The 115343-nt window shown below is 52.8% G+C and carries 101 protein-coding genes, 3 pseudogenes and 1 riboswitch (2 of these 105 cut by a window edge); of the genes and pseudogenes, 66 read left to right on the top strand and 38 right to left on the bottom strand.

The features are described from left to right. Together nfo and CHU32_RS01415 are read right to left on the bottom strand one after the other, a co-directional pair. A protein-coding gene (gene nfo, locus CHU32_RS01420) for a deoxyribonuclease IV (protein ID WP_103674297.1) crosses the window boundary here: on the bottom strand, positions 1-64 show its 5' portion. 785 nt of this gene lie to the left of the window's left edge; 64 of the gene's 849 nt are visible here — the first part of the coding sequence; it begins with the start codon at positions 62-64; the stop codon falls past the left edge of the window. 72 nt (positions 65-136) lie between these two features. Beyond that, the gene (locus tag CHU32_RS01415; protein WP_103674296.1) at positions 137-1186 is read right to left on the bottom strand and encodes a YeiH family putative sulfate export transporter; all 1050 of its coding nucleotides are present in this window, start codon (positions 1184-1186) and stop codon (positions 137-139) included. A 119-nt stretch (positions 1187-1305) separates the two neighbouring features. Here CHU32_RS01415 and yieE point away from each other — a divergent pair, with 119 nt between their 5' ends. Both yieE and CHU32_RS01405 read left to right on the top strand, forming a co-directional pair. Continuing rightward, a complete protein-coding gene (gene yieE, locus CHU32_RS01410) occupies positions 1306-2172 on the top strand; it encodes a DNA-binding transcriptional regulator YeiE (RefSeq protein ID WP_103674295.1) in 867 nt (288 codons plus the stop codon). 189 nt (positions 2173-2361) lie between these two features. Further along, positions 2362-3831, top strand: a complete 1470-nt coding sequence (locus CHU32_RS01405) for an amino acid permease (protein WP_103674294.1) — start codon at positions 2362-2364, stop codon at positions 3829-3831. 186 nt (positions 3832-4017) lie between these two features. Here CHU32_RS01405 and fghA read toward each other — a convergent pair whose 3' ends face one another. Next, positions 4018-4854: an S-formylglutathione hydrolase gene (gene fghA, locus CHU32_RS01400; protein WP_103674293.1), complete on the bottom strand. Its 837-nt coding sequence runs from the start codon at positions 4852-4854 to the stop codon at positions 4018-4020. 137 nt (positions 4855-4991) lie between these two features. Here fghA and CHU32_RS01395 point away from each other — a divergent pair, with 137 nt between their 5' ends. The 7 genes from CHU32_RS01395 (at position 4992) to mglC (ending at position 13247) form a co-directional block, all read left to right on the top strand. Beyond that, positions 4992-6140 (top strand): YbfB/YjiJ family MFS transporter, encoded by a 1149-nt coding sequence (locus tag CHU32_RS01395; protein WP_103674292.1) that lies wholly within the window; start codon positions 4992-4994, stop codon positions 6138-6140. 104 nt (positions 6141-6244) lie between these two features. Beyond that, entirely contained in the window at positions 6245-6913 is a 669-nt protein-coding gene (folE, locus tag CHU32_RS01390) for a GTP cyclohydrolase I FolE (protein ID WP_103674291.1), read from the top strand. A 27-nt stretch (positions 6914-6940) separates the two neighbouring features. After that, positions 6941-8098: a DUF418 domain-containing protein YeiB gene (gene yeiB, locus CHU32_RS01385; protein WP_103674290.1), complete on the top strand. Its 1158-nt coding sequence runs from the start codon at positions 6941-6943 to the stop codon at positions 8096-8098. A gap of 155 nt (positions 8099-8253) precedes the next feature. After that, positions 8254-9279, top strand: coding sequence for an HTH-type transcriptional regulator GalS (galS, locus tag CHU32_RS01375; RefSeq protein WP_103674289.1), 1026 nt, complete (start codon positions 8254-8256; stop codon positions 9277-9279). 289 nt (positions 9280-9568) lie between these two features. Next, positions 9569-10567 carry a galactose/glucose ABC transporter substrate-binding protein MglB gene (gene mglB / locus CHU32_RS01370; protein WP_103674288.1) on the top strand — a complete coding sequence of 333 codons (999 nt, stop codon included), beginning with the start codon at positions 9569-9571 and terminating at the stop codon, positions 10565-10567. A gap of 133 nt (positions 10568-10700) precedes the next feature. Beyond that, entirely contained in the window at positions 10701-12221 is a 1521-nt protein-coding gene (gene mglA, locus CHU32_RS01365) for a galactose/methyl galactoside ABC transporter ATP-binding protein MglA (protein WP_103750764.1), read from the top strand. Between the two features lie 15 nt (positions 12222-12236). Then, positions 12237-13247 carry a galactose/methyl galactoside ABC transporter permease MglC gene (gene mglC / locus CHU32_RS01360; protein ID WP_103674286.1) on the top strand — a complete coding sequence of 337 codons (1011 nt, stop codon included), beginning with the start codon at positions 12237-12239 and terminating at the stop codon, positions 13245-13247. A 75-nt stretch (positions 13248-13322) separates the two neighbouring features. Here the strand turns inward: mglC and sanA are convergent, their stop codons facing one another. The 4 genes from sanA to CHU32_RS01340 form a co-directional block, all read right to left on the bottom strand. Then, complete coding sequence (gene sanA / locus CHU32_RS01355; protein ID WP_103674285.1) at positions 13323-14042, bottom strand: outer membrane permeability protein SanA; 720 nt, start codon at positions 14040-14042, stop codon at positions 13323-13325. A gap of 123 nt (positions 14043-14165) precedes the next feature. Then, positions 14166-15050, bottom strand: a complete 885-nt coding sequence (gene cdd, locus CHU32_RS01350) for a cytidine deaminase (protein WP_103674284.1) — start codon at positions 15048-15050, stop codon at positions 14166-14168. Positions 15051-15180: 130 nt separating this feature from the next. After that, positions 15181-15876 carry a CidB/LrgB family autolysis modulator gene (locus CHU32_RS01345; protein ID WP_103674283.1) on the bottom strand — a complete coding sequence of 232 codons (696 nt, stop codon included), beginning with the start codon at positions 15874-15876 and terminating at the stop codon, positions 15181-15183. Then, positions 15873-16271, bottom strand: coding sequence for a CidA/LrgA family protein (locus CHU32_RS01340; RefSeq protein ID WP_103674282.1), 399 nt, complete (start codon positions 16269-16271; stop codon positions 15873-15875). The genes CHU32_RS01345 and CHU32_RS01340 overlap by 4 nt, the downstream gene beginning before the upstream one ends. A 203-nt stretch (positions 16272-16474) precedes the next feature. Between CHU32_RS01340 and dusC the strand changes: the two genes are divergently transcribed. Further along, the gene (gene dusC, locus CHU32_RS01335; protein ID WP_103674281.1) at positions 16475-17410 is read left to right on the top strand and encodes a tRNA dihydrouridine(16) synthase DusC; all 936 of its coding nucleotides are present in this window, start codon (positions 16475-16477) and stop codon (positions 17408-17410) included. A gap of 35 nt (positions 17411-17445) precedes the next feature. Here the strand turns inward: dusC and yohP are convergent, their stop codons facing one another. Further along, positions 17446-17529, bottom strand: coding sequence for a small membrane protein YohP (yohP, locus tag CHU32_RS01330; protein ID WP_000698460.1), 84 nt, complete (start codon positions 17527-17529; stop codon positions 17446-17448). A 231-nt stretch (positions 17530-17760) separates the two neighbouring features. Between yohP and mdtQ the strand changes: the two genes are divergently transcribed. Both mdtQ and CHU32_RS01320 read left to right on the top strand, forming a co-directional pair. After that, on the top strand, positions 17761-19212 hold the full coding sequence (mdtQ, locus tag CHU32_RS01325) for a multidrug resistance outer membrane protein MdtQ (RefSeq protein WP_103674280.1): 1452 nt from the start codon (positions 17761-17763) through the stop codon (positions 19210-19212). 49 nt (positions 19213-19261) lie between these two features. Beyond that, positions 19262-20032, top strand: coding sequence for an SDR family oxidoreductase (locus CHU32_RS01320; protein WP_103674279.1), 771 nt, complete (start codon positions 19262-19264; stop codon positions 20030-20032). Between the two features lie 11 nt (positions 20033-20043). On the opposite strand, the gene CHU32_RS01315 is transcribed toward CHU32_RS01320, so the two are convergent. Next, positions 20044-20607, bottom strand: coding sequence for a DedA family protein (locus tag CHU32_RS01315; RefSeq protein ID WP_103674278.1), 564 nt, complete (start codon positions 20605-20607; stop codon positions 20044-20046). A gap of 164 nt (positions 20608-20771) precedes the next feature. Here CHU32_RS01315 and CHU32_RS01310 point away from each other — a divergent pair, with 164 nt between their 5' ends. Further along, positions 20772-21359 carry a Yip1 family protein gene (locus CHU32_RS01310; RefSeq protein WP_103674277.1) on the top strand — a complete coding sequence of 196 codons (588 nt, stop codon included), beginning with the start codon at positions 20772-20774 and terminating at the stop codon, positions 21357-21359. A gap of 171 nt (positions 21360-21530) precedes the next feature. After that, complete coding sequence (gene pbpG, locus CHU32_RS01305; RefSeq protein ID WP_103750769.1) at positions 21531-22463, top strand: D-alanyl-D-alanine endopeptidase; 933 nt, start codon at positions 21531-21533, stop codon at positions 22461-22463. A gap of 222 nt (positions 22464-22685) precedes the next feature. Here pbpG and CHU32_RS01300 read toward each other — a convergent pair whose 3' ends face one another. Together CHU32_RS01300 and dld are read right to left on the bottom strand one after the other, a co-directional pair. Then, on the bottom strand, positions 22686-23240 hold the full coding sequence (locus CHU32_RS01300) for a GNAT family N-acetyltransferase (protein ID WP_103674276.1): 555 nt from the start codon (positions 23238-23240) through the stop codon (positions 22686-22688). 82 nt (positions 23241-23322) lie between these two features. Further along, positions 23323-25086, bottom strand: coding sequence for a D-lactate dehydrogenase (gene dld / locus CHU32_RS01295; RefSeq protein WP_103674275.1), 1764 nt, complete (start codon positions 25084-25086; stop codon positions 23323-23325). A 196-nt stretch (positions 25087-25282) separates the two neighbouring features. Between dld and bglX the strand changes: the two genes are divergently transcribed. From bglX to CHU32_RS01255, 6 genes and pseudogenes are all read left to right on the top strand, one after another. Next, the gene (gene bglX / locus CHU32_RS01290; RefSeq protein WP_103674274.1) at positions 25283-27580 is read left to right on the top strand and encodes a beta-glucosidase BglX; all 2298 of its coding nucleotides are present in this window, start codon (positions 25283-25285) and stop codon (positions 27578-27580) included. Positions 27581-28085: 505 nt separating this feature from the next. Beyond that, positions 28086-28329 (top strand): annotated as a pseudogene (locus CHU32_RS28500) (glycoside hydrolase family 28 protein); the annotation flags it as partial. A 654-nt stretch (positions 28330-28983) separates the two neighbouring features. Next, entirely contained in the window at positions 28984-29901 is a 918-nt protein-coding gene (gene osmF / locus CHU32_RS01270) for a glycine betaine ABC transporter substrate-binding protein OsmF (RefSeq protein ID WP_103674273.1), read from the top strand. 13 nt (positions 29902-29914) lie between these two features. After that, complete coding sequence (locus tag CHU32_RS01265; protein ID WP_103674272.1) at positions 29915-31072, top strand: ABC transporter permease; 1158 nt, start codon at positions 29915-29917, stop codon at positions 31070-31072. Beyond that, positions 31065-32012 (top strand): ABC transporter ATP-binding protein, encoded by a 948-nt coding sequence (locus tag CHU32_RS01260; RefSeq protein WP_103674271.1) that lies wholly within the window; start codon positions 31065-31067, stop codon positions 32010-32012. The genes CHU32_RS01265 and CHU32_RS01260 overlap by 8 nt, the downstream gene beginning before the upstream one ends. Next, entirely contained in the window at positions 31996-32727 is a 732-nt protein-coding gene (locus CHU32_RS01255; RefSeq protein ID WP_103674270.1) for an ABC transporter permease, read from the top strand. The genes CHU32_RS01260 and CHU32_RS01255 overlap by 17 nt, the downstream gene beginning before the upstream one ends. Here CHU32_RS01255 and CHU32_RS01250 read toward each other — a convergent pair. Beyond that, entirely contained in the window at positions 32708-32815 is a 108-nt protein-coding gene (locus CHU32_RS01250) for a protein YohO (RefSeq protein ID WP_103674269.1), read from the bottom strand. The two genes, CHU32_RS01255 and CHU32_RS01250, sit on opposite strands and share 20 nt — an antisense overlap. Positions 32816-33043: 228 nt before the next feature. Here CHU32_RS01250 and CHU32_RS01245 point away from each other — a divergent pair, with 228 nt between their 5' ends. Genes CHU32_RS01245 through CHU32_RS01235 form a run of 3 tightly spaced genes read left to right on the top strand, consistent with a single transcriptional unit; the run spans position 33044 to position 35958 of the window. Further along, positions 33044-34732: a sensor histidine kinase gene (locus CHU32_RS01245; protein WP_103674268.1), complete on the top strand. Its 1689-nt coding sequence runs from the start codon at positions 33044-33046 to the stop codon at positions 34730-34732. Beyond that, entirely contained in the window at positions 34726-35445 is a 720-nt protein-coding gene (gene btsR, locus CHU32_RS01240; RefSeq protein WP_103674267.1) for a two-component system response regulator BtsR, read from the top strand. Before CHU32_RS01245 ends, btsR begins: the two co-directional genes overlap by 7 nt. Before the next feature lie 45 nt (positions 35446-35490). Then, entirely contained in the window at positions 35491-35958 is a 468-nt protein-coding gene (locus CHU32_RS01235) for a YehS family protein (RefSeq protein WP_103674266.1), read from the top strand. 170 nt (positions 35959-36128) lie between these two features. On the opposite strand, the gene CHU32_RS01230 is transcribed toward CHU32_RS01235, so the two are convergent. The 3 genes from CHU32_RS01230 to metG form a co-directional block, all read right to left on the bottom strand. Continuing rightward, the gene (locus CHU32_RS01230) at positions 36129-36602 is read right to left on the bottom strand and encodes an NTF2 fold immunity protein (protein ID WP_103674265.1); all 474 of its coding nucleotides are present in this window, start codon (positions 36600-36602) and stop codon (positions 36129-36131) included. A 174-nt stretch (positions 36603-36776) separates the two neighbouring features. Next, on the bottom strand, positions 36777-37235 hold the full coding sequence (locus CHU32_RS01225; protein ID WP_103674264.1) for a YehR family lipoprotein: 459 nt from the start codon (positions 37233-37235) through the stop codon (positions 36777-36779). Between the two features lie 191 nt (positions 37236-37426). Then, positions 37427-39460: a methionine--tRNA ligase gene (gene metG, locus CHU32_RS01220; protein ID WP_103674263.1), complete on the bottom strand. Its 2034-nt coding sequence runs from the start codon at positions 39458-39460 to the stop codon at positions 37427-37429. 165 nt (positions 39461-39625) lie between these two features. On the opposite strand from metG, the gene apbC reads away from it, so the two are divergent. After that, a complete protein-coding gene (gene apbC / locus CHU32_RS01215) occupies positions 39626-40735 on the top strand; it encodes an iron-sulfur cluster carrier protein ApbC (protein WP_103674262.1) in 1110 nt (369 codons plus the stop codon). 34 nt (positions 40736-40769) lie between these two features. Here the strand turns inward: apbC and CHU32_RS01210 are convergent, their stop codons facing one another. Then, on the bottom strand, positions 40770-41102 hold the full coding sequence (locus CHU32_RS01210; RefSeq protein ID WP_103674261.1) for an RcnB family protein: 333 nt from the start codon (positions 41100-41102) through the stop codon (positions 40770-40772). A gap of 834 nt (positions 41103-41936) precedes the next feature. On the opposite strand from CHU32_RS01210, the gene CHU32_RS01205 reads away from it, so the two are divergent. The 8 genes from CHU32_RS01205 to wecA all read left to right on the top strand — a co-directional run bounded on the left by CHU32_RS01205 (position 41937) and on the right by wecA (position 51008). Further along, entirely contained in the window at positions 41937-42185 is a 249-nt protein-coding gene (locus tag CHU32_RS01205; protein WP_049841205.1) for a hypothetical protein, read from the top strand. 247 nt (positions 42186-42432) lie between these two features. Further along, on the top strand, positions 42433-43080 hold the full coding sequence (locus tag CHU32_RS01200; protein ID WP_425444872.1) for a YjbF family lipoprotein: 648 nt from the start codon (positions 42433-42435) through the stop codon (positions 43078-43080). Beyond that, positions 43077-43820, top strand: a complete 744-nt coding sequence (locus tag CHU32_RS01195) for a capsule biosynthesis GfcC D2 domain-containing protein (protein ID WP_103674260.1) — start codon at positions 43077-43079, stop codon at positions 43818-43820. Before CHU32_RS01200 ends, CHU32_RS01195 begins: the two co-directional genes overlap by 4 nt. Continuing rightward, positions 43820-45913: a YjbH domain-containing protein gene (locus CHU32_RS01190; protein ID WP_103674259.1), complete on the top strand. Its 2094-nt coding sequence runs from the start codon at positions 43820-43822 to the stop codon at positions 45911-45913. The genes CHU32_RS01195 and CHU32_RS01190 overlap by 1 nt, the downstream gene beginning before the upstream one ends. A gap of 196 nt (positions 45914-46109) precedes the next feature. Then, on the top strand, positions 46110-47249 hold the full coding sequence (locus tag CHU32_RS01185) for a polysaccharide export protein (protein WP_103674258.1): 1140 nt from the start codon (positions 46110-46112) through the stop codon (positions 47247-47249). Continuing rightward, positions 47237-47683 carry an arsenate reductase/protein-tyrosine-phosphatase family protein gene (locus CHU32_RS01180; protein WP_103674257.1) on the top strand — a complete coding sequence of 149 codons (447 nt, stop codon included), beginning with the start codon at positions 47237-47239 and terminating at the stop codon, positions 47681-47683. Before CHU32_RS01185 ends, CHU32_RS01180 begins: the two co-directional genes overlap by 13 nt. Positions 47684-47702: 19 nt before the next feature. Next, positions 47703-49877 (top strand): tyrosine-protein kinase, encoded by a 2175-nt coding sequence (etk, locus tag CHU32_RS01175; protein WP_103674256.1) that lies wholly within the window; start codon positions 47703-47705, stop codon positions 49875-49877. Positions 49878-50009: 132 nt separating this feature from the next. Next, positions 50010-51008: a UDP-N-acetylglucosamine--undecaprenyl-phosphate N-acetylglucosaminephosphotransferase gene (gene wecA / locus CHU32_RS01170; RefSeq protein WP_176691605.1), complete on the top strand. Its 999-nt coding sequence runs from the start codon at positions 50010-50012 to the stop codon at positions 51006-51008. Between the two features lie 43 nt (positions 51009-51051). On the opposite strand, the gene CHU32_RS01165 is transcribed toward wecA, so the two are convergent. Next, positions 51052-52059 (bottom strand): zinc-binding alcohol dehydrogenase family protein, encoded by a 1008-nt coding sequence (locus CHU32_RS01165; protein ID WP_103674254.1) that lies wholly within the window; start codon positions 52057-52059, stop codon positions 51052-51054. 111 nt (positions 52060-52170) lie between these two features. Between CHU32_RS01165 and CHU32_RS01160 the strand changes: the two genes are divergently transcribed. Further along, on the top strand, positions 52171-53097 hold the full coding sequence (locus CHU32_RS01160; protein WP_103674253.1) for a LysR family transcriptional regulator: 927 nt from the start codon (positions 52171-52173) through the stop codon (positions 53095-53097). Here the strand turns inward: CHU32_RS01160 and CHU32_RS01155 are convergent. After that, positions 53066-53776: a GntR family transcriptional regulator gene (locus tag CHU32_RS01155; protein WP_103674252.1), complete on the bottom strand. Its 711-nt coding sequence runs from the start codon at positions 53774-53776 to the stop codon at positions 53066-53068. The genes CHU32_RS01160 and CHU32_RS01155 overlap by 32 nt on opposite strands. Positions 53777-54011: 235 nt before the next feature. On the opposite strand from CHU32_RS01155, the gene CHU32_RS01150 reads away from it, so the two are divergent. The 10 genes from CHU32_RS01150 (at position 54012) to CHU32_RS01105 (ending at position 64755) form a co-directional block, all read left to right on the top strand. Further along, positions 54012-55331, top strand: a complete 1320-nt coding sequence (locus CHU32_RS01150; RefSeq protein ID WP_103674251.1) for a PTS sugar transporter subunit IIC — start codon at positions 54012-54014, stop codon at positions 55329-55331. A gap of 18 nt (positions 55332-55349) precedes the next feature. Continuing rightward, positions 55350-55658 carry a PTS sugar transporter subunit IIB gene (locus CHU32_RS01145; protein WP_103674250.1) on the top strand — a complete coding sequence of 103 codons (309 nt, stop codon included), beginning with the start codon at positions 55350-55352 and terminating at the stop codon, positions 55656-55658. A 6-nt stretch (positions 55659-55664) separates the two neighbouring features. Beyond that, entirely contained in the window at positions 55665-57350 is a 1686-nt protein-coding gene (locus CHU32_RS01140) for a PTS transporter subunit EIIC (protein WP_103674249.1), read from the top strand. Between the two features lie 11 nt (positions 57351-57361). Continuing rightward, a complete protein-coding gene (locus tag CHU32_RS01135) occupies positions 57362-58396 on the top strand; it encodes an oxidoreductase (protein ID WP_103674248.1) in 1035 nt (344 codons plus the stop codon). 10 nt (positions 58397-58406) lie between these two features. Continuing rightward, complete coding sequence (locus tag CHU32_RS01130) at positions 58407-59249, top strand: DUF7916 family protein (protein WP_103674247.1); 843 nt, start codon at positions 58407-58409, stop codon at positions 59247-59249. A 126-nt stretch (positions 59250-59375) separates the two neighbouring features. Beyond that, positions 59376-59666: a DUF2574 family protein gene (locus CHU32_RS01125; RefSeq protein ID WP_245880162.1), complete on the top strand. Its 291-nt coding sequence runs from the start codon at positions 59376-59378 to the stop codon at positions 59664-59666. Positions 59667-59947: 281 nt separating this feature from the next. Next, positions 59948-60478, top strand: coding sequence for a fimbrial protein YehD (yehD, locus tag CHU32_RS01120; RefSeq protein WP_103674246.1), 531 nt, complete (start codon positions 59948-59950; stop codon positions 60476-60478). Between the two features lie 58 nt (positions 60479-60536). Beyond that, a complete protein-coding gene (locus CHU32_RS01115; protein ID WP_103674245.1) occupies positions 60537-61220 on the top strand; it encodes a fimbria/pilus periplasmic chaperone in 684 nt (227 codons plus the stop codon). Between the two features lie 12 nt (positions 61221-61232). Continuing rightward, positions 61233-63719: a fimbrial biogenesis outer membrane usher protein gene (locus tag CHU32_RS01110; protein ID WP_103674244.1), complete on the top strand. Its 2487-nt coding sequence runs from the start codon at positions 61233-61235 to the stop codon at positions 63717-63719. Between the two features lie 16 nt (positions 63720-63735). Then, positions 63736-64755 carry a fimbrial protein gene (locus CHU32_RS01105; RefSeq protein ID WP_103674243.1) on the top strand — a complete coding sequence of 340 codons (1020 nt, stop codon included), beginning with the start codon at positions 63736-63738 and terminating at the stop codon, positions 64753-64755. Positions 64756-64796: 41 nt separating this feature from the next. Here CHU32_RS01105 and CHU32_RS01100 read toward each other — a convergent pair whose 3' ends face one another. Together CHU32_RS01100 and CHU32_RS01095 are read right to left on the bottom strand one after the other, a co-directional pair. Next, entirely contained in the window at positions 64797-66140 is a 1344-nt protein-coding gene (locus tag CHU32_RS01100) for an NCS2 family permease (RefSeq protein ID WP_103674242.1), read from the bottom strand. A gap of 3 nt (positions 66141-66143) precedes the next feature. Continuing rightward, entirely contained in the window at positions 66144-67952 is a 1809-nt protein-coding gene (locus CHU32_RS01095) for an adenine deaminase (protein ID WP_103674241.1), read from the bottom strand. 125 nt (positions 67953-68077) lie between these two features. Between CHU32_RS01095 and CHU32_RS01090 the strand changes: the two genes are divergently transcribed. Next, positions 68078-68995: a LysR family transcriptional regulator gene (locus CHU32_RS01090; protein WP_103674240.1), complete on the top strand. Its 918-nt coding sequence runs from the start codon at positions 68078-68080 to the stop codon at positions 68993-68995. On the opposite strand, the gene CHU32_RS01085 is transcribed toward CHU32_RS01090, so the two are convergent. Further along, on the bottom strand, positions 68996-71419 hold the full coding sequence (locus CHU32_RS01085) for a DUF3772 domain-containing protein (protein ID WP_103674239.1): 2424 nt from the start codon (positions 71417-71419) through the stop codon (positions 68996-68998). 381 nt (positions 71420-71800) lie between these two features. Between CHU32_RS01085 and CHU32_RS01080 the strand changes: the two genes are divergently transcribed. The 5 genes from CHU32_RS01080 to CHU32_RS01060 all read left to right on the top strand — a co-directional run bounded on the left by CHU32_RS01080 (position 71801) and on the right by CHU32_RS01060 (position 75650). Then, on the top strand, positions 71801-72130 hold the full coding sequence (locus tag CHU32_RS01080; protein ID WP_103674238.1) for a hypothetical protein: 330 nt from the start codon (positions 71801-71803) through the stop codon (positions 72128-72130). 185 nt (positions 72131-72315) lie between these two features. Then, a riboswitch (TPP riboswitch) is annotated at positions 72316-72412 on the top strand. 39 nt (positions 72413-72451) lie between these two features. Then, positions 72452-73240 carry a hydroxyethylthiazole kinase gene (gene thiM / locus CHU32_RS01075; protein ID WP_103674237.1) on the top strand — a complete coding sequence of 263 codons (789 nt, stop codon included), beginning with the start codon at positions 72452-72454 and terminating at the stop codon, positions 73238-73240. After that, positions 73237-74037: a bifunctional hydroxymethylpyrimidine kinase/phosphomethylpyrimidine kinase gene (gene thiD / locus CHU32_RS01070; RefSeq protein ID WP_103674236.1), complete on the top strand. Its 801-nt coding sequence runs from the start codon at positions 73237-73239 to the stop codon at positions 74035-74037. The genes thiM and thiD overlap by 4 nt, the downstream gene beginning before the upstream one ends. A gap of 50 nt (positions 74038-74087) precedes the next feature. Next, on the top strand, positions 74088-74798 hold the full coding sequence (locus CHU32_RS01065) for a sugar O-acetyltransferase (RefSeq protein WP_218113681.1): 711 nt from the start codon (positions 74088-74090) through the stop codon (positions 74796-74798). 105 nt (positions 74799-74903) lie between these two features. Continuing rightward, positions 74904-75650, top strand: coding sequence for a GntR family transcriptional regulator (locus tag CHU32_RS01060; protein ID WP_103674234.1), 747 nt, complete (start codon positions 74904-74906; stop codon positions 75648-75650). Here the strand turns inward: CHU32_RS01060 and CHU32_RS01055 are convergent. The 3 genes from CHU32_RS01055 to CHU32_RS01045 all read right to left on the bottom strand — a co-directional run bounded on the left by CHU32_RS01055 (position 75624) and on the right by CHU32_RS01045 (position 78922). After that, complete coding sequence (locus CHU32_RS01055) at positions 75624-76589, bottom strand: PfkB family carbohydrate kinase (protein ID WP_103674233.1); 966 nt, start codon at positions 76587-76589, stop codon at positions 75624-75626. The genes CHU32_RS01060 and CHU32_RS01055 overlap by 27 nt on opposite strands. After that, positions 76586-77590 carry an ADP-ribosylglycohydrolase family protein gene (locus tag CHU32_RS01050; protein WP_103674232.1) on the bottom strand — a complete coding sequence of 335 codons (1005 nt, stop codon included), beginning with the start codon at positions 77588-77590 and terminating at the stop codon, positions 76586-76588. Before CHU32_RS01050 ends, CHU32_RS01055 begins: the two co-directional genes overlap by 4 nt. A 63-nt stretch (positions 77591-77653) precedes the next feature. Continuing rightward, positions 77654-78922 carry a nucleoside permease gene (locus tag CHU32_RS01045; protein ID WP_103674231.1) on the bottom strand — a complete coding sequence of 423 codons (1269 nt, stop codon included), beginning with the start codon at positions 78920-78922 and terminating at the stop codon, positions 77654-77656. 251 nt (positions 78923-79173) lie between these two features. Between CHU32_RS01045 and fbaB the strand changes: the two are divergent. Beyond that, positions 79174-80226, top strand: a pseudogene (fbaB, locus tag CHU32_RS01040) (class I fructose-bisphosphate aldolase). Positions 80227-80405: 179 nt separating this feature from the next. Here fbaB and CHU32_RS01035 read toward each other — a convergent pair. Then, entirely contained in the window at positions 80406-82016 is a 1611-nt protein-coding gene (locus CHU32_RS01035) for an FGGY-family carbohydrate kinase (RefSeq protein WP_103674230.1), read from the bottom strand. Between the two features lie 19 nt (positions 82017-82035). Continuing rightward, positions 82036-82785 (bottom strand): SDR family oxidoreductase, encoded by a 750-nt coding sequence (locus CHU32_RS01030; RefSeq protein WP_176691604.1) that lies wholly within the window; start codon positions 82783-82785, stop codon positions 82036-82038. A gap of 74 nt (positions 82786-82859) precedes the next feature. Between CHU32_RS01030 and CHU32_RS28190 the strand changes: the two genes are divergently transcribed. Together CHU32_RS28190 and CHU32_RS01025 are read left to right on the top strand one after the other, a co-directional pair. Next, entirely contained in the window at positions 82860-83006 is a 147-nt protein-coding gene (locus CHU32_RS28190) for a hypothetical protein (protein WP_176691603.1), read from the top strand. Between the two features lie 16 nt (positions 83007-83022). Next, positions 83023-84036 carry a LacI family DNA-binding transcriptional regulator gene (locus CHU32_RS01025; protein WP_103750763.1) on the top strand — a complete coding sequence of 338 codons (1014 nt, stop codon included), beginning with the start codon at positions 83023-83025 and terminating at the stop codon, positions 84034-84036. A 9-nt stretch (positions 84037-84045) separates the two neighbouring features. On the opposite strand, the gene CHU32_RS01020 is transcribed toward CHU32_RS01025, so the two are convergent. Next, a complete protein-coding gene (locus CHU32_RS01020; protein WP_103674227.1) occupies positions 84046-84987 on the bottom strand; it encodes a sugar-binding transcriptional regulator in 942 nt (313 codons plus the stop codon). 212 nt (positions 84988-85199) lie between these two features. On the opposite strand from CHU32_RS01020, the gene dalD reads away from it, so the two are divergent. The 4 genes from dalD to CHU32_RS01000 all read left to right on the top strand — a co-directional run bounded on the left by dalD (position 85200) and on the right by CHU32_RS01000 (position 90116). Beyond that, entirely contained in the window at positions 85200-86567 is a 1368-nt protein-coding gene (dalD, locus tag CHU32_RS01015; RefSeq protein ID WP_103674226.1) for a D-arabinitol 4-dehydrogenase, read from the top strand. Between the two features lie 9 nt (positions 86568-86576). Next, the gene (gene xylB, locus CHU32_RS01010) at positions 86577-88040 is read left to right on the top strand and encodes a xylulokinase (RefSeq protein ID WP_103674225.1); all 1464 of its coding nucleotides are present in this window, start codon (positions 86577-86579) and stop codon (positions 88038-88040) included. A 67-nt stretch (positions 88041-88107) separates the two neighbouring features. Then, positions 88108-89388 carry an MFS transporter gene (locus CHU32_RS01005; RefSeq protein WP_103674224.1) on the top strand — a complete coding sequence of 427 codons (1281 nt, stop codon included), beginning with the start codon at positions 88108-88110 and terminating at the stop codon, positions 89386-89388. Between the two features lie 56 nt (positions 89389-89444). Beyond that, a complete protein-coding gene (locus CHU32_RS01000) occupies positions 89445-90116 on the top strand; it encodes an HAD family hydrolase (protein WP_103674473.1) in 672 nt (223 codons plus the stop codon). A gap of 262 nt (positions 90117-90378) precedes the next feature. On the opposite strand, the gene yegS is transcribed toward CHU32_RS01000, so the two are convergent. Together yegS and trhP are read right to left on the bottom strand one after the other, a co-directional pair. Beyond that, positions 90379-91278 carry a lipid kinase YegS gene (gene yegS / locus CHU32_RS00990; protein ID WP_103674223.1) on the bottom strand — a complete coding sequence of 300 codons (900 nt, stop codon included), beginning with the start codon at positions 91276-91278 and terminating at the stop codon, positions 90379-90381. A 314-nt stretch (positions 91279-91592) separates the two neighbouring features. After that, positions 91593-92954, bottom strand: coding sequence for a prephenate-dependent tRNA uridine(34) hydroxylase TrhP (gene trhP, locus CHU32_RS00985; protein WP_103674222.1), 1362 nt, complete (start codon positions 92952-92954; stop codon positions 91593-91595). Positions 92955-93178: 224 nt separating this feature from the next. Here trhP and CHU32_RS00980 point away from each other — a divergent pair, with 224 nt between their 5' ends. Together CHU32_RS00980 and CHU32_RS00975 are read left to right on the top strand one after the other, a co-directional pair. Continuing rightward, the gene (locus CHU32_RS00980) at positions 93179-95851 is read left to right on the top strand and encodes a DUF2339 domain-containing protein (protein WP_103674221.1); all 2673 of its coding nucleotides are present in this window, start codon (positions 93179-93181) and stop codon (positions 95849-95851) included. Continuing rightward, on the top strand, positions 95848-97203 hold the full coding sequence (locus tag CHU32_RS00975) for a DUF3999 family protein (protein WP_103674220.1): 1356 nt from the start codon (positions 95848-95850) through the stop codon (positions 97201-97203). Before CHU32_RS00980 ends, CHU32_RS00975 begins: the two co-directional genes overlap by 4 nt. Positions 97204-97233: 30 nt before the next feature. Here the strand turns inward: CHU32_RS00975 and CHU32_RS00970 are convergent, their stop codons facing one another. The 7 genes from CHU32_RS00970 to CHU32_RS00940 form a co-directional block, all read right to left on the bottom strand. Next, positions 97234-97947 (bottom strand): tetratricopeptide repeat protein, encoded by a 714-nt coding sequence (locus tag CHU32_RS00970; RefSeq protein WP_103674219.1) that lies wholly within the window; start codon positions 97945-97947, stop codon positions 97234-97236. 64 nt (positions 97948-98011) lie between these two features. Beyond that, positions 98012-98734: an envelope stress response regulator BaeR gene (gene baeR, locus CHU32_RS00965; RefSeq protein ID WP_103674218.1), complete on the bottom strand. Its 723-nt coding sequence runs from the start codon at positions 98732-98734 to the stop codon at positions 98012-98014. Next, positions 98731-100164, bottom strand: a complete 1434-nt coding sequence (gene baeS / locus CHU32_RS00960) for an envelope stress sensor histidine kinase BaeS (protein WP_103674217.1) — start codon at positions 100162-100164, stop codon at positions 98731-98733. Before baeS ends, baeR begins: the two co-directional genes overlap by 4 nt. After that, positions 100161-101576, bottom strand: a complete 1416-nt coding sequence (gene mdtD, locus CHU32_RS00955; protein WP_103674216.1) for an MFS transporter — start codon at positions 101574-101576, stop codon at positions 100161-100163. Before mdtD ends, baeS begins: the two co-directional genes overlap by 4 nt. Before the next feature lies 1 nt (position 101577). Continuing rightward, positions 101578-104655 carry a multidrug efflux RND transporter permease subunit MdtC gene (mdtC, locus tag CHU32_RS00950; RefSeq protein ID WP_103750761.1) on the bottom strand — a complete coding sequence of 1026 codons (3078 nt, stop codon included), beginning with the start codon at positions 104653-104655 and terminating at the stop codon, positions 101578-101580. Further along, positions 104656-107778 carry an MdtB/MuxB family multidrug efflux RND transporter permease subunit gene (locus CHU32_RS00945; protein ID WP_103674214.1) on the bottom strand — a complete coding sequence of 1041 codons (3123 nt, stop codon included), beginning with the start codon at positions 107776-107778 and terminating at the stop codon, positions 104656-104658. Next, the gene (locus tag CHU32_RS00940) at positions 107778-109016 is read right to left on the bottom strand and encodes an MdtA/MuxA family multidrug efflux RND transporter periplasmic adaptor subunit (protein WP_103674213.1); all 1239 of its coding nucleotides are present in this window, start codon (positions 109014-109016) and stop codon (positions 107778-107780) included. The genes CHU32_RS00945 and CHU32_RS00940 overlap by 1 nt, the downstream gene beginning before the upstream one ends. Positions 109017-109390: 374 nt before the next feature. Between CHU32_RS00940 and CHU32_RS00935 the strand changes: the two genes are divergently transcribed. From CHU32_RS00935 to CHU32_RS00900, 8 genes and pseudogenes are all read left to right on the top strand, one after another. Beyond that, positions 109391-109843 carry a DUF1240 domain-containing protein gene (locus CHU32_RS00935; protein WP_176691602.1) on the top strand — a complete coding sequence of 151 codons (453 nt, stop codon included), beginning with the start codon at positions 109391-109393 and terminating at the stop codon, positions 109841-109843. Positions 109844-110085: 242 nt separating this feature from the next. Further along, positions 110086-110799: an Imm52 family immunity protein gene (locus tag CHU32_RS00930; RefSeq protein ID WP_245880161.1), complete on the top strand. Its 714-nt coding sequence runs from the start codon at positions 110086-110088 to the stop codon at positions 110797-110799. Between the two features lie 50 nt (positions 110800-110849). After that, positions 110850-111065, top strand: a complete 216-nt coding sequence (locus tag CHU32_RS00925; RefSeq protein ID WP_103674211.1) for a hypothetical protein — start codon at positions 110850-110852, stop codon at positions 111063-111065. 6 nt (positions 111066-111071) lie between these two features. Next, the gene (locus tag CHU32_RS00920; protein ID WP_103674210.1) at positions 111072-111467 is read left to right on the top strand and encodes an effector protein Tle3 domain-containing protein; all 396 of its coding nucleotides are present in this window, start codon (positions 111072-111074) and stop codon (positions 111465-111467) included. Positions 111468-111472: 5 nt separating this feature from the next. Then, positions 111473-112297, top strand: coding sequence for a T6SS immunity protein Tli3 family protein (locus CHU32_RS00915; protein ID WP_103674209.1), 825 nt, complete (start codon positions 111473-111475; stop codon positions 112295-112297). 230 nt (positions 112298-112527) lie between these two features. Then, positions 112528-112776: pseudogene (locus CHU32_RS00910) on the top strand (transposase family protein); the annotation flags it as partial. Positions 112777-112889: 113 nt separating this feature from the next. Further along, complete coding sequence (locus CHU32_RS00905; RefSeq protein WP_133159217.1) at positions 112890-113228, top strand: hypothetical protein; 339 nt, start codon at positions 112890-112892, stop codon at positions 113226-113228. 3 nt (positions 113229-113231) lie between these two features. Then, positions 113232-113702, top strand: coding sequence for an SMI1/KNR4 family protein (locus CHU32_RS00900; RefSeq protein ID WP_103674207.1), 471 nt, complete (start codon positions 113232-113234; stop codon positions 113700-113702). Between the two features lie 451 nt (positions 113703-114153). Here the strand turns inward: CHU32_RS00900 and CHU32_RS00895 are convergent, their stop codons facing one another. Together CHU32_RS00895 and yegD are read right to left on the bottom strand one after the other, a co-directional pair. Continuing rightward, positions 114154-114615, bottom strand: coding sequence for a YegJ family protein (locus CHU32_RS00895; RefSeq protein WP_103674206.1), 462 nt, complete (start codon positions 114613-114615; stop codon positions 114154-114156). 195 nt (positions 114616-114810) lie between these two features. After that, positions 114811-115343 carry the end of a molecular chaperone gene (gene yegD / locus CHU32_RS00890; protein WP_103674205.1) on the bottom strand. Its footprint extends 820 nt past the window's final position, so 533 of the gene's 1353 nt are visible here — the last part of the coding sequence; its start codon lies off the right edge, out of view; it ends in the stop codon at positions 114811-114813.

Below are 115343 nucleotides of genomic sequence, written 5' to 3'. Positions count from 1 at the left end.
CGGCACGAACAACCGCATTCGCCAACCCGCCAGCGGCGCTGACATGCGCTCCAACATACTTCATAACACACTCCTGATAAACCCGCCTGGGCAAGACGCTCTATCATAGCGGGTTAACAGGAGGAAGTTGTAGGGTTTATCTTAATAGCGAGTGGACTATCAGGTTGATCGCGCCACCACCAACAATCAGCCAGATGAACAGCGTCAGAGCCATAAGCAGCGGTTTGGCTCCCGCTTTTTTTAGCGCGCTAACGTGCGTGGTCAGACCGAGGGCAGCCATCGCCATCGCAAGGAAAACCGTATCAAGCGTAATCAGCGTATCAACCACGGCTTTTGGCAGCAGGTGGAACGAGTTAAAGATGGCGACAACAATAAACAGTACCGCAAACCACGGGATGGTAATTTTGTTCTTCTGCTCCCCGGAGGCGGGCGCTAATTGACGTACCCGCGCAGCCAGAATTAATAAAAAGGGAGCCAGCATCATGACGCGGATCATTTTGGTAATCACCGCTGCGTTTTCCGCCTGCGGTGCAACCGCATGACCGGCTGCAACAACCTGCGCGACTTCATGCATTGTCGAGCCGATATAGATCCCGTAATTTTCGCGGCTAAATTCTGTTGCCAGAAGATGATACATCGCCGGATAAAGGAAGATAGCGATGGTGCCGAAAATGACTACGGTTGCGACAGCAACGGTGACTTTACTGGCCTCGGCTTTGACTACCGGCTCTGTGGCCAGTACCGCGGCAGCACCGCAAATACTGCTGCCTGCGCCAATCAGCCACGTTGTTTGTTTATCGAGGCCAAAGAGTTTTTGCCCCACAAAGCAGGCGATGATAAACGTGCTGGATAATGTCAGGATATCAATCATCACGCCGCTGACACCAACATCTGCAATCTGAGCAAACGTCAGGCGAAAGCCATATAAAATGATCCCAAGGCGTAACAGGCGCTGTTTGGCAAATTGCACGCCATAATCGCAATGCGAGTTGATGCCAGAATATACGGTATTGCCGATAAGCATCCCGAGCAGGATTGCCAGCGTTAGCGCGCTAAAACCTGCGCCTGCGACGGCAGGGAACGACCCTGCCCATATAGCCACACTTACCAGGACGGCGCACAGCACCAGACCTGGAATGTATCGCCATACCTGGCGCTGCGGTGTGCTTGTTATTACGTCAGTCATAACCCTCTCCTTTATCTGTGAATAAGGTTATGCCGCAGCGGTATAAAAATGAAATTGATTATATGTTTATAATTAATCAGAATAAGTGGTAAGTGCTCTTTTCATCCTCTGGAACCGTCATGCATATTACGCTACGTCAACTTGAAGTCTTCGTGGAGGTGCATCAGTGTGGCTCTACAACGCAGGCGTCGCAAAAACTGGCGCTGTCCCAGTCGGCGGTGAGCGCGGCGCTGACCGACCTTGAAGGCCAATTGGGCGTGCAGCTTTTTGATCGCGTAGGTAAGCGGCTGGTCGTGAATGAACATGGCCGGTTATTGTATTCACGTGCGCTGTTATTGCTTGAAGATGCCGGTGAAATAGAAAAGCTGTTTAATGAGGATAACGGCGCGCTCCGTGTCTCAGCGAGCAGCACGATTGGCAATTATATCCTGCCAGAAGTCATTGCCCGATACCGGCATGACTTTCCCGAACTGCCACTTGAAATGAGCGTGGGCAATAGTCAGGACGTGGTGAATGCTGTGGCTGATTTTCGTGCCGATATTGGTCTTATTGAAGGTCCGTGCCACCATGTTGATATCATTGCCGAGCCATGGCTTGAAGACGAACTGGTGATCTTCGCCGCACCCTCATCATCCCTGTTCGACGCGCCGGTAACGTTGGATACACTGGCGGCTGCCCCGTGGATCTTGCGCGAGCATGGTTCCGGGACGCGCGAAATCGTCGATTTTTTACTGCTTTCCCATCTTCCCCAGTTCCATCTGGGAATGGAACTGGGCAACTCTGAGGCCATTAAGCACGCGGTACGCCACGGTCTGGGGATTAGCTGCCTTTCCCGACGCGTTATTGCCGAACAGCTGGCATCAGGGACGCTGCGGGAAATTGACACTCCTCTGCCACGTCTGACGCGCACGCTATGGCGCATTAGCCATCGCCAGAAGCGGCTGTCGAATGCACTGCTACGTTTTCTGGGCTACTGCGACCAATAATGCAATGCATGCTCTGTTCTGACGCCTGCCACTACCTACAATGACGATTCGCCAGAATCAAACGGGAATGCTTTACTTATAATCCCGGGATGATCATGAAGGTCTCTTATAACTGCGCATTTGTGCCGGATGAGGGCCGTTTGGTCTGCTACAATCGCGCCTCAATTTATGGATGGACAGTATTTTCCTATGGTTTCCCAAACTAAAACCACACAAGCGCCCGCGCTACGCCGCGAACTCAAGGCGCGTCATCTGACGATGATTGCCATTGGCGGCTCCATCGGTACAGGGTTATTTGTTGCTTCCGGGGCGACGATTTCTCAGGCGGGTCCGGGCGGCGCGCTGTTTTCCTATATCCTTATAGGTCTGATGGTCTATTTTCTGATGACCAGCCTGGGCGAGCTGGCTGCCTATATGCCGGTCTCCGGTTCATTTGCCACCTATGGGCAGCAATATGTTGAGGAAGGCTTTGGTTTCGCGCTGGGCTGGAACTACTGGTACAACTGGGCGGTGACAATTGCGGTCGACCTGGTTGCCGCGCAACTGGTGATGAACTGGTGGTTCCCGGACACGCCCGGCTGGATCTGGAGTGCGCTGTTCCTGTGCGTCATTTTCCTGCTCAATTACATCTCGGTTAAAGGCTTCGGTGAAGCAGAATACTGGTTCTCGCTGATCAAAGTGGCGACGGTAGTTATCTTTATTATCGTCGGCCTGATGATGATCCTCGGGATTTTCCAGGGCGCAGAACCGGCGGGCTGGAGCAACTGGAGCATTGGCGAAGCGCCGTTTGCTGGCGGCTTTGCGGCGATGATTGGCGTGGCGATGATCGTCGGCTTCTCTTTCCAGGGAACCGAGCTGATTGGTATCGCTGCCGGAGAATCTGAAGATCCGGAGAAAAATATTCCACGCGCCGTGCGTCAGGTATTCTGGCGTATCCTGCTGTTCTACGTCTTCGCGATTCTTATCATCAGCCTCATCATTCCGTATACCGATCCGAGTCTGCTGCGTAATGATGTTAAAGATATTAGCGTCAGCCCCTTCACGCTGGTCTTCCAGCATGCTGGCCTGCTCTCTGCGGCAGCCATTATGAATGCGGTGATCCTGACGGCGGTACTGTCAGCCGGTAATTCGGGCATGTATGCGTCTACCCGCATGCTGTACACCCTGGCCTGCGATGGCAAAGCGCCGCGCATTTTTGCAAAACTGTCGAAAGGAGGTGTGCCGCGTAATGCGCTGTATGCTACGACGGTTATCGCCGCGCTCTGCTTTCTGACGTCTATGTTTGGTAATCAGACCGTTTACCTGTGGCTGCTGAACACTTCTGGCATGACCGGGTTTATCGCCTGGCTCGGTATTGCTATCAGCCATTATCGTTTCCGTCGTGGCTATGTGCTGCAAGGTAACGATATCAACAACCTGCCTTATCGCTCTGGCTTTTTCCCGATTGGGCCGATTTTTGCTTTCGTGCTGTGCCTGATTATCACCCTGGGTCAGAACTATGAAGCGTTCCTGAGTGATACCATTGACTGGGGCAGCGTGGCGGCAACCTATATCGGTATTCCACTGTTCCTGATTATCTGGTTCGGCTATAAGCTCACCCGAGGCACACGTTTTGTGAGCTATCGTGAAATGACATTTCCCGAGCGGTTTAAAAAATAAATCTGTTTGTGAATAACCACAACCCGGCAAATGTATTGCCGGGTTTCAGCGTGTCGACAATCTTTATTGAGTGGAATAATGCAGGCCGGCGCATCGCTTGCGCAGGACTGCAATTGGCATAACCTTTTGATATTCAATCTGCTGTAGGCCGGGTAAGGCGAAGCCGCCACCCGGCACCGTTTTTGATTATTTCTGCAGATGCTGCGCGTGAAAGCGCAGGTGATCCTCAATAAATGAGGCAATGAAATAATAGCTATGGTCGTAACCCGGTTGGGTGCGTAGCGTCAGCGGCCAGTGGCGTTGGCTCGCCACGTCAGCAAGACGTGCAGGCTGAAGCTGATCGGCAAGAAATTGATCGCTGTCGCCCTGGTCGATAAGCACAGGCAGGTACTGCCCTTTGCCGGCAGCCTCCATTAATGCGCAGCTATCCCATTCCCGCCAGGCTGCGGTATCATCTCCCAGATACGTCCTGAAGGCTTTTTGCCCCCACGGGACATTGAGCGGATTAACAATGGGGGCGAATGCCGAAACGCTGGTGTATTTACCGGGATTTTTCAGCGCCATAATCAGTGCGCCATGACCGCCCATTGAGTGACCGCTGATAGCACAACGGTCACTGACGCTAAAGTTATCCTGAATCAACGTCGGCAGTTCATCGCGCAAATAATCATACATCCGGTAGTGCGTCGCCCACGGTTGTTCAGTGGCGTTCAGATAAAACCCCGCGCCTTTACCCAGGTCGTAGCCTTCATCGTCAGCCACGTCGTCACCGCGCGGGCTGGTATCTGGCATCACCAGCACGATGCCCAGTTCAGCCGCCACCCGCTGCGCGCCCGCTTTGGTGGTAAAATTCTCATCGTTACAGGTTAAACCCGACAGCCAGTACAGTACCGGCGGTGGCGTAGTGTCTTTCGTCGGCGGTAAGAAGATACTGAACGTCATGGCGCAATTCAGCGTCGCGGCATTGTGCCGCCAGCGTTGCTGCCAGCCTTCAAAACAGCGATGTTCCTCAAGCAGTTCCATTCTGGCTCCCTATGTTGTGATGTAAAACAATTTTAACATCATACAGGCGATCAATGTCCGGTGAGTAATTTTCACTTCCCCAATACTCATCCATACTGCATCATAAACATAACTTTACATTAACATTTGAGGTGGGCATGGCGCTGCGGATCGCGTTCAGCGGTTTTATTGTTCTGGTCGTGGCGATGGGAATAGGGCGTTTTGCCTTCACACCTCAGGTGCCGCTAATGATTGCCGGGGGCCAGCTTAATCTTACCAGCGCGGGCCTGGTTGCTGCCGTCAATTACCTGGGCTACCTGGTCGGCGCATGGGACGCCATGCGTGCACATCGGCATGTCGAAATGCGCCTTTATCTGGGCATTTTTGGCGTCGTGGCGCTCACTTTTCTCTCAGCGCTCGCTGATAATGCGCTGACACATGGCGTGCTGCGTTTTGTGATCGGCGCAATGAGCGGCTGGGCAATGGTGATGACGGCAGGCTGGACCAATGAACAGCTTTCCCGTTCGGGGCATGCCAGCCTGAGTGCTGCGGTGTTTGCTGGCCCCGGTGGCGGCATTGCGATAAGCGGCCTGTTGGCGGTGGCGATTCAGGCAAAGGCCCTGAGCGCCAGCGATGCCTGGCTGGTTTACGGCGTACTGGCGTTGGTTTTGGTTACCTTTATTGCCCGTTATTTACCGCGACCGGGCGCGCTTCATCGCAGCACAGAGATCCCCGAGCCGCTGCAATTGACCCCTGATCTTAAACGCCTGGTCTGGAGCTATGCGCTTGCCGGATTTGGTTACATTTTGCCGGCAACCTTTCTTTCGCAGATGGCGGCGCTACGCTTTCCCGGCAGTTTGTTTGCTCAGTTCGTCTGGCCGATGTTTGGCGTGGCGGCTATCGTCGGTATCGCCCTGAGTATCCTGACGCGTAAAACGGGCCACAGTTATCAGCGGCTGGCCATTGTTTTATGGTTACAGGCGATAGGTGTACTGGCCGCCGGGTTAGTGCCTGGCATGAGTGGTCTGGTGCTGGGGGCAATACTGGTCGGCGGCGGTTTTCTGTGCGCACTCCAGCTATCGTTACAGTACGGTCGCGAGCTGGCTCCGGAACATATCCGTTATATGGCGGGACTGCTGACCACGGTTTACGCGGTAGGGCAGTTAGTGGGGCCGGCAACCTCTGCGCTGTCAACCTGGCTTACCCATCGTCTGGAGCCTGCACTGGGCCTGGCGGGGATAACATTATTCATTGCAGGTCTGCTGGTATGGAAACCGCATAGTCAAAGGCAACAACAATTGCAATAATTATCATCGTGGATACTGGATTATGTGCGCCACCTCACGCACAATAAGTATGCACTTTGCTCAACCAAGGCAAAGGCCGCCACACCTGCAGGAGAAATATAACGATGTCATTACTCAGTAAAGAAGCTGCACTTGTTCATGAAGCGCTGGTTGCTCGTGGGCTGGAAACGCCACTGCGCCCACCGGTGCGTGACATGGATAACGAAACCAGAAAACGCCTGATCTCCGGGCACATGACCGAAATTATGCAGCTGCTCAATCTCGACCTGAGCGATGACAGCCTGATGGAAACGCCGCACCGCATCGCCAAAATGTATGTTGATGAGATTTTCTCGGGTCTTGATTACGCTAATTTCCCGAAAATTACCGTCATTGAAAATAAAATGAAGGTGGATGAGATGGTGACCGTGCGTGATATCACCCTGACCAGCACCTGCGAGCATCACTTTGTCACTATTGATGGTCAGGCAACGGTGGCCTATATTCCGAAAGAGTCGGTGATTGGCCTGTCTAAAATTAACCGTATCGTACAGTTTTTTGCCCAGCGTCCTCAGGTGCAGGAGCGTCTGACGCAGCAAATCCTGACCGCCCTGCAGACGTTGCTGGGGACAAATAATGTGGCGGTATCTATTGATGCAGTGCATTATTGTGTCAAAGCGCGTGGCATCCGTGACGCAACCAGCGCCACGACGACGACCTCCCTCGGCGGCCTGTTTAAGTCAAGCCAGAACACACGTCAGGAGTTTCTGCGCGCGGTACGACATCGCAGCTAATCATGCCTGACAGGTAAAAGAGGGTCCATGGAACGAAACATTACGCTGGATTTTGTGCGTGGCATGGCGATCCTCGGTATTTTGCTGCTCAATATTACCGCCTTCGGTTTGCCGAAGGCGGCCTATCTTAACCCCGCCTGGTATGGCGACATCACCCTCCGGGACGCCTGGACATGGGCGGTGCTCGATCTGATCGCACAAGTTAAATTCCTGACGCTTTTTGCTCTGCTTTTCGGAGCCGGTTTGCAGCTTTTGCTGGCGCGAGGTAAGCGCTGGATTCAGTCACGTTTGACGCTGCTGGCGTTACTGGGTTTTCTGCATGTGCTGTTTTTTTGGGAGGGTGATATTTTACTGGCCTATGCGCTGGTGGGACTGATCTGCTGGCGGATGATCCGTGACGCCTCGCAGAGTAAAAACCTCTTTAATACTGGTGTCGTGCTGTATCTGATGGGCATCGGTATCCTGCTGCTGTTGGGGAAAATTTCCGGCACCGGTAATCCACGTGCGTGGGTGCCGGATATCGCTAATCTCCAGTACGAGCATTTCTGGCGTATTCAGGGAGGAACAGAGGCTATCAGCAACCGTCTGGATATGCTGTCAAACAGTCTACTGGCTCTCGGTGCGCAATACGGATGGCAACTGGCCGGGATGATGTTGATTGGCGCAGCATTAATGCGTAGTGGCTGGCTGAAAGGGCAGTTTAGCCTGGCACACTACCGTCGCATCGGTGTGCTACTGGTGACTACCGGTATTCTTATCAACGTGCCCGGTATCATCGCCCAGTGGTACGTGGGATGGGATTATCGCTGGTGTGCGTTCTTTTTACAGGCACCGCGCGAGCTGAGCGCGCCGTTTCAGGCGATCGGTTATGCGGCGCTGGCGTATGGATTCTGGCCCCAGCTTTCCCGCTTCCGGCTGACGGGGGCTATTGCCTGCGTGGGGCGGATGGCGCTCACTAATTACCTGTTGCAAACGCTTATCTGCACGACCCTGTTCTGGCAATTTGATCTGTTCATGAAATTTAACCGGTTGCAGCTGCTGGCATTTGTGCCCTCCGTCTGGCTGGTAAACCTCCTCTTTTCTGTTTTCTGGCTGCGTTATTACCGGCAAGGGCCAATTGAATGGCTCTGGCGGCAATTAACCGCACGTGCTTCAGGGATATCATTATCGGGTACATCCAGATAACGATCTGGATCACAATCATTAACAAAATGGATGTAACCGTTTTCATTCGTGTGACCTCTCTCACGTAGTCAGTACACCATCGCTGCCAGAATGGTCTCCTTGCTAAACACAGGGGGTGGCCGTGAGTCGCTGCAATTTACAACCGGGTGGTGATCATGATTACCATTCGTGATGTTGCCCGTCAGGCGGGTGTATCCGTCGCTACTGTATCAAGAGTGCTGAATAACAGCACGCTGGTAAGTCCCGAGACGCGGGACGCGGTAATGAGCGCGGTTTCCGATCTCGGTTATCGCCCGAATGCGAACGCTCAGGCGCTGGCTACCCAGGCGAGCGATACTATCGGTGTGGTGGTGATGGACGTTTCAGATGCGTTCTTCGGTGCGCTGGTGAAAGCCGTAGATATTGTCGCGCAGCAAAATCAAAAATACCTGCTTATTGGCAATAGCTATCATGAAGCCGAAAAGGAACGCAATGCTATTGAGGTGCTGATCCGTCAGCGCTGTAGCGCACTGATCGTGCATTCTAAAGCGCTCAGCGACAGTGAGCTAAGCGAATTCCTGCAACATATTCCCGGTATGGTGTTAATTAACCGCATCGTGCCCGGCTTCGCGCATCGCTGCGTGTGCCTTGATAATATCAGCGGTGCGCAAATGGCAACTAAAATGCTGTTAAATCATGGGCATCGGCGTATTGGCTATTTGGGTTCCAGTCATAGCATTGAAGATGATGAGATGCGCAAAACCGGCTGGCTGCAGGCGCTTGAAGAATACGATATTGTTCCGCCGGAAAGTTGGGTTGGCGTGGGGTCGCCAGATTTGCAGGGCGGTGAAGCAGCGATGGTTGAACTGCTGGGACGAAACTCCGGCTTAACGGCCGTTTTCGCCTATAACGACAGTATGGCCGCTGGCGCATTGACGGCACTGAAAGATAACGGCATTGCGGTACCGCAACATCTGTCACTCATTGCTTTCGATGATATTCCATTAGCCCGCTATACCGACCCGCAGCTGACAACAGTACGCTATCCCATCGCGTCTATGGCAAAACTCGCTACCGAACTGGCGCTGTTGGGAGCCGCCGGCAAGCTGGATCGCAATGCCACACACTGCTTTATGCCGACGCTGGTAAGACGGCATTCTGTTGCCCAGCGGCAAACTGTGGGGCCGATCACTAACTTATAGATTTCCGTGATGTAACCGTTTTCAATCTGTGAGTAAATTCACAGTATCTTAACAACGCGATAGCTATGATGACATCGTTTGCAAGGCTGAAACACTATGTAACGGTGTCGTACCACACTACCCATAGCAACCGGGCCTGAAACAAATAATAAAGCGCATTACTGGAGCATTACCGAAAACGGAAGGCAGAACTTTAAAAGTGAATTCGGCATGCAGTAATCCTCCATAAGGCGCTGCCTGTCAGAGTTATTCACCCGTACTACCCTGCATAACAAAAACCGGAGATACCATGAATAAGAAGGTGCTTACCCTGTCTGCCGTGATGGCAAGCATGTTATTTGGTGCGGCTGCACACGCTGCGGATACCCGTATTGGCGTGACGATTTATAAATATGACGATAACTTTATGTCCGTTGTACGTAAAGCCATCGAGAAAGATGCAAAAGAAGCCTCTGACGTTCAACTGTTGATGAATGACTCGCAGAACGACCAGTCCAAACAAAACGACCAGATTGACGTATTGCTGGCAAAAGGCGTTAAAGCGCTGGCCATCAACCTGGTGGACCCGGCAGCAGCAGGTACGGTGATTGAAAAAGCGCGCGGACAAAATGTGCCAATCGTGTTCTTCAACAAAGAACCTTCGCGTAAAGCGCTGGATAGCTATGATAAAGCGTTCTATGTCGGCACCGACTCTAAAGAGTCCGGTATTATTCAGGGCGATTTGATCGCTAAACACTGGGCCGCTAATCAGGGCTGGGATCTGAATAAAGACGGTCAAATCCAGTTCGTGCTGCTGAAAGGCGAGCCGGGCCATCCGGATGCTGAAGCGCGTACCTCGTACGTGATTAAAGAGCTGAACGAGAAGGGTATTAAAACGCAGCAGCTGGCGTTAGATACCGCCATGTGGGATACCGCTCAGGCGAAAGACAAAATGGACGCCTGGCTCTCAGGTCCGAACGCTAACAAAATTGAAGTGGTTATCGCTAACAACGATGCGATGGCAATGGGCGCAGTAGAAGCACTGAAAGCGCATAATAAGAGCAGCATTCCGGTATTCGGTGTTGATGCGCTGCCAGAAGCGCTGGCGCTGGTTAAATCGGGTGCCCTGGCCGGTACCGTGCTGAACGATGCCAACAACCAGGCAAAAGCGACTTTTGATCTGGCGAAAAATCTCGCCGATGGTAAAGGTGCGGCAGACGGTACTAACTGGAAACTTGAAAATAAAATCGTCCGTATCCCATACGTGGGTGTGGATAAAGACAACCTGTCTCAGTTTAGCAATAAATAAGTTTTTTTAACTTTGGGCGTGCGTAAGCGCGCCCAATTAATAACGACAAAGAAATATCCTGACGTAGTCGGGGCGCGTTACGTGTGCGCCACGGTAGACAGCGGGAACAACACTATCGCAGCCAGGTATAGCTATGGTCAGCAATAACACAGAGTCGTCAGGCGAATTCTTGTTGGAAATGAGCAATATCAACAAGTCGTTTCCCGGCGTTAAGGCACTCGATAATGTTAATTTAAAAGTGCGTCCTCATTCTATTCATGCATTAATGGGTGAGAACGGTGCGGGTAAATCAACATTATTAAAATGTCTGTTTGGGATCTATCAGAAGGATTCCGGGAGTATTATTTTCCAGGGCAAGGAAATCGACTTCCATTCAGCGAAAGAAGCGCTGGAAAATGGGATATCAATGGTGCACCAGGAGCTGAACCTGGTATTGCAACGCTCCGTAATGGATAATATGTGGCTGGGGCGCTATCCCACCAAAGGTATGTTTGTCGATCAGGACAAAATGTACCGCGATACCAAAGCGATTTTTGACGAGCTGGATATTAATATCGATCCGCGCGCGCGCGTCGGTACCCTGTCTGTTTCGCAAATGCAGATGATTGAGATCGCTAAAGCGTTCTCTTATGACGCTAAAATCGTCATTATGGATGAGCCAACCTCTTCTTTAACCGAAAAAGAAGTGGGGCACCTTTTTACTATTATCCGCAAACTGAAAGAGCGTGGCTGCGGTATTGTCTATATTTCGCATAAAATGGAAGAAATATTCCAGCTGTGCGATGAAATCACCATCCTGCGCGACGGTCAGTGGATCGCCACTCAGCCGCTGGAAGGGCTGGATATGGATAAGATCATTGCCATGATGGTAGGCCGCTCTCTCAACCAGCGTTTCCCGAATCGTGAAAATACGCCGGGCGAAGTTATTCTCGAAGTCCGTAATCTGACCTCGCTGCGCCAGCCATCGATTCGCGATGTGTCTTTTGATCTGCATAAAGGGGAAATCCTCGGTATTGCCGGTCTGGTCGGTGCGAAGCGTACCGATATTGTAGAAACCCTGTTTGGTATCCGTGAAAAATCAGGCGGCACCATTACCCTGCACGGCAAAAAAATAAATAATCATACTGCTAACGAGGCCATTAACCATGGCTTTGCGCTGGTAACCGAAGAGCGACGTTCAACCGGTATTTACGCTTATCTGGATATTGGTTTTAACTCGCTGATTTCGAATATTCAAAATTACAAGAACAAAGTCGGGCTACTGGATAATTCACGCATGAAAAGTGATACCCAGTGGGTAATTGACGCTATGCGCGTTAAAACGCCGGGACACCGCACGCAAATTGGTTCCCTCTCCGGAGGCAATCAGCAGAAGGTGGTTATTGGCCGCTGGTTATTAACTCAGCCAGAAATCCTGATGCTCGATGAACCGACGCGCGGTATTGACGTTGGCGCGAAATTCGAAATCTATCAGCTGATCGCGGAGCTGGCGAAGAAAGGCAAGGGGATTATTATTATCTCTTCTGAAATGCCTGAACTGCTGGGGATCACTGACCGTATCCTGGTAATGAGCAATGGTCTCGTTTCCGGAATTGTTGACACTAAAACCACAACGCAAAACGAAATTCTCCGTCTTGCGTCTTTGCACCTTTAAGATCAGGGGCTCCTCATGAGTGCGTTAAATAAAAAAAGTTTTCTCACTTATCTGAAAGAGGGCGGTATTTACGTCGTTCTTTTAGTCTTACTGGCTATCATTATTTTCCAGGACCCTACGTTCTTAAGTTTGCTGAACCTGAGTAACATTCTCACCCAGTCATCGGTGCGTATTATTATCGCCCTGGGTGTGGCCGGGCTTATCGTTACCCAGGGGACCGACCTTTCCGCCGGACGTCAGGTGGGGCTGGCGGCCGTGGTGGCAGCAACATTGTTGCAGTCTATGGAAAACGCCAATAAGGTGTTCCCGGAAATGGCCACCATGCCAATTTTTGTGGTGATCCTGATTGTCTGTGCGATTGGTGCGGTCATCGGTCTGGTGAATGGTATTATCATCGCTTACCTGAACGTAACGCCGTTTATCACCACCCTCGGCACGATGATTATCGTCTACGGTATCAACTCCCTGTATTACGATTTCGTTGGTGCCTCGCCGATTTCTGGCTTCGACAGCGGCTTCTCGACCTTTACGCAGGGCTTTGTCGCGCTGGGCAGTTTCCGCCTCTCGTACATCACTTTCTACGCGTTAATTGCCGTGGCATTTGTCTGGATCTTGTGGAATAAAACCCGCTTTGGCAAAAACATTTTTGCTATCGGTGGCAACCCGGAAGCGGCCAAAGTCTCCGGCGTTAACGTCGCGCTGAACCTGCTGATGATCTATGCGCTCTCCGGTGTGTTCTATGCTTTCGGTGGGATGCTGGAAGCAGGGCGTATTGGCTCGGCGACCAACAACCTCGGCTTTATGTATGAACTGGATGCGATTGCCGCCTGCGTGGTGGGCGGCGTGTCCTTCAGCGGTGGTGTGGGTACAGTACTGGGCGTCGTGACCGGGGTGATTATCTTTACGGTCATCAACTACGGTCTGACCTATATCGGCGTTAACCCTTACTGGCAGTACATCATTAAGGGCGGCATTATTATCTTCGCCGTGGCGCTGGATTCACTGAAATACGCGCGTAAAAAATAATATCTGGCCTGTAACGCCCGGCAAGTCAGCGCTGCCGGGCGTTTTTTATTGTGCGAACGGCCTGTATCACACCACTTACTTGCGTGTTTTCGGCTGCAATTCCAGCAGTTGTTCAGGCGTCACCGCCGGGTAGCCCTGGGAGTCTTCCGGGATTTCATGACGCGAAGGAATAGGGATTAACGGGCCGAGGAAACGTGGCTCACGCTTGAAAATATACAGGTCGGCCAGCGCGCCAAAACGGGCACCGAATTCGCGTGCGCGTACGTTCCACATATTTTTGGGTGACGGGACCGCGTAGCACTGTGCCTGAATACCCATATGCAGGGCGATAAACAGCGCCCGCTCGCAGTGGAAGCGCTGGGTAATGATAATAAAATCGTTGGTATCGAACACCTTGCGGGTGCGGACGATAGAGTCGAGCGTACGGAAACCGGCATAATCCAGCACAATATCCGCAGGATCGACGCCTGCGGCAATCAGATCCTTACGCATCGTCATCGGTTCATTATAGCTTTGCTGCGCGTTATCCCCGCTTAACAGCAGGTAATTCACTTTCCCGCTGTTGTAAGCATTAAGCGCGCCCTGAATACGGTAGCGATAATACTGATTAATCACACCGGTGCGGTAATATTTGGCCGTCCCGAGAACGACACCTACCTGCCTCCAGGGGAGATCCTGAAGCTCGTCGTAAATATAGGGAGCGGTTTTCCAGCTCATCCACCGGTCGAGACCAAGCACTGTTAACAGCAGCAAGCCAATCAGGACTAACAGACTGTATAACAAACGCTTCAACATGGACCCAAACCCGGCGGTGGCGAAAATTTTAATCAGGCTACTTTACCCGTGAAGCAAGCGCAAGAAACGGACGCTCAACTGAAGGGATTTTCATCAATGCGGGCTAAAAGCCCGCATTGCGCGTCAGGCGAGAAAGACACGCTCAACGTGGTGACAGCCCAGCGCGTTAAGTGTTGCACGGGTAGCTTCCCACTGAATGAGCGGAGCATCAGCACGCTCTGCCAGTATGGCCCGCTGAATATCCGGATAATCATAACCGTTCAAACTCAGCAGATTCAGTGCGCCCTGAAGCGGCGGCAGGGAAGGGTTAAACGCCGCATTCTCGGCATAGCTGCCGGTGAAAATGGTGCCGTCACTGCATACCAGCGCGACGCCGGACGGCGCTTTACTGTAAGGGGCATGGCTACGGTTAGCGCCAAGAATGGCGGCCTGGGTCAATGCATCGCCCTGCACGTGAAATCCCTGGTCCTGCTCGTCCATCAACAGAGTTTTGATCGCTAAATCTTTAGGCCCGAACGCGTCAGGCAGATAGTGGCCCAGGGTGTGCGCCGGGCGGCCAGGCAGATGAATAGTGATATCCAGCCCGCTGTTCAGCTCGTTCATAAACTGGCGGCAGTGGCCGCAGGGCGTATAGTTCACGGTAATGGCTTTCAGCGACTTCTCGCCGCGCAACCAGGCGTGGGTGATGGCACTTTGCTCGGCATGCACCGTTTGCTGCATCGTTGCGCCGTGGAATTCCATATTTGCGCCAAAATACCAGGTACCGCTGACACCGCGGGCAATCGCGCCAACATTAAAGTTTGAAAGATCGGCGCGCGCGCAGGCGGCGGCAAGGGGGAGGAGGGCGAAGGCCAGCGCGTCTTCGTCCATTCCCGTCGCGCGTAGCAGTGACGAGACCTGCCCGGCACTGAGCATTGCAGGAAAATGCTCATCTTCCAGCAGAGGTGCCAGCGCGGATTGCATCTCACCCGAAAGCTGCGGGAAAGCAGATTGAAAACGTTGATGCATGGAGTTGCCTCATAACAATGTAATGGGATCGTAGTTTACGAGGCGTCTGAAGATTTGTAACGTGATCCAGATCCCATTATGTGTGCAACTGCTGCAATGAAAATAAAAATTGCGCGACGTATCGCAAATTTTACCCTACGATCGCCAGAATCAGCGGAAACAGGAACGGCGCAATCAGTGACGTTATGATGCCGCAAATCACCAGCGCCAGAGAGCTAAACGCACCTTCCTGGTAATCCAGCTCAGCGCAACGCGCGGTCCCCAGGGCGTGCGACGCCGTACCCATCGCCAGCCCGCGTGCCGCTTTGGTACGAATGCCCATAATATTCAGTAACGTGTGACCGAACACCGCGCCGAGAATGCCGACGAAAATAACGCATACCGCACTAATGGCCGGAATACCGCCAATGCTGCCGCCAACCGCCATTGCAATCGGTGTGGTCACTGATTTTGGCAACACGGAGGCAGCGATTTCCGGCGTGGCTCCCATCAGCAGGGCAACGCTGGTTCCCGTCACCATCGCCACAACGCTTCCGACAAAACAAATGGTAATAATGGATTTCCAGCGGGCGCGGATTTGGTGTAGCTGCTCATACAGCGGAAAGGCCAGCGCCACTACCGCAGGCTGTAAAAGATCGTTGAGGATTTTACTGCCCTGAAAATAGCGATCGTAAGGAATGCCGGTCAACAGCAAAAAAGGAATAATGACGACCATTGCCACCAGCAGCGGGTTAAGCAGCGGCATTTTAAACCGTGCGGCAAGTTTACGTGCGGCAAAAAACACCGCCAGCGTTAACGGCAATGACCACCAGATAGATGCCATCATTTTTTAATGTCCTTCTGACCCACAATTTTACGTTCGCCATGTACCAGGTGTGAACTCCAGCTCACGACCAGAAAAACCACCAGCGTACTGATCGCGCAGGAAACCACGACCGGTCCGAACTGCGCTCGCAGGACGTCAACATATTGCATAACGCCAACACCGATCGGTACAAACAGCAGCGCCATATAGCGGATCAGGCCATAACAGCCTGGATTGACCCACTTCGCGGGCAGGATTTGTAGCGCCAGCAGAAAGAAAAGGATCAGCATGCCGATAATGCTGCCGGGAATGGTGATAGGGAGCAGGGAAGCGATGTAAATCCCGGCGTATAAACAGGCGTAGATCAGGACGAAGGCGCGCAGGTATTGCCAGATGATTGTGAATGTCTTACTCATGGTTTCAATCCTTACGAAAACGCATTCATCATACAATTAAAGCCGAAAATGTGCTACCGATCACATCATGAATTCGAAGCATAGTTGAGATAGATGCCTGGAACATCAGGCAAATAAACGAATCAGATGCGCTAATTCTGTCAGCGCTTTCAACTCTGGCGCAGAGAGGCTAACATAGCGCCTCTTTTTTAACGGGTAAAGATATGCGTGTACTCCTCGCGCCGATGGAAGGCGTGCTTGATTCGCTGGTGCGTGAGCTGCTGACCGGGGTGAATGATTACGATTTGTGCATCACCGAGTTTCTGCGCGTGGTGGATCAACTCCTGCCCGTTAAGTCGTTCTACAAACTGTGCCCGGAGCTGCATCATCAAAGCCGCACCTCTTTCGGCACCCCGGTGCGTATTCAGTTACTGGGGCAATATCCTCACTGGCTGGCGGAGAACGCAGCCCGCGCCGTGGAGCTTGGCTCTTATGGGGTCGATCTTAACTGTGGCTGTCCGTCGAAAACGGTAAATGGCAGCGGCGGCGGGGCGACGTTACTCAAAGATCCGGAGCTGATTTATCAGGGGGCCAGAGCAATGCGCGAGGCGGTGCCCGCGCATTTACCCGTGACGGTAAAAATCCGCCTTGGCTGGGACAGTGGCGATCGCCAGTTTGAAATCGCTGATGCCGTGCAGCAGGCCGGAGCAACCGAGCTGGCAGTACACGGGCGCACAAAAGAAGATGGCTATAAAGCCGAGCGTATTAACTGGCAGGCGATTAGCGAGATCCGCCAGCGTCTGACGATCCCGGTAATTGCCAACGGCGAAATCTGGGACTGGCAAAGCGCGCAGGCCTGCTTGCAGACCACTGGCTGCAATGCCCTGATGATTGGCCGCGGCGCGCTCAACGTGCCAAACCTCAGCCGGGTTATCAAATACAACGAGCCGCGTATGCCGTGGCCTGAGGTGGTTGAACTGCTGCGTAAATATTCGCGCCTCGAAAAGCAGGATGACACCGGCTTATATCATGTCGCGCGCATTAAACAATGGCTGGGATATTTACGTAAAGAATATGACGAGGCGTTGGATCTGTTTACGGCGATTCGGACATTTCAGGATTCGGCCTCCATTGCCAGCGTCATCGAGCGCTGGTCCTGAAAAACTATCGCCCTCACGAAGGAGGGCGATAACCATCAGAAAATCATCTTAAACACCCCTGTCACCACCAGCAGCCCGATCAGAAAAATAATTAAAATAGCCCATAGTAAAATTTTCATCGCGCATTCCCTCTTTGTTGTATTCACATCAAGTATAGGAAAGCATTGGGAAGTTTGCCTGGATGAGTTATAAAATTGTTAATTAAATAGCGTATTAATTATTTGCATTGTGAATAGTTTTCTGGTTGTTTCATTTTATTTCTGATTGTGCATTGCCACGCGTTACTAAACAAAATTTTCATCCGCCGCGTAATCTTGCCGCCTCGTTTTTTACCTCTTAAATATCACGCTATGAACCGTCCCCTGATTATGGCTGCGATGTCAGCTCTGCCGCTGGTCTTTTCTCTGACAGGCTGTGCACCTTCGCATGATGTTAACGCCACCCTTAAACCGCAAAATCCGGCGGCGTCCGTAAACACAACGCTGCCGACGGCGCTGCAAAATGGCTGGCCGCAAAGCCAGTGGTGGACGCAATATCATGACCCGCAGCTTAACGCGTTGATAAGCCAGGCACTGACCCAGGCACCCGATTTAAAAGTCGCGCAGCAGCGTATTGTACTGGCGGAAGCGCAGGCGAAGATGGCGGAAGCAGCGGATGGTCCGGCGATTAATTTCTCCTCCGACGTTGAGCGGCAAAAAATGTCAGCGGAAGGGTTGATGGGACCCTTTGCCTTCACCGATCCGGCTGCCGGCACCACCGGCCCGTGGTACACCAACGGTACTTTTGGCCTGACGGCCGGTTGGGATCTGGACCTGTGGGGCAAAAATCGCGCTGAAGTCGAAGGGCGCATTGGCCTGGTGCGGGCGCGAAGCGCAGAATTACAGCAGGCGCAGCAACTGCTGGCCAGCAGCGTGGCGCGTCTGTACTGGGAATGGCAAACAGAAGCGGCAATTAAAACGGTACTCGGCAACATCGAACAGCAACAGGAGGCAATTGTCGCTGTCGATCGGGCGCTGTATCAGCAGGGGATCACCTCGTCGGTAGAGGGCGCAGAAACCGATATCAACGCAGGCAAAACGCAGCAAAAGCTGGCGGAAGTGGCCGGAAATATGAAAATTATCGAAGCGCGGCTGCTGGCGCTGACCAATGCGCAATCATCAACGCTCACTCTGCATAGCGTAACGTTACCTGAAGTACAGACGACAATGCCTGCCAGCCTGGGCTATGAGCTGCTGGCTCGTCGGCCAGACTTACAGGCGGCCCACTGGTATATCGAGGCCTCGTTAAAAGAGGTCGATGCCGCCAAAGCGGCATTTTATCCTGACATCAACCTGATGGCTTTTTTACAGCAGGATGCGTTGCACCTGAGTGACTTGTTCCGCCACTCCGCTCAGCAGATGGGTGTGACGGCGGGGCTGACGCTGCCGATATTTGACAGTGGTCGGCTGAATGCGAATCTGGATATCGCCAGCGCGCAGAACGATCTTTCCATTGCCAGTTACAACAAGGCGGTGGTGGATGCGGTGAATCAAGTGGCCCGCAGTGCCACCCAGGTTGAGACGCTGATGGCGAAAAATGCGCAGCAGAAAAAGGTACAGCAGGACGCCTCACGTATTGTCGCGCTGGCGGAAGCCCGCCTGAAGGCGGGGATCATTGCCGGGTCTCGCGTAAACCAGGCGCGCATCCCCGCGCTGGAAGAGCAAATCAATGGCCTGAAATTGCAGGGGCAATGGCTGGATGCCTCCATTCAACTGACCTCCGCGCTGGGCGGCGGTTATCATTTTTCCTCCACCAACCCATAGTCGCCCGGCGTTTCCTATACTTACCTCCTGAACTTAACGGGAGGTAGGTATGACGGCAAATAAAGTTGCAATAGTCACCGCGTCGGATTCCGGCATCGGTAAGATGTGCGCGCTATTCCTTGCTAAAGGCGGCTACGACATTGGCGTAACCTGGCATTCGGATGAAAAAGGCGCTCAGGAGACGGTAAAAGACGTCGAGGCGCTGGGGCGTAAAGCGATTTCGGCGCAGTTAGATCTGAGTAAACTTCCGGAAGGTGCGCAGGCGCTGGAAAAATTGATCGACCAGTTTGGCCGTATTGATGTGCTGGTCAATAATGCGGGCATGATGACCAAAGACGCGTTCCTCGACGTTAAACTGGAAGACTGGCGCGCGATTTTTACGGTGGATGTGGAAGGGGCGTTCCTGTGTTCGCAGATTGCCGCCAGAAAAATGGTGGCGCAGGGCGAGGGGGGACGCATCGTTAATATCACCTCCGTGCATGAACACTCCCCACTGCCTGACGCCAGCGCTTACACCTCGGCGAAACATGCGCTTGGCGGACTGACCAAATCCATGGCGCTGGAGCTGGTAAAACACAATATTCTCGTTAACTCGGTGGCACCCGGCGCTATCGCCACGCCCATGAACGACATGAGCAACGACGATGCGAAACCCGGTTCGATGCCGAATATCCCGCTTACTCGTCCCGGTAAAACGCAAGAGATTGCCAGCCTGGTCGCATGGCTATGCTCGGAATATGCGACCTATACCACCGGACAGTCATTTATTGTTGACGGCGGTTTTATGCTGGTCAATCCGCAGTTCGAAGGTCTGAAATAACGGCTGCTTGACTACTGGCGTTTGTGGCGGTGTTTCAACCACAGGCGTATGCCCAGTACCAGCGCCACGGCAAGCCCAAGCCAGACCAGATGCTTCAAGTGCTGGTTCAGATGGTGCAGCCACGGTCCAATGACTTCACCGCCAGCGTAACCGAGGGTGGTGAAGATCAGCGCCCAGACAATCGCTCCGACGATATTCAACGGCAGAAACAGCTTTGGCGGCAGGCGACTGGCTCCGATCAACAGCGGGCCAATAATACGAAAACCATACATAAAGCGGCTGCCAATGACGAACAGCCACGGACGGCGCTGGATAAGCCGTTGCGCGCGGTTAATTTTATCCTGATGATGATGGAAGCGTGCCAGAATGCGGTGGCCAAAGCGGCGTCCTAAAAAATAGAGCAACTGATCGCCGATGATCCCTCCCAATGCCACGGCAATAACCACCAGTGGAAATTTCAGCAGCCCCTGATGAGCGGCGACGCCGCCAAGCAGGGTAATGGTTTCCCCCTCAGCAAGACTGCCCACCGTCAGGGCAGCATAACCATACTCGGTAATTAACGAATTGATATCCATGCGTTAAACATCTCTCCTCTTGTTACTGCACTCATCAAGCATAACCGCTATGCAAAATGTTGCAGGCGAAGAGTGATGCGCATTTTTCGTCTGTACATAAAATAATCTATCGATGTGCATTATACTCAAGCTACGGTCGTAACACGTCGAGTTGAGGAGATTGTATGAACCATGTCTGGGGACTTCTCTCCCATCCTAATCGCGAAATGCAGGCGATAAAGCGCGAAAACGAAACGGTGTCGCATCATTACACGCATCACGTCTTAATTATGGCGGCGATCCCGGTGATCTGTGCTTTTATCGGTACCACCCAAATTGGCTGGAATTTCGGTGAAAATAGCGTCGTGCGACTGTCGTTGTTTACGGCTTTTGCGCTGGCGATTCTGTTTTATGGACTGATGCTGGCAGGTGTGGCGGTCATGGGCCGGGTGATCTGGTGGATGGCGCGTCATTACCCGCACCGGCCTTCGCTGGCACGCTGTATGGTCTTTGCCGGCTATGTCGCGACGCCTATTTTTTTAAGCGGGATCGTGGCGCTTTATCCGCTGGTCTGGCTGTGCGCACTGGTGGGCACGGTCGCGCTGTTTTACACCGGTTATCTGCTCTATCTGGGCATTCCGACCTTCCTTAATATTAACAAAGAAGAGGGGCTGAGTTTTTCCAGTTCCACTCTGGCCATCGGCGTGCTGGTGCTGGAAGTGCTGCTGGCATTAACCGTACTGTTGTGGGGCTACGGTTATCATTTGATCTGACGGATGCTGCACGGTGAAGACCCGCGTCTGCCGTGCAGTATTTGGACACGATTCTTCTCTGGCGATGGACTGGTGCCGCAGGTATGATGCGCAGGCGTGTTTTACATTGATATCTATAATGAATCACGCCCTAAAAATATAACCTGTGCATATAACTACCAGAATCTCATCATGCCGAAATTACGCGTTTCTTTGCTTAGCCTTGCGCTAATGCTGCCAGTGGCTTTTTCACCTTTGGTCAATGCCAAAACGGCTGCGGCTACGACGGCGTTACAGCCGGAAATCGCCTCCGGTAGTGCGATGATTGTTGATCTTCAGACCAATAAAGTGATCTACGCCAGTCATCCGGATTTGGTGCGTCCCATTGCGTCGATCACTAAACTTATGACGGCGATGGTGGTACTGGACGCCCGTTTGCCGCTGGATGAAAAGCTGAAGGTTGATATCAGCCATACGCCGGAGATGAAAGGGATCTATTCGCGCGTGCGTCTGAATAGCGAAATTAGCCGTAAGGATATGCTGCTGCTGGCGCTGATGTCGTCAGAGAATCGCGCGGCGGCGAGCCTTGCGCATCATTATCCGGGCGGCTATGACGCCTTTATCCGGGCGATGAATGCCAAAGCAAAAGCGCTGGGCATGACCCATACGCGCTACGTGGAGCCAACCGGGCTGTCGATTAAAAACGTCTCTACCGCGCGTGATTTGACCCGGCTGCTGATTGCCAGTAAGCAGTATCCGTTGATTGGTCAACTCAGCACCACGCGGGAAGATATGGCGACGTTTGCAAATCCGGCCTACACGTTGCCGTTCCGCAATACCAATCATCTGGTATACCGCGATAACTGGAATATTCAGTTAACCAAAACCGGCTTTACCAACGCGGCGGGCCATTGTCTGGTAATGCGCACGTTGATTAATCAGCGGCCAGTGGCGCTGGTGGTGATGGATGCGTTTGGCAAATATACGCATTTTGCCGACGCCAGCCGCCTGAAAACCTGGATTGAAACCGGGAAAACCATGCCGGTTCCGGCCTCGGCACTAAGTTATAAAAAGCAAAAAGCGGCACAAATGGCCAGTATGGATTTCACCGCACAAAACGAGTAACCCGCGTTGTTGTGACGCAGGCTATGTGCCACATTGCCCGGTGGCGCTGGCTTACCGGGGGGACGATGTGGTGGTATTCCCCGGTGACGCTGCGCTTACCGGGGGGACGGTGTGGTGGTATTCCCCGGTGGCACTATGGTGTTGCGATGCTGTTTTGGTAGGCCGGGTAAGGCGCAGCCGCCACCCGGCATCATGCGCACCAGGCGGGGCGCTTCCCGAATCCTATTCCGGCAGCGTCCAGTCCCCGTCATTAAGCGCGCGCTGCATAATCAACGTATCGCGCCAGTCGCCTTTTTTATAGCCCACGCTGCGCAGCCGTCCGGCAACCTCAAATCCCTGCTGCTGATGGAGCCTGAGCGAGCCTGGATTGTTATGACCATCACCCACCACCGCCAGCAACTGCCGCCACGGACCCTGTTCACAGCGGGCAATTAACTGCGACAGCAGACGCGAGCCAATACCGCGCCCGGTCATAGTCGTATCAACATAAATCGACTCTTCGATAGTGAAACGGTAGGCGGGACGCGGACGATACTGCGTCGCATAGCAATAGCCCACCACTACACCGCGGTAGAGCGCCACCAGCCACGGCAGATCCTGCGCCGCGACGTTCCCCATGCGCTCGCGCATTTCTTCCACCGAGGGCGGCACTTCTTCAAAAGAGGCGCGACCGTTCAGCACGTGCCAGGCGTACAGCCCGGCAATAGCATAAACATCGTCGGGCAGGGCATCACGGACTTCAATATCCACGCTGTTCAAAACGTCAACCGCAGACATAACGCAAGCTCCTCAAAACAAAAAGCCAGAGCACATCATCTCTGGCACGTTGAACCACTTTATTACGACTTAGGTCAAAAACTCAAACGGCAGGTGGTGGCGTCGGTGCACTCTCTGCAGTTTCGACCGGCTTTTGTGCGACAGATGTCCCTTCGCCCCAGTACTTCTGTTTACTGGTTTTACCAATCCCTGGATTCATGCTGTTTGTCGGGTCGTTCTTGCGATAAAACGTTTGTAAACTCTCCGCCGCTTCATACAAATGGCCGACATTGTGCTCAGCAGGGTACTGTGCGCCCCGCGCGCGCAATAATTCGAGCATTTGCGCTTTCAGATGATGCGCATCAACGCCTTTTTTAACGATATAATCCTGATGGAAGACATGGCACATAAAATGCCCGTAGTAGAGCTTGTGCACTAACTGGCTGTCAATTTCCGCCGGCAGATGTTCAAACCACTCGGTATCATTACGCCGCAGGGCAATATCCAGCGCCAGGATATCTTCCACCTCGTCCGCATGCACCGCCTGATAGCGGATTGCTGCCCCTGCCGCCGCAAAACGGTGTAAAAACGCTTTGCTGCCCTCTTCAGGCGTACAGGCGAAGAAATCACCCTCGGCGGTTTTGAAATACTCGCTCAGCCAGCCCCGCGCTTCACTCACGCCATCGCCCGCCATTTTTAGCAGCAGATGATGTTCATATTTGTCGCGCCAGCTTTTCATGCGCGGCGGCAAATGTGCCGGGAAGACTCGCGTCAGTTTTTGCATCGTGCGATCGGTGAAATGCGGCTTAAACAGGGAGACTTTTTCCAGCAGCGCATCGGTGCGGCCTTTCAGGGTAAAGAACAGCGGCATTTTGTCGGTGCCGAGTTTGTCAATCATCAGAAAAGTGTCTTTTCCGTACTGCTCGGCAATATCATAAATATCGCGATGCATATATTCGCCGGCAATCGGCAGGTGGGTAAAATTCGCCAGGATATGGCGACGGATCTCGGTCAGTACTTCGGGCTGGTTAGTGCCGATATAAAATACTTGCTGATTATTCTCTGCCACAAACGTGTCGAGCCGCACGGCAAATACCGCCAGTTTGCCCGCACAGCCGGAGGATTCGAACAGCCGATCCGGGTCAGCGTTGTAGCGGGCAGGCGTGTCGGCCCCAATGTCGCGCACCCGGGTCACGTAATCATTGTCGTGCCCGTGACGACCATCGTGGCGCACGTCGCCTGCGGTAATGCGTTCATCGTCCAGCTTGCTAAGAATTTGTTCCGGCGTTTGCCCCAGCTCAATGCCCAGATGATTGACCAGCTGTAAGCGTCCGTTTTCATCAATACGCGCAAACAGTGACATTTCGGTATAGGCCGGTCCGCGCTGGACCAGCGCGCCGCCGGAGTTATTACAAATCCCGCCGATAACCGAAGCGCCAATGCAGGAGGAGCCGATCACCGAATGCGGTTCGCGCCCCAGCGGCTTGAGCGCTTTTTCCAGCGAGTACAGGGTCGTGCCGGGAAACGCCAGCACCTGCTCGCCGTTATCCAGCAACTGAAGTTTATCGAGGCGCAGGGTGCTGATAATAACAATATCGCGATCGTAATCGTTGCCGTTCGGCGTTGAGCCTTCCGTCAGGCCGGTATTCGCTGCCTGCATCAGAATAATTTTATCGGCCTGCACGCAGGCGCTTAATACTCGCCAGAGCTCCAGCAGGGTGCCCGGAAATACCACCGCCAGCGCGTCGCCCTGTCCGGAGCGGAAGCCTTTACGATAGCGGGCGGTTTTCGCCGGGTCGGTTAACAGATGTGCGTGGCCCACCAGGCGGGTCAGTTCGTTGAGTAGCGCGTGATTATCATGAAGCATTTTCCACTCCTTGTGGTGGGACAAATAAACGTTTTAAAGAATAGCCTGTGAAAACCGAAGCCGGGCGGAAAAACACCAGAAAAATAAGAGAATAAGCGAGGCAAGATACTGCAAGCCCGGTTACGATTATGGCAAACTGCGATCTTCGCATGGAGTGGGCCGCTTCCCCCGGCTTTGGCATAAGAGAGTAAACCATATGAAATGGCTGTGTTCTGTAGGTATCGCTGTGAGTCTGGCGTGTCATCCCGCGCTGGCAGAGGACGTAAAACAACAACACCCTTTAACCCCGGAAGCCCGTGATGCTTACGTCACTGAACTTCTTAAAAAAATGACGGTGGATGAGAAAATTGGTCAGTTGCGGCTAATCAGCGTCGGGCCAGATAATCCGAAAGAAGCCATTCGCGAGATGATTAAAGAAGGGCAGGTCGGGGCTATTTTCAATACCGTGACGCGCGGAGATATTCGCAAAATGCAGGATCAGGTGATGGAGCTCAGCCGCCTGAAAATTCCACTGTTTTTTGCCTACGACGTTGTACACGGCCAGCGTACCGTATTTCCCATCAGCCTGGGTCTGGCATCAACCTTTAATCTCGATGCAGTCAAAACCGTGGGGCGCGTCTCGGCCTACGAAGCGGCGGATGATGGTCTGAACATGACCTGGGCACCGATGGTGGATGTCTCGCGCGATCCGCGCTGGGGCCGGGCATCAGAGGGGTTTGGTGAAGATACTTATTTGACCTCGATCATGGGGAAAACCATGGTGGAGGCGATGCAGGGGAAAAGCCCGGCGGATCGTTATTCAGTCATGACCAGCGTGAAACACTTTGCAGCCTACGGCGCAGTGGAAGGGGGCAAAGAGTACAACACGGTCGATATGAGTCCACAGCGGCTGTTCAACGATTATATGCCGCCCTACAAAGCGGCGCTGGATGCGGGCAGCGGCGGCGTAATGGTGGCGCTGAACTCAATTAACGGCACGCCCGCGTCTTCTGATTCCTGGCTGCTAAAAGATCTTCTGCGCGACGAATGGGGCTTTAAGGGCATCACTATTTCCGATCACGGTGCCATTAAGGAACTGATTAAACACGGCACGGCGGCCGATCCGCAGGACGCGGTGCGCGTGGCGCTCAACTCCGGCATCAACATGAGCATGAGCGACGAGTATTACAGTAAGTATCTGCCGGGGCTGGTCAAATCTGGCAAAGTGTCGATGGCCGAACTCGATGATGCCGCGCGTCATGTGCTGAACGTTAAATATGATATGGGGCTGTTCAACGACCCGTACAGCCATCTCGGGCCGAAGGATTCTGATCCTAAAGATACGAATGCTGAAAGCCGCTTGCACCGCCAGGATGCGCGCAGTGTAGCGCGCGAAAGTCTGGTGCTGCTGAAGAACCGCCTTGAGACGCTGCCGCTGAAAAAAACAGCGACCGTGGCCGTGGTGGGACCGCTGGCGGACAGCAAGCGTGACGTGATGGGAAGCTGGTCAGCCGCGGGCGTTGCCGATCAGTCGGTTACCGTCCTGAGCGGTATTAAAAACGCGGTAGGCGAGCAGGGAAAAGTGATTTTTGCTAAAGGTGCCAACGTCACTAATGACAAAGACATTGTAACCTTCCTCAATCAATACGAGCCGGCGGTGCAGGTCGATGAGCGCACGCCAAAGGCGATGATTGATGAGGCCGTCGAGGCGGCGAATCAGGCTGACGTCGTGGTCGCCGTAGTGGGCGAAGCGCAGGGCATGGCGCACGAAGCTTCCAGCCGCACCGATATCACCATCCCGCAGAGCCAGCGTGATCTGATTAGCGCCCTGAAAGCGACCGGCAAACCGCTGGTGCTGGTGCTGATGAACGGCCGTCCATTGGCGCTGGTCAAAGAAGATCAGCAGGCAGATGCGATCCTCGAAACCTGGTTTGCGGGCACCGAAGGCGGCAATGCCATCGCCGATGTGCTGTTTGGTGATTACAACCCGTCCGGCAAGCTGCCGATGTCGTTCCCGCGTTCGGTAGGGCAAATTCCGGTGTACTACAGCCATCTGAATACCGGACGTCCGTATAATGCCGATAAACCCAATAAGTACACCTCACGCTATTTTGACGAAGCCAACGGTCCGCTGTATCCGTTTGGCTATGGCCTGAGCTATACCACCTTTAGCGTTTCTGACGTCAAACTCTCCGCGCCGACCCTGACAAAAGACGGTAGCGTTACCGCAAGCGTCGATGTCACCAATACCGGTAAGCGCGAAGGGGCCACCGTTATTCAGATGTATTTGCAGGATGTCACTGCCTCCATGAGCCGCCCGGTTAAACAGCTGCGCGGCTTTGAGAAGGTCAACCTGAAACCGGGTGAAACGCAGACCGTCAGCTTCCCGATTGACGTCGAGGCGCTGAAATTCTGGAATCAGAAAATGCAATATGCCGCTGAGCCGGGCAAATTTAACGTCTTTATTGGCGTGGATTCTGCCCGGGTGAAACAGGGCGAATTTGAACTGAAATAAATATCCGCTACGGCCCGGTATGACACCTTGTATCGGGCCATTTTTCACAAGAGCGTACCAGCGCAATGGCGAAGGGCCCCATGAACGTGTTGCCCTCATCAGCGCTAAAAAGACAGTGGCAGAATAAACTGATAACGCCAAAAGCCGTGCAAGTGTTTTATTCGGCTACAGGCTTATTTTTATGATCGTCCTCGCCTTTATCCTTCCGTGTAGCCGTTTTGCTCTCAGGCTGCCGCCCTTTCACTGTTAATCCAGGCCTGAAGTGTAAATCAGCGCACATTACTCATTTATCTGTGCCTGAATTTTGTGCGCCTGGTCAAAACCACTTTCAGCGCCCGGTATCAGGCGTGATGCTATTCACTAATATCCGCCAGGGTTAACGCAGACGGTAGCAGAACAGTCACGAATGGCCCTGCTTTATGCGCGTGGCAGCCGCCACATTACCCTCAGTGGTGAGGGGCGTATTGCCGGAAACGCCAGTTGCTGGTTTAGCACTGAGGCGAATGATCAGGGCTGCTATGACATTCGTCCGCCGTGTAACCCGGCGAACCCCACCGGCATGGGGCTGGATAACGCCTATCGCGTAAACCTGCAAACCGGTCGCGCATGGGGTGTCGGGTGGCCTGCCGGCGCTGTATGCCAATGGCGTGAAGGATCTGACGTTAAGCGAGTTACGTATTCGCCGCCCCGCGCCGCTGCCGCAGGGCTGGAATGCCTGCGCCATCGTGCAGAAAAACGCCGACGCCTGAATCAATTGCGTTATGGCGCGGCCCCGGCTTCGCCATTCTGTACTGCCCTGGGGAATGGAAAATGATAAAAAAGTACGCGAGATAAAACTCCATAATTACATCTGCTTCGGCCTTGCCGATGTGATCGGTTCAGGCGCATTTACTCTGGTAAGTGCCTGGCTGCTTGTTCTTCCTGACCACCTTCTGCGGCCTGACGCCGATTGAAGCGTGTTCGCTGTTTGCCGTGGCACGTATCGTCGATGTCATCATGTGCCCGTGCATGGGCTACATTTCTGATAACTTTCATAAAACGCGCCCAGTTCGCCGGTTTCACCGCCGCGTTTCTGCCGGGCCGCCTGCTGGCTTATATTGATCTGCCGCGCTGGCTATATACTATGCACCGGTGTTATTTGGTCATAACAGTGCTGCCTTGACGGTAGCGCCATTGGCCTCGGCGCGTTCGGGCTGAGTAATTTTGCCGGGCCAGCGCTCGTGATGCTGTGCGTAAATCCCTGTGGTGTGGAGGGAACGTTGTGGGTGATTGCGCTGCTTTATTTTGCTGCCAGTGTACTAACGGGACCATTAAAAATGCCTGAAAATCCCTGAGATAGAAGATTTCGTCTACGCTTTTCTGATAAGCGCCTGGTAATCGAGCGCAATAATGAGGAAAACCTAATGAAAATTTCAACAGGGTGGATAGCGTCATTCATGCTGGCAGCGGCGGCAAGCCTGCCATTGCACGCAGCGGAGCCTGTCAAAGTTGGTTCCAAAATTGACACCGAGGGTGCACTCCTTGGCAATATTATTTTGCAGGTGCTGGAAAGCCACGGCGTCAAAACCGTTAATAAAGTGCAGTTAGGGACCACGCCGGTGGTTCGTGGGGCCATTACCTCCGGGGAGCTGGATATTTACCCGGAATACACCGGCAACGGCGCTTTCTTCTTCAAGCTGGAAAACGATGCTGCGTGGAAAAACGCGCAGCAGGGCTATGAAAAAGTGAAGCAGCTGGATGCTGAAAAGAACAAACTGGTCTGGCTGACCCCTGCACCCGCTAACAATACCTGGACCATTGCTGTGCGCCAGGATCTTGCCACCAAAAACAAACTTACATCGTTAAGCGATCTTAGCCGCTACCTCAAGGAAGGCGGTACCTTTAAACTGGCCGCTTCGGCGGAGTTTATTGAACGGACGGACGCGCTGCCCGCGTTTGAAAAAGCGTATGACTTCAAACTGAATCAAAGCCAGCTTCTGTCACTGGCTGGCGGTGACACGGCGGTCACTATTAAGGCTGCTGCGCAGCAAACGTCCGGCGTTAATGCGGCGATGGCTTACGGAACCGATGGGCCAGTAGCTGCCCTCGGCCTGCAAACGTTGACCGACCCGAAAGGCGTCCAGCCAATTTACGCACCTGCGCCGGTGGTCCGCGAGGCAGTATTGAAGGCGTATCCGGATCTCGATGCGTGGCTGAAGCCGGTTTTCTCAAGTCTTGATGAGAAAACGCTGCAAACCCTGAATGCTAAAATTGCCGTCGAGGGTCTGGATGCGAAAAAAGTCGCCGCTGACTATCTGAAGGAAAAAGGGCTGCTGAAATAACACGGACGGTCTTGTGCACATAAAATGTCAAAACCGCGTGCTGTTGCTGCTGGCGATTATTTCGCTGGCCGCGGCAGCATTGCCCTTTGTTAATTATGCTCCCAACCGCCTGGTCTCCGGAGAAGGTCGTGCGCTCTGGCAAATTTGGGTATTTCCCCCGCTCTTACTGCTGGCTGTGCCGCTGGGGTTGATTCTTTTAAGCTTCCTGCGTGGGCGTCTGTCGCTGATCCTGACTTTGCTGGCTGCTGAGTTGATTTTTATCGCTTTGATCTGGGGGGCGGGGAAATCTGCCAGCTGGTTGGCGCAGACGGGTAGCCCACTGGCGCGCACCTCGCCGGGAAGCGGTCTGTGGCTATGGCTGGCGCTTTCGCTTCTGATCCTCAGTGATGCCATTCGACGATTGTCCACTACCGCAACGTGGCGCTGGCTGTTAAACGCGCAAGTCTGGCTATTGCCATTAATGTTACTGGGATCGGGTGCGCTTGACGAGCTGTCGCTAATGAAGGAATACGCCAACCGTCAGGACGTGTTTAACGACGCATTATTGCAGCACCTGACGCTTTTATTCGGTACGTTGCTGCCCGGCCTGCTGATTGGCGTGCCGCTCGGGCTGTGGTGCTATCGTCGTCCCACACGGCAGGCTCCGGTCTTTACGGTACTAAATATCATCCAGACCATTCCCTCTATTGCTCTGTTTGGCCTGCTGATTGCACCGCTGGCCGGTCTGGTTCAGCATTTTCCGCTACTGGCGAATCTCGGTGTGGCCGGGACAGGAAGAACGCCTGCGCTTATCGCGCTGGTGCTCTATGCCTTATTGCCGCTGGTCCGCGGGGTGGTAGCCGGCATGGGCCAGGTGCCGCGCGATGTGCTGGAGAGCGCGGCCGCGATGGGGATGAGTAATCAGGAGCGTTTTTTCCGGGTTCAGCTTCCGCTGGCGTTGCCAGTGTTAATCCGCGGATTGCGGGTAGTGACCGTACAAACGATTGGTATGGCCGTGATTGCGGCGCTGATTGGTGCCGGGGGATTCGGCGCGCTGGTATTCCAGGGGCTGCTGAGCAGCGCGCTCGATTTGGTGTTACTGGGCGTGATCCCGGTTATTGCGCTGGCCGTAATGGTAGACGCGCTATTCGGCTTGTGGAGTGCACTGCTTAAGGAACGTGCGCATGATTGAATTTAACCAGGTAAGTAAATCGTTTGCCGGGCAGAATGCGGTAAAAAACCTCAACCTTCATCTGAAAGAAGGGGCCTTTTCGGTCCTGATTGGCACGTCAGGCTCGGGAAAATCGACCACCCTCAAAATGATTAATCGTCTGGTCGAGCATGACAGCGGCACCATCCGTTTTGCCGGGGAAGATATTGGCCAATTGCCGTTGCTGGCGCTGCGTCGACGGATGGGTTACGCCATACAGTCTATTGGTCTCTTCCCTCACTGGACGGTAGCGCAGAACATCGCCACCGTGCCGCAACTGATCAAATGGGATCGAAAACGTATTAATGCGCGTATTGATGAATTAATGGTGCTGCTGGGACTGGATTTATCATTACGTGAGCGTTTTCCGCATCAGCTTTCAGGTGGGCAGCAGCAGCGTGTTGGGGTGGCGCGGGCGCTGGCGGCCGACCCGGACGTGCTGCTAATGGACGAACCGTTTGGTGCACTCGACCCCGTGACGCGCAGCGCGTTGCAGCAGGAAATGACCCGCATTCACCGCCTGCTGGGGCGCACCATCGTGCTGGTCACGCATGATATTGATGAAGCGCTGCGGCTGGCAGACCATCTGATCCTGATGGACGGGGGCGAGGTGGTACAACAGGGCACGCCGTTACACATGCTAACGCATCCAGCCAATGACTTTGTGCGCGAATTTTTTGGCCGCAGCGAGTTGGGAGTACGTTTGTTATCGCTGCGTGCAGTACGGGATTATATCCGTCCTGGTGTGCCGGTAACTGGTGAGCCGGTAGCGGATACACTGACATTACGCGAGGCGCTTTCCGCCTTTGTTGCCCGCCAGTGTCAGGTTTTACCCGTGAAGAATACCGAGGGTAGATTTTGTGGCAATCTTCATTTTGAGGATTTGCTGGGCGAGGAGGGGGCTGGTGAAAATCATCCGTGATCCGCTACTGTGGCTGATGGCGCTTTTTATCGCGCTACTGATCGGATTGCCACACAGTGGCGGGATCTTTAGTCACTTATTTCCCCAATTGCCGCGACCGGTTTATCAGCAGGAGAGTTTCCTGGCCCTGACGCTGGCGCACTTTTGGCTGGTAGGGGTTTCGAGCCTGGTGGCCATTATACTCGGCGTGGGGGCCGGTATCCTGGTTACTCGTCCGGCAGGCAGAGAGTTCCGTCCGCTGGTCGAAACCATTGCCGCTATTGGACAAACCTTCCCGCCGGTGGCGGTGCTGGCAATTGCTGTACCGGTAATGGGGTTTGGCGTACAGCCCGCTATTATTGCGCTTATTCTTTACGGCGTATTGCCAATTCTACAGGGAACCCTCGCCGGGCTGGCGGCGGTTCCTGCCGGGGTCAGTAGCGTAGCTGAAGGCATGGGTATGAACAGCATCCAGCGGCTGGTGAAGGTCGAACTGCCGCTGGCAGCGCCAGTGATCCTCGCGGGGGTACGCACCTCAATTATCATTAACATTGGCACGGCGGCCATCGCCTCGACGGTGGGTGCCAGTACGCTTGGTACGCCGATTATTATCGGCCTGAGCGGATTTAATACCGCCTATATTATCCAGGGCGCAATTCTGGTGGCGCTGGCGGCGGTGATTGTCGATCGTGCTTTTGAGCGGCTGGGGCGCTACCTTAACCGCCATGCACAATAAAAGTATACCCTGCCAGCATAACGCCGCCGATACCGCTGACCGCCATGACCACAAAAAGGGTGATGATGCCCATTTTGGCTATGCTCATTCTCTGCTCCTTATGTTAATCAGAAGATTATACGGCGAAGCTGATGTGTTAATGAACCATTAATTTCTGGTGCGCTAAATTAACCGGTCGTTATTAGCGCTTTTTTTGTACGTTTGTGCGGTTATTCAGTGATCTGGCGCACGATTTTTCGATTTTATGCCGCGCTTCAAAGAAAGTTAAACCTTCAACCTGTATGTTACGCGCTTTCAGAAAGTGTGGTTGGCAGGTATGTACGAATTTAATCTTGTGTTGCTGCTGTTACAGCAAATGTGTGTTTTTCTGGTCATTGCCTGGCTGATGAGTAAGACACGCCTGTTTATACCGTTAATGCAAGTCACGGTACGCCTGCCGCACAAGCTTCTTTGCTACGTGACCTTCTCCATTTTCTGTATTCTCGGCACCTATTTTGGTCTGCATATTGAAGACTCTATCGCTAACACGCGGGCAATTGGTGCAGTGATGGGGGGCTTACTCGGCGGTCCGGTCGTTGGCGGGCTGGTGGGGCTAACCGGTGGGCTTCACCGCTATTCGCTGGGTGGGATGACCGCGCTAAGCTGTATGATTTCCACCATGGTTGAAGGATTACTGGGCGGTCTGGTACACAGCATGCTGATTAAGCGTGGCCGAACGGATCGGGTGTTCAACCCGTTCACTGCCGGGGCCGTTACCTTCGTGGCCGAACTGGTACAGATGCTGATCATTTTGTTAATTGCCCGTCCGTTTCAGGATGCGCTGCATCTGGTAAACAGTATTGCCGCGCCGATGATGGTCACCAATACCGTTGGCGCAGCGCTGTTTATGCGTATCCTGCTCGACAAACGCGCGATGTTTGAAAAATATACCTCTGCATTTTCAGCGACCGCATTGAAAGTTGCCGCCTCTACGGAGGGGATACTCCGCCAGGGATTTAACGAAGAAAACAGTATGAAGGTGGCGCAGGTCCTTTATCAGGAGCTGGATATTGGTGCGGTGGCGATCACCGACCGCGACAAGCTGCTGGCCTTCACCGGCACCGGTGACGATCACCATCTGCCCGGACGGCCAATTTCGTCCGCCTGGACATTGAAAGCCATCAATACGGGTGAGGTGGTATACGCCGACGGGAATGAAGTACCGTATCGCTGTTCGCTACATCCGCAATGCAAACTTGGCTCAACGCTGGTGATCCCCCTGCGCGGTGAAAACCAGCGGGTGATTGGCACCATCAAGCTCTATGAAGCGAAGAACCGGCTATTTAGTTCCATCAACCGCACGTTGGGTGAGGGGATCGCCCAACTTCTGTCGGCGCAAATTCTGGCGGGACAGTACGAGCGACAGAAAGCGCTGCTCACTCAGTCAGAAATCAAATTACTGCATGCTCAGGTCAATCCGCATTTTCTGTTTAATGCGTTGAATACATTAAAAGCGGTCATCCGCCGGGACAGCGACCAGGCCAGTCAGCTGGTGCAATATCTGTCGACGTTTTTCCGCAAAAACCTTAAGCGGCCGTCGGAGATTGTTACGCTGGCGGATGAAATTGAGCACGTGAACGCTTATCTGCAAATCGAGAAAGCCCGCTTCCAGTCACGTCTGCAGGTGCAGCTTTTTGTTCCCGAATCGCTTGCTCATCACCAGCTTCCGGCGTTTACGCTGCAACCTATCGTGGAAAATGCTATCAAGCACGGCACTTCGCAGCATCTGGGCGTTGGAGAAATCAGCATTCATGCCAGTCAGCATGAGCGTTATTTACAGCTGGATATTGAAGATAATGCCGGGCTTTACCAGCCAGGAACCTCTGTCAGTGGACTGGGTATGAATCTGGTGGATAAGCGCCTGCGCGCCCGCTTTGGTGATGACTGCGGAATAACCGTTAATTGTGAACCGGAATGTTTTACCCGTATTACGTTGCGACTGCCGCTGGAGGAAAACGCATGTTAAAAGTGCTGATTGTGGATGACGAGCCATTAGCACGCGAGAATCTGCGCATTTTGCTACAGGACGAAAGCGATATTGAGATTGTTGGCGAATGCGCTAATGCCGTCGAGGCGATTGGCGCGGTGCATAAATTACGCCCGGATGTGCTGTTTCTTGATATTCAGATGCCGCGTATCAGCGGGCTGGAGATGGTCGGTATGCTCGACCCGGAACATCGGCCATGGGTCGTATTTTTGACGGCATTTGATGAGTACGCGGTAAAGGCGTTTGAAGAACATGCTTTTGATTATCTACTTAAGCCGATTGAAGCTGCACGGTTGAATAAGACGCTGACTCGCCTGCGCCAGGAGCGGGGCGAGCAGGACGTCTCGGTGCTGGCGGAAAATCAGCAGGCGCTGAAGTTCATTCCCTGTACCGGACACAGCCGCATCTGGCTTTTGCAAATGGAAGACGTGGCCTTTGTCAGTAGCCGTATGAGCGGCGTCTATGTCACCAGCCATGAAGGGCAGGAGGGGTTCACTGAACTCACGCTTCGCACGCTGGAAAGCCGAACGCCGCTGCTGCGCTGTCATCGTCAGTATCTGGTGAATATGGCGCATCTCAAAGAAATCCGTCTGGAAGAGAATGGTCAGGCCGAACTGCTGCTGCGGGCGGGGCAGACGGTTCCGGTCAGCCGCCGCTACCTGAAAAACCTGAAAGAGGCGCTGGGTCTGTAATTAGTGTAAACTTAGCTCCCGCATTTTTTCATCACCGAAGGCACTATGGTCAGTAACGATATTTTGCGTAGCATTCGCTACATTCTGAAAATCAATAATAACGATCTGGTGCGTATTTTCGCGCTGGGTGAAGCGGACGTAAGCGCAGAACAGTTGGTGCCGTGGTTGCGTAAAGAAGATGAAGAGGGCTTTGTACGCTGCCCGGACATCATGCTGTCATGCTTTTTAAACGGCCTGATTTATGAAAAGCGCGGACGCGATGAATCAGCACCGACGCTATCGGTTGAACGTCGCGTGAATAACAACGTGGTCCTCAAAAAGCTGCGCATCGCGTTTGCGCTGAAAACAGATGATATCCTGGCGATCCTCACCGAGCAGAAATTCCGCGTCTCAATGCCGGAAATAACCGCCATGATGCGCGCGCCGGATCATAAGAATTTCCGTGAATGTGGCGATCAGTTACTGCGCTATTTCCTGCGCGGGCTGACGGCGCGCGAGCACGCGGCTAAATAGCGCGGTTATCGCCGGGCGTTGCCCGGCATGGCAAATTATTTTATCCCTTTCACCTGTGAGGGTATGTCGCGCTGTCTTTGTAGCGACATTGAACTCTGTATTATTCATCTTCTCAAATACTCTACAGGCTTGTTAACCATGAATATCAGGCAAATCTGGTGATAAAATATTTAAAGTATTGCTGAGTCCCACTTTTCATGGCCGTAACGTCGTTGCTTATAGCTGTCTATTCGCCACTCTCCCGCTTTTTTCAACATAACGAACAGATACTCGTCCTTAAACTGAGTGGGCGTCTTAATATACACTTCGGCGCGGCTTTTCGTTTTTATTTCTACATTGACGTCCAGAGGATCATCAATGCCGTTAAATTTCGACGGAAAGCCGAAGCTGCCAGGGTTCTTGCCGCCATATACCCTGCGCTTGTCCGTACAATATTCGTCAAATAGTGGCGCAGTACGCTCGCCAAAAAGCGTAAACCAGTCAGATCGCGACGCAAAGTGGTATTCGATGCCAGGATACTGCGCGCGCAGGCTCTGCTCCTCTTCCCGACTCCGGGTATAAATATCGTTTTCAATCAGGTTCCACTTTTCGCCAAACGCCCTGACTCGCCCGACAAGATGCATTTTTAACGCAGCTTCATCCATAGCATTCCCCCATTTTCGATGACTTTATCAATAAAAATCCTGCCACAATACGCTGGCAGAGAGATAAAAAAAGCCCGTAATGTTAATTACGGGCCTCGATTCAATTACAGCAAGGGGCAGAACTTATACATAAACCCGACGGTTAATGCTATGCCGCTGTAACCGCTTTGCAATTTATTTCACTTCTTTAAAACCAGCGGCTTCCAGCATGCTCTGGGTTTGTTTCATACTCACACCCTTGCTGGTGTCGCCTGAAACCATGGAGCCAGAAACGCTTTGCAGCGCTTTGAAATCCACTTTTTCCATATCTACGGTCACAGATTCTTCAGCATAGGTATCTTTGTAGGTCAATTTTTCATCTACCCCATTGATATTCTTATATTTTGCGCTGAGCGGGTCAAGAATTTTAGCGGCTTCTTCTTTATTAGTCGCACCAATGGTCGAATAGTTGATTTTATTTTCTGAAGTTTGCTTCAGAACTTTATCACCTTCATAGGTATAGGTGATTTTGATATCAGCGCCGTTGATGTTGGCGTTAAACGTTTTGGTTTCTTCTTTGTCGCCACATCCGGCCAGGGAGAATACCAGAACCGAAGCAAAGGCAACTGACAACAACTTATTTAACGCTTTCATGTAAAACTCCATTTTATAAAAATGATTAAAATTTAGGCATGTTAAGTGGCATTACACAGCGTAACGCGCACCTGTGCAGTAAAAGAATAGAGCTTTTTTAAAATATTGCGCAGTCCGGATGCGGAATTTGTCGCAATAAAAGCGCACGCCGTAAGCAAAAAGCGCCGCGAAGGCGGCGCTTGAAGGAGAGATTATTTTACCTGTTGACCGGGTTTTGCTCCGTCGTCCGGGCTTAACAGGAAGATATCTTTCCCGCCAGGACCAGCGGCCATGACCATGCCTTCAGAAATACCAAAGCGCATTTTACGGGGCGCGAGGTTGGCGACCATCACCGTCAGGCGACCGATCAGCACCTGTGGGTCCGGATACGCAGAGCGAATGCCGGAGAACACGTTACGTTTCTCGCCGCCGAGATCCAGCGTCAGGCGCAACAGTTTGTCAGAGCCTTCAACAAACTCCGCATTTTCAATCAGCGCCACGCGCAGATCGATTTTTGCGAAATCGTCAAAGGTAATGGTTTCCTGAATCGGATCGTCCGCCAGCGGGCCAGTCACCGGCGCTGCCATCGCTTTGACTTCTTCTTTTGATGCTTCCACCAGTGCTTCTACCTGTTTCATGTCGATGCGGTTGTAGAGCGCTTTAAAGGTATTCACTTTATGCCCCAGCAGGGGTTGTTGAATACTATCCCATTCCAGCGTGGTGTTCAGGAAGGCTTCAGCACGTTCACCCAGCGTCGGGATAACCGGCTTAAGATACGTCATCAGTACGCGGAACAAGTTAATACCCATCGAGCAGATTGCCTGCAATTCAGCGTCCTGACCTTCCTGCTTCGCCACCACCCATGGCGCTTTCTCATCGACATAGCGGTTGGCAACATCCGCCAGCGCCATAATCTCGCGAATAGCCTTGCCAAATTCGCGGCTTTCCCAGGCGTCACCAATGACCACTGCGGCATCAGTGAAGGTCTTGTAGAGTGCCGGATCGGCAAGCTCGGATGCCAGCACGCCGTCAAAACGTTTCGCGATAAAACCGGCGTTACGCGATGCCAGGTTCACCACTTTATTCACGATGTCCGCGTTCACGCGCTGAACGAAATCTTCCAGGTTCAGGTCGATATCGTCAATGCGGGAAGAGAGCTTCGCGGTGTAGTAATAGCGCAGGCTATCCGCATCAAAATGGTTCAGCCAGGTGCTGGCCTTAATAAAGGTGCCGCGCGATTTGGACATCTTCGCGCCGTTTACCGTCACGTAGCCGTGCACGAACAGGTTGGTCGGCTTGCGGAAGTTGCTGCCTTCCAGCATTGCCGGCCAGAACAGGCTGTGGAAGTAGACGATATCTTTACCGATGAAGTGATAAAGCTCGGCGTCAGAGTCTTTTTTCCAGTAGTCGTCAAAGCTGGTGGTGTCGCCGCGCTTGTCGCACAGATTCTTAAACGAACCCATATAGCCGATTGGCGCGTCGAGCCAGACGTAAAAGTATTTGCCCGGTGCGTTGGGTATTTCAAAACCGAAGTAGGGCGCGTCGCGGGAGATATCCCACTGTTGCAGGCCGGATTCAAACCATTCCTGCATTTTGTTTGCTACCTGTTCCTGCAATGCACCGCTGCGGGTCCATGCCTGCAACATTTCGCTAAAGGACGGCAGGTCAAAGAAGAAGTGTTCGGACTCACGCATCACCGGCGTCGCGCCAGACACCACGGATTTCGGCTCAATAAGCTCGGTGGGACTGTAGGTCGCGCCGCAGACTTCGCAGTTATCGCCATACTGATCGGCAGATTTACATTTCGGGCAGGTGCCTTTGACAAACCGGTCCGGCAGGAACATGCCTTTTTCTGGATCGTAAAGCTGAGAAATAGTGCGGTTTTTAATAAAGCCGTTTTCTTTCAGGCGCGTGTAGATAAGCTCCGACAGCTCACGGTTCTCGTTGCTGTGCGTCGAATGATAGTTATCGTAGCTGATGTCGAAGCCGGCAAAATCAGTCTGATGCTCCTGACTCATTTCGGTAATCATCTGCTCAGGGGTAATACCTAACTGCTGCGCTTTCAGCATGATCGGCGTACCGTGCGCATCGTCCGCACAGATGAAGTTTACCTCGTGGCCGCGCATTCGCTGGTAACGGACCCAGACATCAGCCTGGATATGCTCCAGCATGTGGCCGAGGTGGATGGAGCCGTTGGCGTACGGCAGTGCGCACGTTACCAGAATTTTCTTCGCGACTTGAGTCATAGTGGGTATTACTTCTTTTGTAATGAAAAGGGGTTTGATAGTACCAAAATGGTATTTATCACGCCAAGTGATAAGGGCATTTATCCATAAATGAATAATTGTCGTCTCTGAGGTAAACTTGGTCGTTACAATATCTTTTTTCAGAACAACAACAGAGGAGTCGGGATGAACGCACAATCCCAGGCCAAATCCCCGGAACGTTTACGAGCGATGGTCGCCGGGACGCTGGCAAACTTTCAGCATCCCACACTGAAACACAATCTGACGACGCTGAAAGCGCTGCATCACGTTGCCTGGCTGGATGACACTATTCATATTGAACTGTTAATGCCATTTGTCTGGACCAGCGCGTTCGAGGATCTCAAAGAGCAAACCAGTGCAGAACTGCTGCGCATCACCGGGGCGAAAGCCATTGACTGGAAGCTTTCTCATTCTATCGCCACGCTAAAGCGCGTTAAAAATCAGCCCGGCGTTAACGGCGTGAAAAATATCATCGCGGTGAGTTCTGGTAAGGGCGGGGTCGGGAAATCCTCGACGGCGGTGAACCTGGCACTGGCACTGGCGGCCGAAGGGGCTAAGGTGGGCCTGCTGGACGCCGATATTTATGGTCCTTCTATCCCCACTATGCTGGGCACAGAACATCAGCGTCCTACCTCGCCGGACGGCACCCATATGACGCCTATTGTCGCACACGGGCTGGCTACCAATTCCATTGGTTATCTGGTAACCGATGATAACGCGATGGTCTGGCGCGGCCCGATGGCCAGTAAAGCACTGATGCAAATGCTACAGGAGACCCTGTGGCCGGATCTGGATTATCTGGTGCTGGACATGCCGCCGGGTACCGGCGACATTCAGCTGACGCTGGCGCAAAACATTCCGGTAACGGGCGCGCTGGTGGTGACCACGCCGCAGGACATCGCACTGATTGATGCCAAAAAGGGCATCGTGATGTTTGAGAAAGTTGAGGTGCCGGTGCTGGGTATTGTTGAAAACATGAGTATGCACGTGTGCAGCAACTGTGGTCATCATGAACCGATTTTCGGTACCGGTGGGGCAGAGAAACTGGCGGAGCAGTACCATACCCAGCTACTGGGACAGATGCCGCTGCACATTAGCCTGCGTGAAGATCTCGATCGCGGTACGCCAACGGTGATTCATCGACCTGAAAGTGAATTTACCGCTATCTACCGTAATCTGGCAGGGCGCGTGGCAGCCCAGTTGTACTGGCAGGGGGAAGTGATCCCCAGCGAAATCGCCTTCCGCGCGGTATAAGGCTTGCGGCTGCCCTGGCAGGCAGCCGAACTACTTAACGGTGATAGAAAATTTCCCCGTCATACACTTTCAGAATCTTGCCTTCCGCATCGGTAATCAACACGTAGTTCCCGCCCATGTAGGTCCAGTGGCTACCTGCATCCGGCGCGGGCAGGTTGCGTTGCTTCCACTGCTTAATATTGTATTCTTCGGTGCGATACATTTCAGGCACCGTGTCTCCGATCGTAAAATGGGTGAAATCAGCAAAAAATTCTTTCAGCTCATAGGATTGTGTACCCTGAGCCTTGACTGCCGTTTGCGGGGCAGCGCTGGCACAGGTTGCCACGCCAAGTGCAACACCCAATAACAGTAGCTTAACTCTTTTCATTCGTTCTCCATATCATCATCCCGGGCCTGACCCGGTGCGCACGCGCTTGTTATACCTTATCTAAGATATCAGAGGTGCACTGAACGTGCCCAGTTACTCTGCATCCTGTGAGCTTTTCAGCCTGGTCTGAATGGCCGATTTAACCAATACTACAATTTTATTAAGATCCGTTTCGCTATTTGCCATAATTTGCGCATTAACGAAATAATATCTATAAGCTTGCAAAAAAATATATTTGTTCTACGCGGATTTTAGCCCAGCCATTTTGCTTGTCAGTTGCAGTGAACGCCTTGAAACAGGTTTACATATTTGCTGACCTGCCAGATTTAGTAGGTTTTACAAGGAATTGCTTTAGATTTGAACGGAATATTAACGTCATTGATGTGTATCACAACACCCTAATTTGTTAGATTTGTCGAAACATCGTTTCTGGTTGTTGTTTTTCATGTCACTAAGACTTATCCTACCAATTCATTGAATAAAAACTCAGTTATCTATTAATAAAGACGCTCGCGATCTGTCTTGGTTGTCGCCTGCGTATTAAGGATGAGCCTAATCAATTGAATTAAGCTTTAACTGAGTGTGGTTTTAAGGTAAGTGATTTTAATTCAATGGCTTATGGCATTCACGAATGTCTAGTTAGGTATTAAGTAGTGAATTGCCGGGTTTCTAATTTCCGATCCTGGCAGAAAGGAAGTTAGTGCAGGGTGGTAGCTTAAAGCCACGGCGGTAGCCTGCCTGCTATTCAGCCCAAATGCTGAAGGTTATGGTATGCTAATATTGCCTGGTTTTCAGGCTATCAATTTTACATTCGTTGAATGAAGAGGAACGTGAATGAAAAAGACAATGTGTGCGGTTCTCGCAGCGTTGGCGCTGGCTGGGGTTAGCCCGGCTACGTTTGCCGCTCCGGCCACCGGGACAGAAACCACCTCCGGCGGCGCAGCAGCAGGCGCAATCGGCACCACCACTATCGTGACTGCAACTGCAGTAGCGGGCCTGGTAGCCTTAGTTGCCGTAGCAGCAAGCGACGACGACAGCTCCGGTTCTGGTGTTAACCTGACTACCACCACCACTACGCGTTAAGCTTGAGAATTAACTGAACTTCTGTACAGTTAATTAACAGTGTGGGATGGTATATAAGATACCCGGCAGATTTAATTTGCCGGGTATCTTAAAAAAGTGAATAATACCCAAGTAAAACTATTTTTATTGCTAATCATGTATAACGCCTGAAACCTGCTTTTGCGGTTCTCTGGCGAATAAGTGCGTGCAAATAACCGCCCTCTTGTGGTTATTTTTTGTATTAACACATTGTGAAAGGGAACCTCTGGTGCGCATACTCCTCTTCCTTCTGGCCTGCCTGCTCATGCAGGGCTGTACCCATAGCCAGCAAAGCATTGTTGATACCCTGGATTCGACCTTCTACGGCGCGAAGGATGTGACGGTTTCTAACCAGCAAATTGAAGCGCTACCCTACAACACAATGTACCTGCGCATTAACGACGGCCAGCGCATTTTTGTGGTACTGGGTTATCTTGAAAATGGTCAGCGCAAATGGCTGACGCAGGATAAGGCGATGCTGGTTACCCAAAGTGGCCGGTTAGTGAAAACCGTCAACCTGCCTGACAACCTTCTTGAGGTTAGTAACCTGCCGCAAGACCCTCTCCTGAACGCCCGACAGCTTAGAGACGGCACTACCTGGACCAGAACAATTGGCTGGACAGAAGACGAACGTTTCCGCTCTGCTACGGTGGTCTCTCGCTTTAGCGCAGGTGGTGAAGACGTCCTTACCATTGCCGGTAAACGGGTTCGCTGTCTGGTTTGGCATGAAAATGCTCACACGGATTCACCTTCGCGCGACTGGCAAAACACGTTCTGGGTGGATGCGGTTAGTGGGCAGGTCCGTCAGGGCCGCCAGATGTTAGGGGCGGGGGTTCTCCCCATTGACTTCACCATCCTGAAACCCGCGACGCTATGAAAATAAAAACATTACTCACCAGCGCTGGGCTCCTGGCTCTTAGTTGCCCTGTCTGGGCGGATAGCCAGGTTACGGTACACGCGCTTACCTCTGGCAAGACGCTAAAAATTGAACATGCACAAAATCTGGCACAGGTGGTGACTGTATCTAACCTGCCTGCCGGGATCTGGTGGCAGGGGGCGGTCATTGCAGAACCGCAGGCTACCGCCGTTATTCAACAGCAGTATCAGAAAACATTACAGCAACTCAATGCCTGGGCGGCGAGCGAAAGCGTGGATCAGGCGGCCAGTATTCGCACTGTCATTCAACAGCTTCAGGCAATTAAGGTCACTGGGCGGCAATTTGTTCCTCTCGATCCCGACCTGGTCCGTACCCGCGATGAAAACAATCCTCGTCTCGAAGGCCGCTATTCGCTGTGGCTTCCTGCGCGTCCCACAACGGTGACGCTTTTAGGCGCGATTGAGGGGACGGGAAAAATCAGCTGGCAGGCGGGACGTAGCGTACGTGATTATCTGGCGGGGCGCGAGCGACTGACCGGTGCGGAACGCAACATTGCGATTGTGATCCATCCGGACGGCAGCGTTCAGCAAGCGCCGGTGGCTTACTGGAATCATCGTCACGTTGAACCGGAACCGGGCAGCATTATCTGGGTAGGATTCTCCTCATGGGCCACGCCTGGAGAATACAAAACGCTTAATGAGCAAATTGTCTCTGTTCTGACACACCGGATACCTGACTGATGAATAAAAAATACCTGCTCAGCCTGCTGGCTATGGCCGTCGCCAGCGCCTGTAATGCGGATGTGCTGACATATCCGGACCCGATTGGTCCCTCGCAGTCTGACTTTGGCGGCACGGGGTTGATGCAAACCCCAAATGCCCGTATTGCCAAAGAAGGCGAATTTAGCGTCAACTACCGCGATAACGATCAATATCGCTTCTGGTCCACCTCCATTGCACTTTTCCCCTGGCTTGAAGGTACCGTTCGTTATACCGACGTGCGTACCCGTAAATACAGCCAGAATGAAGATTTTAGCGGCGATCAAACGTACAAAGATAAATCTTTCGACTTCAAAGTGCGCCTATGGGAAGAGGGGTTCTGGCTGCCTGAGTTCGCTTTTGGCAAACGCGACATCGCGGGTACCGGGCTTTTTGACGGCGAATATGTCGTCGCCAGCAAAATGGCCGGGCCGTTTGATTTCTCGCTGGGGATGGGCTGGGGCTATAACGGCAACAGCGGTAATATCACTAACCCCTTTTGTCGCGCGAGCGACAAATATTGTACTCGTGCTGACTCGCACGATGCGGGCGATATCAGCTTTACTGACGTATTCCGTGGACCCGCTGCGCTTTTTGGCGGCGTAGAGTACCAGACGCCGTGGACCCCGCTGCGTCTGAAACTGGAATATGACGGCAACGATTATCAGGATGATTTTGCCGGCAAAATCGATCAGCGCAGCCACTTCAACGTCGGCGCGATATACCGTGCCGCCGAGTGGGCTGACGTTAACCTCAGCTACGAGCGCGGTAATACCCTGATGTTCGGCTTTACTCTGCGTACCAATTTCAACGAGCTAAAACCGTCGCAGCGCGATAATCCAAAACCAGCGTACCAGCCTGCGCCAGCAACAAATGGAGTGCAATACACCACTGCCGCTAATGTGTTGACGCAGTTGAAATACAATGCGGGCTTTGACGAGCCAGAAATCATTCAGCGCGGCGATACGTTGTATATGACTGGCGTACAGTACCGCTATCGCGACACGCGTGAAGGCGTGGATCGCGCTAACCGTATCCTGATGAATAACCTGCCCGCGGGCGTCAATACCCTCAGCGTCACCCAAAAAACGCAGCACATGCCGCAGGTTACTACCGAGACCAACGTCGCCAGTCTGCGTAAGCAACTGGAAGGGTACCCGTTGGGGCATGAAGAAACGCTGCAACAGCGCCGTATCAACCCGGTTGATACCGATGCGCTCGGACGTGGCTATCGCATCCGCCCGGATCGCTTTGGCTATTCCATTTCCCCGGTACTCAGCCAGTCCCTTGGCGGCCCGGAAAACTTCTATATGTTCCAGATTGGCGTGATGGGCAGCGCCAACTACTGGCTGACCGATCACTGGCTGGTAGACGGCGGCGTCTTTGCCAACGTTTATAACAACTACAACAAGTTCAAATCGACAGATTCCCCGGGCGACACCACCTTGCCGCCGGTACGTACTCACATTCGTGATTATGTTGAAAATGACGTCTACGTTAACAACCTGCAAAGCAACTATGTGCGCTATTTAGGCAATGGCTTCTACGGCCAGGTCTACGGCGGGTATCTGGAAACTATGTACGGTGGTGCCGGTGCCGAAGTGCTTTATCGTCCGCTGGACAGCAACTGGGCGGTGGGCATTGATGGCAACTACGTTAAACAGCGTGACTGGAATAACATGATGCGCTTTATCGATTATAAAGCGCCAACCGGCCATCTGACCGGCTACTGGACACCGCCCGTATTTGATGACGTGTTGTTCAAACTTAGCCTTGGGCAGTACCTGGCGAAAGACAAGGGCGGCACCCTTGATATCTCGAAACGCTTCGACAGCGGCGTAACGGTCGGTGCATGGGCGGCGGTCACCAACGTGTCGAAAGATGATTACGGCGAGGGTGGATTCAGTAAAGGCTTCTATGTTTCTGTGCCGCTGGATTTGATGACGGTTACGCCAACCCGCAGCCGTGCGTCGATAAGCTGGACGCCGCTGACGCGTGACGGTGGGCAGATGCTTGGACGGAAATACCAACTTTATAATATGACGACGGATCGCGATGTTCCCATTGGTTATTAAGCCCGAAGGGAAGAAATGCCCGCCAGAGGTGAAAAAGTTTCATCTTTGAGAACAACGTTCATTTTAGGGCCGACATTCTGTTTTTATCTCCTCGCATGACGTGATAAAAACAATAGTGATAGCGCACGTTAATAAGATTGCTGGAAATGCAATCGGATTGACACTAAACCATTTGAACCACAGATGATTTTATATAATGAAAAAGAGTATTCTTAGGGTTTCTCTCGTGGCATTGGCTGTTGGGGCGTTAGCTGGCTGTACGGTCATCCCAGGACAAGGGTTGAGCACCAGTGGAAAGGACGTTATCGATCTTCCTGACAGCGATTACGATTTAAATAGCATGGTCAATGTCTTTCCAATGACGCCGGGTCTTATTGATCAACTTCGTCCGGTATCGGTAATGTCAAAAGCAAATCCTCAACTGGACGATTTGCTCAAGAGCTATCAGTACCGTATCGGGGTTGGCGATGTGCTGATGGTAACCGTATGGGATCACCCGGAACTGACTACCCCGGCGGGGCAGTATCGCAGCGCTAGCGATACCGGTAACTGGGTCAGTGCTGATGGCACTATTTTCTATCCTTACGTCGGTAAAATGCGGGTCGCCGGTAAAACACTTGCCGAAGTGCGCGACGAAATCACCGCCCGACTGGATTCGGTCATCGAAAGCCCGCAAGTTGATGTTAGCATCGCGGCCTTCCGTTCACAGAAAGCCTACGTGACCGGCGAAGTGGCAAAATCAGGCCAACAGCCGATTACCAATATTCCACTCACCGTTATGGATGCCATTAACGCCGCGGGCGGCCTGACGCAAGATGCTGACTGGCGTAACGTGGTGCTGACGCATAATGGTCAGGACACCAAAATTTCGCTCTGGGCGCTGATGCAGCGCGGCGATTTGACGCAGAATAAACTACTCTATCCTGGTGACATCCTGTTTATCCCGCGCAATGACGATCTGAAAGTCTTTGTGATGGGTGAGGTGGGTAAACAAAGCACGCTACGGATGGATCGCAGCGGCATGACGCTGGCCGAAGCGCTGGGTAATGCAGAGGGCATGAAGCAGGATATGTCAGATGCCACCGGCATCTTTGTTATCCGCTCTTTGAAAGGCAAGCAGAACGGCAAAATCGCCAATATTTATCAGCTGAATGCACAGGATGCCTCGGCAATGGTACTGGGAACTGAATTCCAGCTTGAACCGTACGATATTGTTTATGTGACTACCGCACCGCTGGTGCGCTGGAACCGTGTGATTTCACAACTGGTGCCGACCATCACTGGTGTTCATGACCTGACGGAAACCGCTCGTTATATCAAAACATGGCCAAATTAATGTTTAGTTCCATTCTGGTGATTTGTACCGGAAATATCTGCCGTTCCCCCACCGGGGAACGGTTGTTGCGGCATACGCTCCCCGGCATGAAAGTCGATTCAGCAGGCACCTTCGGCCTTAGCGGTCAGCCTGCTGATGCCACCGCAATAGAAGTTGCCGCAGCGCACGGCGTTTCACTGGACGGGCACATCGCACGCAAGCTTACCCCCGCCATGGCGCGCGATTACGATCTTATCCTGGTGATGGAACCTGCTCATATAGAGCAGGTGACTGCTATCGCGCCGGAGGTAAGAGGTAAAACCATGCTCTTTGGTCAATGGGCGGGTAAAAAGGAAATTCCTGACCCCTACCGCAAAAGCCATGAGGCCTTTGAACACGTTTACGGGCTGCTTGAGCAGGCCAGTAAAGAATGGGCTGTCAGGCTCGGAAAATAAAACGGGATAAATATTCGTTATGTCGACAAAAGTCACAACTGCCCCTGCTGAAACCGCGAACAACGAGCTGGATTTAGGACGTCTTCTGGGCGATCTGATCGACCATAAAAAACTGATTTTTTTCGTCACCGTGTTTTTTACGGTTATCGCTGTGATTTATGCGTTATTTTCTACACCGGTCTATCAGGCCGATGCGTTAATTCAGGTTGAGCAGAAGCAGGGCAACGCTATCCTTAGCAGTTTAAGCCAAATGATCCCGGACTCCTCCCCGGAATCTGCGCCCGAAATTCAACTGCTGCAATCACGTATGATCCTCGGTAAAACCATTGATGACCTCAGTCTGCGCAATGTCGTTGAACAAGACTATTTTCCGGTCTTTGGTCGTGGCTGGGCGCGTCTGACGGGGCAAAAACCGGGTGTCATTGCGCTGACCTGGCTTGCCGTACCGAAGGAAATGGCCCAGCAGGAATTTACCCTGACCGTGGGTGAGAAGGGACATTTCACGGTTGAAGGCGACGATTTCACGGCGCAGGGTCAGATTGGACAGCTGGTGGATAAGAATGGCTTCTCGCTTAAAATTGCCGATATTGATGCTGAACCGGGTACCCGTTTTACCCTCCGTCAGATGACCGATCTTGAAGCGATTAACGAACTGCTCAAACAATTCACCGTTAGCGAAAAGACCAAAGACAGCGGCATGCTGGGCCTGACCGTTACTGGCGAAGATCCGCAGCTTATCGCCCGTATTCTGAATAGTATTTCTGACAACTATCTGCAACAGAACATTGCTCGCCAGGCGGCACAAGACTCAAAGAGCCTTGAGTTTTTGCAAAAGCAGCTGCCGCAGGTGCGTAGCGACCTTGATCAGGCAGAAGATAAGCTCAACGCCTATCGTAAACAGAGCGATTCCGTTGACCTCAACCTGGAAGCAAAATCGGTTCTTGAGCAGATCGTTAATGCCGATAATCAGCTCAATGAACTGACCTTCCGCGAAGCGGAAATTTCCCAGCTCTATAAGAAAGATCACCCGACTTACCGGGCGCTGATGGAAAAACGCCAGACGCTGGAACAGGAAAAAACACGGCTGAACAAACGTGTTTCTTCTATGCCATCGACACAACAGGAGATCCTGCGTCTGAGCCGCGATGTGGAATCGGGCCGGGCCGTTTACCTGCAACTGCTGAACCGTCAACAGGAGTTAAGCATCGCGCAGTCGAGCGCCATTGGTAACGTGCGGATCATCGACCCGGCTGTCACCCAGCCGCTGCCGATCAAACCGAAAAAAGCGCTGGTCGTCGCACTTGGACTGTTGATGGGACTGTTTGTTTCTATCGGTCTGGTGCTGGCGCGGATGCTGCTGCGTAAGGGCATTGATTCACCTGAGCAACTGGAAGAGCAGGGGATTAATGTGTATGCCACCATTCCAATGTCTGACTGGCTGGCGCAGAAAACGCGGTTGCGAAATAAAAATATTTTCTCATCCCGCACGCAGCATAAGACCAAAAATATACCGTTCCTGGCGGTTGATAACCCCATTGACTTGTCGGTGGAAGCTATTCGTGGTCTGCGTACCAGTCTGCATTTTGCGATGATGGAATCGACTAACAATGTGCTGATGATTTCAGGGGCGACACCTGATAGCGGTAAAACCTTTGTTAGTAGTACGCTGGCGGCGATTGTTGCGCAGGCCGGTCAGAAAGTCCTGTACATTGATGCGGATATGCGTCGTGGCTACGCGCATGACTTGTTCAACTTTAGCAACAGCGATGGCCTTTCTTCTGTGTTATCCGGGAAATCCAAAGTGGAGGCCTCAATACAGAACTTCACCAAAGGCGGATTCGACGTGTTGACCCGTGGCCAGGTACCCCCTAATCCGGCTGAGTTACTGATGCACGATCGTTTCCGTGAATTACTGGACTGGGCAAGCGAACATTACGATATGGTAATCATCGATACGCCACCGATTCTGGCGGTGACCGATGCGGCGGTAATTGGCCGCTCGGCAGGCACCTGTCTGGTGGTGGCACGTTTTGAAGTCAACAGCGTGAAAGAAATGACGGTCTGCGTACAACGTCTTGAGCAGGCTGGTGTTAACGTGAAAGGCGCGATCCTTAACGGCGTGATCAAGCGCGCCAGTAGCTATTATGGCTACGGATACAACCATTACGGCTACAGTTATACCGATAAGAAGTAATCCTCGCAGTTCTCCCCGGCATCCTCTGCCGGGGTATCTCGTTTAATCGTAAATCAAAAAAGCGCTGCCAGTTTCACCGCTGGCGGTCTGTCTATGTGCACGGAAAATTCGGAGAGTTATATGGATTTCGTGATGATCCTAATCAGTGCTATTGGTGGTCTCGCGGTTGCTGGCTTCACCGCACCGGTATTCGGTCTGGTCGATAAGCCGGACGCGCGTAAAGTTCATGAAGGACACATTCCCCTCGTTGGTGGTATTTCAGTCTGGGTGGCGATGAGCGCCCTGCAATATTTAAACCCGCAGTGGTTACCCCACCAGCAGATGTTCTGGTTCTCGATTTCGATGCTGCTGATTATCGGTGTGCTCGATGACAGATTCAATCTCCCGGTGCTGCCGCGCGTCATTGCCCAGGCGATCGCAGCCGTGCTAATGATGCGTTCAGGATTGTGGTTATCCTCTCTGGGGGAGTTGATCCCCGGTTATGTGGTGACGCTTGGTGCGGTAGGATATCTCATTACCCTGATTGCTATTTGGGCATCGATTAATGCTTTTAACATGATTGACGGCATTGATGGATTACTCGGCGCAGTGTCCTGTGTTACTTTTGGCGCACTGGGCATTTTGTTTTATCTGCATGGCAATATCGGTGCATGGCACTGGTGTCTGGCGCTGGTGCTGGCCATCATGCCCTATCTATTAGCCAATCTCGGATTGTTTGGCGGCAAAAAGCGCAAGGTGTTTATGGGCGATGCGGGCAGCACGGTAATTGGTTTTGCTGCCATCTGGCTGCTGGTCATGGCAACGCAAAATGACGATGCGATCATCGCCCCCGTCACGGCGTTATGGCTAATCGCGCTACCGCTCGCCGATATGTCGGCCGTATCAATACGGCGGATTTTAAGCGGCAATAGCCCGTTCCGTCCTGACCGCGGGCATATTCACCACATCATCATGAAATGCGGCTACAGCAGCCGCCGGACGCTGGTTATTCTTTTTGCCGCGGCCGTGATTCTGGCATCCATCGGCATACTTTTTGACCGCTTGCAAATTGCAGAGTGGCTAAGCCTGGCGTTGTTCCTGCTGTGCTTTGCCGCGTGGGTGCGTTTCTCAATGAAAGTCTTCCATCGTTAATGGCATACGCGCGACGGCATCTGCCGTCGCGCTAGCGCTTGACTTAAAACCCCTCCAGTACGATCTTACCGATCGACCGTCCCGTCTCCACAAGCCGATGCGCTTTACGCAAATTCTCCGCATTAATTTTTCCGTAGTGCTCCCCAAGCGTGCTGACCAGCGTACCGTCGTCAATCAATGAAGCGACACGGGTTAGCAGGCGATGCTGTTCAATCATGTCATGCGTTTCAAACATTGAGCGGGTGAACATAAACTCCCAGTGCAGCGAAATGCTTTTCTTCTTCAGGGGAAGGGCATCCAGGCTTTGCGGATCGTCAATCAGCGCCAGTTTGCCTTGTGGTGCCAGCGCCTCAATAATGGCCGAATAGTGCTCGTCCGTGTGAGTCAGGCTGGCGACGTAATTCACTTCTTTAATGCCAATGCGCTTTAATTCTTCACTAAAAGGCTGTTGGTGATTAATAACATGATGCGCGCCGGCATCAATGACCCACTGCTGGCTGGCAGAACGTGATGCCGTACCAATCACCGTCAGCCGGGTTAATTTTCTTGCCAGCTGCGTCAGAATCGAGCCTACACCACCCGCCGCACCAACAATCAATAAACTTTCTCCCTCTCCACGACCTTCTTTTACGCCCAGACGGTTAAATAAAAGCTCCCATGCGGTAATTGCTGTTAATGGCAGGGCCGCCGCCGCCGCGTGATCAAGCCGTTCTGGTTTATGCGCCACGATACGCTCATCCACCAGCTGAAATTCACTGTTGCTACCTGACCGCGTTAATGCCCCGGCATACCACACCTCATCGCCTTCCTTAAACAGCGTAACTGCATCGCCTTTTGCCACCACCACTCCCGTCGCATCCCAACCCAGCACCCGGGGCTCTTCGGCATTGAAACCTGCCCGAACCTTGGTGTCGACCGGGTTTACCGAAATCGCTTTCACTTCCACCAGCAGATCATGTCCTTGCGCTTGCGGTACAGGCAGATCGACCTCCTGTAAAAAATCAATATTGCTGTCCTGAGAAGTTGCCTGCGTAATTGCGATAGCTTTCATATTGGCTCCTGGAATGGTAAACAGTTATTGGTTTGATGAATCAATGATAGATCCCTCAGGGAAAGGGAAAAATGGTTCGCCGACAACAGCACTTATATTCCGGGAGTGAAAATGTTCAGGCTGGAAGATTTAACCCTGTTTGTGCGCGCAGCGGCGCTGAACAGTTTTAGTGAAGCTGCTCGTGAGGCGGGGCTGCCGCCCGCACAGGTGAGTTCGGCAATTAAACGCCTTGAGAAAGCGCTCAATATCCGTCTGTTTGCCCGTTCGACCCGCAGCCTGCGACTCACTCAGGAGGGAGAAAGCTGGCTACCCTACGCCGTGAAAATGCTGGATACGATGCATGCCGGGCTGCAAAAAATCCAGGCTCCGGACGATGAAATCCGTGGCACGTTACACATTGCCGTACCGTCAGATTTAGGGCGTAATCTGTTACTGTCTGTGTTTCGTGAGGTATGTCAGCAGCATCCCGCGCTGCGTCTGCGTATTCTTTTTTCCGATCAGATTGCCGACGTGTTTAAAGATCCGATAGACATTGCGTTTCGCTATGGCACCAACGGCGATGCATACTACGTTGCTTTACCCGTTGCCCCCGATAACCGGCGCGTGTTGGTGGCATCGCCAGCATGGATACGCCAGCATGGCGAGCCGCAATCGCTGATGGCGTTGTCAACGCACAATGCGCTGACCTTCGTACTACGTGGCCGTTTGCACGATCGCTGGAGACTACTGGCGAATGGTGAAATTCATGAGGTAGATGTTTCTGGCTCGATAATGAGCGATGATGCCGAAGTGATCCGCCGTCTGGCGATCGCGGGTGAGGGGATAGCCTACAAATCCTGGCTGGACGTGAGTGAGGATGTGCAGGCCGGGCGATTACAACGCATCCTCACGCAGTATCAGGGAGAAAGCGTACCGCTAAATATGATCTGTCCCCACCGCCAACAACTTTCCCCGGCCGTGCGTCTGGTATACGCGTCGGTAAAAGCACGCTGTGAAAGCGTACAGGCTAGCTTCGCTGCACAATCGCATTGTAATTAAACCGTTGATAATGGTAGCGGCTGGTGCAGTATTCGAACGGCTGACCATCGTTCAGATAGGTCACCGATAGCGTAACGCTTACTGGTTCATTGACCTGTAGCTTGAGCCATTCCTGCGCTTCGTCATCACTGGGCAGCGAGTAAAACTGGGTATGGGAGCTACAGGGGATTTTCTTCAGCGACTGTTCTACGAACTGGTATACCGAACCGAGCGCGTCCTGGCGGGTAAAATCTGGCAAAATTTTTACCGGAATCCACGTTTCTTCAATAGACAGCGGATCGTTTCCGACATAGCGCACCCGTCTGAAATGCCAGGCGTACTGGCCTTCCGCCATTGCCAGCTGGGTGGCGATTTCGACAGGGGGAACCGCTATATCAAACTGTAGCAGGTGACTGTGCACTTCATCTCCCTGGCCACCAAGCCGACGACTGACGCCCTGAATGGGTAACATTTGTGACGTGCGCTGGGGTGATGCCGTTTTTACAATGGTTCCCAGTCCACGTTGACGGGTAATAAACCCTTCACTCACCAGAATATCCAGCGCGTTATTTAGCGTAATTTTACTACAGGCGAATTCCGCGCAAAGCTGATGCCCATAAGGGATCTTCTCGCCCACTATATATTCACCGTTTTGAATTCTTTCCTTAATAATATTTGATATTTGAATATATCTACGCAAAGCGACTCTCCTTTCTCGGCAGCAAGAGGATTATATCCTGCCGGGTAAAACATTATCCAGATCTCATTTATTTTAAAAGTAGTCTACTTTTAAAATAAAAGACTTGATTTTGTTACACCTGGCGTTTCATGCTAATGCCGTCGACGGTAATGGTGTTTAACTATAAATAAGCCTTATTGATTACATTAAATAATTCTTGGTGTGAATATATAAACGGACCCATCGAGGAAACATAATGAAAGAGCTATTTTTAAAGAAAACCCTCGCGATGGCGCAGTGGATGGCGTCGCAAATTCATCTCCGAACCATGCGTGATGCATTCATTATGCTTATTCCATTTTTGGTGTTAGCAGGAATGATGATATTGGTTAATAATGTTATTATTAATCCGGGAGGCATCCTTTCCGGGTTTATTTCCGACACCACGCTGGCATCCTGGCAGGGGGTAGGAAATAAAGTGGTTAATGGCACGATGAATATCCTCGGAATGCTCATCGGCATTATTTTCAGCTACAACCTGGCGCGCAACCGGCAGTTTGCCAATCCGCTCATGGCCGCGCTGGTCACCGTCAGCTGCTTGTTTGTTCTGATGCCGGTGCTGAATGGCTTTACTCCTGAGGGCGCAGAGGCGGAGGTGCTGATTAAAGGTGCGGCCCCGTATGCGCTATTAGGCACCAGCGGGACTTTCGTGTCATTGTTGTGTGGGGGGATGGCGACGGAGGTTTTTATCCGGATATGCAAAAACAAACACCTGCAAATTCGGCTTGAAGGCAATGTGCCCCCGGCGGTGATTCAGTCGTTTAATACCTTGTTTGCCGTCATGATCACCGTGTTGATGTTTGCAATCAGCTCCTGCCTGATTGTCTCCTTTTGCGGTATGGAACTGCATGAAATCATTAACAAAGTTATTCAGGCACCGCTCCTGGGCCTGGCAACTAATCTACCTGCTTACATTCTGATTGATATCATCAATAACTTTGTTTTTTCCATGGGCATAAATCCCGGTGGTATTACCGGTGCGATTATGGAAGCACCGATTATGGTGGCGACCCAGCAGAATATGGACGCGTGGGCGGCAGGCAAAGACATCCCGAATATTATAGTGCGGCCGTTCTGTGACTTGTATGGCCGTATGGGAGGGACCGGAATGACATTATGCCTGGTTATTGCGGTATTCCTCAGAAGTAAACGCCAGGAGTTGCGATCTTTTTCACGCACGGTTATACCGACAACGCTCTTTAATATTAACGAACCGGTTATCTTTGGCTTTCCTATTATCTTTAACCCGATATTAATGATCCCGTTTACCTTCATTCCCTCAATATTGTATGTCATTGCTTACTACGCAACCGCGCTGGGGTGGGTATCGAAAATCGTTGTCTATATTCCCTGGTCCGTGCCGCCGTTAATATCCGGCTATCTGGCCAGCGGCGGTGATTATCGGAATGTCATCTTGCAGCTCATTTTACTGGTGCTGGGGGTCCTGCTTTATATGCCATTCCTGATGCTGTATGAAAAAATGCTGACGATGCAGGAAACTACTGCATCAAAATAATGACCAAGGACAGAAATCATGAAAAAAATATTACTTATTTGTAATGAAGGAATGTCAACCGGCTTTTTGTGCAACAAGATGAATGAATATGCACAGCAGCAAGGGCTGGATATCCACGCGTGGGCGGTTCCCGAATCAGCGCTGGAGGGACAATATCAGGAAGCCGATATCGTCCTGCTTGGTCCGCAGATCGGTTATTTAATGGAATCCATCCGTAAGCGCGTGCACAACACGCTGCCCGTTGACGCCATTAGCCCCATCGATTTTGGCCGCATTAACGCAAAATCGGTTGTGGAGCAGGCGCTGTCATTGATCAACAAAAATTAAGGACGGATGATGGGCAGCGCAACGCTACAAAAAATCACCGATATCTCGCAGAAAATGGCCTCAGAAATTCATCTGCGCAGTCTGCGTGACAGTTTTATTATCACCGTGCCTTTCCTGGTGCTGGCCGGTTTATTCATCATGGTGAATTATGTTTTTCTTGATCCTAAAGGATGGATAGCCTCGTCATTAACCAGTGAGACACTTACCTCGTTACGCAGCGTAGGTGATCGTATTCTGAATGGCACCATGAATATTCTGTCGCTAATGCTGGTGATATTGATTTCCTGGAATATCGCCACTAAGCGTAAGTTTGCCACGCCGGTGATTCCGGCGATGGTTTCACTGGCGGTTTTTTTAGTGCTGATGCCCAATACGCTGACGCTGGTTCCGGTGGGTGCTGAAAGGGCGGTGGAAGTGAATGGCGTCATTTCATACGGCCTGACCAACGCGGGCGGCGTCTTTGTCGCCATTCTGGCAGCGGTGCTGGCAACCGATCTTTTTTTGTGGATCTCCAACAGTAAACGCCTGCAAATTCGCCTCGGCGATGATGTTCCGCCGATGGTGGCGCAGTCGTTTCAGTCGATGTTCTCTATCATGCTTACCGTACTGGCATTTGCTATTGTGGCGGTCGCCGTGCACGGTATTTTCCATATGGAGGTCAATGAGATTATCCAGAAGGCTATTCAGGCTCCGCTGGTCCATTTAACCACCAATTTGCCCGGCTTTCTGACCCTGACCACCTTAACCAATCTGCTATTTTCACTCGGTATCCATCCTTCAGGGATCATCAACCCGATCCTCGAACCGCCGTTACTGGTGGCGATGCAGGAAAATATGGCCGCTTTTGCAAAGGGCGAAGTGCCGCCGCATATTATTGTGCTGCCATTTCGCGATCTCTATGGCCATATGGGCGGGACAGGAACCACGCTGGCGCTACTGATAGCATTGTTCCTGCGCAGTAAAATGTCGAGCCACAAGAAATTTGCCAGAACGGTACTTGCGCCGGGTATTTTTAATATCAACGAGCCGGTTATTTTTGGTTTTCCGGTGTTGTATAACCCGCTCATCATGATCCCCTTTGTTATCTATCCGCAGATTAATTTCATCATTGCTTACTTTGCCACTCAGTGGGGGATGGTGTCGAAGATCGTCGCTTACGTGCCGTGGTCGGTGCCGCCGCTGCTTTCCGGCTGGCTTGGTTCCGGCGGCGATTTTCGCAATGTCATTTTGCAAATTCTGCTGCTGATGCTCGGGGTAATGATCTATCTGCCCTTCCTCGCGGCGTATGAGCGATCGCTGCTCAGCGCGAAAAAACAGAAACTGGTCAACGAGATAGCCGAAAACGCACAAATTGGAATTGCCGCATCCGAACCCAAAACGCAGACGGCAAAAACCATTATTCTGATGTGCAATGAAGGCATGTCCACGTCCATCATGGCACGAAAAATGAGCCAGTTCGCGCAGTCAGCGGGCTATCCGTTCACCATTTATGCCATTAACGTCGGCCGCCTTCAGGAAGAGTATCAAAAGGCTGACCTCATTCTGCTGGGGCCGCAGTTGGGCTATATGCGCGAAAGTATTTGTGAAGAGATCGGCAATCGCTGCCCGGTTCAGCCGCTGGATGCGGGCTACTTCAGTAAGCTGGATGGCAAAGCGGCCGTGCTGGCCGCACTGCCTTTGTTTAATAGTTAAGGAGAACGACCGTGATTTACAGTGCATTCATTGGTTTTGGTAAAAGTGCTACCCGTTACCATTTACCGTATGTATTAACCCGAAAAAATAAATTCAGCGTTAAGCGTATTTTTGATGTTGTGCGCAACCCACAACGCGAGCGCTTACCGGAGTATCAGGGAATACAGTTTGCCGATAACGTTGATGAGATCCTCAACGATCCACAAATCACCCTGGTCACGATTTGCACCCGGCCAGACAGCCATTTCCACTACGCCAAATTGTGCCTGGAGCATGGCAAAAATGTGCTGGTAGAAAAACCGTTTACCACCACCCTTGAAGAAGCGAAGACGCTGTTTGCGCTGGCGAAAGAGAAAGGCGTGGTGGTGTCTCCCTTCCAGAATCGGCGCTTTGATAGCTGTTTCCTGACCATGAAGCAGGCCATTGAAAGCGGCAAGTTGGGGGATATCGTTGAGGTTGAAAGCCATTTTGACTATTTCCGTCCTGACGCCGATCTCCAGCCTGGCGGTGCCTTCGACGGCGCATTTTATGGTCTCGGCGTACATACGCTGGATCAAATGTTGTCGCTGTTTGGCCGTCCGCAGCAGGTTGCTTATCATCTGCGCCATCTGCGCCAGAAAGCCAACCCCGACGATACTTTTGAAGCTCAGCTTTTCTATGGCGATCTGAAAGCCATCATCAAAACCAGTCACCTGGTGAAAGTGCCGTACCCGAAATTCCTCGTCCACGGCACTAAAGGCAGCTTTGTGCGCTACCAAATCGATCAGCAGGAGACCAGTCTGAAAGCCGGCATTATGCCGGATCATCCGGACTTCGCCGCCGATAATCAGTGCGCACTGCTTGAGTATGTCGATGAACAGGGCAACACCCATACCGAGCATCTGCCGCCGGTTAAAGGTGATTATGGTCGGGTCTATGATGCGCTCTACGAAACCCTCACGACGGGCGTTGCAAATTATGTTAGTGAAGTGGAGGCGCTGACCAACCTTGAGATCCTCGAAACGGCTTTCCACCAGCCGTCGCCCGCACTGGTGACGCTTTCTTAAGGAGAAGATAATGCAGCGTATACTGAACTGTCGCACCAGCGACTTTGCGCAATCGGTGAGCGGCAGCGAACTCAGGCAGGCTATCGTTGCCTGCGAAGGGCGTACGATTATGGCGGAGGTGGCCGCCGGGGCAGCACCGCTGTATGGCGAAGTGACCAATGGCGAACTGTTATGCGCCTTTGGTGCGGATCTGCTGCTGGTAAAAGGGATGGACTGCCATTCGCAAAGCATCCAGGGCTGTCGTGACCTTAAGCATTTCAAAGCGTTAACCGGGCGTATGGTCGGCGTGAGTCTGGAAGTGTTGGCTGATGAAGCTACAGATAACCCCCGTGCCTGTAATCTCGCCAACCTGGACCGTATCACCGGGGCAGACTTTTTGTGTCTGACGGCGTACGACAAGCCGGGCGTAACGGCACAGCGAGTGTGCGAGGCCGTGCAGCAGATGCGTGCGCAGACCAGTAAACTGATCCTCGTCGCTAAATTTTATGCCGCCGGGCTGGCCTGCGCTGAAGAATATGCTGGCTACATTACTGCGGGGGCTGACGGTGTCATGGTCCCGGCTCCGGCAAGTTGCCGTGGGGCTTCTGAAACACGTGTTGACGCTGCGCTTGCCGCTATTCGTCAGGCGGGGGGGCTGGCCATTACCACTATCAGCAGCAGCCAGGAAGGGGCTGATGAAGAGACCATCCGCCAGATTGGTCTTGCCAGTAAACGCTGTGGGGCAGATCTCTACAACTTTGGCGATGCAGGCGTTGCAGGTATGGCCGACCCGCAGGCGGTTTATACTTTGTCACTGGCTGTGCGAGGCCGCAGGCATACATGGGTCCGAATGGCTGCATCGCTGGCACGCTAATGCTCAGACGTGGTACCTCAGCCCAGGTACCACGTCTAAACATGATTATTATTGGATGTGTATAGCTTTCCCCGGTGACATCGCTCATAATTTTATACAAACATACATGCTTGTTAAGGAGTGATAATGAACATGAAAACGTGTTTACTGGCAGGGATTTTTGTATTGAGCAACACCATAAGCATGGTGCCTGCCGTCGCCTCGGATACGGCAATCCTGGCCATTAATGGACGCGTAAGCGCGCCAACCTGTCGCATAGAGGTTAATGATAACCAGGTACAACAACACTGTGGAAATGCGACTCAGCGTATTTCCCTTTCTGCATCTCCGCTTTCATCGGGACGCGGCGTGGTGACACAACTTATCTCCCTGCCAGATGATGCCTCCCGCTACATTATTTTAAACCGCTACGAATAAATCCCCCTTTTTTTGAATAAACAGATATTATTCCAGTGAATAATATCTGTTTATTTATTCATGTGAAAAATAAACGTTGTTATTATCAATAAAAATTAATACACCATACAAATAAACTCTAGGGTGATTTATTTGTAAAGATTATAATGCATTGTATAATTTGTTTTAAATCAATAAAACATCTCGTTTACATTGTGGTAACTTTTTTGATGTGAGAAATTTGTTTCAAGGGTTAACATCTCTTACCAAATTGAAACTAAATTATTAAAAAGGAAGTCACTATGAAACATTCAATCATTGCTGTATCCGTATTCTCTTCTGTTTTAATGAGCACCGGGGCTTATGCTGCTAACGAAGACGCAGGTATTCTTGAAATTACCGGTAAAGTGGTAGGCACGACTTGTGCATTTATTGGCGGCAGTACCGCAGAAATTAACCTGAACGAAATTGGCGCTGATAAACTCGATAGTTTGACAGTCGGAAAGAGTTACGATGCCCTGGAGGCCAGCACGCCTGTTCCACTGAAGGTGAAGTGTAATAATGATAGCGCACCAACAATTAGTTTCTCCACCACCCAATTTGATGGCAATGACATTACCCTTAATAATGGTTCTGCGAAAGGCGTCGGTTTTGCTGTCTATTACGGTGATACTAAAACACAAGTTGATCCGCAGGCTGGGGTAAAACTGACGCCAACCGGCAACGGAGAATATACGCTTAATTTCATCGCCCGCTATGCGCGAGCAGAGGGAGCCAGTGTTATTCCGGGTGATGTGAAGTCAACGTTAACCATGACGGTGGTTACTGATTAATTTTTCCTGACCGGCGGTTAACGCCGCCGGTTATTTCTCTGTGCAAGGCCGCATCCTTATGAAAAAAATAGCTGCATTATTATTATCTGTCATCATGTTGCCTGCTCAGGCAGGCATTGTTATTTACGGCACCCGTGTTATTTATCCGGCAGAGAAAAAAGAGATTACTGTACAATTAATGAATGAAGGACAAGAAGCGTCGCTGGTGCAGGCATGGATTGACGATGGTGATACCTCCTTGCCGCCGGAGAAAATTCAGGTTCCCTTTATGTTGACGCCACCCGTTGCGCGGGTCGCTGGTGGGTCGGGTCAGCAGCTCAAAATTAAGAAGATGGCGCATACCTTACCAACGGACCGTGAAACATTATATTTTCTAAATGTTCTGGATATTCCGCCAAATAACCCAGAGAATGCGGATAAAAACGTCCTGAAGTTCGCCATGCAGAATCGCATTAAGTTTATCTGGCGGCCAGCTAAAATAGCTCCGGTTACTACACAAAGCCTTCGCCAGATTAGTCTGGCAAAAAATGGTAATAGTACAACGATAAAAAATGATACGGCCAACTGGATTACTATTTCTGAGATTAATGCCGGCGGCATTAAAATAAATGAGCAAAGTATTATGCTGACGCCGTTGTCCAGCCGGGCGGTCACTCTGAAAAACACCAGCGCCAGGCATTATGACATCACGATTATTGACGATTTCGGTAATTACATTAGCGATAAAGTCACAGTTAAATAACAGGAGCTGAATATGCCACGGATGTTGCCTCGTGCTTCAGCGATAATGTTGATTCTATTTACCTGTCAAAATAAAGCAGTAGCAGAAGAAACCTTCGATACCCATTTTATGATGGGCGGCATGAAAGATCAGAAGCTATCTAACTTTCATATTGATGATAAAAAACCCATCGCCGGTAATTATGATCTGGACATTTACGTCAACAAACAGTGGCGGGGTAAATATGATATTGTTATTGATGATCAGCCAGATAACACTTGCATCTCATACAGCATGCTAAGCAAACTTGGCATCAGCGCTAAGGGGCTGGAAGCGAAAAAAGCTAGCGACTGTATAACACTTAAAAGTGTAATAAGAAGCGGAAGCTATGCTTTTGATATCGGCACATTTCGTCTGGATTTAACGGTTCCACAGGCGTTTGTCGACGAAGTCGAGGCGGGCTATGTATTGCCTGAAAACTGGGATCGTGGCATTAACGCATTCTACACCTCATATTATGTCAGCCAGTATTATAGTGACTATAAAGATGCCGGTAATAATAAAAGTACCTATGCCCGTTTTACCAGCGGTCTTAATCTGCTGGGCTGGCAGCTTCATTCTGACGCGACCTATAACAAAACTGATAACAGTAGCGGTGAGTGGAAGAGCAACACACTTTATCTGGAGCGTGGCATGGCCTCCCTGCTGGCGACGCTGCGTGCCGGTGATATGTATACCTCTGCGGATATTTTTGACGCGATACGTTTCCGTGGTGTACGCCTCTGGCGCGACATGCAAATGCTGCCGAATTCTAAACAACATTTTACTCCGCTGGTGCAGGGGATTGCGCGCAGTAACGCGCTGGTGACCATTGAGCAGAACAATTTTATCGTTTATCAAAAAGAAGTTCCGCCAGGGCCTTTTTCCATTGCCGATTTGCAACTGGCCGGTGGCGGAGCGGACCTGGATGTGACGGTGAAGGAGGCTGACGGTTCGGTAACGCATTATCTGGTGCCGTTTGCTGCGGTACCGAATATGTTGCAGCCAGGGGTGACAAAATACGATCTGGCCGTCGGGCGCAGTGCGATTGAAGGGGCGGGTAACCAGTCTGACTTCGCCCAGATCAGCTATCAGTATGGTTTGAATAATGTACTGACCCTGTATGGCGGCACGATGCTGTCGGAGCATTATTACGCTTTAACGGCGGGCACCGGCTGGAACACCCGTATTGGGGCGATTTCCATTGATGCCACGCGTTCCCACAGCAAGCAGGACAATGGCGATGTTTTTGACGGGCAGAGTTATCAAATTGCCTATAACAAATATTTGGCGCAAACCGCGACCCGCTTTGGTCTGGCGGCATATCGCTACTCATCACGCAACTATCGCACGTTTAACGATCATGTATGGGCGAATAATCGATCCCACTATGACCGGGATGCGAACGATACCTACGATATTGGCGATTACTACCAAAATGATTTTGGGCGCAAAAACAGTTTTTCCGCCAACGTGAGTCAATCATTACCGGAGGGCTGGGGCTCACTGGCGTTGAGCAGTCTGTGGCGTGATTATTGGGGACGTAGCGGCAGTAGTAAAGACTACCAGCTGAGTTATTCCAATAGCTGGCAGCAGATTAGCTATACCCTGTCCGCCAGTCAGACGTATAACGAAGATCATCATCAGGATAAACGTTTCAATCTCTTTTTCTCGATTCCGTTCGACTGGGGAGATGGCATTACCACGCCGCGCCGTCACGTGAATATGTCTAACTCAACGCTATTTGATGACAAAGGTTTTGCTTCGAATAATACCGGCCTGACGGGCACAATGGGGCAACGCGATCAGTTTAACTATGGGATTAACGCCAGCTATCAACGGCAGCGCAGTGAAACCACCGCCGGGGCTAACCTGACGTGGAATATGCCTTTTGCCACGCTGAACGGAAGTTATAGCCAGTCATCCGACTATACGCAAAGTAGTGCCAGTCTCTCAGGTGGCGTGGTGGCCTGGTCTGGTGGCATCAATCTGGCGAATCAACTTTCAGAGACCTTCGCGGTAATGCAGGCTCCGGGTCTGGAAGGGGCGTCGGTTAATGGGCAAAAATACCGCGCAACGGATAAAAAAGGCACTGTGGTCTATGACAATCTGACGCCGTATCGGGAAAACCATTTAATGCTGGATGCCTCACAGAGTGAAAGTGAGACCGAATTACGCGGCAACCGTAAAATAGTTGCGCCTTATCGCGGAGCAGTGATGGAAGTGCAATTTGCCACTGACCGGCGCAAGCCCTGGTTTATTAAAGCGCGCTCTGTAAAGGGTTCCCCATTGCCCTTTGGATATGATGTGGAAGATAAACACGGCCACAATATCGGCGTGGTCGGTCAGGGAAGTCAGCTTTTTATCCGTACCAATGAGGTGCCGTCAGTGATTTATGTGGCGACAGATAAACAACATGATAAATGCGCTATCAATTTCGATAAAAAAATTGATGAAAGCCATGTCTATATTTGCCAGTAGAGGCTGAGGACGCGTAATGAAAAGAAACGTTATTTTGGCAATTGTGCTGTGGTGGGGAATGAACATGGCCTGGGCCAGTTGCCAGTTAACCAATGCCTCGTTAAATCATACCGGTACAATCACCGTTGATAGTATGTTTCCGGTTACCGGGCAGGATACCCAAAATGTGCCAGCGACCTTTAGTGGCATAAAATGCAGCACAGAGAATGACACCATTTCCTATATACCGCTGGCAACCAGCAAACAGGTAGGCCCGTTCAGCAATGGAGAAATACTGAAAATCACCGTTACGGTGCCGAGAACTTCTGAGAAGATCGGCACGAAAAACATCACCGAAAAGACCATTAACTATAGCGTAAAGATAGAGCATGACTCTTACGACCCGTCCGGGACCGGCTCGGCGTCTGTTACCGTGCCGGGCGTCATGGCGGCGAATACCGGCGGAAACTCTAATTTCATTATTAATCTGGTGCTTGTTTTTTGTAAAACGGTGGGCTGGTCCGGTTGCGTTGATAATATTAATAAAACCCTGAAAGGCGATACCTACATAGAAAACCTTACCATTCACTATAATGCGAAAAAAACGACCTGTAAGGCGAATAATTTAACTATAAAACTGCCCGATATTGCGCTTTCCGAATTGCCAGCCTCCGGGAAAGCGACGGCTAAAAGCACAACGGATAATATCGAACTGCAGTGTGATAATCTGTTTGGCAGCAGGGAACAAACGTCACGCAAAATGGCAGTTTATTTGTCCAGCAGTGATTTAGTCACTGGCAGCAGTGCAATATTAAAAGGGGGGGCCAACAACGGCGTGGGCTTTGTGCTGGAGCATAATAATAAAACCGTCAATATATCGTCGGTGGAAGGCAGTTCAGCCAGTGCGGATACGCTGTGGAGTATTAATAAAGCAGGAGCCATCAGTCACGCGCAGGTCAAAATTCCGTTGACGGCCAGCTATTATGTTTATGATAAAAACAAAGTGCAGCCCGGCGCGCTTAAGGCAACGGCATTAATCCATGTTAAATACGATTAAAACCGGGTGATTTGCGTTCACCCGGTTATGCGGCCCTTGTTTTAGTGCTTCACCAGAGTGGCAAAATAGTAAACCAGCGGGATCGCCATGATCCACAGTCCCAGCGGGATTTCACGCCATTTACCGGCAATGGTTTTGATGACGATAAAAAACAGCAACCCACCTGCAATGCCGGTGCCGAAACTGTTGGCAATCAGTGTAATCATGACCATCATCAGCACTGGCAGGCCGTCGGTAAAATTGGCTAAATCCACTTTGCGCAGGCCGCTGAACATATTCAGGCCAATTAAAATTAGCGCAGGGGCAGTGGCTTCTTTGGGGATCATTAGCGCCAGCGGGGTAAAAAGCAGCATCAGCAGGAACATCATCGCCGCTGCCAGCGCGGTGATCCCGGTTTTCCCTCCGGCTTCTGCCGCGGCAGAAGACTCAATCAATGCTGTAGCCGCCGGAATGCCGACCAGAGGCCCTAATGCTGCGGCGATAGAGTCGACAATAAACGGGCGATTGATCTGCGGCATATTCCCGTCTTCGTCCAGCAGTCCGGCTTCTCCGCCTACCGCCAGGGTTGTCCCCATCGTTGAAAAAAATTCGGAGGCGAAGAAAACGAACAGAAAGGGCAGGAAAGCGATATTTAACGCGCCAAAGAGATCAACCTGAGCCAGCACCGGCGACAGTGAGTGCGGCAGGGCAATAAAATGTTCCGGCAGGCGCGTGACGCCCGCCGGAATGCCGATGAGCGTGGCGAAAAGAATCGCCCACAGGATCGCACCGGGAATGCGCCGTGACTGAAGCGCTATCGCCAGAAATAAACCGCACAGCGCCACCAGCGCACCAGGTGAAAGAAAATCACCCAGCATCAGGGCATTGGTTTTTGCATTAGCCAGCACCAGCCCGGCGTTGCGAAATCCCAGTACCGCCACAAACAGCCCGATCGAGGCCGTCAGGCCAAGCTTGATGGATTGCGGAACCGAACGGGTCACGACTTCACGCAGTCCCAGCCAGGTCAGCAGGAAAAAAATAATACCGGACCAGCAAGCGATACCGAGGCCGATTTGCCAGCCAATCCCCTGACTTCCCGCCAGCGTCACGCCTACCAGTACGGAACCGCCAATGCCCGGCCCGACGATAAACGGCAAATTGCCGTAAAAAGCCATCAGCAGCGTCCCGGCGACAAAAACCAGGATGGTCCCGGTGGTCGCTGCTCCTTTATCGATTCCTCCAACGGCCAGTAAACCCGGGATCACCACCAACAAATAGGCGGCAGCCAGAAAGCCGGTGATCCCTGCCAGGCATTCTGTTTTTAGCGTGCTCTGGCGGGAATATAATGCAAAACGTCGCTCCAGCCAGTTCCCGGATGCTGGCGTATTAACGCTATTTTCGGCCATAATTCATTCTCCTTTCGCGATGTCGGATGGCGTGTCTTCCATGATTTCCCGGTATGAAATCAGCGGATCGATAATTTGTCGTGTCAGCCCGTCGGTTAATCCTAGATCGGTAAGATGCGGCCCGGCGTTACAGGCAAGGCAAGTGCCTTCAATGGCTTTAAAGACCCGGTACGGCGGTTCCCAGTCGGCAATCTGCTGACTGCGCTCACGCAGCTCGCTGAAACGGGCCGCCAGTTCCCGGGCCGGGAGATTGGAGAGCATGCCCGCAATCGGCATTGCAACGTGGGCGATGATCTCGCCATTCTGCGCCAGCGCCATGCCGCCACCGCTGGCGATAACTTGTCCGGCGGCACGTGCCATTTCTACCGGATCGCGCCCCAGAACCACCAGATTATGTGCGTCGTGGGAATAGCTGGTGGCAATCGCACCGCGTAGTTCGCCCCATCCCTCAAGTAGCGCCATTTGCGGCCTGTCCTCGTGGCGACCATGCCGATGACGCACCCAGATAAGGCTAAATCCGTCAGGGATCACCACGCGGCCATCGCGAATTTGTACATCAACTTCGCCCCACTGTGTGAAGCGTGCGCCGCGAATATGACGCAGCCGCGCCTCGCCGCGCTGAATATCCGCCACGCGCAGCACAAAATCGTCCTCCCTGGCGGGCGGGAGCCGCATGGTATTCTGCGCTGACAGACTTTCTGCTGCTGTCGTTATCGCGTTCAGCATTTTGCCATCGCGGGCAATCAACTGGCCTGCTGAATAGACCCGACGGGCCGTCAGCGTTTGCAGCGAATCGAAAACCACCAGATCGGCGCGCCGACCGGCGGCAATCAGCCCCAAATCATGACGCTGTAAGCGAATCGCCGCATTGAACGTTGCAAAACGCAGCGCCTCGGTAGCGGGCAGGCCGGACGCGATCAGGGTATTGAGCAGCGCAATAATGCCGCCTTTTTGTAGCAAAATGTCCGGTGGGACATCATCGGTGCAGACGGTGATTTGTGAAGAGCGGTGCGGCAGGGTCATTAACGCCGCCACTATGTCGGGCAACAGATAGGGATGCGAACCGCGAATTTGCAGCGATAAACCCGCGCGCAGCTTTTCCAGCGCATCGTCGGCGGAGACCAGTTCATGATCGGAGGTGACGCCCGCAGCGAGGTAAGCCTGGAGATCGGCACCGCTCAGTCCTCTGGCATGGCCCTCAATAAGCTTGCCGCTGCGCAGTCCGGCTGCGAGGATCGCCTGCATCCGCTCACTGCCGTGCAGCACGCCGTGCATGTCCATCACTTCCGCAACCCCGCGCACTTCCGGCCAGCTCAGCAGTGAGGTCATCTCTGCGCCCGCGAAGTCTGCGCCGGACATTTCCAGGCCGGGCGTAGAGGGAACGCTGGAGGGGGCGGCGATCATCACGTGCAGAGGAAGGTCCCGGCTGGCCTCGACAGCATATTTCACGCCGTCAATACCCAGTACGTTCGCCAGTTCATGAGGGTCCCAGAAGACCGCCGTTGTCCCCTGCGCCAGCACGATTTCGGCGTAGCGCGCAGGGGTGAGATGGGAGCTTTCAAGATGAACGTGGGTATCAATCAACCCCGGTGAGAGATAACTACCCTCAAGGGAATGGATTGCTTTCGCCGCGGTATGCTGCCCGCGTGGATGGACGCTGGCAATCCACTCGCCGCTGATCCCAACGTCAGCCTCGCGGATCTCACCAGTGACCATATCGACAATTTGCGCATCGGTCAGCAGCAGATCAAAAGGAATTTCCCCTCTCGCAGCCCGTACGGCCTGACGCCGGGTTGTATCAGTCGCACCCATAAAATGTATCCGTTAAAAAAGGTGCTTTACTGTAGAGGCATGGCAAACGTTTGCCTATCTGAATAATTTTATGATGCGATAAGAAAGAGTTATTCTGAGGCGAACAGTCCCCGCTGAAGATAACGATGATGGAACCCTGGCGACGGCTACCCGCGCTCTCCCTGAAGCAATTACAGTATTTTGTCACGCTGGCCCGGCTGCGGCATTTTACCGATACCGCCAGTCGCCTTGCCATCAGCCAGCCTGCGCTGAGCAGTGCCCTGCGCCAAATTGAGAGTGTACTGGGTGGCAAACTTGTCAACCGTACTGCCTCTTCCGTTTCCTTGACCGAACTGGGTATGGCGATTTTACCGCACGCTCAGCGGGTACTGAGCGTGGCGCAGCGGGCGTTTGAGGATATGCAGCAAATCGTTGACGCAGGCGGGGACGGCACGCTGCGCATCGGCCTGGTGCCTTCCGTAAGCTCGCTTCTGTTTCCCTCGGTCCCTGAAAAACTGGGGCAAGCGTTTCCGCGCTTAACGCTTGAGTTCCACGATCATACCAATGACTCGTTGGTGGAAGAAATCCGCAACGGTGGCGTGGATTTCGGCATCGGTGCGCTGGACAGCGCCGTGCCTGCTGAACTGCAGAGCTTTCCATTACGGGAGGATGCGTTTATTGCGCTGGTGCACCGTGACGATCCGCTGGCTGACAGTGCGCACCTGCCGTGGAAACAGCTCGCCGCGCGAGATATCGCGGTGTTTTCGCGGGGCAACGTCCCGCGTCTGGTATCAGCACTGGCGGAAAGCCACCGGCTGACGTTACGCTTGCGCTATCAGGTGGAGTATATTGAAACGCTCTACGGTCTGGTCCGCTCCCGGCTGGCGGTTGCCATTCTGCCGCAGCTTTATACTACCCACTTACGCGACCCGCAGCTTCGCGTTGTGCAACTCCAGCAACCGGCAATGGCCCGCACCGTGGCGTTAATGCGTAGCGCACAGCCGCTGGCACCGCAACCAGAAGCCTGTTTTCAGCTTCTGATGGCGGTGCTGCGCGGGCAGTAGCTACTCTTCCGTCTCTGGTCGGGGCGCAGGTTGCTCCAGGATCATCGTCTGCGTCTGGCTCAGGGTGATCCCCTCCGCGCGCAGCATTTTGAGGATTTCATAGAGCAGGTCGCTGCGGGTTCCGCTTACCATCCTTGGACTATTAACGTAACCGGTGACGCTCAGCACGATACCGGTCGGCCCCAGTTCTTTAAAGCTCACCGACGGCGACGGCGTTTCCAGCACCGACTCATGCAGGTTATAGGCTTCCAATAATAAATTGCGTACCTTCTCCGGATCGATATCCAGCGGGAAGGTCAGCGTGATGGTAGCGACGCCCTGCGCATTGCCCATCGTGGCGTTACGCACGTTTTGGGAAATCAACTGCGAGTTTGGCACAATAACGGTGGATTTATCGCCGAGCTGAATTTCCGTAGCGCGCACGTTAATGCGCCGAATATCACCTTCCACACCGCTGATACTGACCAGATCGCCCACTTTGACTGGCCGCTCTGTCAGCAGGATCAGCCCGGAAATGAAGTTTTTCACAATTTCCTGCAGACCAAAACCGATCCCCACCGACAGGGCGCTGACGATCCATGCCAGCTTGTTCCACTCAATACCGAGCATTGAGAGGGTCAGCATGATAATCAGCACGTAGCCGACGTTGGTAAACAGCGTGACCAGCGAGGCGCGCATTCCGCGATCCATCATGGTTTTAGGCAGAAAGTCATTATCCAGCCAGCGACGCGATGAGCGCAGTACATACCAGCCAATCACCAGACACAGCACGGCATTAACGGCATGGGCGGGAATAATATTCATTCCTTCCAGCCCCTTACCGCCCCAGATATCAGCGATTTTAGTGAGCAGCTCCAGCGGCGTAGTGGTACCAAACGTGCCGTTCAACAGCGCGATGGCCGCCATCAGCAACAGACTGCTTTTCCCGAGAGCGGAGAACAGTGTCGATGCCAGAGAAAGATGACGGTCGCTCAGGCTGAGGGTACTTTTAAGGATTTTTCCACTGTGTGTGGTGGGGGAGAAGACGCTTTCGCACAGATCCACCACGAAATGAATAAGCAGATAGAGCGAGCTGACGACCAGGCCAATCCATAACAGTTCAAAGGTGACAAAACGCGCCAGCGGAATATAGCCTATCAACAGCGCTATCAGGATCACAAACGCGGTAAGGCTTATGAGCAAATGAATCAGTCCCGCCAGCGTCGAACGTGTTTCGGTTTGTTCCCCTTCGGCACGCATGGTTCGCCGCATGCGGTTAACCCGTATCGGTGCAATGACGCAGTTGATCGCCACCAGCAGCGCCGACAGCCCGTTGCCAAACAGCGTGGCATCAATACTGGCACCTATCAGCCCGTTAAGCTGTTCGACGATACCAAAGATAAAGATAAACGTTGCCAGCAGGATGGGAAATGACGCCAGCGTTTTGGCGAGCGGATCGGCAATGCCCGGCAGACGCCAGGAAGGATGACGGTTCGATAGCAGCGCAATCCCCAGGCCGGCAATGACGGCGGAAAAGTAGGTCAGACCCGTCATTAGTTCGGCAAATTCATTCACCGGCTGGGGGGTATCGGGCAGGCGGGTAAAAATATAACACAGTAACTGCATGCTGATCCCAAGCGTCAGCGTAGTGCTGAGCGTGGTAAAGCAGGCGAAAAAACTGCGGCGAAAACGCCCCTGCGGTAGCCAGTGCGGCAAGATCCAGTTGACCGGTTTGTCCAGCAACCGGCGGCCAAACAGGCCGATCCCCAGCGCCAGCAGCAGCAGGAAAGCGCTGCCAGTGCGCCATTCATCATCCCATGCCTGACTCCACGCGCTACCAACCTGCGCGCCAAACTCATCGAACCGGGCGGCGTCTTTTTCACTCGGGTTAATCAGCGGCGTCCAGAATTTTGCACCAAGGATACTGCCGGTATTGAGCGCAATTTGCGTTTTCAGCGCATCGCGTCGCATACCTGAAATCTGCGCCGAGAGATTTTGCGCGCCCACGCCAATGGCTTTGGTCTGTTCGATTTGGGTGGTGAGCTGCGTTTTACTGCTGGTGAGTTTATTACGTTGATTTATCACCTGCTGCGTTTCGGTCAGTGTACCGGGGGCCGGGGCCGGACCTAATACGTCTAATTGCCCCTGAATCTGCGCCAGTTGTGGCGTCAGCGCCACAACCAGCTTCTCTGCATCGGCAGCAAGCGTCTGCGCATCATCATTCAGACTGGTGAACTGCTTGTCCGCTTTGGCTGTGGCAACGCGCTGCTTCAGCGAGTCCAGCCGTTTTTGTAATGCGGGCAACGCCGTGCTGGCATTCACTTTGACCGGCTGCGGCTGTTCAATGTCGTTTTGACCAGTTGCGTCATCAGCCTGCGAAAAAAACGGCATCATCAGACAGGACAACAGCGCCAGCAGCAGCGGCACGCGTAATAGTTTTTGCATAAAAGGATCGTTCCACGAAATCAAGGGGATCAGGGCGCAGGGCCTTGCTTAGCATACATCCTATTCATGATATGAATAGTACCATTTGTCTGACTTCTGTAGTGCCGCGCCACAATCGCGGTTTCAGTGGTGAGGTTTTTTTGCGCACGGCGATGACCTTCAGGGCTACCTGTAAAATAAATCATGACGTGAATATGTTTGAGGGTAATTATTGTGCGATTATATTGATTGTTTGCAAAATTGATGTTAATCAACGAAACATATTATTAACATTGTATTAGCCATCGAACGATGAGAATGTGTATGAAACAGAAATGAGTTTCACCTTTTAAATACCAGTTACCCAATCATTGTTATTACCGGGCGTATTGGGAGGCGAAGATGAATAATATTATGATGATGGCAAGGTTGCGGGAGTTGATGGTTATTTTTATACATCAGCGTTCTATACCTGAAAAAGCAGCGGATGCACTGCGTTTTTGCCAGGAAAATATTCCTGAAGATCAGGTTTCCATTGGTGTATATGGAGAATACCTTGAAATTATTGAGCAAGTACAATTTATTGCTGATGAACAAAATCATATAGCACCGGATGACATGTTATCTTATGCCGGGGAAGTCATGATAAGTATTCTTATGCTATATGAACGACTGGGCGCAAATATTGCCATCGATGATTTAATGCAGCACTCAAGGCGTTTTAATCATTAAAAAAACCCCTGACGGCTGGCAGTCAGGGCACGGGCACAGAATCAGTGGAGATAACCTCTAAAAGACTGTAATGAGGAAGCGTTACAACACGCGGTTTAAACACGGCGTTGACCGTTTACAAGACGTCTTGCTGGCATTACTATTTCGTACTGCGATACGCGGGTAACCCGCATCGCGCTTATGATTTACCTGACTCGGGGTGCCCTTCTTTGTGAAGGCTGAGAAATACCCGTACCACCTGATCTGGATAATGCCAGCGTAGGGAAGTCTGACTCCTGTAAAAAAGAAGTCCTTTCTTCATCGTCTGGCAGGAGCATAACCATGCAACCTGACCTGCATAGCCGCACAACCACCGCACACACACTACACCACTTTCGCACCCGTTCTCCGCTGGTTCATTGCATGACCAATGACGTCGTACAATCGTTTACCGCTAACGTCCTGCTGGCGCTGGGCGCTTCTCCGGCAATGGTGATTGACGTCCAGGAGGCGGCGCAGTTTGCCGCCATTGCGGACGCCCTGTTAATCAATGTCGGTACGCTAACCGACGAGCGGGCACAGGCTATGCGAGCGGCCGTCATCAGTGCAAATGCGGCGCAAAAACCCTGGACGCTTGATCCGGTGGCCGTAGGTGCGCTGACGTTACGTAGCCGCTTTTGTCACGATCTTTTGCCGCTACGGCCTGCCACAATACGCGGCAATGCCTCAGAGATCCTCGCCCTGGCCGGCATAAGTGGAGGGGGACGCGGCGTAGACACCACAGACACCGCTCTGGCGGCGTTGCCTGGCGCGCAGCGTCTTGCCAGCGATACCTCGGCCATTGTGGTTGTGACAGGCGAGGTGGATTATGTGACCAATGGCACTCGCACGGTTGCCGTGACCGGTGGCGATACGCTGATGACGCGTGTCGTCGGCACGGGCTGTGCGCTTTCGGCAGTGGTGGCGGCCTGTTGTTCTCTGCCTGGCGACAGACTGGATAATGTGGCCTCCGCCTGTGCATTCATCAAACTTGCCGGCTGCAAAGCCGCACAGCATAGCGCCGGGCCCGGGAGTTTTATCCCCGCGTTTGTCGATGCCCTGTGGGCACTGGAAGGGGAGGTGCAGGCATGAAACGCATTAACGCCCTTACTATCGCCGGGACCGATCCGAGCGGCGGCGCAGGAATTCAGGCGGACCTGAAAACCTTTTCCGCGCTGGGCGCTTACGGCTGTTCCGTCATCACCGCACTGGTCGCGCAAAATACCTGCGGTGTACAATCGGTTTATCGTATTGATCCGCAATTCGTTGCCGCCCAGCTTGATTCGGTATTCAGCGACGTCCGTATTGATACCACTAAAATCGGCATGCTGGCAGAAACGGATATCGTTGAAGCAGTGGCGGAGCGTTTACAACGTTATCAGGTTCAGAATGTGGTACTGGACACGGTAATGCTGGCAAAAAGTGGCGATCCACTGCTCTCTCTCGCTGCGGTTAACACCCTGCGTACTCGCTTATTGCCTCATGTCTCTATTATTACCCCGAATCTACCGGAAGCTGCCGCGCTGCTTGGCGCATCGCACGCCTGCAACGAGCGCGAAATGCTGGAGCAGGGACGTGCATTACTGGCGCTGGGGTGTGGCGCGGTGCTGATGAAGGGCGGTCATCTGGAAGACAGTGAAAGCCCGGACTGGCTGTTTACCCGCAACGGCGAGCAGCGTTTTAACGCACCACGCATTGCCACCAAAAACACTCACGGTACCGGCTGTACGCTCTCAGCCGCTCTTGCCGCGCTGCGCCCGCGGCACTGTAACTGGGCTGATACAGTTCAGGAAGCGAAGAATTGGCTCTCTGCCGCCCTGGTGAAGGCCGATTCGCTGGAGGTCGGCAAAGGCATCGGTCCGGTACATCATTTTCACGCGTGGTGGTAAAACTCGGATTTTATCAATGGTAAGAGGTGGCAAGTAAGCGGGTATTATGGATGCCTCATCCTGATGATACCTGTCTGACCATTTGTGATCGAAATTATCTTGCGCAGACAGTGAAGGATAAAAGGACATTATTGGAAAAGAAAGGAAGATATGTGATGACAGAACAGGAAAGAATGTTATCTGAACTGCCGTATCAGGCGTGGAAGGATGAACTTCCTGGTGCGCGGAGTGCGTGTAAGAGATTGCTCAGAGAGCTCAATGCATGTGATCCTGCCGATGTTGCTGCTCAGCGCGAAATCTTGCGTCGCCTTTTCGGCAAAGTCGGAACAAACACTGAAATATTCGCGCCATTTTATTGTGACTATGGCAGTAACATTGAGATTGGTGATAACTTTTTTGCCAGCTACAACTGTGTGATGGTGGACTGCGGTAAGATTATCATCGGCAACAACACCATGATTGCTGCCAATGTTGTGATAACAGCAGCCGGCCATCCTGTTCATCATGAGCCGAGAATTGCCGGCTATGAATACGGCATTACTACTATCATAGGCGATAACGTCTGGATTGGCGCAGGCGTGGTGGTCAATCCCGGTGTACGAATTGGCAATAATGTAGTGATAGGCTCGGGTAGCGTGGTAACAAAAGATATTCCGGATAACGTTATCGCCGTGGGTAACCCATGTCGGGTGTTACGCCAGGTGACTGACGAAGATAAGCAGTATTATTTTAAGAAAAGACGTTTTGATTCGGTTGAGTGAAGGCATCATCGCCCATTAAGTGTTTTGCAATTGGATGGTGAGCCTGAGCATCAGCACGAGTGGTCTGATATACTTTCCCCAGACCCGACGTCAGGAAAAAGATAAATGGAACAATCGCATACCCGGCTTATTGCCCAGCTGAATGAGCGTATTGCCGCCGCGGATCACACGCCGCTGTATCTTAAGTTTGCCGAAACGGTAAAAAATGCGGTGCGCAGCGGTTCGCTGGAACATGGCAATATTTTGCCAGGCGAACGGGATTTGAGTCAGTTAACCGGCGTTTCGCGCATTACCGTGCGTAAAGCAATGCAGACTCTGGAAGAAGAAGGGGTGGTAACACGCGCCCGTGGTTATGGTACCCAAATCAATAATATATTTGAGTATTCGCTGAAAGAGGCACGCGGCTTTTCTCAGCAGGTGGTATTGCGGGGTAAGAAGCCGGATACGCTGTGGGTAAATAAACGGATTGTAAAATGTCCGCAGGACGTGGCGCAGCAGCTGGCAATTGATGCGCAAAGCGACGTTTTTTTGCTCAAGCGTATTCGCTATGTTGATGAAGATGCGGTCTCCATTGAAGAATCGTGGGTGCCGGCGCATCTTATTCACGACGTCGATGCCATTGGCGTCTCACTGTATGATTATTTTCGTAGCCAGCATATTTTCCCCCAGCGTACTCGTTCACGCGTCAGCGCCCGGATGCCGGATGCCGAATTCCAGTCGCATATTCAGATGGAAAGCAAAGTGCCGGTGCTGGTGATAAAGCAGGTTGCGCTCGATCAACAACATCGGCCCATTGAGTACAGCATCAGCTACTGCCGCAGCGATCTATACGTTTTTGTCTGCGAAGAGTAATTGCTCCCGGCTGGGTGCGCAGTCGCCACCACGATGACCGACAACCCAGGCGGCAACCGCGTTGCCAAGCGTAACGGCGTCGGCCAGCGCCCAGCCGCTTGCCAGACCCGCCAGCGTGCCACCGGCATGGCTGTCACCCGCGCCAATGGTGTCCACCACCGTTGTCGGAAAGGCGGCGACGTTACCCTGGCCTTCATGGCTGAAATACCATGCGCCCTCTTTGTCGTGGCGTACAATCAGCGGCGCGTCGAATTTCTCCAGCCAGGCCTTGCCAAGGGTGGCGGTATCGTGGCTGAAGCCAAACGCATCCGCCGCAATTTCCGCTTCCTGGCGATTCACCGTCACCAGCGGTTTGCAGGCCATGATCCGCGTCATCAGTGGGGCAGGAATATCGGCAATGCGTGGGCCAAAGTCGATAAATGGCGTGATATCCTTTAGCCCTTCCAGCCAGCTAACCAGCAATTCGCCGCTTGATGAGGCAAGTTGATAGCCGGAAAGCGACACCAGGCTGGCGGGTTCAGGGTGTATTTTCTCCAGCCACTGTGCGTTCCATGCATTTTCTACGCCGCTGAACGACATAAATGTCCGCTCGCCATCCGGCTCCACCAGCGCCAGACACCAGCCGTTATCGCCGCTGGCGTTATCAATAAGGCTGGTTAATCCTTCTTTCGCCAGATTATTGCGCACAATTTCAGCCCATACTCCCTGGCCGAGCGGCAACGCGTTGTTCGCCTTAATGCCGAGGCGTTTTAGCGCTACGGCAATATTTAGCGCACATCCGCCAATGTTAACGCTTTGCTGTCTGAGTTCGATATCGCAACCGCGCCAGGGCAGGGCGTAAGCATCGGCAATCACGTCGATCACCGCCGCGCCCACGACCGTGACCGGCCGACGGGCGTTCAGCATCGGCAGTTTTTCCTGTAGCCAGCCGACGTTCATATCTCCTCCCGCTGCTGACGATAGCGCGCCAGTGCCTCAGCATAACGGGTGAAATCGAGCTGGTTCACCGCATCCAGCTCCTGTTTAAGCGCGGGATCAATCGCGTTGACCCCATGCAGTGCACCGCAAATCGCGGTCGCCATTGCGCCTATTGTGTCAGTATCGCCGCCGAGATTGGCGCAGAGGATTGCACAGCGATTAGGATCGGTTTGCGCCAGTTCAACCATGGCAATCGCGCAGGAAACGGATTCCAGAGTACTGGTGCCCGCGCCGACCTGCTGATATAACGCCTCGCTGGCAGATTCCGGGCCATCAGATTCACGGACAACTTTCAGCGCCAGTTCCAGCCGCGCCGCCAGCGAGGCGCTAAAGGTGGTAATGCGCTTCTCCTGAGCGTAGCGGGCAATGGACGGTAGCGAATCGGCGATGTGCTGCCATGAGTCACCGTCAATGGCTTTCGAAATGGCCCATGCCACCACCACGGCACCGGCAATCGCCAGATCCGATTTATGTGTCGGGCTGGAGGCCAGGGCGACTGCGTCAATAAACCCGTCCAGATCGCGGGCCGGAAGCAGGCAGCCCAGCGGCGAAACGCGCATCGCCGCACCATTCGTCACACCGTTATTGTCCAGTTCCGCCACCGGCTTGCCGTCGCGGATGGCGTTAAGGGCAATTTTCGAGGTCGGGCCAAGGACATTTTTATTGAACGCATCAAAACGCAGCGCCCAGTCCAGGATATGCTTACCAATCAGATCAGGGTCGATCTGCCCGTCGCGTTCCAGCAAGGCATCCGCCAGGCAGAGCGCCATAGAAGTATCGTCAGTAAACTCCGCCCGCCTGAAATAACAAGCCGCGTTATTCTCTGCCGGACCCGGTAAAAAATGATCAATCCAGCCAAAATACGCCTTTACACGTGAGCGTGGCCACAATTCCGATGGCATGCCCATCGCATCTCCCAGCGCCTGCCCGTAAAGAGCACCGAGAATACGTTCAGATTTCATTTAGATTCCCCTTGTGTTAACGCAATATCTCGCGCCCCGGTGTTTACCTTTCCACAATATCCTTCAGGCCTTCACACGCTTATCTGAAGGATTTGAAGTATTGATGGCGGTAATTTCTTTATCCGATTCGCGGAACAGCAACATAAATAGTATGGCGATAATGGCGATCATGATGCCGCCGAATGCCCACATACCCGCCCAGTTAAACGTCAGACCGTTTACCGGCTGCGGGTAAGCGAACATTTTTTCCATCATAACCCCGCCGAGGCGGTAGCCAAGCAGACTGCCGAAGCCCTGGCAGCACAGCGTAATTAAACCCTGCGCGGCGGTACGCATATGCACCGGCGCTTTTTTATCGACGTAAATATAAGCAGTGACATAGTAAAAATCGTAACTCACACCGTGCAGCAGGATGCCAAGGAACAGCAGCCCGTAGGTGAAGTATTGATCTGCACCACCGTAGACGAAGAAGCCATAGCGGATAGCGGCGGTGATAAGGCCTAGTAATAATACCTTTTTAATACCAAAGCGTTTGGTGAAGAAGGGCAGCGCCAGCATAAAGAAGATTTCTGAGAACTGGCCGAGCGTCATCCAGCCGGTCGCGTTCTTCATGCCCACTTCAGTAAGGTAGCCGTTGGCGAAAATGTAATAGAAAGCCAGCGGCATGGCGAACAGGAACGAGCAAACAAAGAAGACGAGGAAGTTCCTGTCACGCAGCAGGATCAGCGCATCCAGCCCAAGCATCACACGGATATCAAGTTTGCCGGTACTCTTCGGCGGCGTATCAGGCAAAAAGAAGGCAAAAACGCCCAGCAATGCCGAACTGCCCGCCGTGATAAGCAGCGGAATATTAGTCGGAGAGATATCACTATAGCCCAGCATTTGCGGCAGGAAGCCGCATGCCAGACCGGAAGCGATCCAGCCAATAGTCCCCATTACGCGAATGCGCGGGAAATCACGCTCAACGTCCGGCACATTGGCGAAGGCGATGCTATTAGTCAGCGCAATGGTCGGCATATAGGTCAGTGAATAGGCCAACAACAGCGGGAAGAACCCGGCGAAAGTGGTCTGCTGGGCAGCAAAGTACATCAGTATCGCGCCAGCGAACATTAATACTGCCAGCACTTTTTGCGCGGAGAAGAAACGGTCGGTCAGCGACCCCACCAGGATTGGCGAGAGGATAGCGGCAATCGCGGTACAGGCGTAGGACCAGCCAATTTCCCCGGCGCTAAAACCGCTTTTGCTGAGCCATAGCCATAAAGGAACGAACCACGCCCCCCAGATAAACCATTCAACGAACATCATGAACGACAGCTTTGCTGTAGTTTTCATCTTAAAATCCTTCATGACAGGTAAGGTACAATTATAAGATACCATTCAATAATACCTTTTAAATACCTTTAAGGTGAAAATATGACCTGCTTAACATTTTACTGTTCACGATGGCTGCCAGTGGGAAGCGGCAAAAAATGCCTCAAAGATGGAAAAATGTACAACCCGGTACCAGACTTAGTGCTGCCCGCATAAGGCGGGGCAGGAAAATCCACATCCGACGCGATGTCGGAACAAACGGGAGCATAGCTATGACTGATATTGCGCAGTTGCTTGGCAAAGACGCCGACAGCCTGTTACAGCATCGTTGTATGACCATTCCATCCGACCAACTTCATTTACCCGGGCACGATTATGTTGACCGCGTAATGATAGATAACAACCGTCCACCAGCCGTGCTGCGAAATATGCAGACGTTATATAATACCGGACGGCTGGCATGAACCGGATACCTCTCTATTTTACCTGTCGATCAAGGGGTTGAGCATTCAGCCGGGGCCTCATTTGCCGCTAATCCGCTGTATTTTGATCCGAAAAACATCGTTGAACTGGCGCTGGAGGCGGGCTGTAACTGCGTGGCGTCCACCTATGGTGTGCTGGCCTCCGTATCGCGCCGCTATGCGCATCGTATTCCTTTTCTGGTGAAACTGAATCATAACGAAACGCTTAGCTACCCTACGGAATATGATCAAACGCTCTATGCCAGCGTCGAGCAGGCTTTTAACATGGGTGCCGTCGCGGTTGGGGCGACCATTTATTTCGGCTCTGAGCAGTCACGCCGTCAGATAGAAGAGATATCCGCCGCGTTTGAGCGTGCGCACGAACTGGGGCTGGTTACTGTATTGTGGGCTTATCTGCGCAACTCCGCTTTCAAGAAAGACGGTGTGGATTATCACGTTTCCGCTGACCTCACCGGGCAGGCTAATCATCTGGCGGCCACTATTGGCGCGGATATTGTGAAGCAGAAAATGGCTGAAAATAACGGCGGCTATACGGCGGTTAAATTCGGCTATACCGACGATCGCGTTTACAGCAAGTTAACCAGTGATAACCCGATCGATCTGGTGCGCTACCAGCTGGCGAACTGCTATATGGGCCGTGCCGGATTGATTAATTCCGGCGGTGCCGATGGTGGCGATACCGATTTAGGCGATGCGGTACGTACCGCGGTAATTAACAAACGCGCCGGAGGAATGGGGCTGATCCTTGGCCGTAAAGCCTTTAAGAAATCCATGGCTGATGGCGTGAAGTTAATTAACGCCGTGCAGGATGTGTATCTGGACAGCAAAGTGAGTATTGCGTGATGAAAAGCCAGGGGGCTTTGGCTGACAGCCACAGTGCCCGGTGGCGCTACGCGTATCGGGCCTACGAAAATTATGTAACTTATTAATATTTAATCAAGTGTATGCCGGGCAAGGCGACGACGCCGCCCGGCATTATTTTACCCTCTTACCCGGTGCATTTGCCGCCGGGCAATGAGCACTTAATACTCCCGCAGCTTACGCGCGGTTTGCTGGAGCAATTTATAGGCTTCATAACGCTGCTGATGAACCCCATCCTGCGCTGCATCGGGATCATATTGCTTATCCAGCACTGTGAATCGTGCCATTGCATCTCGCACCGAGGGCGACATCTTACCGGCGACGGCCCCGAGGATCGCGGAACCCAGCAGCACCGGCTCGCTGGAAGCGGTAGTTAAAATCGGCAGGCCGCAGGCGTCAGCCAGCAGTTGACGGACCAGCGGGTTTTGCCCTGCGCCACCGCTAATCGCAATTTTTTCCGTTTTAATCCCGTTCTCACGTTGAGTGTCAAGGATCTGACGCAGACCATAGCCAATCCCACACAGTCCGGCAACGTATAGCGCCACCAGATTATCAAGATTGCGCTCCATACCCAGTCCGGCGATCGCCGCCCGCGCATGGGGATCGGCAAACGGTGCACGATTGCCTAAAAACTCGGGCACCACGTGCAGTCCCTGCGCCAGCGCCACCGCCTGTGAAGGCGAGTCCACGCTTTTCATTGCCAGGTCAGCAAGAAAAACCGGCAATGGTACGCCAGCGGCTTTCGCCAGATCGCGGGCTTCGGCAGCGGCAGGGTGGAAAGCGATCAGTTGATCAATAGCCGCACCAGCCGCGCTCTGACCGCCTTCGTTCAGCCAGAGACCCGGCACCATTGCCGAATAATAAGGCCCCCAAACGCCGGGAACAAACACCGGTTTTTCTGTCGACATCATGGTGCAGGCAGATGTACCGAATACCCAGGCCATATTATGCAGTGCGCCACGATCGACACCTGCCGTGCCGATGCCCCCTGCATGGGCGTCAATCATCCCGATGGCAACTGGCGTACCAACCTGCAGGCCCATCTCATCCGCGGCCTCAAGCGTTAAGCCATTACCGCACGGGGTTCCCGGTTCCAGTATCCGTTGACCAATGCGCACAAAATCATCCCCGGCCAGGTCTTCTAAACCGATAGTGCGAAAATAATCGGGGTCCCAGCGTTTTTCATGCGCCAGATAAGTCCATTTGCAGGTCACTGTACAGGTTGATCGGGCCAGATCGCCGGTGGCCCGCCAGGTCAGGAAATCAGCCAGATCAAAAAATTGCCCGGCGCGATCGTAGATTTTACGCCGGTGTTCTTTCAGCCACAGGAGCTTGGGCGTCTCCATTTCCGGGGAAATTTTGCCGCCAACGTACTGTAATACCGGGTGCCCGGTCTGGTTGATGCGCTCGGCTTGTTCCGTGGCGCGATGGTCCATCCACACAATAACGTTGCGGTCCGGGTCTTCAGACGGCCCCACTGGTAAAGGTTTGCCATCGGCATCAAGCACGACCAGAGAACAGGTGGCGTCGAAACCGATTCCCGCCACGCTTGCCGGCACAACGCCTGCACTGGCAACCGACTCTTTAATGCACTGGCACACCGCCTGCCAGATTTCGCGGCTGGACTGCTCAACAACGTGTCCCGCTTCGCGCCATAACGTGATAGGGCGAGTGGCATGGGCGAGCAGGGTGCCGTTGAGATCGAAAATCCCCGCGCGCACGCTTCCTGACCCCACGTCTACGCCGATGATGGTTCTGCTATCGTGATTCATACAAACTCCCGGACGGCTATCAGAGGTCGACGCTGTTAGGCAGGATCACCAGATCCCTGACGGTGACGTTCTTCGAACGAGTCACCATAAACAAAATCGCTTCGGCCACTTCAATGGGCTGCATCAGGCTGCCGTTGGCCAGCGCTTCATCCATTTTGGCTTTCGGCCAGTCGTCAAGCAGCGCCGTGACTACCGGCCCCGGCAAAACGGCACCCACACGCACGCCGTGTTGGGCTACCTGGCGACGCGTAGTGTGGACAAAAGCCTGGACGGCAAATTTAGACGCGGTATAGATAGGCTCCCAAATCACCGGTACGACGCCGGCAATGGAACTGGTAAACAGAATGTCACCGGATTTTTGCGCAATCATATGCGGCAGCACGGCGTGAACGCTGCGGAAAGCGGCGTTGATATTCAGGTTGAGTACCCGATCCCAGACGTCAGGGTCGCCTTCTGCAACCGGCCCGCCAATGTAAGCTCCGGCGTTAGCATGGAAAATGTCCAGCCCGCCTGCCAGCTTCAGAATGCCGTCCAGCATGCCTGAAACCTCAGCGGGTTTGAGGAGATCAATCTGAAGGGCATAGGCATTCTCGCCAATATCTGCCACCAGTTTTGCCAGCTTTTCGCCGTCGCGGTCAACCAGCACCACTTTTGCTCCTGCGCGATGCAGCGTTTTGGCACATTCCAGACCAATACCGGAAGCAGCACCGGTGACGGCGGCAACTTTACCTGCCAGGGGACTATTCATAGAAACTACAGACGAATTCATTTTATAATCCTTCATAAATCTGATGACTATTTCGGCCGCACGTAGGGTACAGTCGTGAGGAGGTGCTATTTTTCATGTCTATGAAAAATAAACGTTTTAAGCAGGTGTCGGGCTGGTTTTTCTTTACCTCTGCCTGCATAATTACTGCGATTTGCGCAATTTGCTCAATCGATGAAGCTGATTTAGCACCTTTCAAAAAACAAGCGCAAGTTCCGCGATAAACGGAGAGAAATATTTGTGACCGGGATCGGAAAAAGCAGGAAAACGACCATCTATGACCTGGCGGAACTGTCGGGCGTATCTGCCAGCGCGGTGAGTGCGATCCTCAACGGCAACTGGAAGAAACGGCGGATTAGCGCAAAGCTGGCGGAAAAAGTAACGCGCATCGCACAGGAGCAGGGCTATGCGGTCAACCGCCAGGCCAGCCTGCTGCGTAGTAGCAGGTCGAAAATTATTGGCATGATTGTGCCGAAATATGATAACCGCTACTTTGGCTCTATTGTCGAAACCTTTGAGGCGATGGCGCGTGAGCGCGGTCTGTTTCCCATCATCACCTGTACGCGTCGCGATCCAGAACTGGAGCTTGAAGCTGCCCGTACCATGCTTTCCTGGCAGGTCGACTGGCTGATTGCCACCGGGGCAACCGACCCGGATAAAATCACCGGGCTTTGTGCTGCCTCCGGCGTTCCAACGCTGAATCTTGATCTGCCAGGTACGCTTGCGCCATCAGTGATTTCAGATAACTACATGGGAGCGAAGGAGTTAACCCGGCGCATTCTGCTTAACAGTGAAAAACGCTACGGCGAAAAGCGTCCGCTGGTATTTGTCGGCGGACGCGGGTCGGATCACAACACTCGCGAGCGTCTGCGCGGTTTTCGCGACGCCCATCACGACGCTGATCTCGCCCTGCCAGAAGAGAATATGCTGGCCTGCGGCTATGCGCCGCAGAAAGCAGAGCTGGCGCTGCACACCTTTTTCGCCGTGCCGGACAGAAACACTGGCGGCCTGTTTGTAAACTCCACTATCTCACTGGAGGGCGTGGTGCGCTGGCTAACGCAGTCTGCTTATCGCGGGCAGGATCAACCGCCTATGGGCTGTTTTGACTGGGACCCGTTTGTGACGCTTTTAGGGCATGATATCGAAATGGTCAGACAGGATGTGCCCGCCATGCTGGCAGCAGTATTCGAGATTATTGATGCGGGGGACGTGCAGAAACAGCAGCGGGAGATCCCGCCGATTTTTGTCAGCTAACCGTTCTGTCTACTGGGTTAACAACCAGCGCGCAGTGCCTTCGTCGGTGACCAGGCCATTAATCCAGCCGCCTTTCAGTGCCGCGAGGATCACCGGACGTTTGTCTTCCCCGCAGGCGACGGCAATACGTGGACAGGCGTTGCGCCGAATATCATAACTGGTAATTAGCCGGTTGCTGTCTGACTCGGCGACCTGACCTTCGGCGTCAATAAAGCGCCCCAGGATTTCGCCAATGGCTCCGCGCTGGCGCAGGTCTTCCAGTTGCTCAAGATTAATAAAACCGTCTTTGAAAATCGGGCTTTGCGTACCGAGTGCACCAATCCCGACGAAGATAGCATCTGCATGATCGGCAACCGAGGTGACGCTTTCGAACAGACGATTAGTGGACCACATTTTGTGTTCTGTCAGCGATTTTGCATAACGCGGCGCGGGCCACTGGAAATAATTAGCCTGAATCTTGCGCGCCAGGAGTAGCGGCACATCGTCATAGTAGTTGCACTGGCCGTTTTCATCCATTGCACTAATCAGCGCCACGCATTTACTGTTTTTGCTTTCAAAATCAATACGCTTAATCGTTTTTTTCAGCGTCAGCCCTGAGCCAATGCCGATCACTTTCGCGCTGGTTCCCTTCAGATACTGCGACATAAGCTGATAACAGCCGTAGGAAACGCTATCCAGGGTGGACTCACTGGCAAAAGTGGGAACAATATTACATTCGTAAAGTTTATATCTCTCTTTAAGCAGCGAAGCGTAATTCAGACAGGCCGCGACCGGATGGTGAAGCCCGATGGAAACAATGCCTTCTTCTTTCGCCGCCGCGATCAGGCGCTGAACTACCGGACGTGATGTCCCGAGCTGCGCAGCAATCTCGCTCTGGTTTTGACCCGCAACGTAATACATCCATGCGGCTCTGACTTTTTGGTCAAATCGGATGTCATCTTCTTTCATTATGTTTTTCAGCCCTTTACGTTAACGTGCTCGCAACATTTACAGATAAAACAATGTAATGCATTGTGGCGTTCGCCTGCCAAACAGGCAATCTTTTGTTGAGTTATGGTCAAAAGTAATTTTAGTGGTCATTTGCTCTTTTGTGATCCATGGCTCTATTTTCAATCTTTTGCTCATGTACATTCAGCTGCATAAACTCAATGGAGAGCAAAGCAATGAACAATCAATACACATGGTTACACATCGGTCTGGGTTCTTTTCATCGTGCACATCAAGCCTGGTATATGCACAAACTCATTGAGTCCGGCGACAAAACCTGGCATATCGCTGCAGGTAATATTCGTAATGATGCTGAACATGTGGTTTCGGCATTAACTGCACAACACGGGCGCTATGTACTGGAAACGGTTAGCCCGGAAGGTGAACGTCACTACGAGGAAATTACCTCGATTCAGAAACTGCTGTCGTGGCAGGAAAATCTGCAGCCGCTAATTAGCGAAGGGGCGAATGCGGCGACCAAAGTGATTGCCTTTACCGTCACGGAGAGCGGTTATTACCTTAATACCAGTCATAAACTGGAAGTAAATAACCCGGATATTGTCAGCGACCTGAAGGGCGGTAATAAAACGATTTACGGCACCATCACTAAAATCCTCGAAAAACGTATTGCGGATAATGCTGGCCCGCTGACACTGCTTAACTGCGATAACGTTCGTCATAACGGTGAACGTTTCCACGACGGCCTGGTTGAGTTTCTCACGCTGACCGGCAAAACCGCCGTGATTGAGTGGCTGCATAAAAACGCCACCTGCCCGAACACCATGGTGGACCGCATCACGCCGCGTCCGGCAGCAGATTTGCCTGCACGTATCAAAGCGCAGACCGGTATTGATGATAAAGCGCCAGTGATGGGCGAAACCTTCATCCAGTGGGTCATTGAAGACAACTTTAAAGCAGAACGTCCGGCCTTTGAGAAAGTGGGTGCCGAACTGGTTGACTCGGTTATTCCTTATGAAGAAGCCAAAATTCGCATCCTCAACTCGTCTCATAGCTGCATTGCATGGGCCGGGACGCTGATGGGTCAGCAGTACATTCACGAAAGCACGTTAACCGATACCATCTACGCGATTGCCGATCGTTACGTGACCGAAGATGTTATTCCTTGCCTCGGTGATAACGGTATTGATTTGCCGAAATACCGCGATGTGGTACTGCAGCGCTTTACCAACCCGCATATTCAGGATACCAACCAGCGCGTCGCCGCAGACGGCTTCTCTAAAATCCCGGCGATGATCGCCCCGACACTCCAGGAATGCTACCAGCGCGGCGTGCGTCCGGATGCGACTGCCATGTTGCCCGCCTTGTTCTTCGTTTATATGGAGCAGTGGCACAAAGGCCAACTGCCGTATGAATATCAGGACGGGATTCTGGACGCGCAGGCGGTACACGCGATGTTCAACGCCGCCGACCCGATTAGCGTCTATGCCAAAGACCGCGCGCTGTTTGGCGAACTGGCTAACAACGCCGATTTTGCCGCGCTGCTGCGTGAAAAAATTACCGCCGTCTACTCCCTGATCCATTGAGAGGTTGCTATGTACTTAGGCATCGATCTGGGCACCTCTGAAGTTAAAGGGCTGGTGATTGACGAGAATCACGACATCGTCGCCACCCATAGTGCGCCGCTGACCATTCAGCGGCCCCATCCACACTGGTCAGAACAGGACCCGCAGGCGTGGTGGGACGCAACCAACTACGTTATCGCGACCCTGCGTGAGAAATGCGCACCGCACTGGAACGCCATTAAAGCTGTCGGTCTGTCCGGGCAGATGCATGGGGCCGTGCTGCTTGACAGCAACAACGCGGTGATCCGCCCGGCGATTCTGTGGAACGATACCCGCAGTGCGGCGGAGTGCATGGAGCTGGAAGAAAGTGCCTCTGAGCTGCACGCCATTGCCGGTAACCTCGCCATGCCAGGGTTTACTGCACCGAAACTGCTGTGGGTACGTAAGCACGAGCCGGAAAACTTCCAGCGCCTGCAAACCGTCCTGCTGCCAAAAGATTACCTGCGCTTCAAAATGACCGGTAAAAAAATTGCCGATATGTCAGACGCGGCAGGGACGCTGTGGCTCGACGTTGCCCGCCGCGACTGGTCAGATTATCTGCTGGAGAAATGCGGGCTGGCGCGCTGCAATATGCCAGCGCTGGTGGAAGGCTGTGATGCCTCTGCAACGCTGGACCCGCAGATTGCCGAAAGCTGGGGGCTAAATGCGTCCGTAGTGGTGGCCGGTGGTGGTGGCGATAACGCCGTCAGCGCAATCGGCGTCGGTGCCGTTGCGCCGGGCGACGCGTTTATTTCTCTTGGTACCTCCGGCGTACTGTTTGTGGTCAATGAAGCCTATCGCCCGGCACCGCAATCTGCCGTGCACGCGTTTTGCCACGTATTACCGAATCGCTGGCACCAGATGAGTGTGATGTTAAGCGCGGCCAGCTGTCTGCAATGGTTCTGTCGGCTGGTGGGGATTACTGAGGCGGAATTGCTGGAAGAGGTGGCTCAGCTGAGCGACGAGCAGCGCGCCAGCGCGCCGCAGTTTCTGCCGTATCTGTCCGGCGAACGTACGCCGCATAACGATCCGGATGCTAAGGGCCTGTTCCACGGTCTGACCCATTCTACTAACCGTGCCCTGCTGGGCTACGCCGTGATTGAAGGCGTCAGCTTCGGTATTGCCGATGGTTTACGGGTGTTACAGGAGAGCGGTACGCATATCGAACAATGTTCGCTGGTAGGCGGCGGGGCGCGTAGCCCGTACTGGGCGCAACTGCTGGCTGATATTCTCAACATGCCCATTGTTACCCATAAAGGCGGCGAAACGGGCGGGGCACTGGGTGCTGCACGTCTGGCATGTCTGGCAACCGGGCAGGCTGTGGAAACCGTCTGCAAAAAACCGGAAATTTATCACGTTTATCAGGCGACGCCTGCGCGTCAGGGCCTCCTGCAACAGCGTTATCAGGCTTTTAACGCGCTTTATCAGAACGATCTCAAGTTACGGAATAAATAATTTTTAAAAAAAGGCACTCCCCGAAATTGAGAGTGCCTGAACCTTATACCCTACAAATGAGGCACTTATGACGAATACCAACAAACAGTGGCTGGGATTGCCGCTAAATCTGTTATGGGGATATATCGCTATCGCGGTGTTTATGACCGGCGACGGGTTTGAACTGGCCTTCCTCTCGCACTACATCACCGGTCTGGGATTTACGCCTGCGGAAGCCTCGTTTGCCTTTACGCTTTATGGCCTGGCGGCGGCGTTGTCCGCGTGGATTTCGGGCGTGGTCGCTGAAATCATCACCCCGCAAAAAACCATGTTTATTGGCTTTGTTATGTGGGCCGTCTTCCACGTTTTATTCCTGGTGTTTGGCCTCGGTCACGCGAATTATGCGCTGATTCTACTGTTCTACGGCATTCGTGGCTTTGCTTACCCGCTGTTCCTCTATTCCTTTATTGTCATTATCATCCATAACGTCAAGAGCGACAGCTCAAGCTCGGCGCTGGGCTGGTACTGGGCCGTTTACTCTATCGGTATCGGCGTCGCGGGCAGCTATATTCCGAGCTTCACCATTCCGCTGATGGGCGAACTGGGCACGCTGTGGACGGCGCTGGCCTTCTGCGTGGCGGGCGGGCTGATTGCCATGGTTTCCCTGCGTAACGTTAATACGCCGACCCGCATGCACAATCTGACGACGCGAGAAAAATTCAGCGAGCTGAGCCGCGCGGTCACGCTGCTGTATACCAACAAAAACATTCTTTGCTCAAGTATTGTCCGTATTATTAACACGCTCTCGCTGTTCGGTTTTGCGGTCATCATGCCGATGATGTTCGTAGATAAACTCGGTTTTACCACATCGGAATGGTTACAAGTCTGGGCGGTGTTCTTCTTTACCACGATCTTCTCCAACATCTTCTGGGGCATTGTGTCGGAAAAAATGGGCTGGATGAAAGTGGTGCGCTGGTTTGGCTGCATCGGTATGGCCTTGTCCAGCCTCGCGTTCTACTACATTCCGCTGTGGGCCGGTCATAACTTTGCCATGGCACTGATCCCGGCTATCTCACTGGGCATTTTTGTGGCGGCATTTGTGCCGATGGCAGCGGTGTTCCCGGCGCTGGAGCCACACCACACCGGGGCGGCAATTTCGGTATATAACCTGTCTGCTGGTCTGTCTAACTTCCTCGCGCCTGCAATCGCAGTGGTTCTGCTGCCGTGGTTCGATACGCTTGGCGTGGTCATTGCTTATACCGCACTGTACCTGATTGCCTTTGTTATCTGCCATTTCATTGATGTTGAACAACCGGGTTTTGAACGTAAAGCTCGCTATGCCGACGATGGTGCACTGAAGGTTTCCTGATTTAACCTGGCTGGCACGACCGGACGTTGTGCCAGCGTATTATGGATGTTGCTATGATGAACGCTAAAGCCGCAGTTTTTGATATGGATGGAGTAATTATTGACTCCGAGGCACTATGGCAGAGCGCTCAAATTATGTCGCTGGCCGAATTTGGTATTGCCATCACTCATGATGAGTGTGAGCAGTTAACTATGGGCAGACGTTCAGATGAAATTGCCTGCATCTGGCAGGAAAAGTTTAACCTTGATATTCATCCTTCGCTGCTTGAGGCCGATATTTTGACGCGGGTTGTCAGTTTAATCGACCGCTACGGTGTGGCAATGGAAGGACTGTATGAGGCGCTTAATTATTTTCGGCGCGAAGGATACAAAATTGCGCTGGCGACATCATCCGCTCATCGGGTAATTCAGGTGGTTTTTGATAAGCTTGGTTTATGGAAATATTTTGATGTAATCAGTAGTGCTGCGGACGTTGAACGGGGTAAACCCGATCCGGCTGTCTATTTGGCAACCGCAAAGAAGTTAGCGTTGAATCCTGAACAATGCCTTGTGATCGAAGACAGCGCCAATGGCTTCCTGGCCGCTCAGCGCGCCGGAATGCATACCTGGGTCGTCACAGCACAGTGTCATCATAAGAAATTCAGCCAGGCCGCCGGACATTGCCGTACGCTCAGTGAGCTGGTTACGGTACTACATGCGCAACACGCGATCTCCTGTATGGAGATTTAAGAATGAGTAGGCGCTGAGGCACACTTCCCGGATGTAAACGGTCTCATTTTGGAGGTCTCAGCGCTTACTTTACCAGGGATTAAAACATCACTGTAGGCCCGGTAAGCACCACCGGGCAGACGCCTCCGGCGGCTAATCTGCGTGCCGCGATGCCGGGTGACGGCTTCGCCTTACCCGGCCTACGATGTGTTAAATATCAACAGGTTGACTGAATTTTGTAGGCCCGGTAAGCGCAGCGCCACCGGGCAAAGCTGCGTGTTGATTAACGTAATAACGGGCAATCCGGTGGCAAACGACAGCGCAATGCATTCGGCAGGATCTCGATGCGAAACGATTGGCCGCGCAGCGGCTCGCCGTCGAGGTTAAAGGTGATCTCATGCGGGGCGCTGACTTCAAACCAGGAGGATGTTCCGTCAATAATATTGGGGCTATCCTCCGGCTGGGTCAGCGTAGTAAAAATGGCGGGCAGCAAACCATCACCGGTGAACACACGCAGATGCAGCAGACCGTCATTAATCAGCGCATCCGGACAAAGCTGTTGCCCCCCGCCTGCCTGGCGGCCATTCCCGATGCCAATCACCAGCGCGTCGCCCTGCCAGTGAAAGTTCTCGCCGCGGATCTCACAGCGGTCGGGGCGCAGGGTATCCATCCGCATTAAACCATGAATAAGATAAGAAACGCCGCCGAGGGCGGCTTTCAGCTTTTCCGGCGTTTCGCTGGTGATCCGTGGACCGAAACCCCCGGTCGCCATGTTGATAAAACAGGTTTTATTGTTCACCCTGGCAATATCGACCGCCACGGCATTACCGGCAATAGCCAGTTTCAGAGCCTTATCCAGCGTATCCGGCACACCTGCGCTGGTAGCAAAATCATTGGCGGTACCCAGTGGCAAAATGCCCATGACTGGCACATTCTCCCCCGGCAACTGAATGAGCGCGGTCGAGACTTCGTTAATCGTGCCATCACCGCCGCCGGCAATAACCGTTTCGACGCCCAGACGCCAGGCTTCCTCGACATACCGTTCTGCATCACCTTTTTCCCAGGTCACGCGAACGTGAATCAATACACCTTCATTGCGCAGCATATAAATCGCTTCACGCAACAATTCATCACCGGCATTTTTACCATTCAGAATAAGTAAGCTGGCGGGAAAATTGGTCATCCTTTTTTGCCTCTTGTCGCAACATGCTGACATATCGCTCATTTTTCAGGCGGGGGACGAGATAATCGTAACCCGAATTTCAGGATCTAAGTGTATCTCAGGAAAGACAAGAACGCGTAAGAACACGCTGAATTATGCGGGGTAAAAAAATACGCCTGCGTAAGGGAGATTACGCAGGCTAAGGAGGTGGTTCCTGGTACAACTAGCATTTATGAGTTATGTTTTTCAGCGAAACGAATAATATCCATATTAATCACAACGGTGTGTGATCCGATTCTAAGATTCATTCACTGAGTAAAAATAACCCCTATAAATTACTTTCCATGCGGATTACGCGTTGATTCACCTGAAAAATTGCGCATTAACAAGGCATAATCCAGCACCATCTCCTGTGGAACCGGTAGCCACACAGTATAACCATCCCCCGGCGCGACCGGCATGGCTTCGCCTTTTGCGTTTTCCATGTGTTCCAGCGTGAAATTAACGTTGCCCTGCGGAGTCATTAACTCCAGGCTGTCGCCAATTGAAAACTTGTTTTTAACCGCTACCGCCGCGAGGTGGCCTTTACGTTCGCCGGTAAACTCGCCAACAAACTGCTGGCGCTCAGAAACGGAGTAACCATACTCATAGTTCTGATAATCGTCATGGGTATGACGGCGCAGGAACCCTTCGGTATAGCCGCGGTGAGCCAGTCCTTCCAGCGTCTCCAGCAGGCTGGTATCAAATGGCAGTCCCGCAGCGGCGTCATCAATAGCTTTGCGATACACCTGGGCGGTGCGGGCGCAGTAATAGAACGATTTGGTGCGGCCTTCGATTTTCAGGGAGTGGACACCCATCTGCGTCAGGCGTTCAACGTGGGCGATCGCGCGCAGATCCTTCGAGTTCATGATATAGGTGCCATGCTCGTCTTCAAACGCGGTCATATATTCGCCCGGACGTTTGGCTTCTTCGATCATAAACACCTGGTCGGTCGGCGCACCAATACCCAGCGTTGGCTCGACATTCTGTACCGGAATTGGTTCATATTTGTGGACGATATTGCCCACATCGTCTTCTTTACCTTCCTGTACATTGTATTCCCAGCGGCAGGCGTTAGTGCAGGTGCCCTGGTTTGGATCGCGTTTATTAATGTAGCCAGAAAGCAGGCAGCGGCCGGAGTAGGCCATGCACAGTGCGCCGTGAACGAAGATCTCAATCTCCATTTCCGGTACCTGTTCGCGGATTTCGGCAATCTCGTCCAGCGACAATTCGCGGGAGAGGATCACCCGGGTCAGCCCCATTTGCTGCCAGAATTTCACCGTAGCCCAGTTGACAGCGTTGGCCTGCACCGAAAGGTGAACCGCCATGTGCGGAAAATGCTCGCGCACCAGCATAATCAGCCCTGGATCGGACATAATCAGCGCGTCCGGCCCCATCTCCACCACCGGTTTTAAATCGCGGATGAAGGTTTTCAGCTTGGCGTTGTGCGGCGCGATATTCACGACCACATAGAATTTTTTGCCGAGCGTATGGGCTTCATTAATACCCAATTGCAAATTCTCGTGGTTGAATTCGTTGTTGCGCACACGCAGCGAGTAGCGCGGCTGGCCCGCGTATACTGCATCTGCGCCATAGGCGAAAGCGTAACGCATATTTTTCAGCGTTCCCGCCGGGGAGAGGAGTTCCGGTTTAAACATGATGTTCTCATTCTGATGACAGGTCAGACTCGCCTTACCTGATAAGGCGGTTGGGGGAGTGTCCCCACTTTAGGGGCGGGAATTGTAACGCTATTGCGGGCAGAGAGTAAACAGGTGGGGCCGCCTTCTCGCCAGTCGCTGGTTTTTATCACCGCCTGGCGCTTTTCAACTATAGTGAAAATGATTTCCCACTTGCGAAGCGGATTGTAGTCTAAGGAAAAGACATGGATGACATCGTCATTTTTGGCATTATTATCGCGATTTTTTATCTGGTCGTCCTGCCCGCAGTGGCGTTTAACGCGCTGACAAAAGCACGGCGTAACCAGAATCAAATCGACCGCCTGACAGCCCAGGTCGCTGAACTGCAAAAGCAGCTAACCTCGCCTGAGCAACCGTGGCGTGAAACGACTACCCCAACGGTAGTGGAAAGCGTTGCGCCTCCCGCGCCGCCAGAGCCGCAGCCCTTTGAACCGCCTGCGCAAGTGCCAGCCGCGCCGCTATCGGAAGAGCCTGCGCCAGTCGTTGATGTCTGGAATGATGGCATAACGCTACCAGAAAAAAATAAATACACGCTGCCGCAACCGGTAATGGGGCTACTGAGCTGGTTCACGCAGGGAAACCCGCTTGCCAAAGTGGGGATCGTACTGCTGTTTTTCGGCCTGGCCTTCCTGGTGAAGTACAGCGTGGAACGCGATCTGTTCCCGGTTGAGCTGCGGCTAACCTTTGCGGCGCTGGCGAGTATTGCGCTGCTCGGCCTCGGCTGGCGTTTACGGTTAAAAAATCCGCGCTATGCGTTGATCCTTCAGGGAGGAGCGGTCGGGGCGCTGTATATCACTATTTTTGGCGCGTTCCGGCTTTATCACCTGCTGCCACATGCGCTTGCCTTTGCTCTGATGCTGGTGGTCTGCGCTGCGAGCGTTGGTCTGGCCGTTATGCAACGGGCACTCAGTCTGGCGATGCTCGCCAGCATTGGTGGTTATCTGTCACCCGTGCTGCTCTCTACTGGCGGTGGCAGCCATGTTGCGCTGTTCTCTTATTATCTGCTGTTGTCGGCAGGTATTTTGACTATCAGTATCTGGCAACCATGGCGACCGCTTAATCTGCTTGGCTTTATATTCACCTTTGGCGTTGGCGGGCTATGGGGATCGCAACATTACCGGCCTGATTTCTGGTTTAGCTGTCAGCTATTCCTGCTCGCGAATCTGATTATTTTTGGTGTCCTGAGCGTCGTGCTGGCGTTGCGCTCGCGGCGGGTGGGAGAGAAGGTCATTGATGGCGCTCTGCTGTTTGGCACGCCGCTGGTCGCTTTCGGGATGCAGTACGCGATCACCCGTCACTGGACCTTTGGACCCGCGTTCTCGGCGCTATTTTTTGCCGCTGGCTATCTGCTGCTGGCGTGGATAGCGATGAAACGTTATCCGTCGCTCGGCAGGCAAATCGTTATCGCCGCGCTGGCGCTGGGTGGCGTGTTTGTCACCCTGGCGATCCCGCTGGCGCTCTCGGCGCAGTGGACGTCGATGGCATGGGCGCTGGAAGGGGTGGGCGTGCTGTGGCTTGGGCACACGCAAAAACAGATCCGTATGAGCTACAGCGGCACTGCCCTACAGTTGCTGGCGCTGGGGTCAGCGCTATGGGCGTGGCAAAACGGCATAGGGGCGCTGTCGTTTGGCGTCGGGTTCGCCATTCTGGCCCTGAGCTGGTTGGCCGCCAGCTATATCTGGCGTGCCGTGCGCATTCATCCTCTCTGGCGATTAATCAGCCTGGGGCTGCTGATCGGCGGTATCGCACTGTGGATGGCCTGTCTGGTGGGCACGCTCTGGCTGCTGCAATTGTCATGGCAGCGGGCGATTTTCCTGCTGCTGGCGCTGGTTGCCGCCTCAAGCCTGCTATGGCGACAGGCGGGAATACGTCTGCACTGGCGGGCGTTACGTTATGCGGTCTGGCTACTGTGGCCGGTCATGACCAGCGTTGTTCTCTGGCAGGTATTCGTTGATACTTCCCCGCTACATGCGGGCTGGCTGAACGTTCTCTGGCTACCGGTACTGGCAATTGCCGTGTTCCTGCTACGTCGGGAAGTGGTGCCGCCGGTCAAATTCCCGCTCAAGCAGGTGCTGCACCTGATGCTGTTCTGGACAATCCTGGTGGCCCTTGGCGGTGAAATTGTCTGGCAGACCGCCCGTTTTGCCTGGGGCATGGATGAATGGCGGGAAGCGGCAAGAGTCGCTGCTGTCGCGTTAACCATCAAAATGGTGCTGATTGCATTACGCCGGGGGATCTGGCCGGTGGCACGTTACCGTCAGCTGTACGCGTTTTGGGGCGTGCTGCCCTTGTTGCCGCTGGCGGTACTGTTCCTGCTGTTCGGCAATTTGCTGGACGGTGTCATGCCGGACTGGCATTACATCCCGTTGCTCAACCCGCTCGACATCAGCGCCATGCTCACCCTGCTCACGCTGATCCTCTGGTGGTACCGAATAGGCTGCGTATTGTACCCGACATCAGGGCGGGTGATGGCACTCTTCAGCGCGGCGGTGGTTTTCTGGTGGGGGAACGGCATCCTGTTGCGGGCGCTGGCGTACTATTCCGATACCGCGTGGCGTATTGAGCCGCTCTGGGATTCACGCCTTATTCAGACCACCTTTGCCTTGTTGTGGGGGCTGACGGCACTGAGCATTATGACGATCGCGACGCGGCGTAATGTGCGCAGTGGCTGGTTCACGGGTGCTACGCTGCTGGCCATAGTGGTCATAAAACTCTTCCTCGTCGATAGCGCGGGGGGCGGGGGACTACTGCGTGCAGTGGCGTTTATTGGCGTGGCGGTATTGATATTGATCGTTGGTTATTTTTCTCCGTTGCCACCCGGAGCCGGAAAAATAACCGATGAGAGGACAGATAAATGAAAAGGATCGTAGTCAATGCTGTTTTGCTGAGCGCTATCGCGCTGGCGGGTATGGCAAGCGGGCATGCCGCGGATAAGCCTGAAGATTTTGCTTATGGCACGTCGCTGAGTGTCGAAGGTAGTGAGCCGTATTATCAGATTGCGCTGCCTGATAAGGTGTACACGCAAAGCGTCTGGCCGGATTTGCGCGATGTGCGCGTATTCAACGGTCAGGGACAAAATCTGCCTTTCGCCTGGCTGCCGTCATCTACTCTCGCCGTGGCAGAGAAAAACATTTCGTTGCGAGTGTATAAAATGAACCGGGCAGCCTCGGCGTCTGGTTCGCCGGGAGAGGTTTCTCTGCGCTCTGGCAGCGGGCTGGAAGTCACTCTGCGAGCGGAAGAAGGGCAGACGACGCAGCGGGCATGGCTTCTTGAAACGGGTGGGAAAACGCAAAATCCGCCCGACATCAACCAGATCCGCCTGGAGTGGGATCGCCTGTCAGACAACTGGCAAACCAGCGTGGATGTGCTTTCTAGTAACGATCTTAAAAGCTGGTATTCGGTGGCTGAAGCCGTGCCGCTGATGGATTTGAAATCTGGCAGCGATCGCCTGCTGCTTAATGCACTGGATGTGGAAGGCGCGCAAAAATACTGGCTGATCCTGGCGCGCGATCCCCGGGCAGTACCAAAGCTTAATATTGTCGCGGCGCAGGCGGTCGTCCACATGCGGCCGCCTGCCGGAGACATGCTGGCTCTCTCGCCGCGCGTGCAGGCCATCTCAGCCGCAGAAGCGCATTATTTCTGGGCGCAACCACAGCCGCTAAATGCCGTGCGCATAACGCCTGCGGTGAGCAACAGCGTGCTGCCGCTGGAGATTGAATACCGTAGTTCGGCCTCGGACAGCTGGCATCCGCTGGCGAAACAGGTCGCTTATGCAGTTAGGGGGTATCAGCCGGTGCCGCTGGCGCTGAATGGCGAGGTGATTCAGGGCATCCGCCTGAAAGGCATTCATCAGCAGTGGGGCGATGATGTGCCGGAGGTTACCGGTCTGCGTGAAAAACGTACGCTGGCGTTTAACGCCCAGGGCAACCCGCCGTTCCTGCTGGCGTGGGGAAATAATGCCGCCACACCGCAGGCGCTCAGCCACACCCTGTTGCTGCCACCTTCGATGCCTGATATTTCTGCTCTACCACTGGCGTATGTCGGGGATGCGGTAACGCTGGGCGGTGAGGCCCGCCTGACGGCCACCGATCCGGCACAGCGGGCAAGCCTGCTCAATAAAATCCTGCTCTGGGGGGTGTTGCTGCTGGGCGTTGCCGGTCTGGTTGTCCTGATGCTGCGGGTGTGGCGGGAGTTTAAACGTCAGGGGTAACGCCCTCGTTATTGCTGAGGGCGTGGCTACTCACTTAATCCGTACAAATTCGCCGTTGGCATCAACGTTATGCCCAAAGCCGCACTCTTCCGGTTGATCGGTCTTCAGCTCAGCGACATCCGGCGTCACGCTCAGGGCGATGTCGCAATTCGCGATAGCACCATCACGCACGGCAATCACGCCCTTGCCTTGTTTTAACCGTACCGGGGCGGAGAATTCACCGGTATTCGGCCCCATCCATGCGCCCATCAGGCCAAAGTAATAGCCCATGTAATCCGCCTGATATTCATCAGCGGTTTTACCCGCTTTTAGCGTCAGCGTATTCCAGGCCGTGCCACCGGCATACTGCCAGTATTCACCAGTCAGAGAGGTGAACTTCGGCAGTGCAGCCAGTTTATCCTTAATTAACCCCAGGTTGTAAACCGACTTCGGGTCGTTCGGCATCAGCTTCAGCCATGCCTGCGCCTGACGATATTCTTTCTGGCGAATAAGCGTCAGGGCGATATTGTTGTAGGCGGTGGCTAACGCAGTGTCACCCAGCCCGCAACTTTCGCTCCAGATCACCTGATCGGCAAAGGCGTCATAGGCTTTGGCATAATTTTTCGCTTTGTAGGCCTGTTCGCCGTTGCGGGCATACTGAGGCACTTTCGCACAGGCTTCTTTACCCTCCTGCTCGCTGATTTCAGCCTGTGCACTAAAGGATATTACTAACAGCGCGCAAATCCCGGAACGTACTGGAAACATGGTTAAGTCCTTACCGTTTTTTCTGCTTTGTCACGTTATACAGTAAGAACGCTTCTCAGATAACCTACCCTAATCTGCACGCGTCCGCTTCCCAGCGATAGCCGACACCGTACACGGCGCGAATAAACGACTGTTCAGTATCCAGCGCTTCCAGCTTGCGGCGCAGGTTTTTAATATGGCTGTCGATGGTGCGATCGGTGACCACCCGATAGTCATCATACAGATGATTCAACAATTGCTCGCGGGAGAACACCTTACCCGGCTCCTGGGAGAGGGTTTTCAACAGGCGAAACTCGGCGGGCGTTAAGTCTAACAGTTTGTCGTGCCACGACGCCTGAAAACGGCTTTCATCAACAATTAGCGGACTTTCTGCATCCAGCGCCACAAGTTCACGTTGTGGTTTGCAACGACGCAGGATAGTTTTGACCCGCGCCACCACTTCTCGCGGGCTGTAAGGCTTACAGATATAATCGTCAGCGCCAATCTCCAGACCCAGTAGACGATCGATCTCCTCAATTTTCGCCGTCACCATGACGATCGGCACTTCAGAAAAGCGACGAATTTCCCGACACAGGGTCAGGCCGTCGGTGCCGGGAAGCATTAAATCCAGCAGGATCAAATCCGGCGGCGTCTGACGAACATAGGGAAGCACTTTGTCGCCGTGACTGATAAGCACCGGCGCATAGTTTGCTGCCAGCAAATAGTCGATCAGGAGCTGCCCCAGTTTAGGTTCGTCTTCCACGATGAGAATTCGTGGGGTGTTATCATTGATAGGTAGTTCAGTCATGCATCCCTCGGCATATCGCGATCCAGCGGTAACTCTACTTTAATACTAACGCCGCCATACGGCGAATGTGTTGCGCGTAGCGTGCCATTGTGGGCAGTAACAATATTCTGACAGATAGCCAGCCCCAGTCCGGAGCCGCCGCTGGCGCGATTGCGTGAGCCTTCAGCCCGCCAGAAACGTTCGCACAATCTGGCTAGCTGTTCATCGCTCACGCCCGGCGCACTGTCGGCAAAATCCAGCGTCACGCTCTCAGCACTGAGCGAGGCTGTCACTAACAGGTGGCCGCCGCTGTCCGTATAGCGCAGGCTATTTTCCAGCAGATTATTAAAGAGTTGCATCAGGCGATCGCCATCGCCGAACACCGTGGCGCTCTCCGACAGCAGTACACGCAGGGTAAGACCACGGCTGGCAAAGCGTTCACGGAAGGCACCCGCGGCCATGTCTACCAGCGGGATGAGATTGAGCGGGGCTTTCTGATAAGCCAGCGCCCCCTCGTCCGACATCGAAAGCTGATGCAGATCGTCAACCAGTTTGGTGAGCGTACCGACCTCAGCCTGAAGCGAATTTACCGACTCGGGGGTAAATTTGCGCACGCCGTCCTGAATGGCCTCCAGTTCGCCGCGCAATACCGCCAGCGGCGTGCGTAGTTCATGCGAAATATCGGCCATTAGATCGCGACGCATCTGCTGGTTTCGCTCCAGAGTGCTGGCAAGCTGGTTAAAGTCCTGTGCCAGTCTGCCCAGTTCATCCTGGCTGCTGGCCGCCACGCGGGTTGAAAAGTCTCCTGCCGCCAGCTTATGCGTTCCTTCCACCAGTCGTTTGACCGGTGCCAGCAGGCCGCGCGCCAGCGGGAAGGTGGCGAGCGCGGCCAGCAGCGTTGCGAGGGCGACAATAAGCCAACTGGTGCGCCGCTGCTGACGATCAAAATTGATATCGGTATTGCGCGTCAGGCGCTCGACAGGGGAGGCGATGACTTCTCCGACGCGCTGCCCGTCCACTGTTATTGCCCGGCGCGTGCCGTCTGGCGGGACGGGGGCGCGAGGACCCACCAGCACCTGCTGCTGCTGATCGACGACCCAGAACTGCGTGCGCCAGCCGTGCGGCGGCATTCCTGGACCCGGCCCCGGCTCTGGTCCCGGTCCACCCGGATGCGGATGATCTTCATCGTCACGCTCGAAGGAGCGGAGGATCTGGAAAATAAAGCGGTCGTTATTGCGTAAAAAGCGCCAGTTGCCGTGCAGTTCATATTGATCGCTCAGCGCGTCGCTGAGCATTTGCAGCCGCTGCTCGTTACCGCGTTTGATGTAATCAATAAAGCCGCGTTCAAAGCTGATGCGCACCGCCCAGTGCATCGTCACCAGCAGCAAAATGCAGGTAGCGAAAATGGCCAGAAACAGTTTACCGGTAATGCCGGGCCGCCATAACTTCACGAGTGTCTCCTTTTACGCCGTGCGATCACCGCATTCTGACTGGTGTCATCCGGGACGCGGGCAAAAATCAGTGCGGGCAGGGCAATAATCACAGCCATGCTGAAATAGGTGTACATAAAGACGCTGTGCGACGTGCCGCTATCAACAGCGACATGCTGATGACCATACATGCCCAGCAGCAGTCCGGCGACGGTCACGCCGATACTCATGGAAAGTTGCATGATCATCGACAGCAGGCTGTTACCGCCGCTGGCCAGATCGTCCGGCAGATCTTTCAGCGTCAGGGTATTCATTGACGAGAAACGGGTCGAGTTGACCATTCCTTGTAAAAACAGCACCACCGGCAGCAGCCAGTACCAACCGAGCAGGGCGACGCTCATAAACAGCAGGCTGACCAGCGCCAGTCCGAGGGTGGTGGCGACCAGCACGCGGCGGTAGCCAAAGCGGTTCACTACCTGAACCACAATCCGTTTCATCCCCATACTGCCGAGCACCATCGGGATCATCATCAGCCCGGCGTGAAACGGGGAGAAGCCGAGGCCGATTTGCAGGAATACCGGCGTCATAAAGGGCAACATGCCGCTGCCCAGCCGCCCGGCGAAGCTGCCCGCCAGACCGAGAGAAAAGGTTGGCGTTTTAAACAGGCTGAGGTTGAACAACGCGGCATCGTTACCTTTCGCATGGCGCAGATAAAGCAGGATTGCCATCACGCCAGCGACCACCAGCCCTGCCAGTGCCAGCGTTGAAATGCCCAGCCCTTTCTGACCGTCGAGCGCCAGCGTGAGTGTCGCCATCCCCAGCGCCAGCAGGATAAACCCGGACATGTCAAAGCGTCGGGTTTGCATTTTATAGTTGGGCATCAGTAGCAGGGTGGCAATCGCGCCGACAATACCGACCGGAATGTTAATCAGGAAGATCCAGTGCCAGGAGGCGTATTCCACCAGCACTCCGCCCAGCGCCGGACCGAGCAGCGGGCCAACCTGTCCCGGCAGGGTAACGAACGTCATTGCCGCCATATACTGCTCGCGCGGGACGATCTTCATTACCGTCAGCCGCCCGACGGGCACCATCATCGCGCCGCCCACGCCCTGTAAAACGCGGGCCATCACCAGCTCATTAAGATTGCTCGCCTGGGCGCAGAATAACGAGCCAAGCGTAAACAGCACGATAGCAGCGCAGAAGATATTGCGCACGCCGACCCGGTCCGCCAGCCAGCCGCTGGCGGGAAGCATCACCGCCACTGTCAGCACATAGGCAACAATCACCATATGCATATGCAGCGGGCTCTCCCCGAGACTTTGTGCCATGGAGGGCAGGGCGGTGTTCACAATGGTGGTATCCAGCGCCTGCATAAAAAAGCCAAACGCCACAATCCAGAGTTGCCAGCGCACGCTGGCGGGCAGTTCTGTCATATTACTCGCTTACCGGTTGTCTGGTTTTTCGCGAAAAACGCAGCCGCAGGCGGTCAAAGAACAGATACACCACCGGGGTGGTATACAACGTCAAAAGCTGACTCATCGCCAGACCGCCGACAATCGTAATGCCCAGCGGCTGACGCAGTTCTGAACCATCTCCGCCAGACAGCACCAGCGGGAGCGCGCCAAACAGCGCGGCCAGGGTGGTCATCATAATGGGCCGGAAGCGCAGCAGGCAGGCCTGAAAAATGGCCTCTTCCGGCGGCAAATTGCCGTTGCGCTGTGCCTCAAGGGCAAAGTCCACCATCATGATGGCGTTTTTCTTCACAATGCCAATTAATAGCATAATCCCGATCAGGGCGATTAGGCTGAACGGGGCATCGAACGCTTCCAGCGCCAGCAGCGCGCCCACGCCCGCTGAGGGCAATGTGGACAAAATAGTCAGCGGATGAACGTAGCTCTCATACAAAATGCCCAGCACGATATAGACCGTAGCGATGGCCGCCAGAATCAGGATCACCTGCGAGTTCATCGTCTCCTGAAACACCTGAGCGGTACCGGCAAAACTGCCGCGCACGCTGGAGGGTACGCCAAGCTGGGTCATGGCCCGGTCAATCGCCGCGCTGGCCTCGGAAAGCGATTTCCCGGTGGGCAGGTTGAAGGAGACGGTGGACGCCGCGGAAAGTCCCTGATGGTTGACTGACAGGGGGGCGTTAGCAGGCTGCCATTTCGCGAAGTAGGACAGCGGAATGGCTTTGCCGTCGCTGTTAATAACGTACATCTTATTCAGCGCGCTGATGTCCTGGGTATACACCGGATCGACTTCCATCACCACTTTGTACTGGTTGAGCGGCTGATAAATCGTCGAAATCTGCCGCTGGCCGAAGGCGTTATTGAGCAGGCTGTTGGCCGCCTGGACGCTGATGCCAAGGCGGGACATGCTTTCGCGGTCGTAGATGAGATTCATCTCCGCACCGTTATCCTGCTGGTCGGAGTTAACATCGGCCAGTTCCGGCAGGGCGGCGAGCGCTTTGCGGATTTTGGGCTCCCATTCGCGCAGTGCGCTCAGGTCATCTGACAGCAACGTATATTGATAGCTGGCGTTGGCCTGACGTCCGCCGACGCGAATATCCTGCACCGCCATTAAAAACAGGTTTGCCCCCGGCTCGTTGACCAGTTTTTTACGCAGGCGGTCAATGACTTGCTGGGCCGTTTCCGTACGCTCGCTGCGATCTTTAAGCGCGATAAACATCATCCCGCTGTTTACCCGCGAACCGCCGGTAAAACCGGTAACGTTATCCACCGCCGGATCGTCGCGGATAATTTTCATAAAGTCCTGAAGCTTGCCGCGCATGGCCTGGAAGGAGATGCTCTGATCCGCCTGAATCCCGCCCATCAACGCCCCGGTGTCCTGCTCAGGGAAGAACGTTTTGGGGATCGCGATATACAGCCAGACGTTAAGCACGATGGTGGCAAGCAGCACCAGACCGGTGAGCCGGGCATGATTAAGCACCCATTTCAGCGACCTGCCATAGCCTTGTTGCAGGGCGACCAGCATCCGCCCGAATCCTCTGGCGCGCGTTGGCTGGTGCGGCTTACTGCGCTTGAGCATCAGGCCGCACATCATCGGCGTCAGGGTCAGGGAAATCACCAGCGAAATACCGATAGCGCCCGACAGAGTAACCGCAAATTCCCGCAGTAGTCGTCCGGGCAGGCCACTCATCAGCAGCAGCGGCAGGAACACCGCCACCAGCGACACGCTCATCGACAGAACGGTAAAGCCGACCTCGCGCGTGCCCTGAAGCGCCGCCTGAAGCGGTTTCATGCCCGCTTCCAGATGACGGGAGATATTCTCCAGCACCACAATGGCGTCATCGACTACAAAGCCAGTGGCAATGGTCAGCGCCATCAGCGACAGGTTATTGAGGCTAAAACCGCACAGATACATGGCGGCAAAGGTGCCGATCAGCGAGACTGGTACCGCCACCGCCGGGATCAGCGTCGCGCGCCCGGAGCGCAGGAACAGGAACACCACGAGGATCACCAGCGCCACCGAAATCACCAGCGTTTGCTCCACTTCTTCCAGCGACGCCCGGATGGTGGGAGAGCGGTCCTGGGCGATTTGCAGGTCGATGGCCGCCGGAATGGTTTTTTGCAGCTCCGGCAGGCGGGCGCGGATGCTGTCCACGGTCTGAATAATATTGGCTTCCGGCAACTTGCGGATCATCAGCAGGATCGCCGGTTTAGCATTGGTCATCCCGGCATTTCGCACGTCCTGCACCGAATCCGTGACCGTTGCCACATCGCCAAGACGCACCGCCGCGCCGTTATTGTAATGCACGATCAGCGGCTGATATTCGGCGGCCGTGTTCAGTTCATCATTGGTCTGGATCTGCCAGCGATGCGTGCCGTCTTCTACCGCGCCCTGCGGCTTACGCACGTTGGCGCTACTGATCGCGCTGCTGACGTCATCAAGCGACACACCCTGGTTAAACAGCGCCTGCGGGTTCAGGCCCACGCGCACGGCGGGCAGAGAGCTACCGCCAACATCCACATCGCCGACGCCGTCAATCTGCGCAATGGTTTGCGCCAGTTGCGTAGAGGCAAAATCGTACAGCTCACCCTGTGAGTAGGTATCCGAAGTGAGCGTCAGGATCATAATCGGCGCATCGGACGGGTTCGCTTTTCGGTACGTCGGACGGCTCGGCATCCCGCTCGGCAGCAGGCTTTGTGCCGCGTTAATCGCCGCCTGCACATCACGCGCCGCGCCGTTAATATCGCGGTCGAAGTTAAATTCGAGAATGATGCGTGTGCTGCCGAGCGAACTGCTGGAGGTCATTTCGCTGACGCCGGCAATCCGCCCCAGCGAGCGCTCCAGCGGCGTGGCGACCGAAGAGGCCATGGTTTCCGGCGAGGCTCCCGGCAGTGAGGCGCTAATCATAATCACCGGAAAATCGACCTGCGGCAGGGGGGCCACGGGAAGCAGGCGAAAGCCCAGAATGCCGCACAAGGTGATCGCCAGCGAAATTAAAAACGTCGCCACCGGGCGGTGAATGAAAAGGGCGAAAAATTTCACCTACGCCTCCTCTTTACGCTGCGGGAAACGGCTGCGCAGGCTGAGGGCCAGGCGATCAAAGAGCAGGTAAATCACCGGCGTGGTAAATAGCGTCAGCACCTGGCTGACCAGCAGGCCGCCGACCATGCCAATCCCCAGCGGGCGACGCAGTTCCGCGCCCACGCCGGTGCTGAGCATCAGCGGCAGCGCCCCGAGTAACGCCGCCAGCGTGGTCATTAAAATCGGCCTGAAACGTAGCAGGCACGCCTGATAAATTGCCTCGCGCGGAGCCATACCCTGTTCACGTTCGGCGGCCAGCGCAAAGTCGATCATCATGATGGCATTTTTCTTCACGATGCCGATGAGCAGAATAATGCCGATAATGGCGATGACATCCAGTTCACTGCCCGCCAGCCACAGTGCCAGTAGCGCGCCAACGCCCGCCGTGGGCAGCGTTGAAAGGATGGTGATCGGGTGAATAAAACTTTCATACAGCACGCCGAGCACGATATACATCGCCACCACCGCGGCGACAATCAGCCATACCGTGCTGCCGAGCGCCGACTGGAAGGCGAGGGTGCTGCCCTGGAACTGGGTGGTGATATCGGTGGGGAGGCTCAGGTCTTTTTCGGCGGCGGTGATGGCATCCACCGCCTCCTCCAGTGAATGATCAGAGGCAACGTTAAAGGAGATAGTCGTCACCGGGAACTGATCGAGATGGTTAATCGATAACGGCGCGAAGCGTTGCTCCACTTTCGCAATCGCATTCAGTGGTACGACGCCACCATCGCTGCTGGTCAGGCGGATACTGTCCAGCGACGCCAGCCCCGGCGTGCTCTCCGTATTATGCTCCAGCACCACGCGATATTGATTGGCCTGAGTATAAATGGTCGAAATGAGTCGCTGACCAAAGGCATTGTATAGCGCATTATCGACGTCTGACATGCTAATGCCAAGACGGCTGGCGCTGTCGCGATCGACATTCACATACGCTACCAGCCCTTTGTCCTGCCAGTCGCTGCTGACGTCGGCCAGCGCGGACTGTGACTGAAGGCGCGTCATCAGCAGCGGCACCCAGTGGCTCAACGCGTCCAGCGACGTTGCCTGAAGGGTAAACTGATACTGGGTGCGGCTGACGGTGGTATCAATCGTTAAGTCCTGCGTCGGCTGCAGATAAAGCTCCGTGCCCGGTACCCGGCTCGCCGCCTGCTGGAGTCGGCTAATCACGGCTTGTACACGATCGTCGCGATCGTCCAGCGGCTTAAGGTTAATTTGCAGGCGCGCGCTATTAAGCGAAGGATTGGTGCCGTCCACGCCAACAAATGCCGTCAGGCTTTCCACTGCCGGATCTTTCAGAATTTCATCAGCGACCTGCCGCTGGCGCTGCGCCATGCTGGTAAACGACGCCGACTGTGGAGCCTGAAGCGTACCCTGAATAATGCCGTTATCCTGGATCGGGAAGAAACCTTTGGGAATAAAAATCCACAGCATTACCGACAGCACCAGCGTGGTCAGCGCCACGCTGAGGGTCAGCCATGGATGGTTAAGCACTTTGCTCAGACCTCGCCCGTAGGCGGCGATCACCCGCTCAAAAAAACGCTCGCTGGCGCGCGAGAAGCGGTTCTGCTTACGCAGGGACTCGGCACTGAGCATCCGCGCGCACATCATCGGCGTCAGAGTCAGCGACACTACCGCCGAAATTAAAATCGCCACTGCCAGCGTGACGGCGAACTCACGAAACAGGCGACCGACAATATCGCCCATAAACAGCAGTGGGATCAGCACCGCAATCAGCGAGAAGGTCAGCGAGATAATGGTAAAGCCAATTTCGCCTGCGCCCTTCAGCGCCGCGGCCAGCGGCTTTTCGCCTTTCTCGATGTAGCGGGAAATATTCTCAATGACCACAATGGCGTCATCAACCACAAAACCGGTGGCGATGGTCAGTGCCATCAGCGTCAGGTTGTTGATGGAGAAATCAAGAAACACCATCACCGCAAAGGTGCCGACCAGCGACAGCGGCACCGCGACGCCGGGGATAATGGTAGCCGGCACGTTACGCAGGAACAGGTAGATAATCATCACCACCAGCGCGATAGCCAGCATCAGCTCAAACTGGGTGTCGCTGACCGAGGCACTGATGTTGGTGGTGCGGTCCGACAGTACTTTCACCTGCACCGATTTCGGCAGGCTTTCGGTAAGCTGCGGCAACATCTGGCGGATGCTCCCGGCGGTGTCGATAATATTCGCCCCTGGCTGACGCTGGACGTTCATTACGATCGCCTGCTCTTTATTTGCCCATGCGCCAAGCCAGCTGTTTTCCGCGCCCTGTTCAATGGTCGCTACATCGCCGAGACGGATGGCCGCGCCGTTCTGGTAAGCAATAATTAAGCGACGGTAATCTTCCGCCGTTTGCATCTGATCGTTGGCGGAAAGCGTAATCGCCCGCGTTGGCCCGTCGAGGCTGCCTTTTGCCGAGTTAACGTTGGCGCTGGTGATGGCGGTGCGCACGGTTTCGCTGGTCAGACCCAGCGCGGCAATGGCCTGGGCATTGAGTTTGACGCGTACCGCCGGGCGCTGGCCGCCCGCCAGCGTTAGCAGCCCGACGCCGGAGACCTGGGAGATTTTCTGCGCCACGCGGGTTTCGACCATATCCTCAACCTGAGTCATCGGCTGCGCGGAAGAGGTGACGGCAAGCGTCATGATTGGCGGGTCTGCCGGGTTCACTTTGCTGTACACTGGTGGGTTAGGCAGATCGTCCGGCAGCAGGTTAGTAGCCGCGTTGATCGCGGCCTGCACTTCCTGCTCGGCGACATCCAGCGGCAGCGTTAACTGGAACTGAAGCGTGACCACCGACGCGCCGCCGGAGCTCTGCGACGACATCTGCTTGAGGCCCGACATCTGCCCGAACTGGCGTTCAAGCGGCGCGGTGATGGCAGAAGTGGTGACATCGGGACTGGCACCGGGATACAGCGTCACCACCTGAATCGTCGGATAGTCCACTTCCGGCAGCGCTGAAATTGGTAAGAAACGATAGCCGATAATCCCGGCAATCATGATCGCCACCATCAACAGTGTGGTGGCGACCGGACGCATAATAAACAGGCGGGACGGGCCGCCGGTCGCGCGGGGAGGTAACACCTGCATCAGGAGCGCGCTCCTTTTTTACCGTACTCGCGGCTGGTGGGTTTTTCAGTGGCAGCCGCAGGGGTTTCCTGCGCTTGCACGACCTCGACCTTCGCGCCTTCCGTGAGACGATCGATGCCGTCTGTCACCACCCGATCGCCCGCCGAGAGGCCACTGGTAATCACTACTTTCAGGCTGTCCTGAATACCGGGCACCACGGTGTGCTTACTGACTTTATTCTCGGCATTGACTACCCAAACGAAATTACCCTCGTTGCCCATTTGCAGCGCGGCAGTAGGGATCACGACGGCATCCTGCTGCGTATCTACCAGCAGGCGGGCATTAACGAACTGGTTAGGAAACAGCAGGTCGTCCTGGTTTTCAAAACGCGCTTTCAATTTGATGGTGCCGGTGGTGGCATCGATCTGGTTATCGAGGCTCAGCAACGTACCGGTGCTGAGCTTTTGTTTATTGGTACGGTCCCATGCCTCAACCGGCAGCGTTTTGCCGGCTTTCTGCGCCTGCACAATGGTGGCGATATCGCCTTCCGGCAGGGTAAATACCAGGTCGATGGGATGGGTCTGGGTTAACACGAGAATCCCGGTGGTATCGCCGCTGGAGATCTGGTTGCCGATATCTACCTGTTTTAAACCGACGCGACCGTCTACTGGCGCGGTGATCCGGCTCCAGTCTAGCTGTAGCTGCGCACTGGCAACACTGGCTTCATCGGCCTTAATGGTTCCCTGCGTTTCACTCACGGTGGCCTGCTGCGCGTCCAGCTCCTGGCGCGAAACAAGATTGGTTTTTACCAGCTGTTGATAGCGCGCTAAATCACGCTGGGCATTCGCCAGCGTCGCCCGATCTTTCGCCAGCTGTCCCTGCGCCTGGGCCAGCGCTACCTTAAATTCGCTGGGGTCGATTTCAGCCAGCACGTCACCGGCTTTGACCTGCTGACCTTCCTGGAAATGGATGGCCATCAGTTGCCCGTCCACCCGGCTGCGTACCGTGACGGTATTGGCGGCGGTAATCGTCCCCAGCCCGGAGAGATAACGCGGAACCGACTCGCTGGTCGCCGTGGCCGCCTGTACGGGAGCCAGTTGCGCATTACGCTGCGCGTGACGTCCGCCGCCAGAAGCAGCCGCCGTCGTCGTAGAGGGATTGTCTGATACGCTGCGGCTATGCCAGAACCAGAGCGCGGCAACGGCCGCAATAATCACTATCAGCGCTGTCGCCCAGCGGGCTTTGTTACTGCCTTTCATTGTTTTAGATGTCTCTTCCTGAAGCCGGTCGCGGAATAATACTAGTGTAGTCAGCGATCTCCCTACAAAAATGGAGGAACTATGAAAGAGGAGGGGGAATAGTCTGAATACGGGAAATCGTCGGCATGATTTGTTGAAGAAGCTTCTTTATAAATTCTGAAAAGTTGAGCCGCAGATTCTTCAGCAGAAAGCATGGGCGTAACCTTGAGGTGTGCAGATCGATTTTTCAGGGCAGGGCGGTAGCATGGCTACAGAAAAGCATGCTTAGGTGAACATTTATCCGGGGCTGTTTAGCGCTTTTTTACAGTGTGTTCCTTTAGTGGTCCCATATATTAGCTATGACGCTGTTAATTATCTGGTCGGGAATTTTTAATGTGAAAAATAAAATAGTGTGTTGTATCATGTTGTGGTTGATTTTTGGTGGCTTAATTGCAGTCGTGTTATGGTCAGTTGGTGATGATATATCTCCTTTATTGAATGGCGCAGATGAAATTTATTATGACAGTAAGTTGATTATTGCGCTGGCGGGCATCCCCTTTTTTGTGCTTATGTGCCTTGCTGCGTTAATAAACATTATCCTCACGGAAACTAAATTAAAGAAAAATAAAAAACGCAATGATGTTATATTGGAACGCATGAATGTCTTATTGGTCCTTAGTGTATGCTTATTTATGTTTAGTTTTATTCCTGCCTATATTCTTACTTTCTGGGTCCGCAGCCATTACACTCCTTGTCACGACACATCAATCGTTAGTTCAGGCACTACTTATGTAAAAGGGAATGCAACATGTGACAGGGAGATGTATACCAAAGAGGACGGAGAATAGCTGGTCAAATTCGTTCCTGACGAATTTGTCGTTCTCTTGCCGCCTGCACAGCGCCTGGTTTTCGGATCGAGAACAAGAGCGATTTAACAGAAATTTAATTCATGCTTTTTCCTCCACCAGGCTGTAGCAACAGTCAATCAATCATTGAAGGTTGTATGGATATTTATGCAATCTGTAAGTTATAGATATTTTTCAACAACGTGTAAAACCATGCCAGATATAGAAATGAGATTTGCCCCATAATGAATATTTCAATGATGATTTATTACAATGATGATTATGAATTAGACGCTAAAAAATGCCTTGATCAATTATATAAAATAACATTAAGTATAGAATCTCTCTACGGCATGGATAAAATATGGTACGAAAAAGGGACTTCAAGAAAGCAAGCCCTGAAAGATATTGTATTCTCCAGAAAACACGCTGTTGAAGAAACTATTTGCAGATGGAATAAACGATGCAGGAAAAATTACCCATTATTTTCCGAAGGCATCTGGGATGGTGGGAATGACAATAATTCATGTTCTGTGAATTATATGAAAATTAATTATCAATATCCTCAAGAAACAAATTTAGAAATTAATATGCATAGCTCATCTGATGAGTTTCATATTGATAAAGTCATAAGATTCATGATTGAGATTGTCAGCGTAAAAAAAGATGCTTTTGCTTTTATTCATTCAAATGGTTATTGGTTCCTCAATAGGAACGTTTTTCTGGATCGATTGTGTGTCGGCTGGATGATATATATTCCTTCAGTAGTGTTACCAGAGTTAATACCAGAGGCGGCAAAAATTGTCCCCATTATTGAGGGCGGAACACAACGAGGCACTATTATAGTTTCTACAGAAGATATTTTTGATGGAGCTAAAAAAGAACATATAGAAAAAGCTAATAATATAGAAATAAAATTATTACAGCTTGGCTATCTTCCATTGCTAAGAGAGTTGTAAAAACCTTAGATCACCATGAGGCTTTAATTGGTTATATATCACGGGCAGCAATGATGGCGGATGTCCTTGTAGAAGAAACAGTGGATGTTACCGACACTCCTGAATTTAATGCATTACTACTTTACCAGATGTTAAATGATGAGCAATTATCTGAAGTCAGTCTCATCCACAATATAACCGCCATCAGCGGCCTGAAAGTGGATGCATACTCTGTAAACTATTATACCTCGGGTGAAAAACTGAAAATACAGCGCCGTATGACATAGGATGAAATGAATAAAATGCTCGAAAATGGAACCACCTATAGCCAACACTCATCAATTGTGAGCAATATTGATGCATCAGAAAAAGCGATGGCCTACGATCTGGCTATCGGACAGTGTCAGGCGTTTAATCATATGGCGCTCTGGAAGGAGCTATTATTGCTGGCGGATTGGCGCAGACCAGACAATCCAGACGTAGATACAAAAGCATATTATGCGAACGGGATTTTGCCTGCAAGCTTTAAGAAAATGATGAATAAACCTGAAGTGGGTAAACAACCGATGCCTACTGGAAAAGATGGGGTAGTTAATGATTACGGCCCGCGCAGGAAAATAGACTGGCGCAACGGGAATTTGTTGGCAGTAACGCAGTGGGACCAGCCAGAGCCGTTACAGTGTAAATAATAATTATGAAGAGACGAATATTTTTATTGATATGTTTCTGCTCCGCTTGCGATCAGCATGATCCCGGCCCCAGTGAATTACCCAGGCAGGTGATCTACCGCTTTGACGATCATCGCTATCTGGAGCTGGAAGGGCTTCGCTGTGAAGGTGCGCTCTGGTATGTTGATACAAAAAGAAAAATTCGTTCTGAAGCGGTAGCACGGGATACTCCTTTCTTCAGGATCTCGTTTTTTAAATATGTTCACCCTTCAGAAAGATATATTTCTATTCCGTGGGGAGATTTTTCCGGTTTTATCGTTTCCAAAGACTACGGGCGAACCTGGGGAGATGGTCGTTTTAGTCCGGGAGGCGGGGCGGATTCATACGCTTACGGCAGTGACAGGCGGATACCGGCAAGGGAGAGTGATTACGGAGTGATGGTTCCTGCGGGGGAAGATACCCGTCCGATAAGAACAGACGTGGTTTCCATGACGGTTGTGAATGACCAGGCGTTTATCCTTACCCGCTGGGGTGATCTGTATATCAGTTCAAAACCCTTTGATGACCCACGGCTTAAGCCGGGGGGAGAGGGGATTCCCTACACTCATAAATATTATGACGGCTCATTACGGCATGACCGTCTGGAGCCGGGAAGTTCAGGCATGGAATGGGGATGGGAATACACCTCCTGGAATTCAGTAGATGGCCCAAAACACTGGATCACCGATGCATATAAACCTAACTGGCAAAATATCCCCAATAAAATCCCGGAAGTCAAAAATTATACCGGCTGGGACCATATGACCTGCGATCTGGATGTGGGGTTGCCTGAGTCAAAGCGGCGGAAATGAACATGTAATATTCTACTGGCGTCTTTGTCATCATTCTGGCGAGTGTTCTGTCAGTATCAGAATATCACCTCTGACTGCGTATAATTCAGTAATAAATGCAGGAAGGTTACACTACAGGGCAAGATCACGGAAGTTGTGATGACAATCACAACTTTTATCCTGGTTTTACCTGGTTGATTTGATTAAAATTTAATCATTAAATAATCAGATATATTCGAAAAGGACGTCTGGTGAACATTCAAAGTCTTCTTGATCATATTTCAATTATCCCTGATCTACGTCAGCAAGGTAAAATCAGACATAAATTAACGGACATTTTGTTTCTTACCGTATGCGCTATTATTGCAGGCGCTGATGAGTGGCAGGAGATTGAGGATTTCGGGCATGAACGGCTTGAATGGTTAAAGAAATATGCTGATTTTGAAAATGGTATACCCGTTCATGACACGATTGCGCGAGTAGTAAGCTATATAGACAGCACAATGCCATGTTGACGCTTTATAAACCAGAGACTGACATCAAAACCGAAGGCGCTGCTACACGAAAGAGCAGTGGACGGGAGATAAAGTGGCGCTGCTGTGGGATAACCAGTATGCGCAGGGCCACCGGGTGGCGCGGTCACGTGCTAGCGGAATACGATGCGGCGGAAAGAATGACATCGCGGATGGTGAGTCGGGAAGGCTCTGGCCCGACAGTGATGGACAGTCACGACCGTCTGATGGGACTTTGTTACTGGCGGGGAGAGCAGTGGGAGTACCATTATGATGTGCTGGGACGGCGGACGGAGAAGCGTTGCAGGCAGAAAGTATCCGCATTATATACCTGTGTGATGGTGATGTTCCGGCAAAGGAACGTGAATACCGCAGCGGAACTTGATAGATGGAAGCGTAATTATTGGAAAACTCGTGCATTAGACTTTCCGGAGATTTAAACTATGAATGATGATTTATTTTTGAAAATTGAACAGACTATTGTTGATAGTGGAGAGGTTTTTTTTTGTAGTGGCCCTGCGTCAGAAGAGTTGATTAGTGCTTATGAGTCATCTTTAGATATTTTCTTTCCTGAGTCGTATAAAATTTTCCTCAGAAAATATGGAACGTTAATGTTCAACGGGCTTTCATTTTATGGTATATCGAAACAAGGGCTTGCAGCTAATTCTGCACCTGATGTTAGATATGTAACGATAGAAGCTAGAAAGTTAGGTGATGTCGATGGTAATATGATAAAAATACTATCGTCAGGTTATGGTCCTTCATTCTCAATTGATGTATCCACGCTCAGTGAAACGGGAGAGTCTGTAATTGTCGAAACTGAATTGTCATTTAAAAGAGAGGGACGCAAATCTGTTGTCGCCAATAATTTTGCCGAGTTTTTATTGGATGAGATATTAGCATCGTTAGAATAGTAAATTTCAGTAATAAAACGATTGAGTGTGAGAAAAGTGGTACTGATTTGAGTAATATGCAACTATTGCCATAGGAAAAGGATAATGGCGGGAGGGAGGATAATGCTGGACAGAACGTTATTTGAACGTAATTTTGAGCTGACCGTGTATGAAATTCTACCTGTGGATGTTAAACCAGAGCATCTTTTGTTTTCAATAAACCCAGTTCTTAAGCATAATAAAAAATATAATACCAAAGATGATTACCTGCGACGGTGGGTGTTAAATTAAGAAAACGTACAGGGAAGACATTTCTTATTCCGTGAAGTCATTGTTTTGTTAACAGGTATTCTCTCCTTAGCCTTCACACCTTAAAATCATGAATATCTATGTGATAACAACGCTATCTCGCAGGGAGTTATTCTTTGATCTTTAGCTTATAAAGACTTCGCCAGAATAACTCCCTTGCCGCTTAGCGAACCAGTCTTGCCCTTAGTCCGTCAGCTTCTTCTTTGGGATAAGTGGCCAGCAATGGATCAATGGTATACCCACCGTAAATTTTATCTCCGCGCGTATACATCCAGTCTGAAATATCTTCTTTCTTGATTTTCCACTCTTGCCCGTACTCAACGTTTTTCACAATGCCCGGATCGTTGGCAATGATCCCGGTAAAAATACCGTCAGCATAACTCACGTTTGAGAGCCAGAAATGTTCGGTGTCTTTACCATCGGTAATAGGTGCTTTCACCGCATAGGAATCCGCATCATGTTTATTCAGCATTTTGATGAAGGTGTCGGTTTCCCGGCGAGCATGCGCGATTGCCGCAGACATCTCTTGCTGATCGTAACCTTCCGTGATGACTTTATCTTCAAGCTGGCAATAGCCTGCGGTGGTGAAAAACAGCAAGCTTAATGTCAGTAAAATAGATTTCATTATTCCTCCAGAATCCCTGAGTTAAAAACGCTATCAGCAGAACCTGCTGATCCCATCCAATGGCAGAATGGTAGCTAATTATATGACATAACCGTGGTTGCTAAAATTAAAAAATAACTATGGCTATTGAAGGAGAGGCGGGATTGCCCGCCTGAGAGAAACAACACACCTGAATAATGTTTCTAACGCTATCCCTTAGCGAAACACAACGTCGGCCCAGCGTGCCAGGCCTGCTGTTACCGAACCAAAATCATCGCCGCCAGCAACAGGTATTCCCGGCAGGTGTGCGGTGAGTGCTTTTTTGATAAGCGGCGAGCGGGCGCTACCGCCGGTGAGGTAGATAATATCCGGCGTTTCCTGCGCATTTTCCAGCGCCAGCTGTACCTGTTCAAGGATACGAGTCAGGGGCTGATTCAGTGCGACCTCCAGGTCCTGTTGGCTTATTGCCGCCGCCAGGTCGTCACTGATAAACGGCAGCGCGGTTACCGTCTGTGCCCGTCCGGAAAGGGCAATTTTACTTTCTTCGGCGCTGCGCACCAGGCGATAGCTCAGGCGTTGCTTCCACACCTTCAACAGTAGAGCCACTTTATCGCCGTCACGGGCATCACGCACCAGATCGTTCAACAGACGTCCGTTAGCGCTACTGTAAAAATCACTTTGCGCCGGAACGTCGTTAATGGCGACCGCATTCCACCAGGGCAGAACAGGCAGCGCGATGCCTTTTTCCG

Source organism: Superficieibacter electus (assembly GCF_002915575.1).
Classification (GTDB): domain Bacteria; phylum Pseudomonadota; class Gammaproteobacteria; order Enterobacterales; family Enterobacteriaceae; genus Superficieibacter; species Superficieibacter electus.
The sequence above is the reverse complement of the archived record's forward strand: the minus strand, read 5'-3'. Positions and strand labels throughout refer to the sequence as shown.

Coding starts and splice junctions, on each gene's coding strand:
- CHU32_RS01090 (WP_103674240.1), top strand. CDS start 68,078: ATGATGGAACCCTGGCGACGGCTACCCGCGCTCTCCCTGAAGCAATTA.
- CHU32_RS00895 (WP_103674206.1), bottom strand. CDS start 114,615: ATGAAATCTATTTTACTGACATTAAGCTTGCTGTTTTTCACCACCGCA.
- CHU32_RS01085 (WP_103674239.1), bottom strand. CDS start 71,419: ATGCAAAAACTATTACGCGTGCCGCTGCTGCTGGCGCTGTTGTCCTGT.
- CHU32_RS01230 (WP_103674265.1), bottom strand. CDS start 36,602: ATGGATGAAGCTGCGTTAAAAATGCATCTTGTCGGGCGAGTCAGGGCG.
- mglC (WP_103674286.1), top strand. CDS start 12,237: ATGAGTGCGTTAAATAAAAAAAGTTTTCTCACTTATCTGAAAGAGGGC.
- CHU32_RS00900 (WP_103674207.1), top strand. CDS start 113,232: ATGAATGATGATTTATTTTTGAAAATTGAACAGACTATTGTTGATAGT.
- CHU32_RS01320 (WP_103674279.1), top strand. CDS start 19,262: ATGACGGCAAATAAAGTTGCAATAGTCACCGCGTCGGATTCCGGCATC.
- CHU32_RS01055 (WP_103674233.1), bottom strand. CDS start 76,589: ATGAACGTCGGCTGGCTACAGGAAAAACTGCCGATGCTGAACGCCCGT.
- CHU32_RS01130 (WP_103674247.1), top strand. CDS start 58,407: ATGCAGCGTATACTGAACTGTCGCACCAGCGACTTTGCGCAATCGGTG.
- CHU32_RS00915 (WP_103674209.1), top strand. CDS start 111,473: ATGAAGAGACGAATATTTTTATTGATATGTTTCTGCTCCGCTTGCGAT.
- osmF (WP_103674273.1), top strand. CDS start 28,984: ATGAAAATTTCAACAGGGTGGATAGCGTCATTCATGCTGGCAGCGGCG.
- thiD (WP_103674236.1), top strand. CDS start 73,237: ATGAAACGCATTAACGCCCTTACTATCGCCGGGACCGATCCGAGCGGC.
- pbpG (WP_103750769.1), top strand. CDS start 21,531: ATGCCGAAATTACGCGTTTCTTTGCTTAGCCTTGCGCTAATGCTGCCA.
- CHU32_RS01065 (WP_218113681.1), top strand. CDS start 74,088: ATGCCTCATCCTGATGATACCTGTCTGACCATTTGTGATCGAAATTAT.
- cdd (WP_103674284.1), bottom strand. CDS start 15,050: ATGCATCAACGTTTTCAATCTGCTTTCCCGCAGCTTTCGGGTGAGATG.
- CHU32_RS01080 (WP_103674238.1), top strand. CDS start 71,801: ATGAATAATATTATGATGATGGCAAGGTTGCGGGAGTTGATGGTTATT.
- dld (WP_103674275.1), bottom strand. CDS start 25,086: ATGCTTCATGATAATCACGCGCTACTCAACGAACTGACCCGCCTGGTG.
- CHU32_RS00980 (WP_103674221.1), top strand. CDS start 93,179: ATGGATGACATCGTCATTTTTGGCATTATTATCGCGATTTTTTATCTG.
- CHU32_RS01260 (WP_103674271.1), top strand. CDS start 31,065: ATGATTGAATTTAACCAGGTAAGTAAATCGTTTGCCGGGCAGAATGCG.
- CHU32_RS01210 (WP_103674261.1), bottom strand. CDS start 41,102: ATGAAAAGAGTTAAGCTACTGTTATTGGGTGTTGCACTTGGCGTGGCA.
- CHU32_RS01100 (WP_103674242.1), bottom strand. CDS start 66,140: ATGGCCGAAAATAGCGTTAATACGCCAGCATCCGGGAACTGGCTGGAG.
- CHU32_RS01140 (WP_103674249.1), top strand. CDS start 55,665: ATGATGGGCAGCGCAACGCTACAAAAAATCACCGATATCTCGCAGAAA.
- xylB (WP_103674225.1), top strand. CDS start 86,577: ATGTACTTAGGCATCGATCTGGGCACCTCTGAAGTTAAAGGGCTGGTG.
- CHU32_RS01005 (WP_103674224.1), top strand. CDS start 88,108: ATGACGAATACCAACAAACAGTGGCTGGGATTGCCGCTAAATCTGTTA.
- dusC (WP_103674281.1), top strand. CDS start 16,475: ATGCGTGTACTCCTCGCGCCGATGGAAGGCGTGCTTGATTCGCTGGTG.
- wecA (WP_176691605.1), top strand. CDS start 50,010: ATGATCCTAATCAGTGCTATTGGTGGTCTCGCGGTTGCTGGCTTCACC.
- CHU32_RS01150 (WP_103674251.1), top strand. CDS start 54,012: ATGAAAGAGCTATTTTTAAAGAAAACCCTCGCGATGGCGCAGTGGATG.
- yegS (WP_103674223.1), bottom strand. CDS start 91,278: ATGACCAATTTTCCCGCCAGCTTACTTATTCTGAATGGTAAAAATGCC.
- trhP (WP_103674222.1), bottom strand. CDS start 92,954: ATGTTTAAACCGGAACTCCTCTCCCCGGCGGGAACGCTGAAAAATATG.
- CHU32_RS01045 (WP_103674231.1), bottom strand. CDS start 78,922: ATGAAAACTACAGCAAAGCTGTCGTTCATGATGTTCGTTGAATGGTTT.
- CHU32_RS28190 (WP_176691603.1), top strand. CDS start 82,860: ATGTCTATGAAAAATAAACGTTTTAAGCAGGTGTCGGGCTGGTTTTTC.
- btsR (WP_103674267.1), top strand. CDS start 34,726: ATGTTAAAAGTGCTGATTGTGGATGACGAGCCATTAGCACGCGAGAAT.
- sanA (WP_103674285.1), bottom strand. CDS start 14,042: ATGTTGAAGCGTTTGTTATACAGTCTGTTAGTCCTGATTGGCTTGCTG.
- apbC (WP_103674262.1), top strand. CDS start 39,626: ATGAACGCACAATCCCAGGCCAAATCCCCGGAACGTTTACGAGCGATG.
- dalD (WP_103674226.1), top strand. CDS start 85,200: ATGAACAATCAATACACATGGTTACACATCGGTCTGGGTTCTTTTCAT.
- CHU32_RS01000 (WP_103674473.1), top strand. CDS start 89,445: ATGAACGCTAAAGCCGCAGTTTTTGATATGGATGGAGTAATTATTGAC.
- fghA (WP_103674293.1), bottom strand. CDS start 4,854: ATGGAACTGCTTGAGGAACATCGCTGTTTTGAAGGCTGGCAGCAACGC.
- mglB (WP_103674288.1), top strand. CDS start 9,569: ATGAATAAGAAGGTGCTTACCCTGTCTGCCGTGATGGCAAGCATGTTA.
- CHU32_RS00945 (WP_103674214.1), bottom strand. CDS start 107,778: ATGCAGGTGTTACCTCCCCGCGCGACCGGCGGCCCGTCCCGCCTGTTT.
- CHU32_RS00920 (WP_103674210.1), top strand. CDS start 111,072: ATGAATAAAATGCTCGAAAATGGAACCACCTATAGCCAACACTCATCA.
- CHU32_RS01180 (WP_103674257.1), top strand. CDS start 47,237: ATGGCCAAATTAATGTTTAGTTCCATTCTGGTGATTTGTACCGGAAAT.
- CHU32_RS01235 (WP_103674266.1), top strand. CDS start 35,491: ATGGTCAGTAACGATATTTTGCGTAGCATTCGCTACATTCTGAAAATC.
- CHU32_RS00975 (WP_103674220.1), top strand. CDS start 95,848: ATGAAAAGGATCGTAGTCAATGCTGTTTTGCTGAGCGCTATCGCGCTG.
- CHU32_RS01105 (WP_103674243.1), top strand. CDS start 63,736: ATGAAAAGAAACGTTATTTTGGCAATTGTGCTGTGGTGGGGAATGAAC.
- CHU32_RS01145 (WP_103674250.1), top strand. CDS start 55,350: ATGAAAAAAATATTACTTATTTGTAATGAAGGAATGTCAACCGGCTTT.
- CHU32_RS01190 (WP_103674259.1), top strand. CDS start 43,820: ATGAATAAAAAATACCTGCTCAGCCTGCTGGCTATGGCCGTCGCCAGC.
- etk (WP_103674256.1), top strand. CDS start 47,703: ATGTCGACAAAAGTCACAACTGCCCCTGCTGAAACCGCGAACAACGAG.
- CHU32_RS01310 (WP_103674277.1), top strand. CDS start 20,772: ATGAACCATGTCTGGGGACTTCTCTCCCATCCTAATCGCGAAATGCAG.
- CHU32_RS01115 (WP_103674245.1), top strand. CDS start 60,537: ATGAAAAAAATAGCTGCATTATTATTATCTGTCATCATGTTGCCTGCT.
- CHU32_RS01415 (WP_103674296.1), bottom strand. CDS start 1,186: ATGACTGACGTAATAACAAGCACACCGCAGCGCCAGGTATGGCGATAC.
- CHU32_RS01245 (WP_103674268.1), top strand. CDS start 33,044: ATGTACGAATTTAATCTTGTGTTGCTGCTGTTACAGCAAATGTGTGTT.
- CHU32_RS01095 (WP_103674241.1), bottom strand. CDS start 67,952: ATGGGTGCGACTGATACAACCCGGCGTCAGGCCGTACGGGCTGCGAGA.
- CHU32_RS01110 (WP_103674244.1), top strand. CDS start 61,233: ATGCCACGGATGTTGCCTCGTGCTTCAGCGATAATGTTGATTCTATTT.
- CHU32_RS01060 (WP_103674234.1), top strand. CDS start 74,904: ATGGAACAATCGCATACCCGGCTTATTGCCCAGCTGAATGAGCGTATT.
- CHU32_RS01125 (WP_245880162.1), top strand. CDS start 59,376: ATGAACATGAAAACGTGTTTACTGGCAGGGATTTTTGTATTGAGCAAC.
- mdtD (WP_103674216.1), bottom strand. CDS start 101,576: ATGACAGAACTGCCCGCCAGCGTGCGCTGGCAACTCTGGATTGTGGCG.
- CHU32_RS01300 (WP_103674276.1), bottom strand. CDS start 23,240: ATGTCTGCGGTTGACGTTTTGAACAGCGTGGATATTGAAGTCCGTGAT.
- CHU32_RS01340 (WP_103674282.1), bottom strand. CDS start 16,271: ATGAGTAAGACATTCACAATCATCTGGCAATACCTGCGCGCCTTCGTC.
- CHU32_RS01035 (WP_103674230.1), bottom strand. CDS start 82,016: ATGAATCACGATAGCAGAACCATCATCGGCGTAGACGTGGGGTCAGGA.
- CHU32_RS01195 (WP_103674260.1), top strand. CDS start 43,077: ATGAAAATAAAAACATTACTCACCAGCGCTGGGCTCCTGGCTCTTAGT.
- CHU32_RS00905 (WP_133159217.1), top strand. CDS start 112,890: ATGCGCAGGGCCACCGGGTGGCGCGGTCACGTGCTAGCGGAATACGAT.
- folE (WP_103674291.1), top strand. CDS start 6,245: ATGTCATTACTCAGTAAAGAAGCTGCACTTGTTCATGAAGCGCTGGTT.
- CHU32_RS01185 (WP_103674258.1), top strand. CDS start 46,110: ATGAAAAAGAGTATTCTTAGGGTTTCTCTCGTGGCATTGGCTGTTGGG.
- CHU32_RS00940 (WP_103674213.1), bottom strand. CDS start 109,016: ATGAAAGGCAGTAACAAAGCCCGCTGGGCGACAGCGCTGATAGTGATT.
- CHU32_RS01225 (WP_103674264.1), bottom strand. CDS start 37,235: ATGAAAGCGTTAAATAAGTTGTTGTCAGTTGCCTTTGCTTCGGTTCTG.
- CHU32_RS01165 (WP_103674254.1), bottom strand. CDS start 52,059: ATGAAAGCTATCGCAATTACGCAGGCAACTTCTCAGGACAGCAATATT.
- CHU32_RS00930 (WP_245880161.1), top strand. CDS start 110,086: ATGAATATTTCAATGATGATTTATTACAATGATGATTATGAATTAGAC.
- CHU32_RS01405 (WP_103674294.1), top strand. CDS start 2,362: ATGGTTTCCCAAACTAAAACCACACAAGCGCCCGCGCTACGCCGCGAA.
- CHU32_RS01205 (WP_049841205.1), top strand. CDS start 41,937: ATGAAAAAGACAATGTGTGCGGTTCTCGCAGCGTTGGCGCTGGCTGGG.
- mdtQ (WP_103674280.1), top strand. CDS start 17,761: ATGAACCGTCCCCTGATTATGGCTGCGATGTCAGCTCTGCCGCTGGTC.
- yehD (WP_103674246.1), top strand. CDS start 59,948: ATGAAACATTCAATCATTGCTGTATCCGTATTCTCTTCTGTTTTAATG.
- CHU32_RS01395 (WP_103674292.1), top strand. CDS start 4,992: ATGGCGCTGCGGATCGCGTTCAGCGGTTTTATTGTTCTGGTCGTGGCG.
- CHU32_RS00970 (WP_103674219.1), bottom strand. CDS start 97,947: ATGTTTCCAGTACGTTCCGGGATTTGCGCGCTGTTAGTAATATCCTTT.
- CHU32_RS01315 (WP_103674278.1), bottom strand. CDS start 20,607: ATGGATATCAATTCGTTAATTACCGAGTATGGTTATGCTGCCCTGACG.
- CHU32_RS01345 (WP_103674283.1), bottom strand. CDS start 15,876: ATGATGGCATCTATCTGGTGGTCATTGCCGTTAACGCTGGCGGTGTTT.
- yohP (WP_000698460.1), bottom strand. CDS start 17,529: ATGAAAATTTTACTATGGGCTATTTTAATTATTTTTCTGATCGGGCTG.
- CHU32_RS01050 (WP_103674232.1), bottom strand. CDS start 77,590: ATGAAATCTGAACGTATTCTCGGTGCTCTTTACGGGCAGGCGCTGGGA.
- CHU32_RS01160 (WP_103674253.1), top strand. CDS start 52,171: ATGTTCAGGCTGGAAGATTTAACCCTGTTTGTGCGCGCAGCGGCGCTG.
- baeR (WP_103674218.1), bottom strand. CDS start 98,734: ATGACTGAACTACCTATCAATGATAACACCCCACGAATTCTCATCGTG.
- CHU32_RS00925 (WP_103674211.1), top strand. CDS start 110,850: ATGATGGCGGATGTCCTTGTAGAAGAAACAGTGGATGTTACCGACACT.
- CHU32_RS01030 (WP_176691604.1), bottom strand. CDS start 82,785: ATGAATTCGTCTGTAGTTTCTATGAATAGTCCCCTGGCAGGTAAAGTT.
- bglX (WP_103674274.1), top strand. CDS start 25,283: ATGAAATGGCTGTGTTCTGTAGGTATCGCTGTGAGTCTGGCGTGTCAT.
- thiM (WP_103674237.1), top strand. CDS start 72,452: ATGCAACCTGACCTGCATAGCCGCACAACCACCGCACACACACTACAC.
- CHU32_RS01250 (WP_103674269.1), bottom strand. CDS start 32,815: ATGAGCATAGCCAAAATGGGCATCATCACCCTTTTTGTGGTCATGGCG.
- galS (WP_103674289.1), top strand. CDS start 8,254: ATGATTACCATTCGTGATGTTGCCCGTCAGGCGGGTGTATCCGTCGCT.
- mglA (WP_103750764.1), top strand. CDS start 10,701: ATGGTCAGCAATAACACAGAGTCGTCAGGCGAATTCTTGTTGGAAATG.
- yieE (WP_103674295.1), top strand. CDS start 1,306: ATGCATATTACGCTACGTCAACTTGAAGTCTTCGTGGAGGTGCATCAG.
- yeiB (WP_103674290.1), top strand. CDS start 6,941: ATGGAACGAAACATTACGCTGGATTTTGTGCGTGGCATGGCGATCCTC.
- metG (WP_103674263.1), bottom strand. CDS start 39,460: ATGACTCAAGTCGCGAAGAAAATTCTGGTAACGTGCGCACTGCCGTAC.